The sequence below is a fragment of the Chryseobacterium sp. genome, assembly GCF_019236175.1.
GTDB lineage: Bacteria > Bacteroidota > Bacteroidia > Flavobacteriales > Weeksellaceae > Chryseobacterium.
The window spans coordinates 57,672-173,014 of record NZ_JAFAJM010000004.1 but is presented as its reverse complement, the minus strand read 5'-3'; the positions used below and the strand labels follow the sequence as shown (position 1 = coordinate 173,014).

General features: G+C 37.0%; 101 protein-coding genes (2 of these 101 cut by a window edge). 65 read left to right on the top strand and 36 right to left on the bottom strand.

All coding sequences use genetic code 11. From position 1 onward, the window contains the following. The 8 genes from JO178_RS03405 to JO178_RS03370 all read left to right on the top strand — a co-directional run. Positions 1 to 968: the 3' portion of a RagB/SusD family nutrient uptake outer membrane protein gene (locus JO178_RS03405; protein ID WP_291931627.1), read on the top strand. The gene continues 592 nt to the left of window position 1, outside the view; the window shows 968 of its 1,560 coding nt (coding positions 593-1,560); the start codon falls outside the window, past its left edge; its stop codon occupies positions 966 to 968. Positions 969 to 985: 17 nt separating this feature from the next. Further along, positions 986 to 2,104: a SusE domain-containing protein gene (locus JO178_RS03400; protein WP_291931625.1), complete on the top strand. Its 1,119-nt coding sequence runs from the start codon at positions 986 to 988 to the stop codon at positions 2,102 to 2,104. Positions 2,105 to 2,182: 78 nt separating this feature from the next. Next, positions 2,183 to 4,339 carry a glycoside hydrolase family 97 protein gene (locus tag JO178_RS03395; protein WP_291931623.1) on the top strand — a complete coding sequence of 719 codons (2,157 nt, stop codon included), beginning with the start codon at positions 2,183 to 2,185 and terminating at the stop codon, positions 4,337 to 4,339. A gap of 178 nt (positions 4,340 to 4,517) precedes the next feature. Beyond that, positions 4,518 to 4,739: a hypothetical protein gene (locus JO178_RS03390; RefSeq protein ID WP_291931620.1), complete on the top strand. Its 222-nt coding sequence runs from the start codon at positions 4,518 to 4,520 to the stop codon at positions 4,737 to 4,739. 71 nt (positions 4,740 to 4,810) lie between these two features. Then, complete coding sequence (locus JO178_RS03385; RefSeq protein ID WP_291931618.1) at positions 4,811 to 6,052, top strand: radical SAM protein; 1,242 nt, start codon at positions 4,811 to 4,813, stop codon at positions 6,050 to 6,052. Then, positions 6,049 to 6,879 (top strand): hypothetical protein, encoded by an 831-nt coding sequence (locus JO178_RS03380; RefSeq protein WP_291931615.1) that lies wholly within the window; start codon positions 6,049 to 6,051, stop codon positions 6,877 to 6,879. The genes JO178_RS03385 and JO178_RS03380 overlap by 4 nt, the downstream gene beginning before the upstream one ends. A gap of 29 nt (positions 6,880 to 6,908) precedes the next feature. After that, positions 6,909 to 7,784 carry a hypothetical protein gene (locus JO178_RS03375; RefSeq protein ID WP_291931612.1) on the top strand — a complete coding sequence of 292 codons (876 nt, stop codon included), beginning with the start codon at positions 6,909 to 6,911 and terminating at the stop codon, positions 7,782 to 7,784. 65 nt (positions 7,785 to 7,849) lie between these two features. Continuing rightward, on the top strand, positions 7,850 to 8,956 hold the full coding sequence (locus JO178_RS03370; protein WP_291931609.1) for an aspartyl protease family protein: 1,107 nt from the start codon (positions 7,850 to 7,852) through the stop codon (positions 8,954 to 8,956). Positions 8,957 to 9,025: 69 nt separating this feature from the next. Here JO178_RS03370 and JO178_RS03365 read toward each other — a convergent pair whose 3' ends face one another. Together JO178_RS03365 and JO178_RS03360 are read right to left on the bottom strand one after the other, a co-directional pair. After that, positions 9,026 to 10,000, bottom strand: a complete 975-nt coding sequence (locus JO178_RS03365; RefSeq protein WP_291931606.1) for a sterol desaturase family protein — start codon at positions 9,998 to 10,000, stop codon at positions 9,026 to 9,028. Between the two features lie 145 nt (positions 10,001 to 10,145). After that, positions 10,146 to 10,988 (bottom strand): AraC family transcriptional regulator, encoded by an 843-nt coding sequence (locus JO178_RS03360; protein ID WP_291931603.1) that lies wholly within the window; start codon positions 10,986 to 10,988, stop codon positions 10,146 to 10,148. 123 nt (positions 10,989 to 11,111) lie between these two features. Here JO178_RS03360 and JO178_RS03355 point away from each other — a divergent pair, with 123 nt between their 5' ends. The 13 genes from JO178_RS03355 to guaA all read left to right on the top strand — a co-directional run bounded on the left by JO178_RS03355 (position 11,112) and on the right by guaA (position 27,407). After that, positions 11,112 to 12,125 carry an NAD(P)-dependent alcohol dehydrogenase gene (locus JO178_RS03355; RefSeq protein ID WP_291931600.1) on the top strand — a complete coding sequence of 338 codons (1,014 nt, stop codon included), beginning with the start codon at positions 11,112 to 11,114 and terminating at the stop codon, positions 12,123 to 12,125. A gap of 175 nt (positions 12,126 to 12,300) precedes the next feature. Then, a complete protein-coding gene (locus tag JO178_RS03350; RefSeq protein ID WP_291931597.1) occupies positions 12,301 to 14,163 on the top strand; it encodes a glycoside hydrolase family 13 protein in 1,863 nt (620 codons plus the stop codon). A gap of 59 nt (positions 14,164 to 14,222) precedes the next feature. Next, positions 14,223 to 14,741 (top strand): nuclear transport factor 2 family protein, encoded by a 519-nt coding sequence (locus JO178_RS03345; RefSeq protein WP_291931594.1) that lies wholly within the window; start codon positions 14,223 to 14,225, stop codon positions 14,739 to 14,741. Continuing rightward, on the top strand, positions 14,741 to 16,159 hold the full coding sequence (locus tag JO178_RS03340) for an MFS transporter (protein WP_291931591.1): 1,419 nt from the start codon (positions 14,741 to 14,743) through the stop codon (positions 16,157 to 16,159). The genes JO178_RS03345 and JO178_RS03340 overlap by 1 nt, the downstream gene beginning before the upstream one ends. Positions 16,160 to 16,529: 370 nt before the next feature. Continuing rightward, complete coding sequence (locus tag JO178_RS03335) at positions 16,530 to 18,059, top strand: GMC family oxidoreductase (protein ID WP_291931586.1); 1,530 nt, start codon at positions 16,530 to 16,532, stop codon at positions 18,057 to 18,059. Positions 18,060 to 18,063: 4 nt separating this feature from the next. Beyond that, the gene (locus JO178_RS03330) at positions 18,064 to 19,230 is read left to right on the top strand and encodes an MFS transporter (protein ID WP_291931583.1); all 1,167 of its coding nucleotides are present in this window, start codon (positions 18,064 to 18,066) and stop codon (positions 19,228 to 19,230) included. A gap of 233 nt (positions 19,231 to 19,463) precedes the next feature. Further along, a complete protein-coding gene (locus JO178_RS03325) occupies positions 19,464 to 20,192 on the top strand; it encodes a pirin family protein (protein ID WP_291931580.1) in 729 nt (242 codons plus the stop codon). A gap of 88 nt (positions 20,193 to 20,280) precedes the next feature. Continuing rightward, a complete protein-coding gene (locus JO178_RS03320; RefSeq protein WP_291931577.1) occupies positions 20,281 to 20,832 on the top strand; it encodes an NAD(P)H-dependent oxidoreductase in 552 nt (183 codons plus the stop codon). A gap of 278 nt (positions 20,833 to 21,110) precedes the next feature. After that, on the top strand, positions 21,111 to 22,103 hold the full coding sequence (gene purM, locus JO178_RS03315; RefSeq protein ID WP_291931574.1) for a phosphoribosylformylglycinamidine cyclo-ligase: 993 nt from the start codon (positions 21,111 to 21,113) through the stop codon (positions 22,101 to 22,103). A gap of 64 nt (positions 22,104 to 22,167) precedes the next feature. Further along, on the top strand, positions 22,168 to 22,731 hold the full coding sequence (purN, locus tag JO178_RS03310; RefSeq protein WP_291931571.1) for a phosphoribosylglycinamide formyltransferase: 564 nt from the start codon (positions 22,168 to 22,170) through the stop codon (positions 22,729 to 22,731). Between the two features lie 97 nt (positions 22,732 to 22,828). Further along, complete coding sequence (gene purH, locus JO178_RS03305; protein WP_291931568.1) at positions 22,829 to 24,346, top strand: bifunctional phosphoribosylaminoimidazolecarboxamide formyltransferase/IMP cyclohydrolase; 1,518 nt, start codon at positions 22,829 to 22,831, stop codon at positions 24,344 to 24,346. Positions 24,347 to 24,465: 119 nt separating this feature from the next. Then, positions 24,466 to 25,704, top strand: coding sequence for a phosphoribosylamine--glycine ligase (purD, locus tag JO178_RS03300; protein ID WP_291931565.1), 1,239 nt, complete (start codon positions 24,466 to 24,468; stop codon positions 25,702 to 25,704). Between the two features lie 173 nt (positions 25,705 to 25,877). Continuing rightward, complete coding sequence (guaA, locus tag JO178_RS03295; protein WP_291931562.1) at positions 25,878 to 27,407, top strand: glutamine-hydrolyzing GMP synthase; 1,530 nt, start codon at positions 25,878 to 25,880, stop codon at positions 27,405 to 27,407. A gap of 73 nt (positions 27,408 to 27,480) precedes the next feature. On the opposite strand, the gene JO178_RS03290 is transcribed toward guaA, so the two are convergent. After that, positions 27,481 to 27,834, bottom strand: a complete 354-nt coding sequence (locus JO178_RS03290) for a hypothetical protein (protein WP_291931559.1) — start codon at positions 27,832 to 27,834, stop codon at positions 27,481 to 27,483. 113 nt (positions 27,835 to 27,947) lie between these two features. Here JO178_RS03290 and JO178_RS03285 point away from each other — a divergent pair, with 113 nt between their 5' ends. Continuing rightward, positions 27,948 to 29,450, top strand: coding sequence for a bifunctional GNAT family N-acetyltransferase/carbon-nitrogen hydrolase family protein (locus JO178_RS03285; protein WP_291931556.1), 1,503 nt, complete (start codon positions 27,948 to 27,950; stop codon positions 29,448 to 29,450). 137 nt (positions 29,451 to 29,587) lie between these two features. Here JO178_RS03285 and JO178_RS03280 read toward each other — a convergent pair whose 3' ends face one another. Continuing rightward, positions 29,588 to 29,767, bottom strand: coding sequence for a hypothetical protein (locus tag JO178_RS03280; RefSeq protein WP_291931554.1), 180 nt, complete (start codon positions 29,765 to 29,767; stop codon positions 29,588 to 29,590). 272 nt (positions 29,768 to 30,039) lie between these two features. Here JO178_RS03280 and JO178_RS03275 point away from each other — a divergent pair, with 272 nt between their 5' ends. The 3 genes from JO178_RS03275 to JO178_RS03265 all read left to right on the top strand — a co-directional run bounded on the left by JO178_RS03275 (position 30,040) and on the right by JO178_RS03265 (position 33,683). After that, positions 30,040 to 31,689, top strand: a complete 1,650-nt coding sequence (locus JO178_RS03275) for an AarF/UbiB family protein (RefSeq protein WP_291931553.1) — start codon at positions 30,040 to 30,042, stop codon at positions 31,687 to 31,689. Positions 31,690 to 31,737: 48 nt separating this feature from the next. Next, positions 31,738 to 32,205, top strand: a complete 468-nt coding sequence (locus JO178_RS03270) for a hypothetical protein (RefSeq protein ID WP_291931551.1) — start codon at positions 31,738 to 31,740, stop codon at positions 32,203 to 32,205. A 125-nt stretch (positions 32,206 to 32,330) separates the two neighbouring features. Then, positions 32,331 to 33,683, top strand: a complete 1,353-nt coding sequence (locus tag JO178_RS03265; protein ID WP_291931549.1) for a DEAD/DEAH box helicase — start codon at positions 32,331 to 32,333, stop codon at positions 33,681 to 33,683. Between the two features lie 57 nt (positions 33,684 to 33,740). Here JO178_RS03265 and JO178_RS03260 read toward each other — a convergent pair whose 3' ends face one another. The 4 genes from JO178_RS03260 to JO178_RS03245 all read right to left on the bottom strand — a co-directional run bounded on the left by JO178_RS03260 (position 33,741) and on the right by JO178_RS03245 (position 36,873). Further along, positions 33,741 to 34,397 carry a GDSL-type esterase/lipase family protein gene (locus tag JO178_RS03260; protein WP_291931548.1) on the bottom strand — a complete coding sequence of 219 codons (657 nt, stop codon included), beginning with the start codon at positions 34,395 to 34,397 and terminating at the stop codon, positions 33,741 to 33,743. Positions 34,398 to 34,464: 67 nt separating this feature from the next. Next, positions 34,465 to 34,932, bottom strand: coding sequence for a lipocalin family protein (locus JO178_RS03255; protein WP_291931546.1), 468 nt, complete (start codon positions 34,930 to 34,932; stop codon positions 34,465 to 34,467). A gap of 237 nt (positions 34,933 to 35,169) precedes the next feature. Then, positions 35,170 to 36,333, bottom strand: coding sequence for an iron-containing alcohol dehydrogenase (locus JO178_RS03250; protein WP_291931544.1), 1,164 nt, complete (start codon positions 36,331 to 36,333; stop codon positions 35,170 to 35,172). A gap of 132 nt (positions 36,334 to 36,465) precedes the next feature. Beyond that, on the bottom strand, positions 36,466 to 36,873 hold the full coding sequence (locus JO178_RS03245; RefSeq protein WP_291931542.1) for a helix-turn-helix domain-containing protein: 408 nt from the start codon (positions 36,871 to 36,873) through the stop codon (positions 36,466 to 36,468). A gap of 99 nt (positions 36,874 to 36,972) precedes the next feature. Here JO178_RS03245 and lpdA point away from each other — a divergent pair, with 99 nt between their 5' ends. Then, positions 36,973 to 38,373, top strand: coding sequence for a dihydrolipoyl dehydrogenase (lpdA, locus tag JO178_RS03240; RefSeq protein ID WP_291931540.1), 1,401 nt, complete (start codon positions 36,973 to 36,975; stop codon positions 38,371 to 38,373). A 99-nt stretch (positions 38,374 to 38,472) separates the two neighbouring features. Here the strand turns inward: lpdA and JO178_RS03235 are convergent, their stop codons facing one another. Genes JO178_RS03235 through JO178_RS03225 form a run of 3 tightly spaced genes read right to left on the bottom strand, consistent with a single transcriptional unit; the run spans position 38,473 to position 40,355 of the window. Further along, positions 38,473 to 39,090 (bottom strand): hypothetical protein, encoded by a 618-nt coding sequence (locus JO178_RS03235; RefSeq protein ID WP_291931538.1) that lies wholly within the window; start codon positions 39,088 to 39,090, stop codon positions 38,473 to 38,475. A 60-nt stretch (positions 39,091 to 39,150) separates the two neighbouring features. Beyond that, positions 39,151 to 39,732, bottom strand: coding sequence for a peptide deformylase (gene def / locus JO178_RS03230; RefSeq protein ID WP_291931536.1), 582 nt, complete (start codon positions 39,730 to 39,732; stop codon positions 39,151 to 39,153). 56 nt (positions 39,733 to 39,788) lie between these two features. Then, on the bottom strand, positions 39,789 to 40,355 hold the full coding sequence (locus JO178_RS03225; RefSeq protein ID WP_291931534.1) for a Crp/Fnr family transcriptional regulator: 567 nt from the start codon (positions 40,353 to 40,355) through the stop codon (positions 39,789 to 39,791). 183 nt (positions 40,356 to 40,538) lie between these two features. Here JO178_RS03225 and JO178_RS03220 point away from each other — a divergent pair, with 183 nt between their 5' ends. Further along, entirely contained in the window at positions 40,539 to 43,073 is a 2,535-nt protein-coding gene (locus tag JO178_RS03220; RefSeq protein ID WP_291931532.1) for a phosphoenolpyruvate carboxylase, read from the top strand. Between the two features lie 86 nt (positions 43,074 to 43,159). On the opposite strand, the gene JO178_RS03215 is transcribed toward JO178_RS03220, so the two are convergent. Beyond that, entirely contained in the window at positions 43,160 to 44,767 is a 1,608-nt protein-coding gene (locus tag JO178_RS03215; RefSeq protein ID WP_291931529.1) for a S8 family peptidase, read from the bottom strand. An 88-nt stretch (positions 44,768 to 44,855) separates the two neighbouring features. Between JO178_RS03215 and JO178_RS03210 the strand changes: the two genes are divergently transcribed. The 4 genes from JO178_RS03210 to JO178_RS03195 all read left to right on the top strand — a co-directional run bounded on the left by JO178_RS03210 (position 44,856) and on the right by JO178_RS03195 (position 48,702). Further along, positions 44,856 to 45,980 carry a DegT/DnrJ/EryC1/StrS family aminotransferase gene (locus JO178_RS03210; RefSeq protein ID WP_291931527.1) on the top strand — a complete coding sequence of 375 codons (1,125 nt, stop codon included), beginning with the start codon at positions 44,856 to 44,858 and terminating at the stop codon, positions 45,978 to 45,980. A 456-nt stretch (positions 45,981 to 46,436) separates the two neighbouring features. Beyond that, complete coding sequence (gene galE / locus JO178_RS03205) at positions 46,437 to 47,459, top strand: UDP-glucose 4-epimerase GalE (protein ID WP_291931525.1); 1,023 nt, start codon at positions 46,437 to 46,439, stop codon at positions 47,457 to 47,459. 12 nt (positions 47,460 to 47,471) lie between these two features. Further along, entirely contained in the window at positions 47,472 to 48,236 is a 765-nt protein-coding gene (locus JO178_RS03200) for a methyltransferase domain-containing protein (protein WP_291931523.1), read from the top strand. Between the two features lie 13 nt (positions 48,237 to 48,249). Continuing rightward, entirely contained in the window at positions 48,250 to 48,702 is a 453-nt protein-coding gene (locus JO178_RS03195) for an adenylyltransferase/cytidyltransferase family protein (protein WP_291931521.1), read from the top strand. 47 nt (positions 48,703 to 48,749) lie between these two features. On the opposite strand, the gene JO178_RS03190 is transcribed toward JO178_RS03195, so the two are convergent. From JO178_RS03190 to pnuC, 5 genes are all read right to left on the bottom strand, one after another. Further along, positions 48,750 to 51,359, bottom strand: a complete 2,610-nt coding sequence (locus JO178_RS03190) for a TonB-dependent receptor (protein ID WP_291931519.1) — start codon at positions 51,357 to 51,359, stop codon at positions 48,750 to 48,752. A gap of 128 nt (positions 51,360 to 51,487) precedes the next feature. After that, positions 51,488 to 52,513 (bottom strand): endolytic transglycosylase MltG, encoded by a 1,026-nt coding sequence (mltG, locus tag JO178_RS03185; protein WP_291931517.1) that lies wholly within the window; start codon positions 52,511 to 52,513, stop codon positions 51,488 to 51,490. A gap of 29 nt (positions 52,514 to 52,542) precedes the next feature. Further along, positions 52,543 to 53,310, bottom strand: a complete 768-nt coding sequence (gene dapF / locus JO178_RS03180; RefSeq protein WP_291931516.1) for a diaminopimelate epimerase — start codon at positions 53,308 to 53,310, stop codon at positions 52,543 to 52,545. Between the two features lie 92 nt (positions 53,311 to 53,402). Continuing rightward, complete coding sequence (locus JO178_RS03175) at positions 53,403 to 54,071, bottom strand: hypothetical protein (RefSeq protein ID WP_291931514.1); 669 nt, start codon at positions 54,069 to 54,071, stop codon at positions 53,403 to 53,405. Between the two features lie 4 nt (positions 54,072 to 54,075). Further along, complete coding sequence (gene pnuC / locus JO178_RS03170) at positions 54,076 to 54,747, bottom strand: nicotinamide riboside transporter PnuC (RefSeq protein ID WP_291931511.1); 672 nt, start codon at positions 54,745 to 54,747, stop codon at positions 54,076 to 54,078. Positions 54,748 to 54,911: 164 nt separating this feature from the next. Here pnuC and JO178_RS03165 point away from each other — a divergent pair, with 164 nt between their 5' ends. The 3 genes from JO178_RS03165 to hemN all read left to right on the top strand — a co-directional run bounded on the left by JO178_RS03165 (position 54,912) and on the right by hemN (position 59,028). Beyond that, positions 54,912 to 56,429 carry an amino acid permease gene (locus JO178_RS03165; RefSeq protein ID WP_291931509.1) on the top strand — a complete coding sequence of 506 codons (1,518 nt, stop codon included), beginning with the start codon at positions 54,912 to 54,914 and terminating at the stop codon, positions 56,427 to 56,429. Between the two features lie 51 nt (positions 56,430 to 56,480). Then, on the top strand, positions 56,481 to 57,491 hold the full coding sequence (locus JO178_RS03160) for a glycosyl hydrolase (protein ID WP_291931506.1): 1,011 nt from the start codon (positions 56,481 to 56,483) through the stop codon (positions 57,489 to 57,491). Positions 57,492 to 57,669: 178 nt separating this feature from the next. Then, positions 57,670 to 59,028 carry an oxygen-independent coproporphyrinogen III oxidase gene (gene hemN, locus JO178_RS03155; protein ID WP_291931503.1) on the top strand — a complete coding sequence of 453 codons (1,359 nt, stop codon included), beginning with the start codon at positions 57,670 to 57,672 and terminating at the stop codon, positions 59,026 to 59,028. Positions 59,029 to 59,267: 239 nt separating this feature from the next. Here the strand turns inward: hemN and JO178_RS03150 are convergent, their stop codons facing one another. Then, positions 59,268 to 60,632 carry a PQQ-dependent sugar dehydrogenase gene (locus JO178_RS03150; protein WP_291931500.1) on the bottom strand — a complete coding sequence of 455 codons (1,365 nt, stop codon included), beginning with the start codon at positions 60,630 to 60,632 and terminating at the stop codon, positions 59,268 to 59,270. A 216-nt stretch (positions 60,633 to 60,848) separates the two neighbouring features. Here JO178_RS03150 and secD point away from each other — a divergent pair, with 216 nt between their 5' ends. The 3 genes from secD (at position 60,849) to JO178_RS03135 (ending at position 65,950) form a co-directional block, all read left to right on the top strand. Further along, entirely contained in the window at positions 60,849 to 63,743 is a 2,895-nt protein-coding gene (gene secD, locus JO178_RS03145) for a protein translocase subunit SecD (protein ID WP_291931497.1), read from the top strand. A gap of 138 nt (positions 63,744 to 63,881) precedes the next feature. Beyond that, a complete protein-coding gene (locus JO178_RS03140) occupies positions 63,882 to 65,108 on the top strand; it encodes a TCR/Tet family MFS transporter (RefSeq protein WP_291931494.1) in 1,227 nt (408 codons plus the stop codon). A gap of 41 nt (positions 65,109 to 65,149) precedes the next feature. Then, entirely contained in the window at positions 65,150 to 65,950 is an 801-nt protein-coding gene (locus tag JO178_RS03135; protein WP_291931491.1) for an arylamine N-acetyltransferase, read from the top strand. 92 nt (positions 65,951 to 66,042) lie between these two features. On the opposite strand, the gene JO178_RS03130 is transcribed toward JO178_RS03135, so the two are convergent. Then, positions 66,043 to 66,987 (bottom strand): hypothetical protein, encoded by a 945-nt coding sequence (locus JO178_RS03130; protein ID WP_291931488.1) that lies wholly within the window; start codon positions 66,985 to 66,987, stop codon positions 66,043 to 66,045. A 271-nt stretch (positions 66,988 to 67,258) separates the two neighbouring features. Here JO178_RS03130 and JO178_RS03125 point away from each other — a divergent pair, with 271 nt between their 5' ends. The 4 genes from JO178_RS03125 to JO178_RS03110 all read left to right on the top strand — a co-directional run bounded on the left by JO178_RS03125 (position 67,259) and on the right by JO178_RS03110 (position 69,536). Beyond that, positions 67,259 to 67,603 carry a twin-arginine translocase TatA/TatE family subunit gene (locus JO178_RS03125; protein ID WP_291931485.1) on the top strand — a complete coding sequence of 115 codons (345 nt, stop codon included), beginning with the start codon at positions 67,259 to 67,261 and terminating at the stop codon, positions 67,601 to 67,603. A gap of 2 nt (positions 67,604 to 67,605) precedes the next feature. Beyond that, on the top strand, positions 67,606 to 68,172 hold the full coding sequence (locus tag JO178_RS03120) for a phosphatase PAP2 family protein (protein WP_291931482.1): 567 nt from the start codon (positions 67,606 to 67,608) through the stop codon (positions 68,170 to 68,172). Beyond that, on the top strand, positions 68,169 to 68,981 hold the full coding sequence (locus tag JO178_RS03115; protein ID WP_291931479.1) for a tetratricopeptide repeat protein: 813 nt from the start codon (positions 68,169 to 68,171) through the stop codon (positions 68,979 to 68,981). Before JO178_RS03120 ends, JO178_RS03115 begins: the two co-directional genes overlap by 4 nt. A 99-nt stretch (positions 68,982 to 69,080) precedes the next feature. Then, positions 69,081 to 69,536: a tRNA (cytidine(34)-2'-O)-methyltransferase gene (locus JO178_RS03110; RefSeq protein ID WP_291931476.1), complete on the top strand. Its 456-nt coding sequence runs from the start codon at positions 69,081 to 69,083 to the stop codon at positions 69,534 to 69,536. A 41-nt stretch (positions 69,537 to 69,577) separates the two neighbouring features. Here JO178_RS03110 and JO178_RS03105 read toward each other — a convergent pair whose 3' ends face one another. Beyond that, positions 69,578 to 70,051: a 23S rRNA (pseudouridine(1915)-N(3))-methyltransferase RlmH gene (locus tag JO178_RS03105; RefSeq protein ID WP_291931473.1), complete on the bottom strand. Its 474-nt coding sequence runs from the start codon at positions 70,049 to 70,051 to the stop codon at positions 69,578 to 69,580. Between the two features lie 168 nt (positions 70,052 to 70,219). On the opposite strand from JO178_RS03105, the gene JO178_RS03100 reads away from it, so the two are divergent. Further along, positions 70,220 to 71,233, top strand: coding sequence for a YihY/virulence factor BrkB family protein (locus JO178_RS03100; protein WP_291931470.1), 1,014 nt, complete (start codon positions 70,220 to 70,222; stop codon positions 71,231 to 71,233). On the opposite strand, the gene nhaA is transcribed toward JO178_RS03100, so the two are convergent. The 12 genes from nhaA to JO178_RS03040 all read right to left on the bottom strand — a co-directional run bounded on the left by nhaA (position 71,230) and on the right by JO178_RS03040 (position 86,905). Further along, the gene (gene nhaA, locus JO178_RS03095) at positions 71,230 to 72,408 is read right to left on the bottom strand and encodes a Na+/H+ antiporter NhaA (protein WP_291931467.1); all 1,179 of its coding nucleotides are present in this window, start codon (positions 72,406 to 72,408) and stop codon (positions 71,230 to 71,232) included. The two genes, JO178_RS03100 and nhaA, sit on opposite strands and share 4 nt — an antisense overlap. Before the next feature lie 2 nt (positions 72,409 to 72,410). Further along, the gene (locus tag JO178_RS03090; protein WP_291931464.1) at positions 72,411 to 74,621 is read right to left on the bottom strand and encodes a RelA/SpoT family protein; all 2,211 of its coding nucleotides are present in this window, start codon (positions 74,619 to 74,621) and stop codon (positions 72,411 to 72,413) included. Between the two features lie 109 nt (positions 74,622 to 74,730). Beyond that, positions 74,731 to 75,096: a hypothetical protein gene (locus tag JO178_RS03085; protein WP_291931462.1), complete on the bottom strand. Its 366-nt coding sequence runs from the start codon at positions 75,094 to 75,096 to the stop codon at positions 74,731 to 74,733. Positions 75,097 to 75,618: 522 nt separating this feature from the next. Further along, entirely contained in the window at positions 75,619 to 77,526 is a 1,908-nt protein-coding gene (acs, locus tag JO178_RS03080) for an acetate--CoA ligase (protein WP_291931459.1), read from the bottom strand. 170 nt (positions 77,527 to 77,696) lie between these two features. Next, positions 77,697 to 79,583 carry an AMP-binding protein gene (locus JO178_RS03075; protein WP_291931456.1) on the bottom strand — a complete coding sequence of 629 codons (1,887 nt, stop codon included), beginning with the start codon at positions 79,581 to 79,583 and terminating at the stop codon, positions 77,697 to 77,699. Between the two features lie 113 nt (positions 79,584 to 79,696). Then, complete coding sequence (locus tag JO178_RS03070) at positions 79,697 to 80,056, bottom strand: response regulator (RefSeq protein WP_291931453.1); 360 nt, start codon at positions 80,054 to 80,056, stop codon at positions 79,697 to 79,699. A 19-nt stretch (positions 80,057 to 80,075) separates the two neighbouring features. Further along, positions 80,076 to 82,757 carry an ATP-binding protein gene (locus tag JO178_RS03065; RefSeq protein ID WP_291931450.1) on the bottom strand — a complete coding sequence of 894 codons (2,682 nt, stop codon included), beginning with the start codon at positions 82,755 to 82,757 and terminating at the stop codon, positions 80,076 to 80,078. Next, positions 82,747 to 82,941, bottom strand: a complete 195-nt coding sequence (locus JO178_RS03060) for a hypothetical protein (RefSeq protein WP_291931447.1) — start codon at positions 82,939 to 82,941, stop codon at positions 82,747 to 82,749. The genes JO178_RS03065 and JO178_RS03060 overlap by 11 nt, the downstream gene beginning before the upstream one ends. A 61-nt stretch (positions 82,942 to 83,002) precedes the next feature. Continuing rightward, positions 83,003 to 83,230: a DUF6814 family protein gene (locus tag JO178_RS03055; RefSeq protein WP_291931444.1), complete on the bottom strand. Its 228-nt coding sequence runs from the start codon at positions 83,228 to 83,230 to the stop codon at positions 83,003 to 83,005. A gap of 44 nt (positions 83,231 to 83,274) precedes the next feature. Further along, positions 83,275 to 84,855, bottom strand: a complete 1,581-nt coding sequence (locus JO178_RS03050) for an MFS transporter (protein ID WP_291931441.1) — start codon at positions 84,853 to 84,855, stop codon at positions 83,275 to 83,277. 42 nt (positions 84,856 to 84,897) lie between these two features. Next, on the bottom strand, positions 84,898 to 86,277 hold the full coding sequence (locus JO178_RS03045) for a porin (RefSeq protein WP_291931437.1): 1,380 nt from the start codon (positions 86,275 to 86,277) through the stop codon (positions 84,898 to 84,900). A gap of 211 nt (positions 86,278 to 86,488) precedes the next feature. Further along, positions 86,489 to 86,905: a helix-turn-helix domain-containing protein gene (locus tag JO178_RS03040; RefSeq protein ID WP_291931433.1), complete on the bottom strand. Its 417-nt coding sequence runs from the start codon at positions 86,903 to 86,905 to the stop codon at positions 86,489 to 86,491. A gap of 160 nt (positions 86,906 to 87,065) precedes the next feature. Between JO178_RS03040 and JO178_RS03035 the strand changes: the two genes are divergently transcribed. From JO178_RS03035 to argH, 8 genes are all read left to right on the top strand, one after another. After that, positions 87,066 to 87,662 (top strand): GNAT family N-acetyltransferase, encoded by a 597-nt coding sequence (locus JO178_RS03035; RefSeq protein WP_291931430.1) that lies wholly within the window; start codon positions 87,066 to 87,068, stop codon positions 87,660 to 87,662. Then, positions 87,634 to 88,830: an argininosuccinate synthase domain-containing protein gene (locus tag JO178_RS03030; RefSeq protein WP_291931427.1), complete on the top strand. Its 1,197-nt coding sequence runs from the start codon at positions 87,634 to 87,636 to the stop codon at positions 88,828 to 88,830. The genes JO178_RS03035 and JO178_RS03030 overlap by 29 nt, the downstream gene beginning before the upstream one ends. A 51-nt stretch (positions 88,831 to 88,881) precedes the next feature. Beyond that, a complete protein-coding gene (gene argC, locus JO178_RS03025) occupies positions 88,882 to 89,847 on the top strand; it encodes an N-acetyl-gamma-glutamyl-phosphate reductase (RefSeq protein ID WP_291931424.1) in 966 nt (321 codons plus the stop codon). Positions 89,848 to 89,901: 54 nt separating this feature from the next. Next, the gene (locus tag JO178_RS03020) at positions 89,902 to 91,041 is read left to right on the top strand and encodes an aminotransferase class III-fold pyridoxal phosphate-dependent enzyme (protein WP_291931418.1); all 1,140 of its coding nucleotides are present in this window, start codon (positions 89,902 to 89,904) and stop codon (positions 91,039 to 91,041) included. Positions 91,042 to 91,092: 51 nt separating this feature from the next. Next, entirely contained in the window at positions 91,093 to 92,043 is a 951-nt protein-coding gene (locus JO178_RS03015) for an N-acetylornithine carbamoyltransferase (RefSeq protein ID WP_291931415.1), read from the top strand. Between the two features lie 71 nt (positions 92,044 to 92,114). Beyond that, positions 92,115 to 92,909 (top strand): acetylglutamate kinase, encoded by a 795-nt coding sequence (argB, locus tag JO178_RS03010; protein WP_291931412.1) that lies wholly within the window; start codon positions 92,115 to 92,117, stop codon positions 92,907 to 92,909. Continuing rightward, entirely contained in the window at positions 92,884 to 93,966 is a 1,083-nt protein-coding gene (locus tag JO178_RS03005) for a M20 family metallo-hydrolase (RefSeq protein WP_291931409.1), read from the top strand. Before argB ends, JO178_RS03005 begins: the two co-directional genes overlap by 26 nt. A 333-nt stretch (positions 93,967 to 94,299) precedes the next feature. Then, positions 94,300 to 95,604 carry an argininosuccinate lyase gene (gene argH / locus JO178_RS03000; protein WP_291931407.1) on the top strand — a complete coding sequence of 435 codons (1,305 nt, stop codon included), beginning with the start codon at positions 94,300 to 94,302 and terminating at the stop codon, positions 95,602 to 95,604. A gap of 394 nt (positions 95,605 to 95,998) precedes the next feature. Here argH and JO178_RS02995 read toward each other — a convergent pair whose 3' ends face one another. Continuing rightward, the gene (locus JO178_RS02995) at positions 95,999 to 96,460 is read right to left on the bottom strand and encodes an Lrp/AsnC family transcriptional regulator (RefSeq protein ID WP_291931404.1); all 462 of its coding nucleotides are present in this window, start codon (positions 96,458 to 96,460) and stop codon (positions 95,999 to 96,001) included. A 242-nt stretch (positions 96,461 to 96,702) separates the two neighbouring features. Between JO178_RS02995 and JO178_RS02990 the strand changes: the two genes are divergently transcribed. The 9 genes from JO178_RS02990 to JO178_RS02950 all read left to right on the top strand — a co-directional run bounded on the left by JO178_RS02990 (position 96,703) and on the right by JO178_RS02950 (position 110,280). Then, positions 96,703 to 97,593: an aspartate carbamoyltransferase catalytic subunit gene (locus JO178_RS02990; protein WP_291931401.1), complete on the top strand. Its 891-nt coding sequence runs from the start codon at positions 96,703 to 96,705 to the stop codon at positions 97,591 to 97,593. A gap of 203 nt (positions 97,594 to 97,796) precedes the next feature. After that, complete coding sequence (locus tag JO178_RS02985) at positions 97,797 to 98,870, top strand: carbamoyl phosphate synthase small subunit (protein WP_291931398.1); 1,074 nt, start codon at positions 97,797 to 97,799, stop codon at positions 98,868 to 98,870. Between the two features lie 54 nt (positions 98,871 to 98,924). Then, positions 98,925 to 99,275, top strand: coding sequence for a four helix bundle protein (locus tag JO178_RS02980; RefSeq protein WP_291931395.1), 351 nt, complete (start codon positions 98,925 to 98,927; stop codon positions 99,273 to 99,275). A 56-nt stretch (positions 99,276 to 99,331) separates the two neighbouring features. After that, positions 99,332 to 102,514 carry a carbamoyl-phosphate synthase large subunit gene (gene carB / locus JO178_RS02975; protein ID WP_291931392.1) on the top strand — a complete coding sequence of 1,061 codons (3,183 nt, stop codon included), beginning with the start codon at positions 99,332 to 99,334 and terminating at the stop codon, positions 102,512 to 102,514. Positions 102,515 to 102,665: 151 nt separating this feature from the next. After that, on the top strand, positions 102,666 to 104,321 hold the full coding sequence (locus JO178_RS02970; RefSeq protein ID WP_291931389.1) for a matrixin family metalloprotease: 1,656 nt from the start codon (positions 102,666 to 102,668) through the stop codon (positions 104,319 to 104,321). Positions 104,322 to 104,501: 180 nt separating this feature from the next. Next, positions 104,502 to 104,993: a hypothetical protein gene (locus JO178_RS02965; protein WP_291931386.1), complete on the top strand. Its 492-nt coding sequence runs from the start codon at positions 104,502 to 104,504 to the stop codon at positions 104,991 to 104,993. Positions 104,994 to 105,516: 523 nt separating this feature from the next. Beyond that, the gene (locus JO178_RS02960; protein WP_291931383.1) at positions 105,517 to 107,694 is read left to right on the top strand and encodes a TonB-dependent siderophore receptor; all 2,178 of its coding nucleotides are present in this window, start codon (positions 105,517 to 105,519) and stop codon (positions 107,692 to 107,694) included. 275 nt (positions 107,695 to 107,969) lie between these two features. Further along, positions 107,970 to 109,241, top strand: coding sequence for a PepSY-associated TM helix domain-containing protein (locus tag JO178_RS02955; protein ID WP_291931380.1), 1,272 nt, complete (start codon positions 107,970 to 107,972; stop codon positions 109,239 to 109,241). Then, positions 109,225 to 110,280 (top strand): alpha/beta hydrolase-fold protein, encoded by a 1,056-nt coding sequence (locus JO178_RS02950; RefSeq protein WP_291931377.1) that lies wholly within the window; start codon positions 109,225 to 109,227, stop codon positions 110,278 to 110,280. The genes JO178_RS02955 and JO178_RS02950 overlap by 17 nt, the downstream gene beginning before the upstream one ends. A 76-nt stretch (positions 110,281 to 110,356) precedes the next feature. Here the strand turns inward: JO178_RS02950 and JO178_RS02945 are convergent, their stop codons facing one another. Genes JO178_RS02945 through JO178_RS02935 form a run of 3 tightly spaced genes read right to left on the bottom strand, consistent with a single transcriptional unit; the run spans position 110,357 to position 111,650 of the window. Then, the gene (locus tag JO178_RS02945) at positions 110,357 to 110,818 is read right to left on the bottom strand and encodes a MarR family transcriptional regulator (RefSeq protein WP_291931374.1); all 462 of its coding nucleotides are present in this window, start codon (positions 110,816 to 110,818) and stop codon (positions 110,357 to 110,359) included. Next, a complete protein-coding gene (locus JO178_RS02940) occupies positions 110,815 to 111,234 on the bottom strand; it encodes an EVE domain-containing protein (protein WP_291931371.1) in 420 nt (139 codons plus the stop codon). The genes JO178_RS02945 and JO178_RS02940 overlap by 4 nt, the downstream gene beginning before the upstream one ends. Continuing rightward, positions 111,228 to 111,650: a polyketide cyclase gene (locus tag JO178_RS02935; protein WP_291931369.1), complete on the bottom strand. Its 423-nt coding sequence runs from the start codon at positions 111,648 to 111,650 to the stop codon at positions 111,228 to 111,230. Before JO178_RS02935 ends, JO178_RS02940 begins: the two co-directional genes overlap by 7 nt. A 111-nt stretch (positions 111,651 to 111,761) precedes the next feature. On the opposite strand from JO178_RS02935, the gene JO178_RS02930 reads away from it, so the two are divergent. The 6 genes from JO178_RS02930 to JO178_RS02900 form a co-directional block, all read left to right on the top strand. Beyond that, on the top strand, positions 111,762 to 112,274 hold the full coding sequence (locus JO178_RS02930; protein WP_291931366.1) for a methylated-DNA--[protein]-cysteine S-methyltransferase: 513 nt from the start codon (positions 111,762 to 111,764) through the stop codon (positions 112,272 to 112,274). A gap of 78 nt (positions 112,275 to 112,352) precedes the next feature. Then, on the top strand, positions 112,353 to 113,117 hold the full coding sequence (locus tag JO178_RS02925; protein ID WP_291931364.1) for an isocitrate lyase/phosphoenolpyruvate mutase family protein: 765 nt from the start codon (positions 112,353 to 112,355) through the stop codon (positions 113,115 to 113,117). A 3-nt stretch (positions 113,118 to 113,120) separates the two neighbouring features. Beyond that, complete coding sequence (locus tag JO178_RS21490; RefSeq protein ID WP_365865701.1) at positions 113,121 to 114,164, top strand: methylated-DNA--[protein]-cysteine S-methyltransferase; 1,044 nt, start codon at positions 113,121 to 113,123, stop codon at positions 114,162 to 114,164. 29 nt (positions 114,165 to 114,193) lie between these two features. Further along, positions 114,194 to 114,796: a DUF2911 domain-containing protein gene (locus JO178_RS02910; RefSeq protein ID WP_291931361.1), complete on the top strand. Its 603-nt coding sequence runs from the start codon at positions 114,194 to 114,196 to the stop codon at positions 114,794 to 114,796. A 2-nt stretch (positions 114,797 to 114,798) separates the two neighbouring features. After that, the gene (locus JO178_RS02905) at positions 114,799 to 115,326 is read left to right on the top strand and encodes a GNAT family N-acetyltransferase (RefSeq protein WP_291931358.1); all 528 of its coding nucleotides are present in this window, start codon (positions 114,799 to 114,801) and stop codon (positions 115,324 to 115,326) included. Next, positions 115,323 to 115,343 carry the 5' end (the start) of a cupin domain-containing protein gene (locus JO178_RS02900; protein ID WP_291931355.1) on the top strand. It continues 342 nt past the right edge of the window, so only the first 21 of its 363 coding nucleotides appear in the window; it begins with the start codon at positions 115,323 to 115,325; its stop codon lies off the right edge, out of view. Before JO178_RS02905 ends, JO178_RS02900 begins: the two co-directional genes overlap by 4 nt.

The window sequence follows — 115,343 nt, the reverse complement described above, 5'->3', positions numbered from 1 at the left end:
TGTTCAATTATGTTGAAAGTGAATTACTGGCGATAGAAGCTTCACTGCCTGCGACGAATTCCTATGGTAGAGCCAATAAGTCTTGCGCAAGAATGCTTTTAGCTAAATTATATCTTAACGCGGAAGTATATACAGGAACGGCGAGATATAATGATGCTGCAAGTTTGATCAATAAAATTATTAACGAAGGAGGGTATCAGTTGGAAGCCAATATCAGAAAAAATTTCTCATCGGATAATAATACTTCCAAGGAAATCATTTTTCCACTTTTAGCAGATGCGGTATCCAGCCAGAGTTTTGGAAATACCACTTACCTTGTTAATGGAAGTATAAGTACAGATACTATGGTACCTGCGGATTTTGGAGCTAAACAAGGATGGGCCGGTCACAGAGCTACTAAAGCCTGGTACGGATTATTTGGTAACAGTATTGCGGATCTTCAGGCAAGCCCTGATAAAAGAGCAAAACTATTCTGGACCCAAGGTCACAACTGGGAAATGAACGATTATAAAACATGGTCTGACGGACTTCCTTCAGATAAGTTTTGGAATAAAGATTCAAATGGTGTCGGAGGTGCGACAGATTTCTCTTCAACAGATTTTCCGCTATTCAGACTTGCTGATGTCTATCTGATGTATGCTGAGTGTGCTTTAAGAGGCGCATCAGGAGTGACAGTTCCTCAGGGGCTTATCTATCTAAATCAGGTAAGAGCAAGAGCAGGAGCTACACAATTGAGTTCAATAAATTTAGATATAGTTTTGGATGAGAGAGCCAGAGAATTGAATTTTGAAGGAATGAGAAGACAGGATCTTATCCGATTTGGTAAATTTACGGGAGGAACATATGTATGGCCATGGAAAGGGGGTGTGAAAAATGGAACTTCAATTTCAGATAACTATAAAATATTCCCAATTCCAAGCAGTGCTTTGCAGGCGAATCCTAATTTAACTCAAAATCCTGGCTATTAATTTAAAATTGAATTAAAATGAAAAATATTTTTAAAATATTTCTAATAGGAATAGTGAGTTATCTCATTGTTTCCTGTAGAGAAGATGATGATAAAATTGTTCTTAATAATACATCAAACGGAAGCTTAACAGTCAATAAAACGGCCATTGTTTTAGATGAGACTTTAGCTAATGAAGCTGCTTTAAATTTTACGTATACAAATCCGACTTTTAATCCTAATGTAGTTTTTGCAAACTCTGTAGAATTTGCAGTAGCAGGAACTAATTTTAAATCAAGTGCAGCTCAAACTGTATCAATGGATCAAAAGACATTCTCATTAACCCATCTACAGCTAAATACAATTCTAGGGACATTAAATGTTGCGCCCAATGCTGCAAAAGCTATTGAAGTCAGATTAAAATCAGCTTTAAATGCTACCACTGTGTATTATTCTAATGTATTAACGATTAATATTACTGGATATGCTCCAAACCCGGATCTGATTTATCCTAAAATTAATGTACCGGGCGGATTCGGTGGAGCTGCCGGATATGCAAATTGGGAACCTACCAATACTGCTAATTTATTCTCTCCTGAGAAAAATGATAAATACAGAGGATTTCTTTATATTACCGATCTGACAGGAGAAAACGGACAGTATAAGTTTACAATTAATGAAAGCTGGTCAGAGAATAAAGGAGATGACGGAACTAATTCAGGGAAACTTCTTTTAGGAGGTTCAAACATTAAGTCATCGGTAACCGGAACGTATTATGTTAAAGTAGACTGGGCTGCTAATACCTATTCTAATGTTATTGCAAACTTTGGGATTATTGGTGATGCTACACCTACGGGTTGGGATTCTGATACAGACTTTGTATACAATCCCATTAGTAAGACTTATATAATTAATTCAATTGCCCTGACGAATAATGGCGTGTTTAAATTCAGAGCAAATGATGACTGGGTGATGAAATTTCAGCCAAAAGATGCTGATCAGACTCTGGTTTCCGGAATGAGTGTACAATCGTATTTAAATTCAGAAGGAACAGTAACAGGAGATTCAGGATATAAAGTTTCACAGGCGGGTAATTATAAAATAGAGCTGGATTTGCATAACTCAGCTTATTATAAATTAACTGTTACAAAATTGTAAATAAAAATCAAATTATAAATGGCAGAGTGCTGCAGTAAAGCAGTACTTTGTCTGTTTTAAAGTTAATAAATAGTCATTATGAAGAAAATTACAGTTGGAGCCCTTTTGCTCTCAATGATGTTTGTAGGTGTGAAAGCACAATCTTTAAAATCTCCGGACGGTAAGTTCGAAATGAATTTTCAGCTGAAAGACGGAGTACCTTACTACAACCTTAAATACAACGGAGGAGTAGTAGTTGAAGATTCTAAATTAGGGTTAAGATTATTTAAAGACACTGCTATTAAATTTGCTTCCGAAATTGCGAAACCAGAAGATGCAAAATTCGATCTTAATAACGGTTTTGCCAAAGTAGAGGAAAAAAGAGACTCCAAAAATGAAAAATGGCAACCGGTTCTTGGAGAAAAGAAAAATTATATCAATAATTATAATGAACTGGCTGTTACCCTGAATCAGGCTTCTACAGACAGAAGTATTGTCGTAAAATTCAGATTGTTCAATGACGGACTGGGGTTCAGATACGAATTCCCGCAGCAGAAAAATCTTAATTATTTTGTCATCAGAGAAGAAGACTCGGAAATTGATTTTCCTACCGATATGAAAGCATGGTGGATCGTAGCGGACTATGACTCTCAGGAATATCAGTATCAGGAAACAAAAGTTTCTGAAATTCCGTCAAAATGGGCTCAGGCGTATGATGCTAATGCTTCTCAGACATTGGTGAAAAATGCAGTTCAGTCACCGTTGATGCTTAAAAGAGAAGGAAAAGAACCTTTGTATATTAATGTTGCGGAGGCAGCCGTATTAGATTATCCGGCTTCTCATTTAGAAGTAGATGCACAGAATTTTAAGTTCAAGACGCATTTAACAGCAGACAGACAAGGAGCTAAAGGATATATCCAGACTCCTTCTACAACACCGTGGAGAACAATCATTGTAGCTCCGAAAGCAGAACAGGTGATGGACTCTAAAATGATTTTCAACCTTAATGAGCCGACGAAATATAAAGATACCTCTTATATCCACCCTACAAAATATATGGGGGTATGGTGGGAAATGATCATCGGAAAATCACAATGGGCATATTCTACTGCTGAAAATGTTCATATCGATAAAACAGACTTCACCAAATTAACGCCTAATGGAAAGCATGCCGCTAACAACACAAAAGTTAAAGAATATATTGACTTTGCAGCTGAAAACGGCTTTCAGGGATTATTGATCGAAGGATGGAATATCGGTTGGGAAGACTGGTTCGGACATTCTAAAGATTTTGTTTTCGATTTCATTACACCTTACCCGGATTTTGATATCAAAATGTTGAACGAGTATGCCCATTCTAAAGGTATTAAGCTGATCATGCACCATGAAACATCAGGTTCTGCGGCAAACTATGAAAGGTGGTCTGACAAAGCATTCCAGCTGATGAACAAATATGGCTATGATGCTGTGAAAACTGGATATGTAGGAGATATTATTCCCAGAGGAGAACATCATTATTCTCAATGGATGATCAACCATTATTACAGAATTGCTGAAAAAGCAAATGAATATAAAATCATGGTCAATTCTCATGAGTCCGTACGCCCTACAGGAGAAAGCCGTACCTATCCGAACTATATCTCTGCGGAAGCAGCCCGTGGTACGGAATATGAAGCTTTCGGTGGAAACAAACCAGACCATCAGACCGTTCTTCCGTTTACAAGATGGATGGGAGGTTCAATGGACTATACACCAGGAATTTTCGAGACCAAATTAGACTATTATTTCCCTGGAGATAATCGTTCTGTGAAAACAACACTGGCTAAACAGCTTGCATTATATGTAACGATGTATATGCCGCTTCAGATGGCCGCAGATCTTCCTGAAAATTATAAGAAGCATATGGATGCATTTCAGTTTATCAAAGATGTAGCGGCAGACTGGGATGATACGAAGATCTTAGCCGCAGAACCGGGAGATTATGTCATCACGGCAAGAAAAGCAAAAGGAACGGAAAACTGGTTTGTGGGAGGAATTACGGATGAAAACAAACGCGATTACACGGTAGACTTCTCATTCCTGGATAAAGGAAAAAAATATGAAGCAACGATCTATGAAGATGGAAAAGATGCAGATTATATCGATAATCCTCAAAGCTATCATATCTATAAAAAAGAGATTACAGGCAAATCAAAAATTAATTTTAAAATGGTAAGAAGTGGTGGTTTCGCTATCTCCATTAAACCTGTAAAATAAATTGTAACAGCAATCATAAAAATCCCCGGCTCGCAGAGCCGGGGATTTTGTTTTTTATAATAACATTTTGTTTTTCAGTTAAAAAAAATAAATAATTAATCAAAAATTATTTTGTTTTTTAAAATATTTATCTATATTTGGTGATATAAGAAAACTATTAATCAAAAATTATTTTAACATGAAAAAGAAACTTCAAATTTCCAGTAATCTAGAACAAAAAGAAATTCTTAAAAAATCAATCCAGAACTCTGAAAAAGAAAATGTGGATCTTTACAAATCTATTTTTGGAGGCCGTGGTAATATCGGTATCGTTCTTCCGGGTGATAATTGTGGTGTAGTTGCTGTTACAGGAGCTTCCGCAGCATACGATAGAGTTATCGATACTTTTTTAAGAGCTTAAAATTACTGTTTTTTAAAAAATTTAAGTTCTTCGTTAGTTAAATAGCGAAGAACTTTATTATTAATAGAGATATGGTTACTTCTTTTGTTCTAAAGGTTGCAAGCAGATGCAACCTCAACTGTTCTTATTGTTATATGTATAATTTAGGAGACAAAACATATTTGGAGCAGCCTAAATTAATGTCCATAAAGACTGTAAAAACATTCGTTGAAAAATTATCACGATATAGTACTGAAAATGGAATAAAAGCTTTTCAGATTGTATTTCATGGAGGAGAACCTTTGCTTTTCCCCAAAGAATTTTACAGAGAAAGTATAAGGATATTTAGAGAAACACTCAATGATTCCTATTTTGATTTTGTAATTCAGACCAACGGTGTCGGATTAAATGAAGAATGGTACAGCCTCTTTAAAGAACTGAATATTCGCGTCGGAATCAGTATAGACGGACCTAAAGAATATCACGATAAATACCGTGTTTTTCATAACGGTAAAGGATCCTATGATGATGTGCGGAATGCTATTCAGCTTGGACTGGATAACGGGATGCATGGAGTTCTGTCTGTCGTTAACCTTGCTATTATTCCTTCAGAACTTTATCAGGAGTTTAAAAACCTTGCTATTCCGAGTTTTAATCTTCTCCTTCCGGATGGACATTTTGATAAATTGCCTGACGGAATACTTCGTGAAAAGGTAAATACCTATGGCTATACGCCTTTTGCAGATTGGCTCATAGAGTTGTTTGAAATATGGAAAAGTGATCCGGAAAGACCTAATATGAGGTTCTTCAAAACTCTTATTCAGCTTGTTGCCGGTGAAGAAATTGGAGATCAGATGGTAGGTCTGAAAAAAAATGGAGTAGCAGTAGTGGAAACCAACGGGAATCTGGAAGTAGCAGATTCTATAAGAGCCTGTTATGAAGGGATTACCAGGAATGATATTAATATTCATACTCATGAAATTGCAGCTGTCCTGGAAGATCCTCTTTTTGATATTTATATCCATTCTCATCAGATGGTCAATGTGAAATGCAGTCAGTGTCCGATTTATGAAATTTGTGGCGGTGGTTTTCTGCTCAACAGATATTCAGAAGAAAATGGGTTCGACAATCCTACGATTTACTGCCATGATATGATAAAGCTGGTGAGCCATATACAGAATGATCTTATCGATAGTCTTCCGGAAGATATTTGTGAAGACATGAAACTTACCAAAGTTTCGTATGATGAAATTGTAGCGGAACTGGAAAACATGCCTTATAATGATCCGCAGCAGGAGATAAAAGAAAAATTATTAGCCTATAGTTTAGTATGAATTTAAAAGAAGGTATTAGAGTTTACAATCGGCAGATTGATAATATAAAAGATCAGATCAGTATCAATTCAGGGGTTGTACCTGTTGAAAATAATGATCCTGAGATTGAATATTACCACAATGCTTATTTACCCAATTCAGATTGGCGAATGCTGACTGATCAGGAATACAGAAGAATTTTTACAGCGAATGAGGACAGTCGAATGTTTAATACTTTGGGAATGGGAGTCATTCCGTTATCTTTAGAGCATTTATTTAAAAGTCTGAAACTCAGTGAATGTGAGTCGCTTTTTGATGTTCCGAAGCAATTTGAAAAAAATGAAGAGCTTATTAAAAAGCTTAATCAGGAATTGAATGCTTTTTTGGATCAGAAATCTGCAGCCGGGAAATATAAATTCCACAGAATTGCCAGATCATTGCCCGATATGCAAAGCACAACTTTTCATCATACTGGTCATAATACTTTTAAATATACAGGATTACATATTGATAAAAGTATTTTTTTTACTCCTCATACGGCGTATAAATCAGATAACAGAATTTCAATTAATATCAGTACTGAACCCCGTTTTCTCTATTTTATTAATCTCACGCTAAGGCAGATTTTTACTAAAATTCAGAAAAAAAAATCAGAAAAAATTACGTCCGAAAATATTGTTGAAGAATTTTTTAAGCTTTACCCTGATTACCCTGTTTTGAGACTGGAAATAAAACCCTATCAATATTATATTGCGCCCACGGATAACCTTATTCATGACGGGACCACATTAGGAAATAAATTCTTTGATATTACCATGGTTTATACAGGTGTATTTGATAAATACTAGATATACCTGCAAATAGCAAGAAACTCAATATGAAAAAACTAAAACCGGGAATTAAGATATACCTGAATGGACATGAAGAGACCGTTCAGATCAATTCAGGTACCCTACATCACTCTGAGCAAACGCCGAACGAGATTATTTTTAAAAATGAAAAATTTGTTCAAAGATATGAACCGGAGGCGTACCTTCCTAAAAGAGACTGGCGTACACCTACTGTAGAGGAATATAAAATTTTTACAGGAGATCACAAAAATAAAAAGGATTATAATTCTGTTTTTACAGGAAAAATTTCTGATGATATCAAAGAACTTTTTATTAAACTGGATTTACAGACTGCAGAGACAGAAGCTGAAGTATATGATCGATTCAGGAAAAACGAAATGCTGGTCAATCAGATTAATGGTAAATTAAATACATTTCTGGAGAGTATTTCTCTGGCCCCGTTTAAACTGATGAGTCTGGCGGCTAATTTTGCAAACAGTGAAATAGTTTCTTTAGATAAAAGAAACCTGCCCTCAGGATATACTGCTAATGAAGTCAGATTTATAGGAGTACATAAAGACAGTTCCAAAGATATGACGCTGCATACGGCCCATAAATTCGGCAACCGTATTGCATTCAATCTGGGAAAAGAATCGAGATATTTACTCATTATTAATCTTTCCATGCTTCAGGTTTATAACATGATCAAAAAGAAAATTGATATTAAAGAAAATGAAGTGAACAATAAAAATATTACTTCTTATTTTTTTAAGCTTTTTCCTGATTATCCGGTTTTAAGAATAGAGCATAAACCTTATCATTATTATATAGCTCCTACAGATAATTGTTTTCATGACGGATCTACGATGGGAAACCGTTCTCTTGATATTCTTATGACCTATCTCGGAAAGTTTTTAATTTAATGCCCTCTTTTAATATGAAATATACACTGGCTTTTTTAGTATCATTTTTTTCAATCCTTCAGATAATGGCTCAGAAAAAACTTCCCATATTGAAGGCCAATTCTTCCAAAGCAATTTTCATTGAAGAAGATAATGGCCTGAAAACAGACTGGAATATTGATCCGTCTCTAAAACCTGATATCTATACTGTTTCCAGAATGGTAAACAGCTCGAAAATAATAAAGGTGAAAACAGATATTGATTCCCTCAGAATAACAATAAAAAAAGGTGAGAAAAAAGATTTTATTATACTTCTGAAAGGCAAAGATTCATGTATGACAAGGATTGAGTGTGCACCCTCTAAAGATTTTAGTAGTGTAAAGCCTGCTTTCCATGATACTATACGTATGGGAATTAACGAACAGAATACAATGTTTGTAAAAGCAGCTCTAAACAAAACAGACTCTCTTACATTGAATTTCGATACGGGAAGCAGTAACCTCTCTCTTACTCAGGAAGCTTTACAGAATAAAATTAAACAATCCTTAAAATCAGGCGTAAATATTCTGTCTCTCGGAAATAAAAAATATCAGGATTTCAGAATTTATAAAGTAGAACTGACAGGACATGGTACAGATGGAAGATTTGGCTGGGATCTCTTTGATGGAATGGTGGTAGAGCTTAATTATGACCTGGGAAATATGATTGTACATTCTCAGCTTCCGGAAAAAGTGAGAAAAGATAAAGCGTATGAAAAATTAAACCTTACTTTTTATGATAAATTATTTTTTGTAGAAACAACAATACAACAGGGGGCTGTGAAAAATAAAGATTGGTTCCTGTTTGATACCGGTTATCAGAGAACCGTAATGCTGGATGGTCCTTTACTAAGAGAACAAAAATTTCCTACCGATAAGATGAAGGTTATAAAGAAAGTGATGATGAGAGGAGCTAAAGGAAACGAAATTCCGGTTGTTACCGCCAATCTTGAAACCCTTAGTCTGGGTAAATACAGCCTCAACAATATTCCGGCCCAGTTGCTTTCTGAAAGCAGACCGGTTAATGATAAAAAAATGAATATTCTGGGAAATGAAATTCTTAAAAGGTTTAATGTTTTTCTGGATTTTCAGACTAATACTGTTTATATAAAGCCCAATACATTGTTTAATGAAGGCTATATTGAAAAACAATAATAAGCCGGTATAAAGAAATAGCTCAAATAAAAAATCCTTAAAGGCTTCCGTCTTTAAGGATTTTTTACTCTAACTTGAAATGTATTCAGGTTCTGAGGTTTCAGACTGTTGAGGTACAGTGGGTTGCTGTTTCTTTTTTATTTTTTCACTGTATTCCTTTTGATACTGTTTAACCGTTTTTCCGGTACCGTCATGTCTCCATCCCGGTGAATAAAAAAGATATTTTATTCTGGTTATAAAAGAAATGCCGGGTTGTCTGATATCTTTTCCTATTCTTCTCCATTCGTAAAACAGAACTGTGGCAGGGTCTTTAGACTCCATTTTAGGATATATTCCATACTTAACCGGTACTTCAGGATCTTCTTTTTCAAAGGTCCCGAAGATTTTATCCCAGATAATCAGGCCCATACCCATATTACGGTCCAGGTATTTGATATTACACGCGTGATGTACACGGTGGTGGGAAGGCGTTACCAGAATATATTCCAGAAAGCCCATACTTTTGATGGATTGTGTATGGACGAAAGTTCCATAGATCTGAATAGCAGAATAAGCTACCATAACATGCAGAGGGTGAAATCCTATGAATGCCAGAGGGGAGAAGAATAAATATCTGTACAAAGGCTGAAATACAGGACTTCTGAATCCTGTAGTAATATTGAAATAATCAGAATTATGATGGGTAATATGTACTGCCCAGAATACACGGGAATGATGATCTACATAATGATGGACGTAATAGGCAAAATCCTGAGCCAGAAATACCGCAATCCAGTACCATATCCCAACTTCCCAATCAAAAATACGATGATAGTAAAAGAACATCATGACCAGCATAGAGAACCCTTTCATGATGATATCCAGGCTATAATTTAAAAGGGCTAAGAGTACATTGGTAGCCACATCTTTGGTTTCATAAAGCTTTTCTTTATTGAAATGGCTATAGGCCATCTCTATAAAGATAATACCCGCAAACATAGGAATAGCCCAGGGATACACAATATCCGGCCCATCACTTTCAAACATTTTACTAAAATCAAACATTTTTTTCTGTAAAACTAAACATAAATTATGTTATTTTGTATTAAATCTTGTTTTTGTTTAGGTACATTTTATTGACTTTTGATAAAATATGAAAAAATTAATAAAGGTTTTTGTGATATATCTAATTGTTTAAAATAGAAATAACCTATTCCTGCATTTCTTTTCTTATTTCACGCATCCCTTTTCCAAAATGATTTTTCATCATTCTGTTAAGATGGCTGCTGTCTGTAAATCCCAGATCTAAAGCAATTTCCTGTATAGGAAGATCAGTAAACTTTGCCCTGGATTGGGCAATTCTTAATTTAGACTTTAATAAATAGTCTTGAAATCTTTCTGAAGAATTTCGTTTAAAATATTCACTAAAGTAAGTTTCGGAAATATGAAACTGCTGAGACAAATATTTTACACTTAATTTTTGTGGATCCAGAATGTTGAAACTGATAAAGTTGAGCAGATCAACAAACTTATCATCATTAAAAGTTCTTCCACCCCAGTTCCGGTGTTGAATATTTCTGCAAATAACTGCAAGTACGGATACTAATATATTTTGAATGATAAATGCAGAGCAAATATCTTTTTGATTGTACTCATACAGGATAACATCTAATAGCCTTTTCAGTTGTTTTTTATCATCAGGATGGTTGATGAGCTCTCCTGCAAGATGATGATGGTTACCCATAATAAAATTTAAACGGCTAAACCAGTTGCTGTAATCAATATAACTATTAGAATCAGGCAGAAAATAAGATCCTACAAACCTAATGAACAAAAAACGGGTGGGTTTTTCAATGATGTATTGATGACATTTAGCTGCAGGCAGTAGAAAGATACCGCTTTTTTCATAAGCGTAGTCTGTATCATTTACTCTATGAAAACCTTTGCCATTGAGAATATAAACCAATTCAAAATAATTGTTTTTGCGGTTTCTGTTTTTCCATTCATCGTATTCAACGATTTCAATTGAAAAGGTATCGTGCATTACATCCATGATACAAAATTATTATTTTTTGATTTTCAAAAGTTAATTTCCAATAATCTTACTGTTTTATCAAACAATATTACCTTGTTTTTGAGCTGAACATCTTCAATTTTGTTGAAAAATAAAAGATGTATGAAAGCAGTACAGTTAAGCCAATTCGGCATTGAAAATTTAAAAATAGAAGACGTTAAGAAACCAAGTCCCAAACGCGGGGAAGTATTGGTTCGTATAAAAGCTGTTTCATTGAATTACCTGGACATTTTATTGGCAAATGGTAACTTTGGCAATAAACTTCCCGGTTTTCCTTATACACCTGCCTCAGATGGTGCAGGGATTATTGAAGAATTAGGAGAAGACGTTAAAGGATGGAAAGCTGGTGACCGGGTAGCTGTTCAATATGTACAGAATTGGATCAAAGGGGACTTTAATGCAGAACACAATACAAGAGTTGCATGGCAAACCCAGGGCGTTTTGGCAGAATATGTATGCCTTCCTGAATATGGAATTGTAAAAGCTCCTGAAAACCTAAGTTTTGAAGAAGTATCTACTTTACCTATTGCAGCTTTAACAGCCTGGTACGCATTGTTTAATCAGGCCAAACTTCAGTTGGGGCAAACTGTTCTAACACAAGGCACCGGAGGTGTTTCTATTTTTGCACTGCAGTTGGCAAAGGCTGCAGGAGCAAAAGTAATAGCGACTACAAGCACTGAACAAAAAGCACAAAAGTTATTACAATTGGGAGCAGATGCAGTGGTTAATTATATTCAATATCCTGATTGGCATCAGGAAGTTTTACGTCTAAATGACGGAAAAGGAGTAGATATAACTTTAGATATTGCAGGGACAAAGACTATAGAACAATCTTTATTGGCTCTTAAAGAAAACGGCTTTCTGGCAACAGCAGGTTTTATATCAGGATCTGGATTGCCTATTGATATCCATAAACATTCCATTAATTTGTCATTTATCCGAATTCAAGGGCTTGCTACAGGAGATGCTGAAAGTTTTTCGAAAATGAATCGTGCTATTGAAGTGAATAATATTCATCCGGTTATTGATACAATATATACTTTAGAAGAGGTAGTAAGCGCATATCAAAGACTGGAAAGTGGTAATATGATTGGTAAAATTGTAATTTCTTTATAGTGGTTAGTTTGCTGGGAATTATTAATCTTCAGATATACAGTTTTGATTTGATCAACTGAATAAAAAGTCTAAATACATTGTATTTGGACTTTTTAATTAAAAAATAAAATAAAAGTGATGAATTCTAATAAGTGGTAAGAATATATAAAAATTTAATGCTAAATTGAACTCTAATATGAAGACAATATATGCAGCACTCACTCTTTCCATAGCTTCATTTGCTTTTTCACAATCAAAAACATTGGAAAAGGTAGAACCGGCTTTCTGGTGGAAGGGAATGAAAAATCCTGAACTTCAGATTCTTGTTTATGGAAAAGGAATTGCCAATAATGACATCAGTTTGTCAAATGGTATACAAATCAAGGACATTCAGAAGGTAGATAATCCAAATTATATTTTCATTACAGTCAATACTGATGAAATTAATGTTCCGAAGTTTACCATCAATGTTCAAAAAGGTAAAAAGAATCTTGGTTCTTACTCTTATGAATTGAAACAGAGGAATTCCGGATCTGCAGACAGGGAATCCTATACTTCAAAGGATGTAATGTACCTCATCATGCCTGATCGTTTTGCCAATGGAGATGAAAAAAATGACTCTGTTTTAGGCCTGACTGAAAAAGCTAATCGTAGCCTACCTAACGGAAGGCATGGCGGAGACCTCCGGGGAATTATAAATAATCTAGATTATATTCAGAATCTTGGTGCAACGGCTGTGTGGTTAACACCCGTGAACGAAGACAATGAAAAAGTGTATTCCTATCATGGCTATGCTCAGACCGATCTGTATAAAATTGATGCCCGCTACGGGACCAACGAAGAGTACAGAAATCTTTCCCGTGAACTGAATAAAAGAAATATGAAACTGGTGATGGATTATGTAACCAATCACTGGGGTATTTCTCACTGGATGATCAAAGATCTTCCTGCAAAAGACTGGATCCACTGGTTTAACGACGGCGAAAACGGATTCAAAAGATCCAATTATAAAACAACAACCCAGTTTGATACCAACGCATCTGATATTGATAAAAGATCGGCTCTGGACGGATGGTTTGATAAGACAATGCCGGATATCAATCAGAAAAATCCTTTGGTTTTAAAATATTTAACCCAGAATGCAATCTGGTGGATTGAATATGCTGAACTGGGCGGATTCAGAGTAGACACCTATCCCTATAACGATAAAGAGGCTATGGCAAAGTGGGCCAAAGCGATTACAGATGAATATCCGAAATTTAATATTGTAGGAGAAACATGGCTTTACACAGCAGGACAGATCTCGGCATGGCAGAAAAACTCAAAAACCGGAGAAGCAGCAGGATATAATTCAAACCTTCCGTCGGTAATGGACTTTATGTTGTTTGGAGATTTACCCAAAGCTTTAAAAGAAAAAGAAGGCTGGAATACCGGTTTGATAAAAATTTATGATTCTTTTACCAGTGATTTTCTTTATCCGGATATCAATAATGTAATGGTATTCTTTGAAAATCATGATACAGAAAGATGGAACGAAATCTTCAAGGCAGATCCAAAAGCATACAAAACAGGATTAGCTCTGATTGCTACGGTTCGCGGAATCCCACAGATTTATTACGGATCCGAAATCGGAATGCGTGGTGATAAAGAAAAAGGAGGAGATGCAGACATCAGAAGAGACTTTCCGGGGGGCTGGAAGTCTGATCAGAGAAATGCATTCAACCCTTCAGAACAAACTGCTGAACAAAAAGAATTCTTCCGGTTTACCCGGAAATTGCTGAATTGGAGAAAAGGCAAAGAGGTAATTCACAACGGGAAAACGAAAAATTATGTTCCTCAGGACGGAATCTTTACCTATTTCAGATATAATGAAAAAGAAGCAGTCATGGTGATCATTAACAATAATGAAAAAGATGAAACGTTAAACCTAAAGCGCTTTGAAGAATCACTAAAAGGATTTTCAAAAGGAAAAGAAGTGATTTCGGGAAAAGAATTCAGTCTGCAAAATACAATGACAATTCCTGCGAAAACACCACTGATCATTGAACTTGAAGAATAATCCCAAAGCTCTAAGATAAGGGATTCTATACGACTTAAAAAACAATCTATAACTAACCTATGAAAAAATTACTAACCATTCATACGCTAATCCTGTTTTTATTCGGATTTTCTGTACTTTCAGCACAGTCAAAAAAAGGATTTGAAAAAGAAAAGACTGAAATAGGAGCTATGTTGGATGCTTTCAATACAGCAGCAGCTAAAGCAGATTATACAGCCTATTTTAATTATTTTGCAGATGAATCTACGTTTATCGGAACGGATGCTACAGAAATTTGGAATAAAAAAGAATTTATGGTATGGGCAAAACCCCATTTCGATAAAAAGAAAACCTGGAATTTTACTTCCCTTAAAAGAAATATTTATTTCAGTAACGACGGGAAGCTGGCTTGGTTTGATGAATTACTGGATACCCAGATGAAAATCTGCAGAGGCTCAGGAGTCGTAGAAAAGATCAACGGAAACTGGAAGGTAAAACAGTATGTACTTTCCATGACAGTTCCTAATGAAGTGGTAGATAAAGTGGTTCCTGAAAAAGCACCCATCGAAGATGCTTTAATCCAAAAACTGAAGTCATAATGGCAGAAACGGCAGGAAAATATAATTCGGGCGCATTTGAAAGAAGAAAAAAACCGGATTTATCCATGCTCCAGATTATTAATATGAGTATGGGATTTCTGGGAATTCAGATGGCTTTTGGTTTACAGAACGGGAATGCAAGCCGTATTCTTGCCAATTTAGGAGCGGATGTTCACGAACTGTCGTGGTTCTGGCTGGTAGCTCCGATTACAGGACTTATAGTTCAGCCTATTATTGGCCACATGGGAGATAATACCTGGAGTCCTTTAGGAAGAAGAAAACCTTATTTTCTGATTGGAGCCATCTTATGTGCGATAGGATTGGTGTTGCTTCCTAATGCAGCTTCTGTAACCCAGATGTTTGCTGCGAATGCACTTTTATTAGCTGTGATTTTCCTGGCCATGATGGATGCCTCAGTGAACGTTGCAATGGAACCTTTTCGTGCATTAGTGGGAGATATGCTTCCAAAACATCAGGGAACCGTAGGTTTTTCCGTGCAAACGATTCTGATCGGATTTGGAGCAGTATTGGGGTCCTACCTGCCGGATTGGCTTACAAAACTAGGCGTTTCTAATGTTGCGCCTAAAGGTTTTGTTGCTGATAACGTAATCTATTCGTTTTATGTAGGAGCAGTATTGCTGATTATTTCTATTCTGTACACCATCGTTACTACTAAAGAATATTCTCCGGAAGAATTTGCAGCGTTTGAAGATGGCAAAGAAATAGAACATGAAAAATCTAAATTTTCAGATATTTTTAAAGATTTTGCAGCCATTCCTGCACAGATGAAAAAGCTGGGTATTGTTCAGTTTTTCTCATGGTTTGCTCTGTTTACGATGTGGGTGTTTACTACCAGTGCGCTGGCTACTCATCATTTAGGTCTTTCTCCGGAAGATACCCACTCAAAGGAATTCAATGATGCCGGAGATTTAACGGGGAAACTCTTTGGAATGTATAACCTCTGGGCAATCCCATTTGCTTTTTTATTAACTCCTATTGCTAAATGGATCGGTAAAAAGCAAACCCATGCCTTAGCTTTGTTGTGTGGCGGATTAGGATTGATCTCCATGTATTTCATCAGAAATGTAGATAATTTATGGATCTCAATGATCGGATTAGGATTTGCCTGGGCAAGCATTCTGGCAATGCCTTACGCAATGTTGATAGAAGTAATTCCACAGAGAAAAATGGGTGTTTATATGGGAATCTTCAATTTCTTTATCGTTATTCCGCAAATCATTAACGGGTTGTTTGGAGGACCGGTTGTAAGTGGAATCTTTGGTAAACAGGCTATGGATTATGTCGTGGTAGGAGGAGTCTGCATGCTGATCGGAGCTTTGGTAACGATGCTTTTTGTGAAATCAGAAAATGAAACTCCAAAGGAGATTGAAGAAGAAATTAAACAGGTGCATTTTTAGTGACATATAAAAAGTCGACAAACGACAGTCGTAATGTCGATAAAATAATAGTATTAAAATTCAATAAAAGCGGGCTTTAGCCCGCTTTCATATTTTATATATCCTCAAGCGGCTTTAGCCAAAACCTATATCATTTTTCAATATGTTGTTTGATCGCCTCGCAGATTGGATTAAAAATTAAATTGAGTAATCCCTTATTACTCAGGTGAAAATCTACGAAATCTGTGTGATCTGTGAGAAATAAAATGTCTTATATAAACTTAGCATCAGTTTTTATATTTCAAATAGATTCAATAGATTGAAAATTAACATTTTGTTAAGCTGATTCTGCTTTTTTTATCTCTAAATTAGAGTTACCAAATTCTAATAAATGTACGATATTATCATCATAGGAACTGGAGCTGGAGGTTCTGCTATGGCTTATAAATTGGCTGATAGCGGTAAGAAAATATTAATTCTTGAAAGAGGAGATTATGTTCCCGTAGAAAAAGAAAACTGGAGTTCCGAAGAAGTTTTTCTGAAAAACAGATATACCACTACAGAAATCTGGCTGGATAAACATGGACAATCTTTTCGCCCCGGAATGCACTATAATGTAGGAGGAAATACCAAATTTTACGGAGCAGCTTTGTTTCGTCTGAGGGAAGAAGACTTTAAAGAAATTCAGCATTATGGAGGTGTATCTCCTGCATGGCCTATTCAGTATGAAGATTTAAAAGAATATTATCTTGAAGCTGAAAAACTGTTTCATGTACACGGTAAAAGAGGGTCTGATCCTACAGAACCTTTTGACTCCGAACCTTACCCTAATCCGCCATTGCCTCATGAACCGAGGATTCAGGAGATTTTTGACGAACTTACCGGTTATGGCTTACAGCCTTTTGAGCTACCGGTCGGAGTCAATTTTAGTCCTCATTCTACAGCTAATGCTCCCTATACTTTAGACCGCTTCGATGGTTTTCCTGATGCATCTGAAAGAAAGGGAGATGCTCATCTTTGTGCATTGTCAAAAGCGCTGGAATATCCCAATGTTGAATTAATGACTCATGCAAAGGTTACTAAACTAAATACAGATAGCTTAGGGAAGAAAATTACTGAAGTGATTATAGAACGAAACGGAACGTCAGAAATACTGACGGCTGATCTTGTTATTCTCTCAGCAGGTGCGGTTAATTCTGCTGCATTACTGCTGGAAAGTAAAAATGAACACTTCCCCAATGGACTGGCTAATCATTCAGATCAGGTGGGCAGAAATTATATGTTTCATCAGAATACCGCATTAATAGCACTGTACACGGAACTCAATCCTACTAAATTTGGAAAAACCTTTGGAATCAATGATTTCTACCATGCCGCCAGAGGATATGAATTTCCACTGGGGCATATCCAGATGCTGGGTAAGTCAGATGAAAATCAGATTAAAGCAGACAGTCCTGTACCTGCTCCCGGTTTTACTTTCGAATTAATGGCAAAGCATGCCGTTGATTTCTGGCTTACCTCAGAAGATTTACCGGATCCCGAAAACAGAGTGACAGTAGAAAACGGACAAATTAAAATAAGCTATACGGATAATAATCAAAAAGGTCATGAGCTGCTCAAAGCAGAGTTAATTAAGGCTTTGAAAGCATCAGGAAAATTTGAAAGCTTTCTGTTTAAAGGATACTATTTCAGTAAAGGGATGAATATTGCCTCTCCGGCTCATCAAAACGGAACAACAAAAATGGGACTGGATCCTGAAACATCCGTAGTGGATGTCAATTGTAAAACTCATGATCTGGAAAACCTATACATCGTGGATGGGGGCTTTTTTGTTTCAAGCGGTGCTGTGAATCCCGCGCTTACGATTATTGCCATGGCATTAAGAGTGGGCAGCTATCTTAAGAACAATATTTTGAAATAAAAGTATGAATTCCGAAAAATTCATCATTATAATCGTTTTTTTATTGGCCTTTCTGACAGGAGTTAATTTTGTGGTTTTTCCAGCATTGGGAACAGCTTTTACAGATCCTTCTCTATTTGGGCTTTCCCCGTCTCAGTTTGGAAATCTTTTTATTCCTCAGGTGATCTGTATCATTCTTTCATGTTTGGGAGCTCCATTTCTTGTAAATCAATGGGGACCGAAAAGGGTTTTGACTATAGGTATTGTGCTGATGTTGGTGTCAACAGGTGCCTTGTGGGCAATGCATTATTTTGTTGGCGTAAAATCATCATTATTTTCCTTATTAATGGTTTTGGTAGCTTTTACAGGAACAGGATTTGGATTGGCTATTACCACATTAAATCCCTTAGCAGCAAGTTTATTTGAAAAAGAAAATTCCTCAGCGATTTTAATCCTTCAGTTTCTGGTGGGATTGGGTACATCCACTTCGCCTTTAATGATGAATCTGATTGGAGACGTTAAAAACTGGAGGTATGTTCCCGCAGGTATATTTGTAGCAGTGAGTATTGTATTTATCCTCTTTCTGTTTTTAAAAATTGAAAAAGGAAAATTTTTCCGACTTCCTGATCATTTCCGGATTCCGGCGAAACTATGGGTGTTTTTTGCAGTAATTATTTTATACGGGTGTATAGAAGGAACTTTTGGAAGCTTCGGAGGGATTATTCTTAGAGATAAAGGACTGGATAATAATAAAGCAAGTCTAGGATTGTCTTTATTTTGGGGAGGAATCGCTTTGAACCGTCTTTTGTTCGGAATATTGGCAAAAAGATATGATTTATCCTTCTTTTTTCTTATTTCTCCGCTTTGTGTAGCCGTTGTGCTTGGATTCTTATTAGTAGATCCTGGTATTCATGTTCTTTTATTGATAATGTTTCTGATAGGTTTTTTTATGGGAAGTATATTTCCCGGCTCAATTGGCTGGGGAACCGTAGAGTTTCCTGCATACTCAGTGGTTGTTTCCGGTTTTTTGATGGCAGCGAATCAAATAGGAACTGGAGCCGCTACCAATGTTTTAGGGTATTTTTCAAATCAGATATCTGTTATTCTTGAAATTCTGACAGCTTTTATGCTGTTGATCTGTATGTTGTTTTTTTATCTTAAACGAGACTCCAGAATAAAAGACGCATTCTAAGAAAAAAACGATAATATGGAATGTTAAAAAGCAATAGAAGCGGGCTTTAGCCCGCTGTTGTATTCAAATATGTACCGATTGGCTTTAGCCAGAACCTGTATACAACAATGCTTAATGAAGGCTATAATAAAAGCTGAATGACCTCAAATTTATAATGAAAATCCTTTCTTATCCTACATCAACTTCTTTTCTTATGACATCCCGTACATTTGTACCATAAAATAATCACAGAAATGAAAACAGTATATCATAAAGCAGATTCAAGAGGCCATGCCAACCACGGATGGTTAAATTCTTACCACACATTCAGTTTTGCGAACTATCAGAACAGAGACAGAACGAATTTTGGTGTTTTAAGAGTATTGAATGATGACACCGTTTCACAGGGAATGGGATTCGGAACACACCCTCATAGAGATATGGAAATTATATCTATTCCTTTGGAGGGAGATCTGGAGCATAAAGATTCCATGGGAACTACAGCCGTGATCAGAAAAGGAGAAATTCAGGTGATGAGTGCAGGAACGGGAGTGAAACACAGTGAGTACAATAAAAATAAAGATGAAGAGGTGAAATTTCTACAGATCTGGGTTTTTCCAAGAGAACTGGATGTAGAACCCAGATATGATCAGAAAAGTATCAAAGACGGAGAAAAAATCAATGGATTCCAGCAAATCTTATCACCGGATAAAAATGATGACGGAGTCTGGATTCATCAGGATGCATGGTTCAATTTAGCCAACTTCAAAAAAGGAAACGGTAAAAATTATATGCTGCACAAAAAAGAAAACGGAGTCTATGCATTTGTTTTAAAAGGAAGTGCTAAAGTGGGAGACCGTGTTTTAAATGAAAGAGACGGATTGGGAATCTGGGATACACAAAGTTTTAATATAGAAGCTGCAGAAGACACTGAAATATTATTAATGGAAGTCCCTATGGAATTGCCATCTTATCTTAAATAAAAAACTAAATTTGTAACCTTAAAAATAGAATGAAATGATCAGGACCTGAGACGGAAATGAAGGTTTCATGAATAAAAAATATCTACATATGAAAATTTTAGCAATAGCAGGGAGTAACTCAGAAACTTCTATGAATAAACAACTGGTAGCTTATGCAGCAACATTATTTGAAAATGCAGAAATAGACGTTATCGATTTAAATCCTTATGAAATGCCAATCTATAAGCATGAAAGAGAACTGGCAGGTGGAGTTCCTCAGCAAGCACATGATTTTGCAGCAAAAATTGACGGGGCAAACGTGTTGTTGGTTTCTTTGGGAGAACATAACGGAACCTATTCTACTGCATTTAAAAATGTGTTCGACTGGGTATCAAGAATCAAGGACAGAACCGTATGGAATGAAGTGCCAATGTTATTGATGTCTACATCTCCGGGAGGCAGAGGCGGAGCCGGAGTTTTGGAAGCCGCATCTAAGCGTTTCCCTTTCCACGGAGGAAATGTGGTAGAAACTTTCTCACTTCCTTTCTTCAATGATAACTTTGATAAAGCTGAACAAAAAATTTCTAACGAAGAGAAAAACAGCGAATTAAAGGAGAAAATTAAGAAGATTGCAGCCATTGAAACAATCCTTGAAAAATAGAATTTGAATATTCATTTAAAATTACTATTTTTGCAAAAAGAAAAGAGATGAAAATTCAGACCTCCTATAAACAATGTTTTTCTCATAAAGGGAAAATTGTGGGCTCTGAAATTCTGAGATAAAATAACGGCCGATAATCTGAAAAGATTGTCGGCTTTTTTGTTTTCTAAATCGAATATAAAAAGTAAAAATATAAAAGATAAAAAGATGCCAGACGGCAGATACTAGACTCAAATAATCTGAAATCTGAAATCCAATATCTAAAAATCTAAGCAGACATGAGCAACACTTACAAATCAGCAGGAGTAGACAAAGAAGAAGGATACAAAACGGTTGACAAGATCAAGAAAGCGGTCGGAGAAACCCACAATGCCAATGTATTGAACCATTTGGGAAGTTTTGGTGCTTTCTATGAAATCGGGGGATACAAAAATCCGGTTCTTGTTTCAGGAACAGATGGAGTAGGAACAAAATTGAAAGTAGCTTTAGACACTAAGAAATACGACTCTATCGGTATCGACTGTTTCGCAATGTGTGCCAACGATATCCTTTGTCACGGAGCAAAACCTTTATTCTTCTTAGATTACTTAGCTTGTGGAAAACTGGACTCTGAAATTGCCGCAGAAATCGTTTTAGGAATGGTAAATGCTTGTAAAGATAACAACTGTGCATTGATCGGCGGAGAAACTGCTGAAATGCCGGGAATGTATCAGCCGGGAGATTATGATGTTGCAGGATTCTGTGTAGGAATCGTAGAAAAAGATCAAATTATTGACGGAACTAAAATTAAAGCAGGAAATAAAATTATTGCATTACCAAGCTCAGGATTCCACTCAAACGGGTTCTCTTTAGTAAGAAAGGTATTCCCGAACTTCGAAGAAGAGTTTGAAGGAAAGCCTTTATATGAAACTCTTTTAGTTCCTACAAGACTCTATTATAAAGACATTCATAAAGTATTAGAAGAAGTAAAAGTAAGTGGTATTGCTCACATTACAGGAGGCGGTCTTTATGAAAACGTTCCGAGAATTATACCTGAAGGACTTTGTGCTTCTATAGACGCTGCAAAAGTAAGAATCCCTAGCGTTATGCTTGAACTGGAGAAAAGAGGTGGCGTAGCACGTGAAGAAATGTTCGGAACATTCAATATGGGTGTAGGTATGGTAATCGTAGTAGACGCCGAACATGCTGAAAAAGTATTACACCTTTTAGATGATGCTTACGAAATCGGAGAAATTACTGAAGGAGCAGAGAAAATCGATTTGAAATTTTAAATGACATCAGATTTCAGATACCAGACGTTATTAAGTCTGTAATCTGATATCTACCATCTGAATAATGAAAAACATTGTTGTACTCGTATCCGGTTCAGGAACCAATCTGCAGAGAATTATTGATACCATTGAAGCAGGAGAAATCCAGAATGCAAAAGTAAATTTGGTAGTCGCTGACAGAGAATGCTTCGGGCTGGAAAGAGCAAAGAATCACAATATAGAAACCCTACTGATTCCGAGAGGAAAAAACTTCAGCAGTGAACTGGCGAAAGTAATTCCGCAAAATACAGACCTTATTGTATTGGCAGGATTCTTATCTATTTTAAAATCTGAGTTTTGTGAAAACTGGAACGGTAAAATTATTAATATTCATCCTGCGTTACTTCCAAAATTCGGCGGAAAAGGAATGTGGGGAATGAACGTTCATAATGCTGTTATTGAAGCTCAAGAAACGGAAAGCGGGGCAACAGTACATTTTGTAACTCCCGGTATTGATGAAGGAGAAGCTATTCTTCAGAAATCTTTTGAAGTAACAGCTGATGATACTGCTGAAACATTAGCCCGGAAAGTTCACCAGATTGAATATGAGATATTTCCACTAGCGATCAATAAGGTCCTGGGAAACTGATATAAAAAAAATCTAAGTAAAATAAAAAGTAAATTCGGAGGTGAAAGACCCGGATACAGTTTGAAATAGCTGTGAAAAGTAAAAAATTGAAAGTAAAATGAGTAAAAAGAGAGTTTTAATCAGTGTTTCTGACAAAAGTGGATTAATTGAATTCGCACAGTTTTTGGAGGCCCAGAATTATGAGCTGATCTCCACAGGAGGCACGTTCAAACATTTGAAAGACGCTGGTTTAAATCCCATTCAGATTGATGAGGTAACCGATTTCCCTGAAATGCTGGACGGACGAGTGAAAACGTTACACCCGAAAGTTCATGGAGGATTATTGGCTGTTCGTAACAACGAAGAGCATATGAAAACCGTTCAGGAACACGGAATTGGTCTGATTGACATGGTTATCGTAAACCTTTATCCTTTCTTTGAAAATGTGAACAAAAACATTTCTCTTCATGAAAAGGTAGAGTTTATCGATATCGGAGGTCCTTCAATGCTACGTTCTGCAGCCAAAAACTTTGATTCTGTAACGGTAATTACCGATGTGGAAGACTATACAATAGTGAAGCTGGAAATGGAGCAGAATGGTGACACTTACATTGAAACACGTAAAAAGCTTGCAGGAAAAGTATTTAACCTTACTTCAGCTTATGACGCCGCTATTTCAAGAATGCTTTTAGATGAGGAATATCCCACCTATTTAAATGCGTCTTATAAAAAAGTGTCTGATTTAAGATACGGTGAAAACCCTCATCAGACGGCAGCTTATTATGTTTCTACTTTCGAGAACGGTGCAATGAAAGATTTCGAACAGCTTGGCGGTAAAGAGCTTTCTTTCAACAACCTCCGTGATATGGATCTTTGCTGGAAAGTAGTCACTGAATTCAAAGAAGAAATGGCCTGTTGCGCCGTGAAACACTCAACACCTTGCGGGGTTGCGATCGGAACTTCAGCATTGCAAACTTACCAGAAAACATTTGAATGTGATCCGGTTTCTATCTTTGGCGGAATTGTTGCAATGAATTATAAAATTGATGCTGCAACAGCTGAAGAATTAAACAAAACATTCCTTGAGATTGTAATGGCTCCGGAGTTCGATGAAGAAGCACTGGAAGTTTTAAGAAAAAAGAAAAACTTAAGAATCATCAAAATCGTGAATCCTGTTTCTGATAAACAAACCTGGGTGAAAGTGGATGGTGGTATCTTGGTTCAGGATAATGATACTCATTTCTCTGATGATATCAGGGTGGTTACAGAAGTACAGCCTACAGAAGAGCAGAAAAAAGCATTGCTTTTCTCTCAGAGAGTCGTGAAATATGTGAAGTCAAATGCTATTGTTGTTTCCAACGGGATCCAGGCTTTCGGAATCGGAGGCGGACAGGTAAACAGAATTTGGGCTACACAACAGGCTATTGAAAGAGCTAAAGAAAAATTCACAGGAGATTTAGTATTGGCTTCTGATGCATTTTTCCCTTTCCGTGATGTAGTAGATTTCTGCGCTCAGGAAGGTATCACAGCAATTATTCAGCCTGGAGGAAGTGTGAAAGATCAGGACAGTATAGAAGCTGCCAATGAACACAATATCCCAATGATGTTTACAGGAGTGAGACACTTTTTTCACTAATTCAATAGAATTAATAAATTAAACGATTAAGAAATTAGTATTCTCTAAATTCCTAAATCACTTAATTTCTTGATTGGAAAATTATATATTTGTAAATTAGACTAGATAATAAATAAAGTATGAGAATATTAATCATAGGTGAAGGCGGTAGAGAATCTGCTTTAGCTGCAAAGCTTCAGAATGACCCTAGAATTTCTAAAATGTTTTTTGCTAACGGAAATGCTACTACCGATGTAATAGGGAAAAATGTTCATTTATCAGAAATCAAAGAACTTAGAGATTTCGCTATTAAAGAAAAAGTTGATTTAACGATTGTAGGTCCTGAAGCCCCTCTTGTAGCTGGTTTGAAGGATGAGTTTAAGCAACATGATCTTAAAGTTTTCGGTCCTACTCAAAAAGTAGCAAGCCTGGAAGGAAGTAAGGCTTTCTCTAAGAAATTTATGCAGACCTATGATATCAAAACAGCAAAAGCTGTCGTATTTGATTCATATAATGAAGCTATAGAATATGTGCAAAAACAACAGTTTCCTTTAGTAATCAAGGCAAGTGGTTTAGCGGGTGGAAAAGGAGTGGTAATTTGCGACAACCTGGAAGAGGCTGAAGCAACCATCCATGATTTCATGATCAGAAGAATTTATGGCGATGCAGGGATCCGTCTGGTTATCGAAGAATATTTACAGGGATTTGAAGCATCTATTATTGCTTTCTCAAATGGTGATAAACTTTTCCCTTGTATTGCTGCTAAAGATTATAAAAAAGCAGGAAACGGAGATTCCGGACCTAACACCGGAGGAATGGGGTCTGTAGCACCAAGCCCTGAATTTACACAGGAGCATTATGCAGATTTTGAAAAAAATATTTTAGAGCCTACAGTGAAAGGGCTTAAAGCAGAAGGTTTCGGATTTAAAGGAATTATTTTCTTCGGATTAATGGTGACGAAAAACGGAGCTTATCTTCTTGAATATAACATGAGATTCGGAGATCCTGAAACTCAGGTGCTGATGGCTCTTATGGAAAACAATCTTCTTGATGTTATTCAGGATTGTATGGAAGGAAAAGATATAGAACTTACATTTAAAGACGAAAAAGCAGTTTGTCTTGTTATGTGTTCGGGAGGCTATCCTAGAAACTTCGAAACAGGTTTCGAAATTGTAGGCGAAGACAAATTAAAATACAGTAAACTATTATATGCCGGCGCTGTAAGAAAAGGAGACAAAGTGGTTTCCAACGGCGGTAGAGTTCTGAATGTTGTAGCTACAGGAGCTACTTATGAAGAAGCCCGCAAGAAAGTTTACGAAGATGCAGGACATGTACATTTCGATTACGGCTTCTACAGAGAAGACATCGGAAAGTTTTAATAAATCACGAAAAAAGATTTGGAGTCATTCCAAGTCTTTTTTTGTAAAACAGTTAAGTAAGCAAAAGGCCTTAGGCTAGAGGCTGTAAGCATATTGTAATATAAAAAAGCTTACTGCTTAAAGCTTATCGCTTGAAGCTTTTAAATTAATCATCATTTATCAATCATTACAAAATGAACAACGGTATTATTATTTTAGATTTCGGATCCCAGTACAACCAGCTTATCGGAAGAAGAATCCGTGAGATGGGAGTGTATTCTGAAATCTTACCTTTCAATACACCATTACAAGATATTATAGCAAAACAGCCAAAAGGTATCATTCTTTCAGGAGGACCAAGCTCTGTCAACGCAGAAAATGCTCACCTGGTTGAAAAAGAATTATACGAGCAGGGAGTTCCTGTACTGGGAATTTGCTATGGAATGCAGATGACAGCTCACCTTTTAGGAGGAAAAGTAAACAAAGGAGAAAAAGGAGAATACGGAAAGGCTAATCTTGAGATCGTTAAAGAAAGCTCTTTATTAAAAGGAGTAACTCAGAATTCTGTAGTCTGGATGAGCCACTTTGATGAAGTAGGAGAATTGCCGGCAGGTTTTGAATTAAATGCAAAATCAGGAGTAATTGCTTCTATTTCCAATGAAGATAAAAAAATCTTCTGTGTTCAGTTCCACCCGGAAGTTTCTCATACTGAAGAAGGCGGTAAAATGCTTGAAAACTTCGTATTTGGAATCTGTAACTCGGAGAAAAACTGGAAGCTGACGAACTATATTGAAAAAACAGTTGAGGAAATCCGTGAGAAAGTAGGAGACAACAAAGTAATCCTTGGTCTTTCAGGAGGTGTTGACTCATCTGTAGCAGCAGTTTTAATCCACAAAGCTATTGGTGATCAGTTGACTTGTATCTTCGTAGATACAGGATTATTGAGAAAGGATGAAGGTAAAAAAGTAATGGATCAGTATGGAGAGCATTTCCATATGAATATTAAGATGGTAGATGCCAAAGAAAGATTCCTTTCAAAATTGGCCGGAGTAGACGATCCTGAAGCAAAAAGAAAAATCATCGGAAACGAATTTATCCACGTATTCGATGAAGAATCTCATAAAATTGAAGGCGCTAAATTTTTAGCTCAGGGAACCATCTATCCTGACGTTATCGAAAGCCAGTCTGTTAACGGGCCATCAGCAGTAATCAAGTCCCACCACAACGTTGGAGGACTTCCTGAAGATATGGAATTCGAGTTATTAGAGCCGTTAAGAGAGCTTTTCAAAGACGAAGTAAGAAGAGTAGGAGAAGAATTGGGAATCCCTCACCATTTGGTATACAGACACCCTTTCCCTGGTCCCGGATTAGGAATCAGAGTATTGGGAGCGGTAGATGCTGAAAAAGTAAGAATCCTTCAGGAGGCAGATGATATCTTCATTGAAGAATTATACAAAAATGATCTTTACGAAAAAGTATCTCAGGCATTTGTAGTACTTCTTCCTGTAAAATCAGTAGGTGTAATGGGAGACGAAAGAACTTACGAATACACTGCGGTAGTTCGTTCTGCCAACACCATCGACTTTATGACGGCAACGTGGAGCAGACTTCCTTATGAGTTCTTAGATACTGTATCAAGCAGAATCATCAACGAAGTAAGAGGAATCAACAGAGTAGCTTACGACATTTCAAGCAAACCACCTGCAACGATTGAGTGGGAATAATTTCTGACTTGAATTTAAAATATAAATCCTGCCCGTTTTTTGGGTGGGATTTTTTATTGTTAAACCTTATCATTTACTCACAAGCATTATTGTGATCAATCAGTTTATTATTCTTAAAAGTGAATACTATAAAGCATTTGTCAGAATCTTTTTGAATGGAATGGTGACTGCATATGGATTGCACATAGTAAGTGAATGAAGTATGATTCCTATCCTGATTGATTTCATTGGGCTTTCCAAAGATGGTTTTGAATTTTTCAGTCGAGCTGTTTTCCAATGTATTCTCCAGAAGGAGTCTCTCTGCCATATCAAAATTTCTCTCTTGCAGGCAGCCTAAAGAATCTCTCATCCAGGTCGAGCTGTCTTCGGATAGGGTTACTTTTTGTTTTTCCGGTTTACTGCAACCTGTAAGAAATAAGCTGGCCATAAAAAATAGATTGAGCTTCATGGCTGTATTATATATTAAAAAAATAAATAGACGGATGTATCCATTGGTGTTGTTCAGGTAATTTTCACTAAATTTAAGTAAAATTACATCAAATGCAAATAGAAACAAGACCTCTGACGGTTCAGGATTATGATGAACTGGCAGAAACAATGAAAAGGGCATACCCACAGATGTCTGAATCCATATGGTCCAAAAAAAGTATTGAAAAACTGACGAAAATATTTCCGAACGGGCAGATCTGTATCACCGTAGATGATAAATTAGCCGCAGTAGCCCTTTCCATTATTGTGAATTATGAGGAATTCGGAGATGATCATACCTATAGTGATATTACCGGAAATTATACCTTCAATACCCATTCTTCCACCGGAAATGTGTTATACGGAATCGAAGTCTTTGTTGATCCGGAATACCGTGAATTGCGTCTCGGAAGAAGACTGTACGATGCCAGAAAAGAACTTTGTGAATTATTGAATCTGAAATCCATTGTTCTGGGTGGCAGAATCCCGAATTATCACAAATACAGTCATGAGGTTTCTCCGCGAGAATACATTAGAAAAGTCCGGGATAAGGAAATCTATGATCCGGTATTGTCTTTTCAGCTTTCCAATAATTTTCTTCCCATAAGAATCCTGAAAAAATATCTTCCCGAAGATGAGGCATCAAGAGAAAATGCAGTCCTCTTACAATGGAATAATATTTATTACAGCAAAAGACCCAATACAATGCAGGATAGTATCATCCGCCTAGGACTGGTCCAATGGCAGATGAGAACCTTTAAAGATATTGACGCTTTTTATGAACAGGTGGAGTTTTTTGTGAATGTAATGGGAGACTATAAATCAGATTTTGTATTATTCCCGGAACTTTTCAATACCCCTTTGCTGGCTCCTTTCAATAACCTTTCGGAAAGAGACAGTATGATCGAGCTATCGAAACTTACCGAAGAGATTAAAAATAAGATTTCCGAACTGGCCATCAGTTATAATGTCAATATTATTTCCGGAAGTATGCCCGTTTTTGAAAACAATGAATTGTACAACGTGAGCTACCTTCTTCACCGGGATGGTCGTATGGACGAATACCGAAAAATCCATATCACCCCGAATGAGAAGAGATATTACGGAATGAAAGGAGGAAATGAAATCAAAGTATTTGATACCGACTGCGGGAAAATAGGACTGGTGATCTGCTATGATGTGGAATTCCCTGAATTACCAAGGATTCTGGCAGATCAGGGCATGAAAATACTATTTGTACCTTACTTAACGGATACTCAGAATGCCTATATGAGAGTACGCCATTGTGCAGCAGCAAGAGCCATAGAGAATGAGTGTTATGTTGCCATTGCAGGATGTGTAGGAAATCTTCCGAAGGTCAATAATATGGATATCCAGTTTGGGCAGGCAGCCGTATTTACACCTTCAGATTTTGCTTTTCCGTCGAATGCCGTAAAAGGAGAAGCTACTCCGAATACTGAAATGACTTTAATTGTAGATGTAGATTTAAATTTATTGAAAGATCTGCACCATAATGGCTCGGTACAGGTGATGAAAGACAGAAGAAAAGACCTGTACGAAACCTATCTGAAATAGCATAATCATTAAAAAAATATAAAAGCCACCTCTCTCTGAGGTGGCTTCTCTATATCCGTTCTGCCTACTGAAAGACTTCAGTGTCATAAAAATCCTGAAATTCACAGGATTCAGACAGGGACTGTTTTCAGAATATTTTATATCGCATTTAACTGTGGGCAAACTACAGCAGGACAGATCAGTCTTGGACATCTCGGCCTTCCGTCTGTAGGGCAGCACTGGTTTGAGCAGTTTGGAATTTGAATGTCAATAAGACCGCTTCCTGCGATTCCTTTTAACTGCTCTCTTGATAATTTGTTGTTACGTAAATTTTTCATGTTGTAATACTTTTATAGGTTGGTTGTATTTGTACTTTGTAAATATAGAAAAATATGTTGGTTTTCTTATGTATAATAGTATTTTGTTGTTATTGTTGTTTTTAATGGTTTGAAATATTGATTATTTGATTTTTTTTTAAATAAATGTATGAAATGCTGTATTTGTATCAACTGAAGATCAGGATCAATATTGTTTGTACAGCCTTTGATTCAGAATAAAAATTCCATTAGGAACGGTTTTTGGAGTAAATTGCACCTACTATTGATATATTATGTTTGACAAACAGCAAAGAAAACTGAAAAGATCCGCCAGATTAATTTCCGTATTGAGCAAATATGGTTTTAAGGATATGCTGGCGAGAATGAACGGAGGAAATAAACAAGATGAAGCTTCCGCAAATTCTGATGAAATTATTTCAAAAGGTACCGTATACGAAAGAATAAGACTGGTTTTGGAAGAATTGGGACCTACCTTTGTAAAGCTTGGACAAACCTTCAGCAGCAGGGAAGATCTCCTGCCGCCGGAACTGATTCAGGAACTGCAGAAGCTGCAGGATAAAGTAGAAACCATAACAATGGATGTAGAGGAAATCCTGGAAACAGAATTTAGTATTTCCGTGAAAGATCATTTCCGTGAAATTCAGAAAGAGCCTTTAGCTACAGCCTCCATTGCTCAGGTATACAAAGCCGTATTAAATGATGGAAGCCCGGTTATTCTGAAGCTTCGAAAACCGGATGTACAATCTGTGATTGAAGATGATTTACTATTAATAAAAGACCTGGAACGTTTGGTCTCCGCTTATTCGGAAATAGGTGAAAAGCTTAATCTCAAACAGGCAATTTCTACTTTTGAAAGATCTTTACTGGAAGAAGTTTCCCTGCTTAACGAGAAAAATAATATCCAGCAGTTTCGTCTTAATTTTAAGAATAATAAAGAAACCTGTGTTCCTAAAGTATATGAAGAATTTTCAAACAACAATGTTCTTTGTATGGAGTTTATTGATGGAATCAAGGTGACAGATAAAACGGAACTTCTGGCCAATAATATTGATCCGGTAAAAGTTTCTGAAACCGGACTGAGACTTTTTGTATCACAGATTTTAGATTACGGCTTTTTTCATGCAGATCCCCATGCCGGAAATATTTTAGTGAAAAAAGACGGGAAAATTGTTTTCATTGATTTTGGAGCAGTAGGTAAAATTCAGCCTAATGATAAAGAAATTCTTGAGAATCTGATTGTCGCTTTTGTTGCAAAAAATACACATAAAATTGTTCGGTATCTCAAAAAAATGGCAGTAAGCTACGAAATTCCCGATGAGAGAAGGTTTGAAAATGATGTGGAAGATATCCTCAATTTTGTGCATAGCTCATCCCTGCGGGAAATTAATGTTCAGGTGATCATTAACAAAATGAAAGATATTTTAAAAGACAACAGGCTCTATATGCCCGATTATTTTTATCTTTTGTTTAAAGGAATAAGCCTGATAGAAGGAGTAGGAAGAAATATTAATCCGGACCTGGATATTGTTAAAAGTCTCCATCCTTATACCCGAAAAATCTTTACCAAAAAGATCAATCCGAAAAATCTCTTAAAAACAGGGATGGACAGGATGATGAATTTTACAGATAATGTAGATGAAATCCCCAAAGAACTTCGTTCCGTTCTTCAGAAACTGGATGAAAATAAATTTACCGTTTCCAGTGAAATTAAAAATATTGAAAAGACCAATCAGCTGATAAAATCAAGTGTTATCAATCTGGCTCTGGCAATGATTCTGGGAGCCAATATTATTGCAACATCTATCGTTTTTACTTCAGAAACCGGGCCCAGAATAGGGGAGCTTTCTCTGGTAGCCGTACTGGGATTTGTTTTTTCAGTCATTTTAGTTTTAATACTTTTGCTGAGACTGATGAGGAAATAATATATACCTCATATCCCGCCAACCGCAATTTTTTATAACTCACTTAGCATGATCATCGCTCAGGAAGGACATAATGAGAGACTTTCAGGGGATTTTGACGGTAACGGAACAAAGGAGTACACATTTATAAAAGTTTCCGACTGTGGGGATGAGTGCGAAGGAAAATGTGAAACTACCATCTGTTTCAGCGATAAAAAAATAAAGCCACTGACTATTTCTCCCGCTAACAAGGGGACTCTGTATAATCTCGGAGACCTTAATAATGATGGCACTGATGAGATTGGTTTTTATCCCAACTGGTGTACCAGCTGCTGGCATCCTTTTTATGTATACACTTTAACTAAAACTGGTTGGAAGCCTTTGGTGAAACCAATACCTACTCATTGCAACCAGTGGGAAGAAGATAAGTTTCCAATCAGGAAAGATCCGGAAAAGAAAGGAAATCTAATCATTACTTCAAGCGAATGGAAGGATGATGATATAAAAATGATCAGTAAAAGTCTTAAGCTAAACTAATAACTCAGCCTCCTATATCTTTATATCTTAATTTGTAAACAGACGATTTCTTGTTATATAGCCTGTTAATTGCTAACTTCTCACTTCTGATTTCCAACTTCTAATTAAATACTTATCTTTGCAAAATGGAAAAACTCACTTTTGCAGATTTTGACCTGCCGGTTAAAATTCTTGATGTCTTGGCGGATTTGGAATTATTTGAACCTACTCCTATTCAGGAGAAGAGCTTAAAACCTATCCTTTCCGGAAGAGATGTGATGGGAATTGCACAAACCGGAACCGGAAAAACATTAGCTTACCTTTTACCCGTTCTTAAGACCTGGAAATACAGTAAAACAGGAAATCCAACTGTTTTGGTGCTGGTTCCTACAAGAGAACTTGTAGTTCAGGTAACTGAAATTCTGGAAAAACTGACAGAAAATATTACTGCAAGAGTAATCGGAATATATGGAGGGAAAAATATCAATACTCAGAAACTCTTGTTTAATGATGGTTGCGATATTTTAGTAGGAACACCGGGAAGGGTAATGGACCTTTCAATCGATAATGCAATTTCTTTAAGAGAGGTTCAGAGACTTATTATTGATGAATTTGATGAAATGCTCAACCTCGGATTCAGACCTCAGCTTACCCATATTTTTGAAATGATGAAAGAGAAAAGACAGAATATTCTTTTCTCTGCTACAATGACAGAGGCTGTTGATGAAATGTTGGATGAATACTTTGCCAATCCGATTGAAATTTCATTGGCAAAATCCGGAACACCTCTTGAAAAAATAGAACAAACAGCTTATAAAGTTGAAAATTTCAATACAAAAATCAATTTGCTTGAACATTTATTGAAAAGTAAAGCAGACATGTCCAAAGTTCTGATATTCAATAATAATAAAAAACATGCAGATTTGCTTTTTACCAAAATTGAGGAGCTGTTTCCTGGGCAGTTTGATGTAATCCACTCCAATAAATCTCAAAATTACAGGCTCAAAGCCATGAAGAGATTTGAGAACGAAGAGGTGAGAGGATTGATCACCACCGATGTAATGGCAAGAGGTCTTGATATCTCCGATATTACCCATGTGATTAATTTTGAAACTCCCGATATTCCTGAACAGTATATTCACAGAATCGGTAGAACCGGTAGAGCAGATAAAGACGGTAAAGCGATCACCTTTGTTACGAAAAAAGAAGAGCCTTTAGTCTTAGATATCGAATTATTGATGGATAAAGAGCTGGAGTTTGTAGACTTCCCTGAAGGGGTGAAAATTAACCCTAATAAAATTGCTTCAGAAAAAGATGAAGTAGTTATGAAAAATCCGGCACAGGTAAAACTGAATGACGGAGGAGGAGCTTTCCATGAGAAAAAAGCTAAAAATACTAAGGAAAACTGGGGTGGACCTTCCAAAAGAAAAGCGCCTAAGAAGTTTGGAGCCAACAGAGCCCAGCAGAAAGCTAAATCGAAATCGAAAAGAAAGAAATAAAGATTATATTTCAATACATAAAAAAATAGCGGCTGTTTTTTACAGCCGCTATTTTTATTATTTCATGTAAGGATCCATTACTTTTTTCCAGATCTGATATCCTTCAGGAGTTAAGTGGAGCATATCCTCTACGAAAATATCTTTTCTTACATTTCCGTTGGAGTCTTCCATTGCCTTAGTAACATCAATAAATTTGGAGTTCGGTTGTTTCTTCATGAAAGCAGCAATTTTTCTGTTTGCTTCTTTCATTTGAGGCCAAAGTTCTTCTCTGCTTGGAGAATATTTTATTGAGATATAATCTACTTCAATATTAGGAAACCTAGCCCGAATTTTTTTGTAGAATGTTTTATACCGTTCCACCACTTTTTCCGCTTTTAAATTGTGATTATCTGCAAAATCATTTTCACCACAGTATACAATAATCTGTTTAGGCTGATAAGGACTTAATAAATCATCAGCAAAATAGTTGAGGTCAGTAAGTCTGGATCCGCCAAAACCTCTGTTGATAATGGTTTTGTCAGGGAAATAACTGGCTACATCCGTCCATTTTGTAAATGATGAACTTCCCACCAGTAAAATGGCGTTTTTAGGAGGCGGGGTCTGCTGATCTTCCTTTTTAAAGTTTTGGATATCCTGCCAGAACATTGGCTTTTTTTCCTGTGAAAAGGAAATAACAAAAAATAGCAATAAAAATGCTGATAGAATCTTCTTCATTGTTTCAAATTTTAATTCAGGTAATAAAAGTAATAAAAAAACTCCCGATTCAACGGGAGTTTATCATTTATCTCTTGTAGGAAATATAAGTGACATCCGGAATTTTATCTCCGTCCTGATCATAATTCCCAAATTGTTGTGCGATTCTAAGTTCTGAACTCGACAGTATATCTACTCTGTAGTTTCTGTTATCATCCTTATCAAACTTAATTCCTAAAATTTTAGCATCTGCATCATAGGTGTACTTTCCTTCACTTTTTCCGTTCACCTGACAATCTGCCCCTCCGGATCCTGTATAAGCGGTATAGCTTACATAAAAGTCGGTTCTGAAGAATAGTAAGTTTTTAGCATCACATCCACTCGGTGTAGAGGAAGAAAGTACTGTTTTATTATCTTTTCCGGAAATAACTTCTCTTTTGACTTCTTTCCAATCTCCTTTAATAATCTCCATTTCATAGGCTTGCATATCATCATCTTTACAGGAAGTAAGTGCCAAAGCAGAAAAGGCAAATAAAAATAGTAGCTGTTTTTTCATTTTCACAAATTTAAGAATATGCTAAAATATAAATAAATTTGATATATCCGTAATGAAATCGCTATTTTTTAAACAAATGTTTACAAATAAGGTGATTTCTGCAAAAGTTCCTTTACGTACTTAGCCGAATTAATAAAGGTGGGCTGAAGCCCACCTAAAAATATACAAACAAATTCATAGAGCCAAAGCTTAAAGGCTTTAACCTTATATATTGAGCTTTAACCTCTGAATTCTTTCTTAATAGCTCATTTCTACAATCTTATGAGCATCCTGAGGAGTTAGTTTTCTGTACTCTCCAAGGCCCAGCCAGTTTCTGTCTGTAAAAGCTTTTTCTACTCTTTCAGCAGTTCCTTTGAAATCTTCCGTATACTCGGAAAGTTTTGTTTTAATGTGAAGGCTGTGGAAGAACTCTTCAAGCTTTTTAATTCCAAGTTCCGCTTTTTCTTCTGTTGTACCTTCCTTAATTCCCCAGACTCTCTCCGCATACTGTGCCAGCTTCCCTTTTTTATCTTCAAAGTTATAACGGTAATGGGAAGGGGCAATGATTGCCAGTGTTCTTGCATGGTCAATACCAAAGTAAGCGGTTAATTCATGTCCCATTGCATGTACGGCCCAGTCTGTGATCACTCCTTTCTGAATCAACCCGTTTAAAGCCATTGTACAGCACCACATAAAATTTCCGGCAGCATCATAATTAAAATCATCAGCCAATACTTTCGGAGCAGTCTCCTGAAGGCTGATCAGAATACTTTCTGCAATTCTTTCCTGAAGATCTGCAGAAGACGGAGCTGTCATATACTGTTCAAGAACGTGGGTATAAGCGTCAGTGATTCCGTTAACGATCTGGTTTTTAGGAATTGATCTGATCACTTCAGGATCTAAAACAGAAAACTGAGGGAAAAGTCCCGGACCTCCTGAGGATAATTTTTCATTCGTCTCCCTTCTTGAGATGACATAGCCCGAATTCATTTCAGAACCTGTTGCAGGAAGTGTTAAAATACTACCGAAAGGCATTCCTTCTCCTTCAAAAGTTCTAACCTGTTTTCTGAGAATATCCCATGGCTCCCCGTCATAATGAGCTGCTGCTGAAATGAATTTGGTACCGTCGATCACGGATCCGCCTCCTACAGCAAGAAGATAATTAATATTTTTTTCCTTGATAAAGCGTACTGCATTAATAAGTACTTCATATTCAGGATTGGCAGGAACTCCGCCGAACTCATAGACTTCATGATCTTTTAAGGCTTCTTTTACCTGATCATAAACACCGTTGTTTTTAATACTTCCGCCACCGTAGATCATTAATATCTTAGCGTCTTTAGGTATCTCATTGGAAATTTTAGCGATTTCACCTTTTCCGAAAAGTATTTTTGTTGGGTTTTTAAACTCGAAATTAAGCATTGTTCTAAATTTATTGTAAGCCAAATTTACGGAATGAAAAAGGAAAATTGAGTTAATGAAATTTTAAAATTACTATGATTTATTTTAATGAAAGCTATTATAATATTTTATATTTCAAAACGACGTGCTGTTTTAAAGTCCTTCAGAAAGATATGCTTTTGCTTTTTTAATAAAACTTTCTTTATCTCGTTTGAGGTCTTCCAGAAGTTTTTTACGGTCTTCAGGAATAGTCAGGTACTGATCTCCCCAAAGATTGATTTCAACGATCACAGGAATAAGATCTATGCCTTTTTCTGTAAGATGATAAAGAATCTTTAGCTTATTTTCAGGATGATTTTTTTTATCAATAATTCCATTCTCCAATAAATGCTGAAGCTTGGAAGCCAGAATATTGGAAGCTATTTTTTCATCAGCTTTCTGAAGTTCTCCATAGGTGCATTCTTTTTTAAGCATCAGATCCCGAATGATTAATAAGGACCATTTATCACCCCAGATTTCAAGAGAACAGCTGATGGGACAGTCTGATCTTTTTTTACTCATACCATTAATTTTTAAATAATACTTGCAAAATGAAAGTATTTGTTTTAATTTTACTTTCGTTTTGCAAGTAAATTTAATCATAAAAAATGAATTAATCAAATGGAAAATTTTGACATCGCCGTAATCGGCTCAGGCCCCGGAGGATATGTGGCAGCCATCAGAAGTGCACAGCTTGGATATAAAACCGTAATTATAGAAAAATATGATACACTGGGAGGTACCTGTACCAATGTGGGGTGTATTCCTACAAAAGCACTGTTGGACAGTACCCATCATTATTCGGAAGCACATCATCAGTTTAAGGAACACGGGATTAATCTGGATCGGATAGAGCTGGATTTTTCACAGATGTATAAAAGAAAATCGGAAGTGGTTTCAAAAAATACCGACGGACTTAATTTCCTGATGAGTAAAAATAAAATCACCCGTATCCAGGGGACGGCAGGTTTTGTCAATAATACAACCTTACAGGTGGTAAATGACACGGAAAAGGTTATGATTACTGCAGAAAATTATATAATTGCTACAGGATCAAAGCCTTCGGTTCTTCCGGGAGTGGAAATTGATAAACGAAGAATTATTACTTCTACCGAAGCCTTAGCTTTGAAAGGAAAACCAAAATCTATGGTAATCATCGGAGGCGGAGTGATTGGCGTTGAAATGGCTTCTATTTTTAACCGTATCGGAACTCAGGTCACCATTCTGGAATATGCTGACCATCTGATTGCCGCAATGGATCATGAACTGGGGAAAAGCCTTCAGAGGATTTTAAAGAAAGAGGGAATTGATATCCGCCTGAATCAGGCTGTTTATAAAGCTGAAAATACAGGATCAGCCGCTAAGGTCTTTTTTAAGGATCAAAAAGGAATCGAAAATGAGCTGGAAGCTGAATACATTCTGGTTGCAGTAGGCAGAAGTCCGTATACAAAAGATTTAGGTCTTGAAAATACCGGAGTGGAACTCGATCATCGCGGATTTATCAGAGTGAATGAAAAGAATCAGACAAATATTCCCACGATCTATGCGATTGGCGATGTTATCGGAGGAGTAATGTTGGCACATAAAGCAGAAGAGGAAGGCGTTTTTGTGGCAGAAACCATCAATGGACAAAAGCGCCATATTCATTATGATCGTATCCCTTCCGTCGTATATACATGGCCGGAAGTAGCATCCGTAGGATATACTGAAGAATATCTCAAAAAAAATAATATAGCCTATAATGTGGGAAAGTTTCCGTTCTCGGCCAGCGCAAGAGCACGTGCTTCTATGGATTCAGATGGATTTTCAAAAGTGCTGGTAGATCCTAAATACGGAGAAATATTAGGAATTCATATCATTGGAGCCAGAGCCGCCGATCTGATTGCCCAGGGAGTAATTGCCCAGGAATATGAAGTAACTGCTGAAGATATGTTCCGTATTTCCTATGCCCATCCGACGTATTCAGAAACCTTGAAGGAAGCTTATCTGATAGCATCAGGGCAGGGCGCTGTGAACATCTGATGTACTGATTTTTTAAATTGCCACGAATACACGAATATCTTATTTATGCATTCGTGGCAAAAAACAAGAATACTTGATTGAAGTAGTAAAGATAAAAGATTATTGAGGTACTGTTAAAGCGGCACAGTCCTCGTTTTTTGAATATATTCCGTTAGTTTTCGCGTCCAGTTTTCCGGTTTTTCTGTTGATTCTGACCAGAAATGATTCTTTGGTAACAGGGCATCCTCTGGCTTGTAAAACGTATATAGAGATGTATTTGTTGTCAATTTTATAAGAACCCGTAAATCTGTTTTTTGTATCAAACGAATATCCGTAAGTTTGCGCAATCAGGAGAGCTTCGGGAAGATTATCAACCGTTCCGATAAAATCTCTCAACTGTTGTTCATTGGAAAAATAAACAGATCTGCTGTCTTTACACGCCAGAATGTAGGAAAAACAATGATTACCGATACATTTCTGGAAAAAACCTTTTTCCGGAACCGGCTCATTGATCGTCATGAAATCCGGCATCTGACTTTCGTAGATTACCGCTTTATCAGAATCTGTATCATTGCTGAGAACTCTCCAGTATTCGTAGCCCTTATCCGGAATAATAAAAGGGTAGAGGTAATCTGAAGTATCCAGGATATCGGGAATTTTTTTATAATCATCAGGAACCGTGATCTGGGCACAGAACAGATTAGAAAGGATCAGGGAACAGACGATGATAATTTTCATAAAGAAAGTGTTTTCAGGACAAATTTACAAAAATTAGTAATGTATCTGAGATCTTATACGCTATGAAAATTTCATCCCGTAGCCGGTATTGATATTTCCGGTTGCAATTTTTTTCAACTTTGATTCCATGAGCTTTTTGGTTAATGGTTTCAGATGATCAATATATAAAATACCTTGTGTATGGTCATATTCATGCTGGATGACTCTTGCTGTCATGCCTGAGAATGTCTTAACCTGCCGGTTAAAGTCTTTATCAAAGTATTCAATGGTGATGGCCCAGGATCGTTTTACCTTTTGGGAGAGACCGGGAATACTTAGACAGCCTTCATAATCTTCCCATATTTCCGCTGAATAATCAATAATGTTAGCATTAATAAAAGTTTCGTGTATTCCGCGGTCATTTTTTTCAAAATAGACGAGCTGATCCTCTGTATCAAAGTTTTCAAATATAGTACAGCTGTCAACGATGAAAAGCTGAAGAGGATTTCCTATTTGTGAGGAGGAGAGGCCGCATCCGCTGGCATTTTCCATAGTTTCCCACATATTGGTAATAAGATCCCGGACTTCCTGACTGTTTTCGGGGATCTTTATGCATTTTTGTTTTAAAATGCGATTTCCATAGGCTACAATAGGTAAATTCATTAAAATAATTTTCTGCAAAGTTCAGCAGAAGAGAAAAGATATACAATGAACCTATGTTAATTAATCTGTCTGCGGATTCTGCTTAAAGCCTGTGGAGTGATTCCGATATAAGAAGCAATGTATTTCAGCGGAACAAGTCTGAGCATTTCAGGCTGTTCGGTAAATAATTTTAAATAACGTTCTCTGGCTGTAAGTTTGAGTAAAGACATTTCTCTTTTGCTTTTGGCTAAAAATAACTTCTCGGAGGCAAAGCGCCCTAAATGGTTTCCCACATTCGTATGATTATAAACCTGCTGTAAATCATTATAAGAAATCTGCCATACCACAGTTTCCGTTAAGGCCTGCATTTCATATTCTGAAGGAGTCTGGGTAAGAAAAGAATCATAGGCACAGGTAAATTCCTTTTCAAAACCAAAACTAAAAGTATAGCCGTATTCATCATCCGGAATATAAAACCTTACCAGTCCCGATTCTATGAAGGACAGATACTTCTCCGTCTCACCGTGTTGGGTAATGACTTTATTTTTAGCAAAAACCTTTCTGTGAAAATGTCTTGCTATAAATGTCCATTCCGATTCCTTTAGTTTGACGATCTGTTCGTAATATTCTCTGATGTAACCCATAGAAATTTTTGAATTATTTTACTGTAACCTCAACAATATTATTAGTTATATTTAAAGGATTAATGTGAAGACAAAGGTACGAAATGTTTACGGAGGTGAAAGCATGGCTATTTTTCCGGGATCATTTGTTTTTTTGTCATTTGTCAATTTATTTAATTCCAAAAAACAGTTACATTTGTTAGTATGATACACGACCAACGCGCAGAAAAGTTCAGGCAGATCGTGGAGAATAAGTTCCAGATCTACAATTCATTATTTATGAGCCTGCCCTATGATAAAATGACCAATATCGGGATGTTGCTTCCCTTTCTTTATGAGGAAAGCAGAACCGGTTATGAGGCAGGGAAGACCCCGGAAGAAATCATTGAAGAGTTTTTTAAAAGCCATACAGATCTTGATACGGAAGAACAAAAACTGGAGTTGCTTTTTAAAATCATTCAGTATATCGAAAGACAGGTGGTTTTATTTGACAGTATAGAAGATGCTGCATTCCCGAATCTCCATTCCGAAAGTGATAGCGGAACAGTAACCAATCTTTTTGAACGCTCATTCCAGGATCATAAAATTGAAAAAGTACGCGAAAAACTGAAGGATTTTACCGTGAAAGTTGTATTTACGGCACACCCGACACAGTTTTATCCAAGTTCGGTACAAAGAATTATTCAGGATTTGAGAGGAGCCATTACCAGTGATTCTGTGACGCAGATTGATACCCTGCTGCAGCAATTGGGAAAAACACCTTTTGTAAATAAAGAAAAACCTACCCCGATAGATGAAGCATTAAGTATTATCTCTTATCTGAGGTATGTATACTATGATACCATTGGCGAATTATTTACAAAGATTAAAAAGACTTTTGGAAACGGACATTTCCATCTGCATGAAGATATTATCCAGCTCGGATTCTGGCCCGGAGGCGACAGAGACGGAAATCCGTTTGTGACTGCTGATGTCACCAAAAAAGTTTCTGAAGAGCTGCGTTCTGCCATTCTGAAATCATACTACAGCCATTTAAAATATATCAGGAGAAGGTTAAGTTTCAGAGGAGTGGCTGAAGTCTTAACACAGCTAAGTGAGGACTTATATGCTGCTATTTTTGACGGAAAAGAGATCACCGCAGAAGATATTTTAAAGAAGACGGATGACGCTGAAAAAATTCTGGTTAATGAACATAATTCTTTATTTCTGGATCTTTTGATCAACTTCAGAGACCGTGTGAAAATTTTTGGAACCCACTTTGCTACTTTGGACATCAGACAGGATAGCAGAATTCATCAGTCCGTCATTGATGAGGTTTTTTTAAAAGTATACGGAAATGAAGAAGCAGATGCCGGAAAAAAGTTCAGCAAGCTGATTCAGATTTCTGAAAAAGTAAACCCTGAAGATTTTCAGGATATTGTAAGAGATACTTTGCTAACGGTTTCACAGGTTTCAGAAATTCAGAATTTAAACGGGCAGAGAGGAATGAATCGCTACATTATTTCCAATTCAGATGCCGTGAAAGATGTTATGAATGTATATGCATTTTTCAAAATCTGTGGTTATGAGGATGAAGAAATCAATATGGATATTGTTCCGCTTTTTGAAACCATGGAAGGACTTGCCAATGCTGAAAATGTAATGAATGAGCTTTACCATCACCCTGTCTATCAGAAACACCTCCAAAAAAGAGGCAATCAGCAGACTATTATGCTTGGATTTTCAGACGGAACAAAAGACGGTGGCTATCTTAAAGCCAACTGGGAAATTTATAAAGCGAAAGAAGTACTTACCAGACTTTCTGAGCAAAATAACATCAAAGTAGTATTCTTCGATGGTCGTGGAGGTCCGCCTGCAAGAGGAGGAGGAAAAACTCACGATTTTTATGCTTCACAGGGAAAAACAATTGCCAATAATAAGATAGAACTGACCATTCAGGGGCAGACCATTACCAGTATTTTTGGAAATAAAGAACAGGCCAAATATAATTTTGAACAGCTTTTAACGGCTGGTGTAGAGAATGACGTATTCAAAAATGCAAAAAAAGATCTCACCGAAAAAGAAAGATCTCTGATCATCGAACTGGCAGATATCAGTTATAAAAAATATTCCGACCTGAAAGCTCATCCTATGTTTGTACCTTATCTTCAGGAAATGAGTACGCTGGAATATTACGGAAAAACAAATATCGGAAGCCGCCCGTCGAAAAGAGGAAACGGAAGTGAGCTGAGGTTTGAGGATTTAAGAGCTATCCCGTTCGTAGGTTCATGGTCACAGTTGAAGCAGAATGTTCCCGGATTTTTCGGTTTTGGATATGCTATGCAACAGTTGAAAGAACAGGGACGGTTTGAGGAAGTAAAGGAATTGTACAAAGGATCAGACTTCTTTAAAACATTGGTGCTGAACTCGATGATGAGCATGAATAAATCATATTTTCCATTGACTTATTATATCAAAAACAATCCGAAGTTCGGAGCATTCTGGAATATTCTTTTCAGTGAGTACGAATTATCAAAGGAGATCATGCTGGAACTGACAGGTTTTAAAATGCTCCAGGAAGAAGATCCGTTATCCCGAAAATCAGTGAAGATCCGTGAGAAGATAGTACTCCCTTTGTTGAGTATTCAACAGTATGCCTTAATGAAAATACAGAAAGGAGAAGGCAACAAAGAAACGTATGAGAAACTCGTGACCCGTTCTTTGTTTGGAAATATTAATGCGAGCAGAAACTCAGCATAATTTTATCATATTATGTCAATCATTAGAAACGGGCTTCAGCCCGTTTCTGTATTTTAAAATACCTCTACAGGCTTTAGCTGAAACATTTATTCTTTTATAAATTTCTCATAGTAGATTTTATCTTTTATCTGGATTTTCAGGTAATAAATTCCTTTGGAAAGGTTCTCTACATGTACCGCTTTTTGTTGGCTGTTTTTGCGGATCAGTCTTCCCAGGTTATCATAAATTTCCAGAGACTTAATGTCATATTCAGATTGAATGCTTAAAATGTTGGTAACCGGATTAGGATAGATTTTAATTCCCTCTGTTTTTGCCGTTTCAGAAGTACCTAAAACAGCATTATTATATAAACTTCCAAAGTTAAGAATGCCGTATCCCATCTGATCCGTATGGTTAGGATAAAGTGATGCTGTTTGTCTTAATTTTATCATGATTTGGTCTCTGTTCATCGTTGGAAATGCCTGAATAAAACAAGCTACTCCTCCTGAAGCTATAGGAGTCGCAATAGAAGTTCCGCTTACCGTAACAGTCGTATTGTTATTAACTGTTGTGGTGGAAGTTCCCTGTGCACTTCCATCCGGTTTTACAACTCCTGAGGAATTAGGTCCGTAAGAAGAAAATGAAGATGAATTCCCTGCACTGTCTACCGCTCCTATTGAAAATACTTTAGCATTATCGGAAGGTGTCAGAAGGTAATGCCACGGCAGGGTTCCGGAATTACCAGCGGCTACAAGAACAAAAATTCCTTTTTCCGCAGCAATTTGTGCCGCTTTTGCAATGAAGGAGGTTGTACCGTTCATATCGGAATAGCTGTAATCATACTGAGAATCATCAAAAACATTATATCCGAGAGACGTTGAGATGATTTCCACACCTTTTCTGTCAGCTTCCTCAGCTGCCTCAATCCAATATACTTCTTCCTCAGGAATTTCTACTGCCGCATTTTCGCTGCGATAAAGATAGAAATCAGCATCCGGAGCAGATCCTACAAAAGTGTTTTCCAGATAACCGCCAATAGCGCCTAATACTACCGAGCCATGCTGGCTTAAAGAGGTATTGTAAATATCAGTGGTTTTAGTAACGAAATCATACCCGGCTTTAATCTGGTTATTGGCCCATAACCTTGAAAATGCAGTTCCGGTATTGACAAACGGAAAGCCGGCATCAATAACGGCAATCGAGATTCCGGTTCCTGTATAGCCGGCCAGATGAAGTGGCCGGATGTTCACCTGATCTATCTGTGCGGCTCCCGACCCGTAATCAAACGTGGTGAGGGTCTTACCGGTATCCGAATTGTTTTTCCGTTGAGCAACAGGAGTTATTTTCGGGACAGCGGATGCGTTTCTTGCAAAGCTTTGTACAGACTGTACGAAAGGAAGAGCCTGCAGATTGATTATTTGTGAAGGGGTAGCATTTACAGCAGCTCCGTTAAGCCATTTGGAATAATCGGTGACAGTAAATCCCAGATTTTGTAAATTCTGAAGATAAGATGTTTCTATAGGGGCATCCTCATCATTAAGGGAAATTCCTAATGCAGTACGTCTGTTGAGTGATTTTTGAGAAAGCTCTGATAAAGGATTGGCAAAAAAAGCAGCTTTATTGGGTTTGTCAGTAAAATAAACAAAAACAAGCTGGGTTTGAGCTGATGCAATGGAATAACCCGTTAACAAACAAAAGAGTAAAAGCTTTTTCATAGTATTATTTTGTATAAAGATAAAAACAAAATCAATAAAATTTTTGATGGGATATTAAATTCCTTATTTTTACAGAAATATTTACTTTATGAAAAAAATTCAGATGGTTGACTTGCAAAGTCAGTATTACAAAATAAAGAATGATGTAGACAATGCAGTTTTAAATGTAATGGATTCTGCGGCTTTTATCAACGGTCCTGAAGTAAAGTCTTTCCAGAATGAATTGGAGTCTTATTTAGACGTAAAACATGTGATTCCATGCGCAAATGGAACAGATGCATTGCAGATTGCCCTTATGGCGCTGGATCTGAAAGAAGGAGATGAGGTGATTACCGCTGATTTCACTTTTGCTGCAACAGTAGAGGTGATTCATTTGCTTAAATTAAAATCGGTTTTGGTAGATGTAGATTATGATACATTCACAATCTCAACCGAAGACTTAAGAAAAGCAATTACACCAAGAACAAAAGCAATTATTCCTGTACATTTATTCGGACAATGTGCCAATATGGAGGAAATTTTAAAAATTGCTGAAGAGCACAATTTATATGTTATTGAAGATAATGCACAGGCTATTGGTGCCGAATATACATTTTCAGACGGAACGGTAAAATACGCTGGTACGATGGCTACTGTGGGAACAACATCTTTCTTTCCTTCAAAGAATTTAGGATGCTACGGTGACGGAGGGGCTATTTTTACCAATAATGATGAATTAGCACACCGTTTAAGAGGAATCGTAAACCATGGAATGTATGAAAGATACTATCATGACGAAGTAGGAGTAAACTCCCGTTTAGACAGTATTCAGGCGGCAGTTTTAAGAAAAAAACTTCCTCATCTTGATTCTTATAACGAAGCAAGAAGAAAGGCAGCCGATTATTATGATGAAGCATTTGCCGGAAACCCTAATATCCTTACTCCAAAAAGAAGTGAAGATTCTACGCACGTATTCCACCAGTATACTTTAAGAATTCTGAACGGAAAACGTAATGAACTTCAAAAGTTCCTGACGGAGAAAGAAATTCCGGCCATGATCTATTACCCGGTAGCATTAAGAAAACAGAAAGCCTATTTCCAGGAAAGTAATGATGCGGATTTTATCAATACAGACAAGCTTTTGGATCAGGTGATTTCTTTACCGATGCATACCGAACTTGACGAAGAGCAGCTGAAGTATATTACCGATGCAGTGCTTGAGTTTATGGGATAAGCTATGCTTCACGAAGAGAGAATATTAAAGAATAAATTTGCCTATTTTTTTACAATTATCTTTGTCCTGTGCTGGATGATTTATTATGGGTGCGTTGTTTTTAATATTTTATTTAAAAATTATGGGATAACCGAGCAGTATAAAGCAATTCAGATTCCAATCTTTTTATTGATTTTTGCTACCTTTATATTGCTTGCTGTCACCTTTGTAAATGTTTTTAAAGAGTCCGGAAAGACATTTATTTACCTCAACATTTCAGCTGCTTTGATCTGTCTGTTGTGGTCGGTAAACTTTTTTAAAACCTATCATGAAGGAATGAATGCCTATTGGTCTTCTTTTCTGTTTTTTATAGTTTTTTTAGTGGCAGGTCCCTTATTGCTCATAAGATATTTTAAGCACTATCCGGCAAAAGATGAAATAGAAAATATAGGAAAACACGAAGATTAAAAAATAAAAATGGCAATACTTGTTACAGGCGGACTTGGATATATCGGTTCCCACACCGTAGTAGAACTTATCAATAACGGCTTTGAAGTGGTTATTGTTGATGACCTGTCCAATTCGGAAAGGTTTATTTTAAATAATATTGAAGAAATCACGGGTAAAAAACCGATTTTTTATCCTTTTGATTTAAAAAGAAAAGAATTGCTTCATCAGGTTTTTGAGGCGCACCAGATTGATGGTTGTATTAATTTTGCAGCTTCAAAAGCCGTAGGAGAGAGCCAGGTAAAACCTGTTGATTACTACGAAAATAATTTGTTTTCCCTAATCAATATTCTTCAGGAGTTTAAGCAAAGAGAAATTTCAAACTTTATTTTCAGTTCTTCATGTACGGTTTATGGACAGGCTGATGTGATGCCCATTGATGAAAATACCCCTTTAAAAACGCCTGAAAGTGTATACGGCAAGACGAAACAGATGGGTGAACAGATCTTAATGGATTTCGCAAAAGCATACCATCGTAAAATCTCATTATTAAGATACTTTAATCCTATCGGAGCCCATCCGTCTTCAAAGATCGGAGAATTGCCTTTGGGGGTTCCTAATAACCTGGTTCCTTATGTAATGCAGACAGCAGCAGGAATTCGTGAAAAATTAAACATTTGGGGTAATGACTATGATACAAAGGACGGAACCCCAATCAGAGATTATATTTATATAGTTGATCTGGCAAAAGCCCATGTTGCTGCTTTGAAAAAATTAATGGAAGACCCTTCTGAAGAATCCGTTATCGATACGTATAATCTGGGAACAGGTCAGGGGTCATCAGTTCTGGAAGTCGTAAAAGCTTTTGAAACAGCCAATCATGTAAAAGTTCCCTATCAGATTTGCCCGAGAAGAGCAGGCGATATTACAATTGCTTACGCAGATCCCTCTAAAGCCGAGAAAGAACTGGGCTGGAAATCAGAAACTTCATTGGAAGAATCATTGAGAACGACCTGGGAGTGGCAGAAATATTTAAATAGCAGAAACTCTTAAAATCATTATATTATGGCTTGGAATCCTGAGGTATACGACCAGTTTAAAGAAGAGCGTTCAGCGCCTTTTTATGAATTATTAAATCTTGTTGAGTCAAGATCGGATTTGTCTGTTATAGATTTGGGATGCGGAACCGGTGAACTTACGTCCAGACTTTTGGATTATCTTGAAGACTCTAAGGTTTTAGGAATTGATTCATCCGAGGAAATGCTTGAAAAAGCAGCTCATTTTAAAACCAGCAGACTTCACTTTGAGAAAAGAAGTATTGAAGAGCAGCTGCATCTTGGGGATACCTATGATCTGATTATTTCTAATGCTGCCATTCAATGGTGCAGCAACCATAAAGAGCTGTTTCCAAGGATTATCAGTAAAATTAAAGCAGGAGGACAATTAGCCGTACAGGTTCCGTCCAATCATGAATATATTGTACACCAGCTTCTAAGGAAAATTGCCGGCTCTGAGCCTTATAAAACAGCCTATAACTCTTGGGAAAGAGAATATACAGTGCTGAAAATAGAAGATTATGCAGGAATATTGTTTAATCATAACGGGAGAGAAATTACCGTTTATGAAAAAGTATTTCCACATGTTCTTGAAAATGCCGAAGCAATATTTACTTGGGCTTCAGGAACAGCCATGCTTCCGTATATCGAAAGACTTCCGGAGGATATGAAAGAACAATTTAAAAACGATTATAAACTAGAATTACAAAACATCTTCCCTGAATCACCAGTCTTTTATCCGTTTAAAAGAACTTTTATTTCAGCGAAGTTTTAACCTAAAAATTAATATGAAGACACAAAGAATAGGTATTACATTTTCCTCATTTGATCTATTGCATGCAGGACACATTAAAATGCTTGAAGAAGCAAAAACGGTATGCGATTATTTGATCGTCGGACTTCAGATTGACCCGTCTCATGACCGTCCCAACAAGAACAGACCGAGCCAGACCATTGTTGAAAGGTATATTCAGCTCAAAGCAGTGAATGCTGTAGATGAAATTGTTCCTTACTACACAGAAGAAGATCTTTTAGATATTTTAAAATCTTTTGTCATCGATGTAAGAATCATCGGGGATGATTATATGGACAGAGACTTTACCGGAAAACAGTATTGTGAAGAAAAAGGAATTGAAATCTTTTACAACAAAAGAGATCACAGATTTTCTACCAGCGACCTGAGAAAAAGAATCTATGAAGCTGAAAAGGAAAAAGTAGAAAGAAAAGAAACCGTAAAATAAAAACAATAAAAAAATCCCGAAAAGAAATTTTCGGGATTTTATTTTAATTACATCGGGCCACCTTGCTGGTCGTCTCCCGCTGCATTGGAGTTAATGTCTTTTTTCTTCTTAGGCTGCTCTATTCTTTCTCCCTGTTTAAACCTGTAGGTTAAAGAGATAGAAAACTGTCTCGGCTGCCATTGCATATAATTGCTTCGTGTATAATCACTGTTAAAGCTTAATACTTCTCTGCTTCTGGTATTGAAAATATCCTGGATATTAAAAGAAATGGTTCCGTCTCCTTTCCAGATTGTTTTTGATGCTCCCAGGTTGAGTGCATACATATCATGAGTATTCTGGTTGGCAGATTTCTGAGCTCCTCTGTAGAATCCCTGTAGCTGTACACTTAAAGTCTTATCTAACTTAAAGGTAGTGTTAAGACGGGCTCTTGTAGAGAATCCGCTCCCTGTGAAGTTCATAGAACCTGTTTTTTCAAGTCCGTTCACATCTTTTGAATCATAATAAGCTATACCGGTTGTTTTATACCCGAACATATCCAAACTACCCATGATTTTAAACCAGGCAAAAGGATCGTAGGTGAAATTAAGATCTAAACCATAGCGATCATCGTTTCCAAGATTAATAGGTTTTGTATAAAACACACCCAGCCTTTCATCAGGTCTGTATACCAGCATTTTGGTGTCATCTGTTGCATGTCTGTAATATAGAGTAGGATTAATTGTAAATTTCTTTCTGGTGATATTATAACCTACTTCATAAGAGTCTACATAAGATGGATTAAGATCAATATTTCCTTCAAAAATATTCTGGCTGTTGCTGTAATTCGGGAAAGGAACCATAAAGAAAGATCTTGGACGATCTATTCTTCGGGAATAGTTAACTAAAATCTGGTTATTTTTTGAAACATCATAGCTCAGGAATACACTTGGAAATAAATTATTATAGTTTTTCGTTCTGTCTACTATAGGGGGTGTATTCGGATTTTGATTCGCGTAATTAATCCTTATATTGGAAAGCTCGTCTCTTAATCCCAGCTGATAACCGAAATTGCCGATTTTACTTCTGAACTGGAGGTAGAATGCATTGAATATCTCCCTGTAATCTGTATTATTATTGTAGTCAGGAATAAATTTATTATTGGAAGTACTGCTTACAAAATTATCATAGGTATTATCATTGACATCTATTCTGTACCCTGCTTCAAGTTTTGATTTTTCACCTATTGGCAATTCATAATCAGCCTTTCCTATAATGGTTTTACTTACGGAATGTCTTCTGGTAACGTCATGAATGTCAGGAACAAGGTCATTGGTTTCAATAATGTCTGCATTATTGTTGCTTCTGTTTCTTTGTACACTTAATGAAACAGATAAATTCTGACCTTTATCATCAAATTTATGATCCAGACCTACATCCCCCTGAAATGCAAGATTGTTGAATACACTTTTAGAATCTCTTCTCCCATAAGGGTTTAGTAAACTCCATTTTCCTGTTGTAGTCTGAAGGTCATTCGGATTATCTCTGAAAAACCGGTAGAAACTGTCATAAGTATCCAGAAGTTCATTACCATCTCCCTCAAATGTTCTTACTAATCCTGTAAGATTAATGGATGTTTTTTCACTCAGATCATAGACAAATCCGGCACTTGCGTTATAATTTTTATTATACGTTTTGTTGATGGAATTTTGCAGTTGATGCACAGGAACATCACTTGGATTCTTTCCTGCTACAATGGAAGGGAGGGTAAGATTGTTATAGGTTGTTTCGGAATTATTTTTAGTTCTGTTTTCTGTATAACCGCCACCGCCGTTCACAAACCAAGTCCAGTTGTTTTTTCTCCAGCTTAAATTGGTATTCAGTGCCGTTCTAGGAAAATATCCCAATGTTCCGACTACGCTACCGTTAAATCCTATTTTCTTATTCTTTTTAAGGATAATATTTAAAATACCGGAAGTTCCGCTGGCTTCAAATTTTGAAGAAGGGTTGGTAATAACCTCAATTCTATCAATTTGGTCAGCAGGAATACTTTGCAGGGCATTGGCTCCGTCATCAATTCCCAGAAGGGCAGAAGGCTTTCCATTGATCAGAAACTTCACGTTGGAGCTTCCTCTCATAGAAACCGTTCCGTCGGTATCTACGGAAACAGAAGGAACATTCGTTAAAACATCCTGAAGATTACCTCCTTTGCTTACAATATCCTGAGAAGGATCGTATGTTTTTTTATCAAGTTCTACTTTAAAAGGTTTGGTAGCAGCAGCAGTAATGACAACACCCTGTAATTCCTGTGTTTTGCCATCCAGTGTAGTGGTTGCTTCAGGTTCTATAGAAAGGGCACCAATATTTCCGGCTCCTGTAACATTTTTATGGACAATACTTTTTTTATAGTCAATAGCTTCTACAGTGATTTCGTAATCGCCGGGAGCAAGATCAAGCTTGTACTGTCCTTTTTCATCAGTTAATACCGCATCACTTAATGTTTTGGTGACTTTATTGCTAAATGTTACAGAAGCATAAGGTACAGGCTGGTTTTTCTTGTTGACAATGATTCCGGATACTGATGCTTTTTCCTGAGCGAAAGCCATAGCCGCTGCTGAAAGAACCAACGTAAGTCCCAGAGTTTTTTTGGTGAAAATACTGACAATTTCTGTCTTCTTCATAGGTTATTTTTTGTATAAAATCATGAAGGGATACCCCTAATGTTTATAGAATTTCAAATCGCTTTGATTTTCAAAACATTATGACTCGTTTGTTATTTTGCTGTATAAATTTTAAGTGCTTACTAAGCCTATTTTATATTTTTTGAATTAAGCCAGTCCTGATAGGCCTTTGCGTTTACAGCATGTTCTTCCGCACTTGCCGTAAACTTATGATATCCAAATCTTGCAGGATCAGCACACATAAATATATAATTATTGTTTTCCGCATTTAAAACCGCATCTACTGAATTCTTATCCACTACACAGATAGGTCCCGGAGGAATACCGGCATTCGCATAAGTGTTGTATGGGGAAGGTGTAGACAGGTGCTTATATAAAACCCTTTTAATAGGCTCTTTAAAATTAGTCTGTTTATTGATGGCATAGATTACTGTAGGGTCAGACTGAAGTTTCATCCCTTTTCTGTATCTGTTTAAATATAATCCGGCAATTGTTTTCATTTCATCCTTTTTTCCTCCGGATTCTTTATAGACAATAGAAGCCAGTGCATAAATCTGATCTCTGGTAAGACCTGACTGCTGCTCTTTAGCCTTTCTTTCACTTGTCCAGAAATCATTGTACTGATCTTCAAACTTTGCAAAAAACTCTCGTGGACTTACAGTCCAGTAGAAATTATAAGTGTCTATAAAGAAATATTTTTTTAAATCCTCAGCATTTTTAAATCCTTTTTCTCGTGCAATTCCATCAAGATCATTGACGAAATGTAAAGAATCCAGTTCCGTTTTTTTTGTTACTTTTCCAACCATTTGGTACATATCACCAAAATCTCCGATTCGAAAAGAGTTGGCGGTCTGGTTACCTGCCTTAATCATATTGACAAGGTCGGTATTTCCTTTACCTGCTGCAATGTGATAGCGTCCCGCTTTGAAATTTTTATCAAGCTTTTTGTCCAGAGCTACCGCTTCGAAATTTTCTTTATTTTTAATATAAGGACTGATAGAATCCATGATTTGCTTGAAATCCGCTTGATGAGGAATCAATATGTAACCATCTTTTTCAACATTATTTCCATAATATTTATTATAAAATCTCAATCCAAAAAATCCTGCAGCTGCAAAAACCAGCAGAATGACAATGAGAATAGCTTTTTTCATTCTTATACTATTGATTAAAAGTTTTGTTTTTAAAGAAGATCCACTTTACCTCTAAAAACCTGCTTTGCAGGGCCCTCTAACCAAATGTTATGGAAAGAATTTCCGCTTTTCTCAGCATAAACTTTAAGGTTTCCTCCTAAAGTTTTAACTTTTACAGAAGTTAGATTGTCTTTTTGTAAAAAAGTTAAAGCGGAAGCTGTAACTCCTGTCCCGCAACTGAAAGTTTCATCCTCAACGCCTCGTTCATAGGTTCTTACAAAAATCTCATTGTCGGAAATTTTTTCAACAAAGTTGACATTGATTCCGTTTTCTTTATAATTTTCTGAATTTCTGATTCCGTTTCCTTCGGCAAATACCTTGTAATGATCAAGATGGCTGACATATTTTACATAATGGGGCGAACCGGTATTTAATACAGAATCATCTCCGTCCTGTGAGATGGTATCTACATCGATCATTTTTAACTTAACAATCCCATTATGGATTTCAGCATCATGTTCCCCGTCTATAGCAATGAATTTACACTTGTCTTCAAAAATATCCAGAAAGAAAGCAAATGCAACCAGACATCTTCCTCCGTTTCCACACATAGTACTTTCACCACCATCAGAATTGTAGTATACCATTTTGAAATCATAATGGTCGTCATTTTCCAATAAGATAAGCCCGTCCGCACCAATTCCAAAACGTCTGTCACATAATTTTTCAATCACTTTTTTTTCCTTAGGAAATTGAAGATCACGATTATCTATCATTACAAAATCATTTCCCGTTCCCTGATATTTATAAAAATCCATATTTCTTTTTCTTAAATTGAAGAGGCAAAATTAATATATTTAAAATGAAAAACGAACAGTGTTAACTGTTCGTTTTCTTATTTATAATCGTTTTATCTAAACCCGCCGGAATTCGGTCTTTCGGTACTGCCGGAACCAGTGTTTGGCGTTCCGCTGGATCCGCTTCTGAATCCGCTTCCGCTGGAAGGTTCAGCTCTATAAGTGCTGTTGCTTTCAGAATTTCTGAATCCGCCACTGTTCGTGTTTCTCTGGCTGTTTTCAAAGCCGCTTCCCTGTCTGAATCCACCGCTGTTCTGATTTCCCTGGTTATTCTGGTAACTATTGTTGTTCTGGTTTCTGAATCCACCGCTGTTGTTATTTCGGTTGGTATTATTATTTTTGTTATAGAAACCACTTCCATTGTTAGAACCGCCGTTATTATAGAAACCACTTCCGCTGTTGGTCTGGCCTCTGAATCCATTATTTTGTCTTGAATCAGATCTCCTTTCTACATATACTTTTCTTCTTGAATTGTTATAGTTATAGTAGTAGTAAGGAATACCATTATCATAATAATAATTGATGTTGTTTCTGTAATAATAACCGTCATTTCCCCAATATCCGCCACTTCCGTAATATCCGGAAGGAGCATAATAATATCCGTTATTATAATATGGGTCACCATAACCACTGTTATATCCATATCCGTCTGAATAGGCTAAACAAGAAGTTAAGCTGGTAATAGCAAAGATGCTGACTGCTATTTTAAATAAATTTTTCATGACTTTATTGTACTTTTTTTTCTTTAAAACTTTTTTTCCAATTAAGGTATCCTAAGATAGCCATTATAGTAAATACCAAATATTGAACCGAAGTGATTCCAAGACCCTTAAAAATCATCATCGGCATGCAAATAAAATCTCCGATAATCCAGAAAATCCAGTTCTCAATGCGCTGTTTGGCCATAAACCACATTCCTACTAAAAAAATTGAAGTAGTAAAAACATCCATCCAGTTAGCCCAATCCAAATGATATAATCCAAGGCTGGTTCCTTCCATTGAAAAATGATTGTCAATATAAGGTTTATAATAATAAATCAAAGTAACCAATCCCAGACTCAGAAAAAAAAGAATGATGGCATAGCTCCATTCTTTCTTAGTAGCCCAGGTGACGTCTACATGTATATGATCTTCAGAATTTTTCGCCCATAAAATCCAGCCATATATACTCATTATCGTATAGTACACATTGATGAGGCAGTCTCCAAATAATCCGAAGTTAAACAGAATATATACATAGATCAGGGTTGAAACAATGCCAGTAGGGTATACCCATATATTTTTCTTAATGGAAAAATATACGCTCAAAATTCCGAAAATAGCACCCGATGCTTCCAGTATAATCTGTGAATAATCATAGTTTTCATAGGGTTTTACAAAAAGATCATATAAATTCATGCGATCAAAAATAAGCAAAAATATGGACTTTTTAAAATAAATTAAATAATGTCTTGTTTGTGTTTTTGAGGTATTAATGTAAAATAAATCGTGAAAGTTTAACGATAAACGTGAGAGTTCCTAAATTTTTTATATTTTCGTGAATCCTTAATAAATAAAAAAACATGTCGAAAATTTGGGTTAAAAAACCACTAAGTGCCTATGAGGCAGATATGAAGAAAAGTGAGCTGAAGAAGGTCCTTGGAAAATGGAGTCTAACAGCAATTGGAGTAGGTGCTATCATTGGAGGTGGAATCTTTGTTCTTACGGGAACGGGAGCCTATTACCATGCCGGTCCAGCACTTGCAATTTCCTTTATCATAGCAGGGATCGCCTGCGTTTTTGCAGCATTATGTTATGCAGAATTTGCTTCCATTATTCCTGTTGAAGGTTCTGCGTATGCTTATGCATATGGAACAGTAGGGGAAATTTTTGCCTGGGCTATGGGCTGGTGTCTCATCCTGGAATATGCCATGGCGAGTATGGCGGTTTCCGTGAGCTGGTCCGGTTACTTTAACAAATTTTTGAAGATTTTCGGAGTCCATTTACCTGCTTATCTCACCTCTGACCCTGCGAGTTATACGGGAGAAGGCTTTTCTATGAACCTGCCTGCTTTTATTCTTGTTTTACTGATTACTGCACTATTGGTGAAAGGAACTAAAGAAGCAGCCGGTGCTAATAACCTGATTGTATTACTAAAAACAGCTGCCGTTATCTTCGTAATTATAGCAGGTGTTTATATTATTTTTTCCAATACAGATCTTTATAACGCTGTTGACGGAGTGAAAAACTGGAAACCCTTTATTCCCGATCAGGTAAAAATTAAGAATTCAGAAGGAGATATGGTCTCGGCGTATGGTATCCAGGGGATTATTTCCGGTGCTGCTGCCATCTTCTTTGCTTATATTGGCTTTGATGCTGTTTCTACACAGGCCGGAGAAGCTATTAATCCTAAAAAAGATGTGCCTTTTGCAATTATTGCTTCCTTATTGATCTGTACAGCTTTATATATCTGTGTATCTCTTGTATTAACCGGAATGATGCATTATTCAGATTTTAATCCGGACGGAAAATATCCTGATGCTATTAAAGCTCCTGTAGCATATGCTTTCGAGATTGCAGGGAAACACTGGGCAAGTAATATTGTAACCATTGCAGCAACGGTAGGATTGATTTCCGTAGTGATGGTAATGATGATGGGACAGTCTAGAATCTTTATCGGAATGGCAAAAGACGGTTTGATTCCAAAATTCTTTGGTGAACTTCACCCAAAAACAAGAACACCGTACAAAGGAATTATTCTGCTTGGAATTGTAGTGGCGCTTATTGCAGCTTTAACCCCTATTTCCACTCTTGCTGATATGACAAGTTTCGGAACCCTGTTTGCCTTTACACTGGTTTGTATTGCCGTTTGGGTAATGAGAAAAAAAGAACCGAACCTGATCAGACCTTTCAAAGTGCCTGCTTACAAAGTTGTAGTAGGACTAGGAGTAATCATCAATTTATACCTCATTTATAACCTGAGCGATCACGCTAAAGAGCTTTCCGGGGGCTGGTTGCTGTTAGGTGGAGTTGTGTATTTTCTGTATGGAAGAAGAAACAGTAAACTTAACAATCCTGAAAAATACAAGGACATTGATTAATCACCATATAAACCGCTTCGGCGGTTTTTTTGTTTATATAAAACCTATCATATGAAAAATATTTTCTCTATTCTATTTCTTTCTTTAGGAATTTGTACATTTTCTCAACAGGTAGAAAATATGGAAACGATTCTGAACGATAAAATAAGCATCAGAGCTCTTGAAGTGTACGATCATAAAGTCTGGTACAGCGGAACAGACTCCAAGTTCGGATTTGTAGATCTTAAAGATTCAAAAAACCAGAAACAGATCAGATTATCAGAAGATAAGCTGCAGTTCAGGACTTTAGGGCAGGACAAAAATTCATTTTATGTGATCAATATTGAAAGTCCGGCTCGTTTTTTTAAAATCGATAAGAAAGAACTGAAAGCACAAATTGTTTTCAGAGATACTGCCAAAACTGCATTTTATGATGCCCTTCATTTTGTGAATGATAAACTCGCTTACACCTTCAGTGATGCAGATCAGGATCACCTGCTAAAACTGGCCGTTTACAGAGACGGAAAATGGGGGATGCTTAAAAATAAAGTCGTACTTAATGAAGGAGAGGCCGCTTTTGCCGCAAGTAATACCAATATCTCATCATCCAAAAAATATATGTGGATTGCTACCGGCGGTAAATCTTCCAGGATTGTAAGAATGAATCTGAAAGACGAATCTTTTGAAATTTTCAATACCCCGTTTGTACAGGGAGCATCTTCTCAGGGAATGTATTCTATAGATTTTTATGATGATTTCGGGGTTGCCGTAGGCGGAGATTATACAAAACAGAATGCCAATGTAAATAATATTGCTATGACTTATGACGGAGGAAAAACCTGGCAGACTCAGGCTTCAGGACAAAATGCAGGTTATATGACCTGCGTGAAAATTAAGCCGGGATCCAAAGGTAAAGAAATGATTGCAGTGGGAGATCAGCATATCAGCTATACCTCTGATTTTGGAAAAACATGGAAAAAAATTTCTGATGAAAAAGGATTTTTCGTTTGCCAGTGGATTGATGGAAATACAGTGGTTTTTGCAGGAAACAGCAGAATTGCGCTCATGAAATTAAAATTTTAAATCTTACCTATAGAATTTATCATTATCAGTCAAATGCCTGATCATACGTATTTAGACTCATTATAAAATAGAACCTAATATAATTCATAGGTTAAAATTCATAACTAATGGTTAATTTTGTAGGATAGAATTTTAATTATGTTAAATTCTGTGACCTTATAAAATTTTAATTGTCAAGATGAACTCTTTAATCGATAAGTATAATATTCCCGGACCGCGTTACACTTCTTACCCTACCGTTCCGTATTGGGATGAATCCACATTTTCACCGGAAAAATGGAAAGAAAGCGTAATCAGGTCTTTTCATGAAAGCAATGCAGAAGAAGGGATTTCTATTTATATCCATTTGCCTTTCTGTGAGGCATTGTGTACATTCTGTGCATGTCATAAGCGTATTACAAAACAGCACAGCGTGGAAGTTCCTTATCTGGAAAGTGTTTTAAAAGAATGGAATCTTTATCTTACGCTGTTCAATGAAAAGCCAAAATTAAAAGAATTACATTTGGGAGGAGGAACTCCTACTTTTTTCTCTCCTGAAAACTTAAAAACATTACTGGAAGGAATTTTCAATACGGTAGAAATCGCTGAACATCCGGAATTTTCTTTTGAAGGACATCCGAATAATACGACTAAAGAGCATTTGCAGACTTTATATGATTTAGGTTTCAGAAGAGTGAGCTTCGGAGTACAGGATTATGATCCTAAAGTTCAGAAAGCAATCAATAGAATTCAGCCTTTTGAGAATGTTAAAAATGTGACGGAATGGGCTAAGGAAATCGGATATAGAGGAATCAGTCATGATCTTGTGTTCGGTCTTCCGCACCAGACCTGGGAAGCAATGGAGAACACGATCAGAAAAACAATGGAATTAAAACCGGACAGGCTTGCTTTTTATTCTTATGCTCATGTTCCATGGGTAAAAGGAGTAGGCCAGAGAGGTTTTGATGAAAATGATTTACCAAGTGGAGAAGAAAAACGCCGACTGTATGAAGACGGGAAAAAACTGCTTCAGGATCTGGGATATATTGAAGTCGGGATGGATCATTTCTCCCTGGAGCATGATGATCTGTACCAGTCTTTGATCCATAAAAAGCTACACAGGAATTTTATGGGATATACTTCAAGCAATACACAACTGATGGTAGGGCTTGGAATGTCCGCAATTTCAGATTCGTGGTATGCTTTCGGTCAGAATGTAAAAACAGTGGAAGAATATCAGACAATGGTAGAGGAAGGTAAAATTCCTGTGGTAAAAGGACATGTTCTGAATGAAGAAGATCTGATTGTAAGAAGGCATATTTTAAATCTGATGTGTCAACTTGAAACAACTTTCACTCCAGTCAATTCTTTTCCGGAACTTGATAATGCATTAGAAATGCTCAAAGAGATGGAAAATGACGGATTGGTTGAAATTTCCGGTAAGGAAATTAAAATTACGGAAGAGGGTAGAGCTTTCACCAGAAATGTAGCCATGGTTTTTGACCTTAGAATGATGAGGAATAAACCGGAAACGAGAATTTTTTCAATGACGATATAACAAAAAAGCGGTTCAATATTGAACCGCTTTTTTGTTAGTTGTAAAGTCTGGTTTTTGTTATAAAGCTTGGGGCGTTCTCTTTTTAACGCAGCGCTCGCAAGGAGATCTTAATTTAGTTTTATCTTCCGTTTGCAATGGTAATTCGTTTAGTAAAGGCTGCCTCAGCTGAGTATACAGCCCTTTTGAACTTTCTGATCAATGTTATTATTAAAAATGCTTTAGCGTTAAATAAACTACTTCTATTTAATAACAATTTTCTGACTATAAGATTTCAGGTCATCAGATTTTAAATTAATATAATAAACCCCAGAAGGGATACCTGAGATATCAATACTTTTATCATTTATAATCTGACTGGTCTCTAAAACTTTTCTGCCATCTGCGCTGATGATTTCTGCGCTTACTTTTTTATCTCTTATTCCGCTGACGAATATTTCCTTCGCCGCCGGATTGGGGTAGATGCTGATCTTTCCTAAAGGGTGGTTTTCATGAGTACTCAAGGTTCCGGTTGATATTTTAAAAATTTTTCCACTATTTACGGCAGCTACATACAATTCCTTTTGAGAATCCTGTCCGAAGGTTGAAAAATTATTTCCACTGTAAGCAGAAGACCAGGTAATAGCATTATTGGTATCCAGTATTCCGATCTGGGTAGAACAATAGTCCGCAAAGAAGTATTTTCCCTGAAGTGAAGGGTATTGGGATCCCCTGTAAACATATCCGCCGGTAATGGAACATCTTCCGCCGGAATGATCATATACTGCAATTGGAAATGTCATTGTGGATGCAGGGGCACATCCCGTTGTGTTATAAGCGTTGTTACCTTCATAGCAGCGCCATCCATAGTTGAGGCCGGCTTGTGTGACGGGTATGCTGTTGATTTCCTCAATAGCACCCTGTCCGACATCAGCGATCATTGCATTTCCGGAAGTTAAATCGAATGTAAATTTCCAGGCATTCCGCAATCCGTAAGCCCAGATTTCATCGGCTCCGTCAATACCTACAAAAGGATTGTCAGCCGGAATATTGTAAGGACCGGTAGCGTCTACATCAATTCTCAGCATTTTCCCCAAAAGTGAGTTTTTGTTTTGCGCATTATTGTTAGGGTCTCCGCCATTTCCTCCGTCTCCGGTTATGATCCATAATTTTCCGTCAGGAGCAAAGTGAATGCTTCCGCCGTTATGATTATCGAAAGGTTTGGGAATAGTAAGCAGTATCTTTTCAGAGTTGGGATCTGCAGTGTCCGGATTTGAAGAATTAACGGTATATCTTGCTACTACAATATTGCCTGCTGTATTATTGTAATACACAAAAAAATACCCGTTGGCCAGGTATTGGGGATGAAATGCCAGTCCTAAAAGACCTCTTTCTCCGCCAAAAACAATCTTAGTACTGATGTTCAGAAAATCAACAGGGTTAATGGTCCCGTTGGGCTGAATAATTTTAATGATACCGTTTTGTTGTACGACGAAAAGTCTCGTGTCATTGGCGTTTGTAATCTCGACCGGGCTGGTAAGTCCGGTGGCAAATTCTTCTAAATTAATACTTTGAGCATTAACGATTAAGGAAGAAAAAATACAAATGATTAAAAGTAAATTTTTCATAATATTTTGATAGTTAGTGTGTTGAAAAATGAATGAAAATTTTATACCAATCAAAATTTGAAAACTTCATTAAGATACCATGAAAAAATTGTTAAATCTTAAATAGAGGTCGTAATACCAATATATCTGAAAATAAACCATTTCTGTTGTTAAAAATTCATAAAAACCAAGAAAATCATTATATTTGCCGACTTAATTTAACGTAGTTATAACAAAATGCAAGGAAAAGGACTTATTACAATTGTTGCTATTGTCCTGGGGTTGATTTGCTTAAATGAGCTATTACCAACCTGGTACGCCAGCAAAATTGAATCGCAGATCGAAGCTGCGAAAGGAAACGAGAAAGAGATCAAACGAATCAAGGAAGATACTCTTAATCTTGGGTATACAAAGCTTTATTATTCAAAAGCTAAAGACAAGGAAATGAAATTGGGTCTTGACTTAAAAGGAGGAATCAACGTCCTTTTGGAGATCAATCAAAGAGACCTGGTGAATGATTTAACCAATTATTCTACCAATCCTGTTCTTATTGAAGCTTTAAACAAGACTGATGAAGCTCAGAAAAACTCAACAAAATCTTACATCGATAACTTTTTTGAGCAGTTCGATGCGATTAACAAAGCAAAAGGAACCAACCTTAAGCTTGCAGATCCGGAACTTTTCGGAAACACAAACTTATCTGAAATCAGGTATAACACTACTGATGAGCAGGTAAAAAGTATTATTAAAAGAAGAGTTGATCTTTCTGTAGGTACAGCTTTCGAGGTAATCAGAACGAGAATTGACAAGCTTGGTGCTATTCAGCCAAACGTTCAGAGAGTACCTGGTACTGCGAGAATTTCTGTGGAAATGCCTGGTATGAAAGATATCGACAAAGTGAAGAAAATGCTTCAGACTTCAGCAAAACTACAGTTCTGGGAAGTACAGCAGGTGCCTGAAGTTGCGCCTTATTTTCAGACTTTAACAACTATGGTTGCTGCAAAAGGAGATTCTATGGGAGTAGCAAAGAATGTGAACTTCATGAACCTTTTACAGCTTGACAAATTAAGAAGTAACGGTGTTGCCAACGTAAAATTGTCTGATACTGCTGCTGTCAACAAAATTCTGAACAGCAAAATAGGAATCGCTTCACGTCCTGCCAACATTAAATATACACAGTTTATGTGGGGTTACAAACCTGAAGCTACAAGTCCTGATGATTTGGTATTGTATGCGATCAGAAGTAACATCAATCAAAAAGCTCCCGTAGACGGTGCGGTAGAAACTGCAAACATCAGCTACGATGAACTTGGAAGAGTAGTAGTAGACATGCAGATGGATTCCAAAGGAGCTAAAGAATGGAAAACTTTAACTGAGAAAAACGTAGGAAAACCGGTTGCTGTAACTCTTGATAATAGAGTATATACTGCTCCGAACGTTGTGAATGCTATTCCTAACGGTAGAACTCAGATTTCCGGTAACTTCTCTCAGGAAGAAGCTAAAGAATTAGTTGACGTTTTAGGAGCTGGTAAATTACCAGCAGGTGCAAAAGTAGTTCAGGCTACTCAGGTAGGTCCATCATTAGGACAAGAATCTATCAATGCGGGTATGATCTCTTTTGCTATTGCATTCTTAATTATCATCGTTTATATCATTTTCTATTACGGAGGTGCCGGAGTGTACGCTGTAATTGCAATGGTAATCAACCTTTTCTATATTTTCGGAATTATGGATTCCGGAGACTTTACCCTGACACTTCCTGGTATCGCAGGTATCGTATTAACGATGGCGATGGCAGTAGATACAAACGTAATTATTTACGAAAGAACAAAAGAAGAATTATTTGCCGGTAAGAGTATCTTAGAGGCATATAAAGATGGTTTCAAACATGCATTAAGTGCAATTATTGACGGTCACTCTACTACGTTATTAACTGCAGTTGTATTGTTCTTCTTCGGAACAGGACCTATTAAAGGGTTCGCATTGACATTGATGATCGGTATTATCATGACATTGTTTACTTCTGTATTGCTTTCAAGAGTGATGATCTTCAGCAGACTGAACAAAGGTAAACACCTTTCTGTATGGACGCCTCCTACCAAAAATCTTTTCAGAAATACATGGATTGATTTCATCGGAAAAAGAAAATATGCTTATATCATTTCTGCTGTTTTAACAGTGATCTGTATCGGTTCTATGGTTACTCACGGATTCAAATACGGTATCGACTTTACAGGAGGTAGAAACTATATCGTAAGATTCGATAAGCCGGTTAATGCAAATGATGTTGAAGAAAAATTAGTGAAATTATTCAGAACGGAAGATGGTAAAAACTCTTCTGTGGAAGCTAAAACTTTCGGTAACGCAAACCAGCTGAAAATTTCTACGGATTACCTTATCGGAGATGAGTCTTTAAAAGCTGACCAGACTATTGAAGAAAAATTATTCCAAGGATTAAAAGGAGATCTTCCTGCAACCCTTACTTTAAAAGACTTCAAATCTGCTGATAAAGACCACGCAGGTATTATCTCATCAGAAAAAGTAGGTCCTACAGTAGCAGATGATATTCAGGCTCACGGTATTCTTGCAGTAGTTGCTGCCCTTGCCGGTATCTTTATCTATATCTTATTCAGATTTAGAAAGTGGCAGTTCTCTTTAGGAGCTGTAGCAGCACTATTCCATGATGCGGTTATTATTTTAGGAACGTATTCATTACTTCACAAATATATGCCGTTCAATATGGAGATCAACCAGGATTTCATTGCTGCAATCCTTACAGTATTAGGATATTCAATCAATGATACGGTAATTATTTTTGACAGAATTAGAGAATACCTGAAAGAAAAGAAATCTTTAACATTAGCTGGATTATTTGATGACTCTATTTCAAGTACATTGGGTAGAACATTCAACACATCCTTCACAACAATCCTTGTTATCCTTGCGATTTTCATTTTCGGAGGTGATAACCTGAGAGGATTTATGTTTGCGATGTTAATTGGTATTGGATTCGGTACTTATTCATCCATCTTTATTGCATCGGCAATTGCTTATGACTTCCTTAAAACAGGAAAAGAAGATGAAGTACACGGAAAAACTACTTCTGATAAAGAAGTACTTGCTTCAAAGTAATACGAACTACAATAAATTAGTAAAAGCCTTTCGAAAGAAAGGCTTTTTTTTCATTAATCTGTCCATCAGGAGTATAGTTTTTTAATAATATGAAATTTAGAATCATTATTTTTTAGATTTGATTAATTTTGCAGCATCATGGAAAATTCAAAGAAAAAAGCGGCAATAGGCTTCATATTTATCACATTACTGATTGATATTACCGGATGGGGAATTATTATTCCTGTTGTTCCTAAATTAATAGAAGAATTAATACATGCAGATATCAGTGAAGCCGCCAAATATGGTGGATGGCTGGGATTTGCTTATGCATTCACACAATTTATCTTTTCTCCGTTGGTAGGAAACCTGAGTGATAAATATGGGCGGAGACCTATTATTCTGATTTCACTGTTTGGTTTTGCCGTGGATTATATTTTCCTGGCCTTGGCGCCCTCTATTTGGTGGTTGTTTCTGGGAAGGGTGATTGCGGGAATTACCGGAGCCAGTGTCACTACTGCCAGTGCTTATATTGCGGATATTTCAACGGATGAAGATCGCGCCAAGAACTTTGGCCTGATAGGGGCTGCTTTTGGTCTGGGATTTATTATAGGGCCGGTTTTAGGAGGTGTCTTAGGGCATTACGGAGCCAGAGTTCCTTTCTATGCAGCTGCAGGATTATGTTTGCTTAATTTCCTTTACGGATACTTTATTCTTCCGGAAAGTTTAGATAAAACTAAAAGAAGAGCATTTGACTGGAAACGTGCTAATCCCATAGGTTCATTTAAATTCTTAGGGAAACATCCTGAAATTTCAGGATTGATTCTGGCTCTGATTTTAATTTATATTGCAGGACATGCCGTACAAAGTAACTGGAGTTTCTTTACAATGTATAAGTTCAGCTGGACAGAAAGAATGGTAGGAATCTCATTAGGGGTAGTAGGGTTATTAGTGGGGCTGGTACAGGGACTTTTGATCAGATGGACGACTCCGATATTGGGTGAACAAAAAAGTATTTATTACGGTCTGGCATTCTATGCAGTGGGAATGCTATTGTTTGCTTTTGCTTCGGAAGGCTGGATGATGTTTGTCTTCTTAGTTCCGTATTGTCTGGGAGGAATTTGCGGTCCCGCTTTACAGTCGGTGATTACGAAAAGTGTACCTTCCAATGAGCAGGGTGAGTTGCAGGGAGCATTGACCAGTTTAATGAGCGCTACTTCCATTATAGGTCCTCCTATGATGACCAATCTGTTTTACTTTTTTACGCATGATGAAGCCCCGTTTAAATTTTCAGGAGCTCCGTTTTTTCTGGCGTTTATATTAATGGCAATTAGTGTGGTTATTACGTATTCTGCATTTCAGAAGAAAAATAAAATTAAGCAGTAAAAGGCGACTCAGTCGGAATTTTAAATAAATAAGGTTAAAATATGGATCAGGCAGGAATTGAAAAATACATGGAAAGAATTCATTACTCCGGAGACCGGGCAATGAATATGGATATGCTGAAGAAAATTCATCAGTTACATCCGGAATATATTCCTTTTGAAAATATAGATTCTTATACGGGAACAGTACCGTCTCTGGATCCGGAAAATATCTTCCGGAAACTGGTTATTCAGTCCAGAGGAGGTTATTGTTATGAGCAAAACCTGTTGTTAAGAGACGTGTTGACTTGTCTGGGATTTAAAGTTGAATTACGGTTAGCCAGAGTATTATGGAAAAAGGAGGGAGATAGCAGTTCACCCAAGTCACATTTGTTGTTAACTGCTGAGATTGAAGGGCAGAATTATCTTATAGATTGTGGTTTCGGGGTTGTAACACTTACTGCTCCTTTGCTTTTAAATGATGAAGAGCCACAGCAGACTCCTAACGGGTTATTTAAAATTTCCCGGAAAGATAGTTTCTATACATTGTGGACAGAAAACGATCGGTGGTTTCCTATCTATCGCTTTGTGCTAGAACCTATAGAACCTGTTGATCTGGAAGTGATGAATTGGTATGTTGCTACCCATCCCGGATCTATGTTTAAAAATAATCTGGTGTTTTCAAAAGTGGATCATAAAGCCCGCTATACATACAATGATAATAGATTGAATATACGTTGGAATAACGGAGGGAAAGAATCTGTATCCATTGAAAATAATATGCAGCTTTTCGAAATTTTGAAAGATACTTTTGGAGTAACAGAGAATGCTATAGAGATTCTGAAGAATAACACAGGAAATTAATTCAGTGATCAATTGAATTTCATTGGAACCTAACATAAAGGGAAGCAGATTTGCTTCCCTTTTTTATTGAAATATAAATTTGAATATGATGTTTATGGATATAGCGATTTTGTTCCGTTGCTTACGATATTACTTCCCAATCCTGAAAATGAAACGGAAAATTTGCTCGCATTAAAGCTTAAAGAACCTGTGGGCGTACAAAGGCCTAATGCATATTGACATTGTCCGTAAGCTCCGGTTTTTCTAAGGATTTTACTTTCACTTTGTGCCTTTCCTAAACTGATATAGCCCCAGTCACTTACATCGGCATTTGAAACGGTGGAACCGGTATAATAGATGGTGATCTGGTATCCTGTTTCTCCTCTTTTTGATCCCCATAACCAGCTTGCAGTCCACCATTGTTTGTACCATGTAGAAAGAGCCTTTGATGCTGAGTGGTCAGAAGTTTCTATATTTCCTCTGGTGTCCATCATCACTAATCCGCCAAAGATATTATCCCAGATAATTCCTGAGTCATCATAAAAACACAGCGTGTTAAATTTGCCATATTTTCCGTTCCAGGTTATTTCCAGAATGTTAGTGCCATTTTTAATCTGTTCCTTCAGTGTTTCTTTTAATCCTTTTTGAGCCGTTGTCAAATCTTCACCGGAATATAAATTACCAATTTTGCCGATTTTCACGGTTGTAGGATCCATGATGTTTCCTATGGCAATAAACTGATCTTTATCTGCTATCAGTTGTTGGGAAATATCAACTCCTTTTGGTGTTGAAATTTTTCCTAATACATTGATTTCGGCAATCTGTAAATCACTTTTCAGATAGGTTTCAAGATTTTTTTTAGATTCATCCAGCTGACTTTGAACGGCTTGAGGTACCGGTTGCGGGATAGGGGTTGTTTCCTTTTTAAGGTCTGCTGTAGAAACTTTTGCCTGAAAGGTTTCCTGCTGTGCCGGTTCGGTATTTTCATTCTGACAGCTATTCAGAGTAAATACAGAGAGTACTGCAATGAATTTGAAAGTAGTCACTAATTTTTTCATAATTAATAATAGTTAGGTTGTGTAGGGTAAATATAATTAATTATTATATAATTCTCAATGAATTGAATTAATTATTTGTTAATTCATATATTTGAAGTATAAGTAGCAGATCCCAGAAACTAAAGTATTATCCATTATTTTATTGTCTAATCCTTAAACTTTAAACCCTGAATTGGGAATGTTGTACCCCAAATTCAATCTGAAATCTTAAAATTTGTTTAAAATTTTAGTTTACAGTGAATAAATGTATAATCTTTTGTAATTTTACATCATGGAATTAAGCATTGGAGAAATGGCACTCATTGCCATTGCAATCGTTGTATTATTCGGTCCGGATAAACTTCCTCAGATAGCACGTGACCTGGGATCAGGAGTTAGAAAAATGCGTGGGGCAGTGGAAGATATCAAAACTGAAATTATGAAAGAAACTGATAATCCGGTTTCTGAGATCAAGCGTGAAATCGAAAAAGTAAAAGATGCTGCTAAAGATTTCAACCCGATAAATGACATTAAGAAGGATATTTTAACGGAACCTTCTGAGTCTGTTGCGTCTAATGAACCTCCAAAACCCAAGCCTTCTGAAGATGAAACTTATGAAGGACCTGTAAGCAGATAAATATGGAGGAGATTATTCAGGAAGACAGACATCTATTCTTATACCTTAATAACCTGGGCGATCCTGCATTTGATCAGCTCTGGATGCTTATTTCCAGTACCTGGATCTGGGTTCCTCTTTACATTATATTTCTTTACTTTTTATACAAAAATTATCAACTAAAGTCTTTAGTTTTTATACTTATATTTTTAGCACTCGGAGCAACGGTTTCAGATCAGTTGGCCAATGTCTTCAAATATGGGGTTGCAAGGTTAAGACCTTGCCATGATCCGTCTTTAGAACATTATATGAGGATCGTGAAATGCGGCGGGCAGTACGGGTTTTATTCTGCACATGCTTCCAATACTTTCTTTTTAGCGGCTTATTTAGGAATTCTTTTAAAAAAGAAAATTAAATGGTTTCCATATGCTATATTTGTATGGGCGATCGTAGTTTCCTACAGCCGGATTTATTTAGGAGTGCATTTCCCGATAGATGTTTTGGTGGGGGCGTTTGCTGGTTCTTTATTGGGAGTGATATTTGGTGCACTCGCAAAAAAAGTGATCAACAAACAAAATATAACACCATGAAAAAAACTTTATTAGTAGTAACCTCGCTTTGTTTCTCCCTCAATTTTTATGCTCAGGATAAAAAACTGGCTGAAGATTGTTTTAAGAAAGCAGATTATAAATGTGCTGAAGAACAATACTCAAAACTGGCAGAAAAAGAACAGATTCAGAAATTTCAGTCCGAATATTATAATAATCTTGGAACCGCCCAAAGAAGGTTGGGAAAAGCAGCTTTGGCTTTTAAATCTTATGAGTCAGCGTTAAAGGCAAATCCGATGTCTGCTCCGGTCTATGTTAATCTTGCTTCATTACATAATCAGAAAGGAAATAAAGTAAAAGCTCTTGAATACATTGAAAAAGGACTCCAGATAGAGCCTGAAAATATAGATTTATATCTGATGCGTTCTAAAATCTATGACAGTCAGGGTAAAAAAGATCTGGCGATCAAAGATCTTAATCAAATACTGGGTTTTGCCCCTGATAATATCTTCGCAAAAACCGGACTGGCCAACCTGAAGAAAAATAACGGTGATCTTGAAGGTGCCCTTAAAGATTATCATAAACTTATTGCCGAAAAGCCGGAATCACTTTTGTATAACGGTCGCGCTGATGTTTATTTTAAAATGAAGAAATACAAAGAATCACTTGTTGATGTCAATAAAGCAATCTCCATTGATCCAAAATTCGCACAGTCTTATGTAACCAAGGCATTGGTGTTATTTGATACGGCCAAACCTAAAGAGGCTTGTGAAAATCTTGATAAAGCTGTTATAATGGGCTACGAAAAAGCTGTTTTAGCGGATTATTATGCTAAATGCGCTAAAAAATAATAAAATTATAATTAGAATTCTTCCCTTACAATAATAAAATACTTAGTCATAGACTATCCATTGTATGGGATTTCATATACATTAAAGCAACGAAAACAGATGTTGAATATTGTTCTTGTAGAACCTGAAATACCTAATAATACGGGGAATATCGGAAGGTTATGTGTAGGTACGGAAAGTAAACTGCACCTGATTCATCCCTTTGGATTTGTTATTAATGATAAAAATCTGAAGCGTTCCGGTCTGGATTATTGGGTGCATCTTGATGTGACCGAATATGCCCATGTTGAAGAATGGATAAAAAATATTCCTGATCCTTCCCGTGTTTTCTTAATGAGTTCTCATGCTGAAAAATCATACCTTGAAACCGAATTTCAGGATGGTGACTGGCTGGTTTTCGGGAAGGAGAGTGTAGGACTGGGTAAAGATGTTCTTGATCGTTTTGAAAATCACCTGACCATTCCCATGTCAAAGTTAATCCGCAGCTTTAATATAGCAAATTCAGTGGCTTTTGTTGTGGGAGAAGCGAAAAGACAGATCGCTTTAAAAGGATAGCATTTACCCTGCAATAGGGACATCTTAATGACAGACCGTTTTTAATCATTATGATAAGGCTTGCCCTGTAAGATCTGATCAGCGCGATAAAGCTGTTCAACGATAAACAGTCTGATCATCTGATGAGTAAATGTCATTTTGGATAAAGACATTTTTTCATTCGCTCTGTTGTAGATTTCTTCTGAAAAACCATATGCACCTCCAATCAGGATGTGTACTTTTTTAACGGAAGAATTCATCCAAGTATCAATTTTCTGAGAAAACTCACGGCTGGTAAACTGTTTGCCTTTTTCATCAAGGATAACTACCAGATCGTTTTTATCGATATGATTCAAAAACAGCCTGGCTTCGTCTTTTTTTAAAAGATCAGGAGATAAATTCTTGGCATTCTTGACATCAGGAATCTCTGTAATCTCAAAATTCCAGTGTTTGGGTAAACGGGTAAGATAATAATTGATCAAAGAAGTAATTTCCCTGTCGTCTGTTTTGCCTATACAAAGTAAACTGATGCGCATTATAAGAAGTTTCAGGCTGCAAAGATAGGGTTTTGAAGGCAAGAGGCAAAGTGATGAGCCTAAGGTTTAAAGTTTTAAACAGCATGTTGTCTGATTCCTGTTTCTATCTTAATAAACTTTTCCCATTTAATATAATTCCCCTACCTTTGTATAAAGACAAACAGATAGATGAGTGTAAAAGTTCCTAATTTTATTTTGAAAATTCAAGATTTTTTCGACAGCATCCATATTCCTGTTTTGGGAATATCGCTTTGGCAGATGTTTCAGATTTATATCTCAGGAATTTTCAAAGGAAAAATAGGAAGAAAGGCGGCGGCTATTTCCTGGAGCTTTACCATGAGTCTGTTTCCGTTTATTCTGTTTCTTCTTTCGGTGTTACCTTATATGCCACATTATGAAAAATTACAGTTCTATATTTTTGATGTATTGATGCATAATGTTTTTCCTTCCAATATGGAAAACGATGTAAGAGGCTATATACAGCACAATATTATTCCTAATATGAAAGGGATCAGTAATCTGACTATTGTACTGGCGCTTATTTTTGCAACAAACGGAACATTTTCTCTGATCAATGGATTTAATGAAAATTCGGATGAAAAACTAAGTGATGTTAAAGAATTTATCCTATCATTTTTCATTACAATAGGTTTTATTACCATTGTATTTTTAACGCTTTTCGGGGTTTATTATGTGGAGGTCGTGATGAAGCTTTTTGCTCCTGCCTATGATGTTACATGGTTTGTGGACAACCTTTCCAGTATCATTGGATTTGTGTCTTTTCCATTGTTCTATTTTATTCTTTTGACCCTGTTTTACTGGCTGGGAACTGTTAAGATTGCCAGATTCAGACAGGCTGTTCCGGGTGCCGTTCTGACAACGGTTTTATTTCTGACCACTACTTACATATTTGCGATTTATGTAAAGGACATCGCCCGATATAATGTACTTTACGGATCTATTGGAAGTATGATTCTTTTAATGGTTTGGGTGAATGTGAATGTTTACCTTCTTTTATTCGGAAATGAACTGAATATGGCAATCAGAAAATTAAGGATAGAGAAGCTTCTCTCGGATGAAATACAAAAAGAAACCGTTCAGTATCATACCCAGATTAACGAACCCGGATATGATATTGACGATGAGCATAAAAGAAAGCTTGAAGATCTGAAGGGAAATTAATCTTCTTCAGTTTCAGGAGTTTCCTTTGAGCTGATTTTTAGTATGGTAAATCCTAAAACAGCAGCAATAAAAGAGGCTATCAGGATTGCAAATTTGGCTTCATCCTGAATGTGTATATCATCTTTAAAGGATAATAAAGCAATAAATATAGACATGGTAAACCCGATTCCGGCAAGCAGACCTACGCCTATCATTTGGGTCCAGTTACTGTTTTGAGGTAAAGAGCTTAGTTTTAACTTAATTGCAATAAAAGAAAATAGGTTAATTCCAATCAGCTTTCCAAGTACAAGTCCGCAGATAATACCCAGTCCTAACGTACTGGTAATTCCGGTAACCATATCTTCTGAAAACGTAATATTCGTGTTAGCTAAAGCAAAAACAGGCATAATCAGGAAGCTTACAGGAATGTGAAGTTTATGTTCCAGTTTTTCCAGAGGAGAGATCTCTACATTGGAAGCATTGGTAGGAATTGAAAAAGCCAGTAAAACTCCTGCTATTGTAGCATGGATCCCTGAGTGATGAAGAAAATACCATAAAAATAATCCCGGGATGATGTAGCATATAATTCGGGTTACTTTTAAGAAATTCAGTAAAAATAATAAGGCTGTCACTCCAAAAGAAAGCAGCAGATAGCTCCAGTGAATCTGCTCTGTATAGAAAATGGCGATCACCAGAATTGCGCCCAGATCATCTACAATAGCCAATGCAGCAAGAAATATTTTAATGGAATTTGGAATTTTCTTTCCCAGCATTGAAATGATAGCCAGCGAAAATGCGATATCCGTTGCCATAGGAATTCCCCATCCGTTAGTATATTCAGTTCCGGAGTTGAACAATGTATAGATAAGAGCCGGTATAAGCATACCGCCGACAGCGGCAAAAATAGGTAGAGAGGCATTTTTAAAAGACGATAATTCGCCTTCTACAAGCTCTCTTTTTATTTCCAGTCCTACCAGAAGAAAAAATACAGCCATCAGTCCGTCATTGATCCAGATACTGACAGGGTATTGCAGTTCAAATAAATGTGTTCCTACCTGTTGGTCTAAAAAATGCTGAAACCCTTCTGCTCCAGAAGAGTTGGCAATAAGTAAGGAAATAAGCACGCAGAAAATAAGAATAATTCCTGAGACCTGGCTGTTGTTGAAAAATTTTTTAAAATAAAGAGATAAATTCATAATTACGATTGTAGCCGTCTTATTCTTGAAATACCATTAATTCCTTTCAGTTTTTTAAAGGTCTCTTCCAGCTGACCTTTGTTTTTTACCTCAAGTGTAATGTTTCCGGTAAAGACGCCGTTGTTAGACTCAATGGACATGCTTTTCATATCCATTCCCATACTCCCGCTGATTACAGCGGTAATATCATTGATCATTCCCATTCTGTCAAGTCCTTCAATTTCGATCTTAACTCTGTTTTTGAAACTTTCCGCATTTACCCACTTGGCAGGGATGACACGATAGTCGTATTGTGCTCTAAGGTTGATTGCATTCGGGCAGTTATCACTATGTACTTTTATTCCGTCCGAGATGGTAATAAATCCGAAAATTTTATCCCCCGGAATGACCGTACAGCATTTTGCATAGGTATAGTTTAGTTTTTCTTCATCTTTTCCGAAAACAATCATATCAAGGTTTTCCTGTTTCGGTTCCTCGAAATTCTGGCTTTTAGTCGGAGATTTTCTGAATCTTGAAAGCAGGTTGTTGAATACATTTTTACTTTCGATATATTTCCTAAGGCTGCTGACATCCAGTTCGTTACTTTGAAATTTAAGAAACAGCTCCTGTGATGATTTTAAATTAAAGAACTTCTGAAGTTTATTGATCTCTTCATCATTAAAGTTGATCTTCGCATGTCGGAGTTTTCTCTGAAGAATTTCTTTCCCTTCTTCTACCAGTTGATTTTTCTGTGAGTTCAGGTAGCTTTTAATCTTTGATTTTGCTTTTGATGTTACCACAAACTCCAGCCAGTCAGATTTCGGTTTCTGATTCTGTGAAGATAGAATATCTACCTGATCTCCGTTTTGAAGAATATAAGAAATCGGAACCAGTTTTCCGTTGATCTTAGCTCCCAGACATTTCATTCCCAGATCCGAGTGGACGGAGAAAGCGAAATCCAGAGCTGTAGCATTGGTCGGTAAAATCTTGATTTCCCCTTTTGGAGTAAATACAAATACTTCTTTTGAGTACAGGTTAAGTTTGATATTATCCAGTAATTCGGAGGTTGACAGGTTCTGTTGCTGTTCAAGAACTTCACGGATCTCCGTAACCCATTTCTCAAAATTACGGTCATCAGAACTTTGTTTATAGCCTTCTTTGTATTTGTAATGAGCAGCAACTCCTTTTTCAGCGATTTCATCCATTCGCTCTGAGCGGATCTGTACCTCAATCCATTTTTTATCAGGTCCGAGAACTGTCAGGTGAAGACTTTCATAACCTGTAGAACGGGGCTGGGTAATCCAGTCTCTCATTCTGGAAGGATTACTGTGATATACATCCGTAACGATAGAGTAGATCTTCCAGGCCAGGAACTTCTCATTCTTAGCATCAGACTTATAAATGATTCTGATGGCATAGTTATCAAAAACCTCTTCAAAAGAAACCCCTTGTTTAAGCATTTTTCTGTAAATCGAAGAAATTGCTTTTGCACGCCCCTTGATTTTAAAGTTTAATCCTTCTTCATGTAATCTTTCGGAAACTTCTTTTTTAAATTCTTCAATATATTTTTCACGACTTTCTTTGGCCAATTCCAATTTTTCCGTGATCTCATTATATATTTCCGGGTTATTGTACTTTAATGAAAGATCTTCCAGCTCAGATTTAATATTATATAGCCCTAAACGGTGAGCCATAGGAGCATAGATGTATACCGTTTCTGAGGCAATTTTTTTCTGTTTGTCCGGAGCCATGCTTTCCAGTGTTCTCATATTGTGAAGACGGTCCGCAATTTTAATCAGGATTACTCTGAAATCTTCGGAAAGAGTCAGTAGCAGCTTTCTGTAGTTTTCAGACTGTACAGAAATATTCTGATGGTTCATGATGGATATCTTAGTCAGTCCATTCACGATACTGGCTATTTTTTCTCCAAAGATTTTTTTCAGATCTTCATACGTATAATCCGAATCTTCAATGACATCATGCAAAAGTGCACAGGCAATAGAAGTGGCCCCCAAACCAATCTCCGTTGCCACAATTTTAGCTACAGCAATAGGGTGGTAGATGTAGGGCTCTCCGGATTTTCTCCTTTGATCTTTATGGGCATCCAAAGCAATATCGAATGCCTTTCGGATAAGTTTATTATTTTCCTCATCCAACGTTCTGTAGGTGTTAGAAATCAGGTCCTTATATCTTGAAAGGATCTCTTTATTCTCTTGTTCTAAGTCGTAACTCATTTGTGCAGATGCCTATATTTAGACGAAAATACGAAAATTTTTACTTTTTTCAAAGATAAAAGATCCGTAGAATGTGCTACGGATCTCTGGATATTAGTATTTGTCTCTCTTAAAATTTTACTTCTGAATTCATCCCGTCACTGGATGTTTTAATCTTAATATCCGGGCTGTTATGAATTTCAGCCCTGCTTCTGGCATCAATGTATTTTTTTATCGTATCATAATTCAGTTCACCGGTTCCCATATTTTCAAATAAATAAGCTTTTAATACTCCGTTTTGGCTGAAAATATTACGGGCACTTTCAGTCTGGCCATTATCCTTTACGGATACACTTGCCAGATATTGAGAGTTATTGGTTTCGTTATTAAGATAGATAATATAATCTGAATTTTCAAATCCGGAACTTTCCAGATCGACCTCAAGCTTCTTGTAATCATTATGGTGCTCAAATAGCCCCGCTAATATATTTGACATAGTTAATTGGTTTTAAGTTATGACTAAAGTTAGTAATAATTTTCTAATTATATTGAGCTTACATCAGTAAAATTTGTTAATTAACATTTCATTTACAAAGTTATTTAGGTTTAGTTAAGAATATGTATTGAACGGGTGTTTAATTCTGATAATTGAATAAATGAAGATATGAATGGCTTTAAAACCTTTATGGTTTTGTATGACAAAGTCTTTAATTATAGGATAATAAATGTTCTGTTCTGACTGAATTTAAAAGAAATGCTTTTTTCTTTAATCTGTCGCAGGTCTTTTAGTTGCTGAACAAATGAAAACAGAGGGATGATTGTGAGCTTCATATTTTGGATGATGCAGGTCATTTTATTGGGTATGACAGGCGCTTCAGCAGTAAAGTAAACGAGTATCAGACGGCTTTTTTAAAGAGACTGGGATATGAGCTATAGAATGCTTGTTTTTTTATTATCAGCTACAAAATAAAAACCCTGAATAATATTTTCAGGGTCTTATTTTTGATGAAAGGCTAAACTAAATTCTTTCGTTTTTAATTTCCTCTACAATTTCAGGATTTAATAAAGTAGAAATATCTCCGAAGTTACTGAAGTCGCCTTCTGCAATTTTTCTAAGGATTCTCCGCATGATTTTTCCGGAGCGTGTTTTAGGAAGCCCGGAAACAAACTGTATTTTGTCCAGTTTGGCAATCGGCCCGATCTGATCTGAAATCAGCTGATTAATTTCTTTTTTAAGATTTTCCTTATCACGGCTTTCACCGGTTTCTTTAAGCATTACATAGCCATACAAAGCATTCCCTTTAATATCATGGGGGTATCCTACAATGGCAGATTCCGCAACGGCTGGATGCTGATTAATGCTGTCTTCAATCGGAGCTGTCCCCAGATTGTGACCTGAAACAATGATCACATCATCTACCCGTCCTGTGATTCTATAGTAACCCACCTCATCTCTCAAAGCACCGTCGCCGGTGAAGTATTTCCCCGGAAAAGCGGTAAAGTAAGTTTCCTTATATCTTTGATGGTCTCCCCAGATGGTTCGTGCGATCCCTGGCCATGGAAAGCGGATGCAGAGATTTCCTGTTACCTGATTTCCTGTGATTTCATTACGTTTGTCATCCATGAGGACAGGCTGTACGCCTGGTAAAGGAAGGGTAGCGTAGGTGGGCTTGGTTGGGGTAACGAAAGGGAGCGGAGAAATCATAATTCCTCCTGTTTCGGTCTGCCACCAGGTATCTACAATCGGACATTTTTTCTTGCCTACATGATCATTGAACCAATGCCATGCTTCATCATTGATCGGTTCGCCTACGGAGCCTATGACTTTCAGCGAGCTTAAATCATGCTTGTCTACCCATTCTGCACTTTCTTTTGCCAGAGAACGGATGGCTGTAGGAGCAGTATAAAACTGAGTAATTTTATGTTTTTCAATGACTTCCCAGAAGCGGTCCGGCTCAGGATAGGTCGGAACTCCTTCAAAAATTACGGTAGTGGCACCATTTAAGAGCGGCCCGTAAAGAATATAAGAATGACCTGTTATCCAGCCGATATCTGCAGTACACCAATAAATATCATTTTCCTTATAATTAAATACATTTTTAAAAGTATAAGCTGTGTATACCATATAGCCGGCACAGGTATGAAGCATCCCCTTAGGTTTTCCTGTGGATCCGGAAGTGTAAAGAATAAAAAGAGGATCCTCAGAATCCATGATAATGGTTACAAAATCAGGAGACGCTTTTTCATAGAGATCAGCCAGCCAGTGATCTCTTCCTTCTTTCATTTTGATCTCGTTATGGGTTCTTTTTACGACCAGAACATTTTCTATTGTAGGTGTTTTTTCTAACGCTTCATCTACAATGCTTTTTAAATCCAATACCTTATTGCCTCTATAACTTCCGTCTGATGTTATCACCATCTTTGCCTGACAGTCATTAACTCTTGATGCAACAGCAGAAGCTGAAAATCCGGCAAAAATTACGGAATGAACCGCTCCAAGTTTGGCACAGGCCAACATCGTAACAGCCAGTTCAGGAATCATAGGAAGATAAATGCATACCCTGTCTCCTTTTTTAATTCCCATGTCCTGCAATACATTTGCCGTTTTGTTGACACGGGTGTAGAGTTCGTTGTAAGAAATATGTTGTGCTTCTTCTTTGGGGTCATTGGGTTCCCAGATGATGGCTGTTTTGTCTCCTCTTACTGCAAGATGTCTGTCTATGCAGTTTTTAGTAATATTGAGTTTGGCATTTTTGAACCATGTAATTTTAGCTTCGTTCATATCATACTTAACAACCTTGCTCCATCTTTGATACCACACGAAGTTCTGGTCTGCTACTTTATCCCAGAATTTTTTAGGATTTTTAATAGACCTTTTGTAATCCTCAAAATATTGCGGTAAATCTTCTATTAAGTAATTTCTCATATCTCTTTCGTTTTTTGAAATTTGAATTGTATTGCGTGTTTAAATTTTATAATGTAAAAAACAGATGATATTTTAATGAAATGTCATTCATCTTCAGGTTTGTAATTTTAAAACTTTTTAGGGTTTGAAAAGGAGGAAACCGGTATTTAAATTTATGTTTAATTTCTGATTTAGCCTCTATATTCCTTAATTTTTTCCTGAATCTCATCAATAATTTTCTCATCATCAATTGTCGGTGGAATCTGGAAATCTTTCCCGTCCAATAATGTTCTGATAAGTTTTCTTAATGTTTTTCCTGATCGGGTTTTAGGTAAGCGTCTGACAACTATTGCGTTTTTTAAAAAGGCTACAGCGCCAATTTTTTCTCTTACCATTTTAATGATTTCTTTTTCCACATCTTCCTCCGAGATGAATGATCCGTTTTTCAACACAACGGCAGCGAAAGGTATTTGTCCTTTCAGGTCATCATCAATTCCTACCACAGCACATTCTGCAACTTCCGGATGTGAAGACACAATCTCTTCCATTTCAGAAGTGGAGAGCCTGTGTCCTGCGACATTGATCACATCGTCTACTCTTCCTGTAATAAAAATATAGCCGTCTTCATCCTGTATTGCTCCGTCTCCTGAAAAATAATATCCGTTATACTGGGATAAATAACTGTTTTCAAAACGGTCATAATCTTTCCATATTCCCAGCATGGCTCCGGGAGGAAGCGGTAGCCTGATCACCAGGTAACCTTCATGATGAGAATCCAGTTCTAATCCGCTTTCATCAAAAATTTTGATGTCATATCCTGGAATAGGCTTTCCGGCAGATGCTCTTTTGATTTTGTAATTTTCATCAGCAGTTATTAATCCAAGCATAGGCCATCCTGATTCTGTCTGCCACCAATGATCAATGGCGGGAGCTCCGATATGCTGTGAAAACCAGTCTAATGTTGCTACATCACATCTTTCGCCGGCTAAAAACTGTTTTCTAAAATGGGACAGGTCATATTTTTTAACCAATTCTCCGTGGGGATCTTCTTTTTTAATAGCCCGTATAGCAGTGGGTGCAGTAAACATCACGGCCACTTTATATTCGGATATAATTCTCCAGAAAGTTCCTGCATCCGGAGTCATGATTGGTTTTCCTTCAAAAACAATCGTGGTATTTCTGTTGATCAGCGGGCCATAAACAGAAAAGCTGTGCCCCACTGCCCATCCGAAATCTGAGGCCGCCCAATACGTTTCACCGGGTTCAACCCCATATATATATTTCATGGAAAATTTTAATGCAGTTGCGTAGCCACCGGTGTCACGGACAATTCCCTTTGGTTTTCCTGTTGTTCCCGAGGTATAAAGAAGATAGAGAGGATGAGTGGATTCAACCGGAATACAGGCTGCGGGTTCTGATTTTTGAACCAGCTCTTCATAATCAATAAGTCCGTCGAACATTTCATTCTGATTGTCGGCCAGTTTTCTATTGTATACAATAATATTGTCTACTTTGTCCTGGGCAAGTTCAATAGCCTTTTCTACCAATGGGAGATAAGGAATTCTTTTGGCGATCTCTATTCCGGCAGTAGCTGTAATTAAAACTTTAGGCTTGCAGTCATCAATTCTTACCACCAGCTCATGAGGGGCAAAACCTCCGAAAACGACATTATGAATTACCCCGATTCTTGCACAGGCCAGCATTGCAAAAAGCGTTTGTGGAATCATCGGCATGTAAATAACAGCTGTATCTCCTTTTTTTAATCCTAATGAAACGAGTCCGCCTGCGAATCGGGCAACTTCTTCTTTTGCCTGGTTAAAGGAATAGATCTTTTTTTGCCCGGTTACCGGTGAGTCATAGACAATGGCGGGCTGATCGCCGAATCCGTCATCAATATGCTGATCAATACACAAATAGCATATATTGAGCTTTCCGTCGGGAAACCAAAGCGGGTAGCCATTTTCATCCTTAGAAAGAATTTGCTCCGGAAACTGAGTCCAGCGTATTGCTTCGGCCTGTTCTTTCCAGAATGCTTCTTTGTCTTCTATGCTTTGTTTAAATAAAGTGTCGGTATTCATATCGTATTTTGTATTTGTGTTGTCGTTGCAGATGGGATTCTGATTTGCAAACTATACTCAGGCGTAAAGAAATAAACCAGAATTTTTTATTCGTTACGTCTAATAAATATCTGTCAGAACATTTCTTCAATCTGTTGCATCAGCTTCTTAATAGAGTAGGGTTTTGTGACATAGGCATCAGCCCCCATTTCCAGTCCTCTTTCAATGTCTCTGGGGTTATTTTTGGCACTGAGAAAAATGACTTTTGTATCTTTTAATTTTTCGTCCTGTTTGATTACGTCCAGGGTACTGTAGCCGTCCAGATTCGGCATCATAATGTCCAGGAGAATCACATCGGGAACCATTGTTTTTAAAAACTCAAGCACTTCGGTTCCGTCGCGGGCAATAAAGACGTCGTATCCGTTTTTCTTAAAACTGTATTCAAGGGACATCAGGATTTTATGTTCATCATCGGCAATGATTATCTTTCTCATAAAAGGGGCTTAATAGTGTTCATACATGTTTCATTTTTTCAGGAAGGCGTATGGTGAAAGTGACTCCCGGTCCGCTGTTTTCAGCTTTTATACTTCCTCCGTGAGCCTGGATTATTTTTTTTGAAATGGCCAGCCCGAGTCCGCTTCCTGTCGGTTTCAGAATATTTTGATTTTTGGATTGATAAAATTTATCAAAGATCATTTCCAGATCTTCTTCAGGAATATGTTTTCCTGTATTGAAGGTCGTAATGATCAGTTGATCCTCTTTTTCGAATAATTTGGTTTGTATTGTTCCCTGCTCTTCAGTAAACTTTAAAGCATTTCCCCAAATATTCTGAAACAGCTGAATCATCCTTGCTTCATCATATTCAAATATAAAATGATTTAAAAGATTAATTTCACTTAAATATATATTTTTCTGTTGTATCAGGTGAAGAATCGGATTAAGTGCTTTTTTATAGGTTTCAATAATATTATTTTCCTGAATATGTAATGAAATTTCTCCGTGCTGAAGCTTATCAAGATAAAGAATGTCATTAATGATTTCACTCAATCTGTCGGATTCTGTAATGATGTTATTTAAAAATTCCTGTTTGATTTCAAAAGGAATGTCATCATCATCTGCTAAAATTTCTCCCGCAGAGCGAATGGCTGTAATCGGGGTTCTTAATTCATGAGCTACCGAATCTAAAAAATCATCTTTCTGACGATCTTTGATGATCAGGCTTTCGTTAGCTGTACGAAGGTTGTCAGACAGTTTTTGAAGTTCTTCAGATTGTTCTGTGAGTTTTTTGTTCAGGATAATATTTTCCTGAGATTCTTCAAGGATATTTAGAACTTCCTTTAAAGATATTTTATCTTCTTTGGTTACCCCCTCGATGAGAATTTTTGCTGAAGCTGTGCCGATTCTTCCTGCTAAAAGGTTTTCTGAAAACTTAATAAACCTGGAGTCAGCAGTCTCTGTTTGGGAATCGATATTATATTTTAAATTGAAAATTCTTAGCGCCTGTTTTGTTTTGCTTTTACCTAAAAAGCGCTCCAGGATATTCTGAATATCTGAAATATAAGCTGTTCCGCGCCAGATAAAAGCATTCTCGTGATTCTGGATGTATTTGTCAATATCCACGTATAACTCTGCAAAATTCCTTTCTCTGTAATTTCCTTTGACGCTTACGGAAATAATGGTAAATAAGCCGGTGTTCACCAGAAGAGACCAGAAGAAGATCTGTGGAATTCTTCCCAGATAAGGAATGGTGAAAAAACCGAATGAGTTATACATTTCTCTCAGAACACCTTTGAATTCCTGATTATAAGAAAAATAATACTGCGGAATGATCAGGCCAAAATAACAAATAGCTAATCCTGCAGCAAGCCCGATAACTGCTCCTTTGTAACTGCCTCTCCTCCAGAATATGGCTCCAAAAAATGTAGGAGCTAGCTGCCCGATGATGACAAATGAGATTAATCCTACGGAATCCAGAGACGTTTTCAGAATAAAATATTTATAAAAAGCAAAAGCCATAATAATTAAAGCAAAAATGCTGAATTTCCTGATATTGGTAATGCTTCTTGTATTTTGTACTTCGTTTTCAGATTTAAATTTTCCAAGCAGTCCGTAAGGGATGATAAGATTATTGGAAAGCATGATAGATAAAGTGATGGCGGAAATGATTATCATTGAAATACAGGAGCTTAGTCCACCCAGAAAAACAAGAACCGTGATGAGTGTATTGCCAAAATGCTGAGGGATTAAAATGGAGTAAAATTCTGGATTTACATGCTGTTTGTCAAAAATTAATCTTCCTCCCCATGCGATAGGAAAGATGAATACCGTAAAAATCAATAAATAAAGCGGAAAAAACCAGATAGCGGTTTTAATATGCTTTTCCTGTCTGTTTTCAATGATGGCCGTATGGAACTGTCTTGGCAATATGCAGATCGCTGTAGCGGAAATCATGCATAAAATCATCCAGTTCATAGCATCTTCAATGCCGTTGAATGTATTTTTTTCTTTAAAATCTTTAAAATGACTGGCTTTTTGGTAAATGTCTGAAAATCCGTCAAATACATAATAGATAACAAAAAGGCCAAGAATGATGATGAAAAATAGCTTTAAAAAGCTTTCCAGTGCAATGGCTGAAATGATTCCCAGGCGTTTTTCTGATGCATCCACATATCGCGTCCCATAATAAGATGAAAATAAAGCAATTAAAACCACAACAAAAGTAGCATTGTCTGTCAGAATATCCTTTGACATGGGGGTTTCTGTAACCAGATGAAAGGTTTCTGAAATGGCTTTAATCTGTAATCCGATATAGGGTACAATAGCTAAAAGACAGACGATGGTGATGATTGCGCTGAGGCTTCTGCTGTTTCCATACCGTAATGAAATGAAATCTGCAAGACTGCTGATTTTGTTGACTCTGGAAATTCTTACAATCCGAGTGTTGATATAGATCCATGCCGGGATGATCATAATAGGACCAATATAGATAGGGAGGTAGTTTAATCCACTTGTTGCAGCAACTCCGATACTTCCGTAATACGTCCATGCGGTGCAGTATACAGCAAGAGATAATGCGTAAATATATGGATTATTCAGCCAGAATTTGCTTCTTTTCTTTTCTGCAAGATGGGCAACTAAGAACAGAAGAGCCAGATATAAGAGGACTACAAAAAATAATGCAAAACTACTCATCATACTTTTTTACAATGACAAAAGAAACGATAATGGAAATCATCCATACAGCAAACAGATAAATCAGGATCATCGGATAGCCGAAAACCTCTTTTTCGCTGTTAAAGAGCAGTGAAATAGGAATGCTGAAAGCAATTATTAGCCCGATACTCAGAATGATCAGTTTCTGTTCGTGTCTCTTTTTCATACATGATAATTGATAAAAGATAATTGATGAATACGAAATTCATCAATTATCGGTCTTGGTCTTATATTTTGTCGTCGGAATACTCTCCTGTTAAAGCATAGTAGCCAAAAACAGCCATTCCTCCTGATATTATTGGCATGAGTACAAATAAAATGATAATACCGAAAACCAGATCTTCCTGTTTGCCGGAAGTTATTTTTGGGATTCCCATTACTGTGATTCCGAAATATCCTACAATCACCGCTATTGCGATCCAGAGAATGCCTAATATTTTTTTGAGTCCGTTCATTTTTCGTTGTTTTAAAATTAATAAAAATTTGAGTGATTCGGTACTTAATCGTGAAGATTATTATTCTTATTTTTAAGATAAAATAATCCGATGATCAGACAGACTCCGGCAACTCCGATCGGATACCACAGTCCTTCAAGGTACCATGTGACATGTCCTGCTTCTTTTCCTGTAGTGACAAGATAAGTTGCTACTGCCGGAAGAAGCCCTCCAAATACCCCGTTTCCAATATGATAAGGCAGAGACATTGATGTATAACGGATTCTTACAGGAAACATTTCTACCAGGAAAGCAGCGATAGGTCCGTATACCATGGTTACAAATAGGACCTGAATAAATACCAGAAATACCAGATGCCATTTTGTACGGTCACTGACTTTGACGGATTGTGAAATTTTAGGTTCTTCAGCTTTTCCTTCTTTCATAACCGGACCATTTGGAGACCAGTGAGTGATGCTGTCTTTTTTAATTAAAGTTCCGTCGGTATAAAGAGTCTCTTTGTGAAAAGTAACGAGGCTGTCTGTTGTGATATCAGTATGAATTTTAGAAGTTCTTTTTTCTGTGATTCCATGGGCAGCTATTGTTTTGTTCTCAAGACTGACACTTTTAAACATGCTTTCATAGATAGGTCTGTAGGCAAAGATAGCTATCAGCATTCCGGTCATCATTACTGCTTTTCGCCCGATTTTATCTGAAAGCCATCCAAAAAATACAAAGAAGGGTGTTCCCAAGAATAAAGCCGTAGCCATTAAATAGTCTACCTGGGTAGAATCTATATTCATGACCTTTTGCATAAAGCTCATGGCATAAAACTGTCCGGTATACCAGATGACTCCTTGTCCCATGGCGGCCCCAAAAAGTGCCAGTAAAACAAATTTGAAGTTGTATTTATTTCCGAAACTTTCTTTTAAAGGGTTTTTAGAAGTTTTTCCTTCACTTTTAGCCTTGGCAAAAAGTGGAGATTCTTTCATGTTTTTTCTGATGATATAAGAAACACCCACCATTAAAATAGAAATCCAGAAAGGAATTCTCCAGCCCCAGGTGTCAAACTCTTCGGCGGAAAGTGTTGTTTTGGTAATTAGAATAACAATGAGTGAAATAAATAGACCTGCCGTAGCAGTGGTCTGGATCCATGAAGTCCAGTATCCTCTTCTGTGAGGCTGGGCGTATTCGGCAACATAGGTGGCGGCACCTCCGTATTCTCCTCCCAGCGCCAGCCCTTGTAGTAATCTTAAAATTAATACCAGAACCGGGGCAAGAAATCCGATGGTTTTATAACTTGGGATACATCCGATAAGGAAAGTGGAAAACCCCATGATCAGTAGAGTAACAAGGAAAGTATATTTTCTTCCGATAAGATCTCCCAGTCTTCCGAAAAATAAAGCACCGAAGGGTCTTACCACAAATCCGGCTGCAAAAGTGGCGAGAGTAGATAAAAATGCAGCTGTAGGATTGTCCGCCGGGAAAAATTTTGTGGCTAAAACAACGGCAAGACTTCCGAAAATGTAGAAGTCATACCATTCAATTAAGGTTCCGAGAGATGAGGCCGTGATCACGCTCCAGATGGTGCGGTTTTTCTGCCTGTCTGTCATATTTTCATAGCTTTCGTGATGGTTTTCGCTCATATTGATTAGTTTTAGTGGAATAGGTGTTAATTCATCCCGGGTTTATAAATAGATCTGGAACTGTACAATAAATTCTCCTTTTGAAGACGGGCTTTCCGTAGGATTAGTGTACACTGGTCTCGTAGAGTATTGTGTGGTAATTTTCGCATGATGTCCGTCGATAAACCAGTTGGCTCCCACGTCAAATTGAGAAGATGATTTATCGAATGCTTCAAAACTTTTATGAGTGTAAGCTGCAAAAGGCTGTATTCTGATTTTTGGTTTTTCTGCCTGACTGGGTAATAGCAGACCGGCCTGTGCGTAGATAATATTACCTGTTCCGATGGTGGGTTGTAGATTTCCAGGGCCTGCAATGGCTTTGTTACCTATGAAATTAGGATCAGAAGCTGCAATATTCATGGTACCCAGGTTTCTTACATAATTAGGTCCGAAATTATAATTGTAATATCCGGCATAGGCGGAAACTGCCATTTTATTTTTGGCTTCTCCCAAAGGAATGTCTGCGAAAGCATCCACAGCGAAAAGGGTAATGTCGTGTTTTTCTATAGTTGAATTGACAGAAGTTCTCGTGCCATCGGCCTGATGATAAAAACCAGCTCCGACATTGAATACTTTTTTAGTTCCCAGATAAGAGCCTACTTTGAAGGGTAATGTGTTGGATTCTTCATCAAGAAACTGATACTCAAAATAACCTGCTTTTGAAAAACTTGGATTACCATTATTGTCCACGGCCACAGCTTTTGAAGGATCTGTTACATTCACCGGAGTCAAATCTGTTGCAAAAGGCTTGTTTAGGCTGAGACGGTATTCTAATTTGCCGTATTTACCTTTGGCAAACATTCCTAATTGCCTGGCGAACTGATCTGAGTTGTCGATAAGAGGCCATGAAAAAACCGGGGAGTCCACGGTAAGGAAGTTCAGGGTAGAAGCCATGGTCATTCGGGAAAGTCCCATATAGTAATGAAGTCCGGCCCCTAATGATAAACTGAATTTTCCAGCTTCTCCAGGTAAAATCACTGCATATTCGTTCCAGGCATCATGGAAAAACAATTGGGTTTTCTTTCCGTTTCCATAACCTCCTGTTCCGGAAGTTCCGGAAGCGCCGCCGTTAATAAATGTCTGATTGTTGATTCCGAAATGAAGGAGGATCATATATCTTTTTGAAATCTGGGCATACGTTAAGGCTCTTAATCTTCTGTTTCCTATACTCCAGCTGTTGTCTGTAGGTTCTCCGCCCACCATACTTCCGGGATTCATGGAAGTGTTCCTCAGCCAAAGCTGGTCCCAGAGAATAAATCTGATAAACTTATCTCCGTCAGGGTTAAGGTTCAGCTTTAAGCCACTGCCATAATCAGGAGAACCTTGCGAATATAATGATCCACTGATTAAGACTACCCCAATAAATGTAAGTAATTTCTTCATAAATTATCAATTTTTGGTGTTCTTTTTTGTGAATACCAAATTGTAATTAATAATTTAGTTATGAAAATTTAATATATATTATTGGTAATAGTATAGTTATTTTTTACTGCCTGCAATAACTGAATATGATTTGATTGGTTTTCAAATATATATGTTGCTGATAATTAGTGTTTTATTGTTGTTTATGGTGCCTCTAAATATCAGGTTTTGCTTACTTCTTAAACCTTTCCCATTTGATCAGCATGTACTTATCGGCGAACTGAGTGATGATAATTCCGGCATTTTTAATGTTTTCTTCCTGTGCGATGTATTCTGCCAGTTCGTTCTGTTTTAGTATTTTATATACCGGATGGAATTCTGAGTGTGGGGGTCTTGTGATGTTGTATTTCTTAATCCATGAGCTTATGGTAACATGGGAAACACCGATAATTCTTTCAATTTCGCGGTAGCTTAAACCTTCCAGATAGAGCTGTAATGCTTTGGTTACATAATAATCGTCAATCTGTTTTCCCAGTTTTTTAACGGTGAAGTAATAATTGCAGTTCTTACAGTGAAATCTTTGTTTTTCATTGACAATTCCGCTTTTTACAATCTTGTTACTCTTGCATTTAGGACAGGTATTATCCATAACTATAATATTTTAGCAAATATATAATAATTTAGCAAATGTATATTTTTGGTTAAAGATAATTTTACCTGTTTAAATTTTTAAAACAAAAAAAATATCTTTTTTATTTGGATTTAAAAGAAATTATATTTTAAATTTGTCAAAAAATTTAGATAAATAAATGGAAATAGAAATTTCCTCATGCGAACATCTAATGTATGTGAGTGAAATACAGCAGGAAATGTATGATTCTGCACAGCGAAGAGGAACGGGGATCGCAAAACGTTCTATCGAATATTTAAGTAAAAAGATTTCAGAAGGCAATGCTGTGGTAGCCACTGAAAACGGTGAGTGGGTAGGTTTCTGTTATATAGAAACCTGGTCGCATGGGAAGTTTGTTGCCAATTCGGGACTGATCGTGTCGCCGAAATTCAGGAACGGGGGAGTGGCTACTCAGATCAAACATAAAGTTTTCCAGTTATCTAGAGAAAAATATCCGGAAGCTAAAGTTTTCGGATTGACAACAGGTCTTGCGGTAATGAAAATCAATAGTGATTTGGGATATAAACCGGTGATTTATTCTGAACTGACACAGGATGAAGAGTTTTGGAACGGTTGCAAGAACTGTGTGAATTATGAAATTTTAATGATGAAGGAACGTAAGAACTGTCTTTGTACAGCAATGTTATTTGTTCCGGACAATATAAAAAAAAATGAGGTTGTAAACAATCAGCCTGAAAATGAATATTATGAAGAAAAAAGTCATCTTAGCGTTTAGTGGAGGTCTGGATACTTCCTACTGTGCTAAATATCTTAGTGAAACACTGGGGTATGATGTGTATGCAGTTACTGTAAATACCGGAGGTTTTTCTAAAGAAGAAGAAAAAGAACTGGAGAAAAAAGCTTTAAACCTTGGGGTGAAAGCATACAGGTGCGTAGACGCTCAGGAAGATTATTACAATTCTTGTGTGAAATATTTGATTTTCGGGAATGTATTGAAAAACAATACCTATCCTCTTTCTGTAAGTGCTGAACGTACCATCCAGGCACAGGAAATTGCAAAATATGCAATAGAGGTCAATGCTGATGCTATCGCTCACGGAAGTACGGGGGCCGGAAATGACCAGGTTCGTTTTGATCTGATCTTTCAGGTGATGTGTCCTGATGTGGAAATTATTACGCCTATTCGTGACATGGCTTTATCCCGTGAGGAAGAAATTGAGTTTTTGAAAACCCATGGCTATGAAATGGAATTCCATAAAGCTCAGTATTCTGTGAATAAAGGGCTTTGGGGTACTTCTGTAGGTGGGAAAGAAACCTTGACTTCGCGGAATTATTTACCGGAAGAAGCTTTTCCGTCTCAAATAGAAAAAACTCAGCCTTCAGAACTGGAAATTGAGTTTAAAAACGGAGAGGTGATTGCAGTAAACGGAGAAAGCTTTGAGCATGCTGTGTATGCTATTCAAAAAATAGAAAAACTGGCTTCTGTATATGGAATTGGTCGTGATATTCACGTTGGAGATACGATTGTAGGAATTAAAGGAAGAGTAGGATTTGAAGCTGCGGCTGCGTCAGTAATTATTAAGGCGCATCATTTATTGGAAAAACATACGCTTTCAAAATATCAGCAAATGATGAAGTCTCAGCTATCCGACTGGTATGGAAACTGGCTTCATGAAGCTCTTTTCCTGGATCCTGTGATGAGAAATATCGAGACTTTTTTAACGGATTCTCAAAAAACAGTAACCGGGAAGGTATTTGTAACGCTTCATCCTTATCGATTTATTTTAAACGGAATTGAGTCTGATCATGATTTAATGTCTGATAAATTCGGAAGCTACGGAGAAGCTAACAGAGCGTGGACAGGAGATGATGTAAAAGGCTATACTAAAATCGTAAGTAATTCCTTAAATATATATCACCAGATTAACCAAAATATCAACTAGTTCCGAAGGAACAATTTAATCAACAATAGAACAGAATTCTATTGAAGCAATATGAAAAAAACAGTAGGAATAGTTGGAGCCAACGGTTATACGGGAAGTGAGCTGATACGTTTGCTGGCTTTCCATCCTTATGTGACATTGAGTTTTTTATATAGTCGTTCGAATTCGGGGACAAGAATATCGGATTTGTACCCGGATTTAACGGCGGTTTGTGAAGTGGTTTTAACTAACCAGTCTGAAGAGGTGGATATTCTTTTTCTATGTCTTCCGCATAAGGAAAGTCAAAACTGGCTGACTCAAAATCCGGTTAAAGAGGAGACTGTAGTCATTGATTTAGGGAATGACTTCCGTCTGGATGGAAATTTCGAGAATAGAGATTTTATCTACGGACTGCCCGAAATTAATAAAAAACAACTGGCGGGAGCGAAGAGTATTGCCAATCCCGGATGTTTTGCTACGGCCATTCAGCTGGCTTTATTACCGCTGGCTGGAAAAGGAAAGTTGAATGAGGTTTTTACAACGGGGATTACGGGATCTACGGGAGCCGGACAATCTTTACAGGCAACGACACATTTTACCTGGAGAAATGATAATGTATCGGCTTATAAAACCTTAGCCCATCAGCATGTTGATGAAATTTTACAACAGTTGATTTCATTTAATAATAAAGAAGTAAACCTGAATTTTGTTCCATGGCGAGGAGATTTTGCAAGAGGGATTTTTACAAGTTCCACTATGAAGACGGATATGACGTTGGAGGAAATAGAACAATTGTATCAGGAGTTTTATGCGGAGGAGCCTTTTGTAACGGTAAGTAAAAGGGCGGTTGATTTAAAGCAGGTTGTCAATACCAATCGCTGTGTGATTCAGATCGAGAAGAGTGGGAATGTTGTCGTTATTCACTCAGCGATTGACAATTTGTTAAAAGGAGCTTCGGGACAGGCGGTTCAGAATATGAATATCGCTATGGGCTGGGAGGAAAATGCAGGGCTGAATTTAAAACCTATAGCGTTTTAATATGCAACGTGAAATGTATTAATGAGTAACTAACTCAACTAACTATCAATTAAAATGAATTTATTCAACGTATATCCATTATTCAATATCCATCCGGTTAAAGCTCAGGGATCTTTTCTTTGGGATGATAAAGGGGAGCAATATCTTGATTTCTACGGAGGTCATGCTGTGATTTCAATCGGACATAATCATCCGCATTATCAAAATAAGCTGAAAGAGCAATTAGAGAAAATATCTTTTTATTCTAATTCTGTTCAGAACGAGTTACAGACTGAGTTAGCAGAAAAGCTGGGAAAGCTTTCAGGCTATGAAGATTACAATCTTTTTTTATGTAATTCAGGAGCTGAAGCTAATGAAAATGCTTTAAAGCTGGCCTCTTTCCATAATGGGAAAAGCAAAGTGCTTTATTTCTCAGGTTCATTTCATGGGAGAACTTCAGCGGCAGTTTCTGTAACGGATAATCCTAAAATTGTTGCACCGGTGAATTTTTCAGAAAGATTTATCAAATCGGAATGGAATGATATCGGACAGCTTGAAAAAAACTTTGAACTCCACGGGAATGAAATCTCTTCTGTGATTATTGAAGGAATTCAGGGAGTAGGCGGAATTATGATTCCGACGGCAGCGTTTTTATCTAAAATTAAAGAATTGTGTGAAAAATATGATGCTGTTTTAATTCTGGATGAAGTACAGTCAGGATACGGAAGAAGCGGCTATTTCTTTGCACATCAGGAGTTCGGGATAGAACCGGATATCATTACAACGGCTAAAGGAATGGGGAATGGCTTTCCTGTCGGAGGAGTTTTAATTCATCCAAAATTCCAGGCGAGTAATGGTTTGCTTGGGACTACATTTGGAGGAAACCACTTAGCTTGTGTCGCATCTATTGCTGTTCTGGACGTGATGAAAGATGAAAATCTGATTGAAAACGCCGGAAAAATGGGAGTGTATATTGAAAATGAAATTAAAGATTTACCACATATTAAATCCATCCGAAGGAAAGGGCTGATGATCGGAATAGAGTTGGACAGAGATTGTTCAGAGGTAAGGAAAAGCTTACTCTTCGATCATCATATTTTCACCGGAAATTCAAATGATAAAAGTGTGTTGAGGATTCTTCCTGCACTTAATATCAAAAAAGAGGAAACGGATATTTTCATCAATGCTCTGAAAGCAGTACTGGAGAATATTTAGAAATCTAAATCCTCAAAAAATGGGTAAACAAAATCTTTAAAATCAAAAGAAATGAAAAAATTCACCTCTGTAAGTGATGTTGAGAACTTACAGGAAATCATAAAAAAAGCTTTACAAATAAAAGAAAATCCTCTTACTGAAACAGATAAGGGGAAAGGAAAAACGATCGGTCTTGTATTTTTAAATTCAAGTTTAAGAACCCGTTTAAGCAGTCAGATTGCAGCACAGAATCTGGGTCTGAATGTATTAACACTTAATGCCGCACAGGAAGCATGGAATCTTGAATTTGCAGACGGAGCCGTGATGAACGGGGATACGGTAGAGCATATTAAAGATGCCATAGAAGTTTTGAATCAATATTGTGACATCATTGCTGTGCGTTGTTTTGCAGGCATGAAAAGCAAGGAAGATGATGTCAATGAAAGTATTCTGAGCCAGTTTGAAAAACATGCTAAAGTTCCTGTTATTTCCCTGGAATCTGCAACACGCCATCCGCTGCAAAGCCTGGCCGACTGTATTACAATTACAGAAAACTGGAAAAAAGAACATAAACCTAAAGTGGTTTTAACATGGGCACCGCATATTAAACCAATTGCACATGCTGTAGGAAATTCTTTTGCTGAATGGATGCAGGAAATGGATGTAGAGCTGGTGATTGCTAATCCTGAAGGTTATGATCTTGATAAAAACTTCACAAAAGATATCAAAGTCATTCATAATCAGGAGGAAGCGCTAAAAGATGCAGATTTTATTTATGTAAAAAACTGGTCTTCATTTGATAACTATGCTGCCATGCCTGAAGTAAAAGGAGACTGGATGCTTACCAATGAAAAACTGGCCAATACCAATGATGCGAAAGTAATGCACTGCCTGCCCGTTCGTCGTAATGTAGAGCTAAGTGATGAGGTGATGGATGGCAAAAATTCAATCATTTATCAGCAGGCGAAAAACCGTATTTTCTCTGCACAGGCGGTATTCAGTGAAATTTTAAACAATATATAATATAAAGTCCTGAAAGGACGATTTAACCAAGATAGAAGAGAGTCTGTCGATACAATACATGTTAAATAAAAATGAAACAGAAAATATACATCATAAAAATAGGCGGAGCCCTCATTGATGATGAACGATTACTGGATCAGTTTTTAGATCAGTTTTCCGGAATTAATGAAAAGAAGATCCTGGTTCATGGCGGAGGAAAATTAGCCACTACACTGGCTGATAAACTTGGTATAGAACAGAAGATGATCAATGGAAGGAGGATTACCGATAAAGAGACACTGGATATTGTAACGATGGTATATGCAGGTGGGATTAATAAAAATATTGTTGAAAAGCTACAACAGAAAAAATGCAATGCCATAGGATTTTCAGGAGCAGACGGGAATTTGATCAAAGCTAAGAAAAGAGAAGATCCTGAAATTGACTTTGGGTTTGTAGGGGATATCAATAAGAAAAGCGTGAATAAAAAACTGGTTTCAAAACTAATCAAGCTTGATCTTGTTCCTGTGTTTTCTGCGATCACCCATGATAGAAAAGGAAACCTTTTTAATACTAATGCCGACACGATTGCCTCTGTAATAGCACAGGCGTTGTCTGAAAAATATGAAGTAGAATTGCTGTACTGTTTTGATAAAGAAGGAGTGCTGGAAGATGTCAATGATCCGGAATCTGTAATCAAAAGGGTGAATGAAGAAGAGTTTTCAGTATTGAAAGAACATGGAAAATTGCATAAAGGAATTTTGCCCAAACTTGAGAATGCTCTCGGAGCGATAAAAAATAATGTAAATAAGGTATTTCTGATTAAAGAAACCGAATTAAAAAATCATATAGAGAATCATCATGCAGGAACTGAAATCTGTTTATAATAAAGAAGAATTATTAAATAACGCAGTTGAATTACTTAAAAATTTGATTGAAATTCCTTCATTCAGTAAAGATGAATTCAATACGTCCGTGGAGATTGAGAATTTTTTTAAAAAGCATCAGATCCCTACGAAACGTTTTAAAAATAATATCTGGGCGGTCAATAAAAACTTTGATGTATTCAAGCCGTCCGTGTTATTGAATACACATCATGATACCGTGAAGCCTAATAAAGCTTATACGCTTGATCCTTTCGTACCTGTTGAAAAAGACGGGAAATTATTTGGATTGGGCAGTAATGATGCCGGAGCTTCTCTGGTGTCTATGGCTCAGGTTTTTTTACATTTTTATAATAAAGAAGATTTAAAATATAATTTAGTTATTGCTTTGACGGCAGAGGAGGAGATTTCAGGATTTGATGGAATCGAGGCTTTATTTCCGCAGCTACCTAACGTAGAATTCGCCATTGTAGGAGAACCCACGCAGATGAATCTGGCGATTGCAGAAAAAGGACTTTTGGTGATCGATGGGGAGATGAAAGGTACTCCTTCTCATGCCGCTCATCCTAATGATGACAATTCAATTGTAAAATGTATGATGGATCTGCAGCATATTTTAGACTTTAAATTTCCAAAAGTTTCAGAATATCTGGGGGAAGTAAAAATAACATTATCAGGAATTCACGCAGGTGTACAGCATAATGTGGTTCCCGAGTCGTGTAACTTCACGCTGGATGTAAGAGTGACTGATGAATATTCTAATAAAGAAGCTTTTGAAATTATTCAGTCGCAGATGAAATCTACCCTTACTGCAAGATCTTTCAGGTTGAATTCCTCAAAAATTGAAATGGATCATCCGTTTGTAATGGCTGGTCTTGAAATGGGCAGGACAACGTACGGATCGCCGACATCATCAGATCAGGCTATTATTCCGTGTACATCCGTGAAGTTAGGCCCCGGAGACAGTAGGCGCTCTCATACGGCAGATGAATTTATTTATATCCATGAAATAGGAGAAGGAATTGATATCTATATCCGGATTTTGGAAAAAATATTATAAAAATTGGAAAAGGGAAGAATGGAAGTTATCGGGTTTGTTATTAACTTCCAGCCTCCGGCTTCAGGCTTCCGACAATATACAATATGTTTTGGCTCCGCTCAGCAGGGATGAAGTTTAAGTTTTTAATAAGGATTTATGCAAAAAAGAAAATTAAAAATGAAAACTTGTAATGAGGAAATGTTTTTTTATAGTTAATAGTAATAAGGATCGCCGTGCTGGGCAAGTCAAAACCAACAGATATTTTAAATCAAATTATTATAAAATCGCCATTCATGCAATTTTTCAGCAGATGAGAACTGCAATTGCAGATGGTTTGTAAAAAAGTATTTACTTATGAAAAAGATATGGCAGAAGGATGACCTTGCCACCAATATATTAGTTAATAATTTTACAGTCGGGAAAGATCTTGACTTTGATGAGCGTTTGGCAAAATATGATGTCAAAGGATCTATGGCTCATTGTAAAATGCTGGCAGAAACCGGTATTATCTCTCAGGAAGAATCTGAACAGATGTTAGTGGTTTTACATTCTATTTTAAATAAAATTGAAGATGGGAGTTTTGAGATTGATCAAGAAGCTGAGGATATCCATTCTCAGGTAGAGGCGATCCTGATTGAAGAATTAGGGGATACGGGAAAGAAAATTCATACGGCAAGATCCAGAAATGATCAGGTTTTATTGGATATTAAACTGTATCTGCTGGATGAGATTCGCGAAATTACAGCGCTTACGGATGAATTTTTTCAGATTTTAATTCAATTGGCGGATCAGCATAAGAAGGTTTTACTTCCGGGATATACCCATTTACAGATTGCTATGCCTTCGTCTTTCGGACTGTGGCTCGGAGCATATGCTGAAGCACTTCTGGATGATGTGGAGATGCTGTTTTCAACAAAAAACATCATCAATAAAAATCCGTTAGGTTCGGCAGCGGGATATGGTTCCTCTTTTCCAATCAATCGTGAGAGCACTACCTATAATTTAGGATTCCAGTCTATGAATTATAATTCGGTGTACGCTCAGATGACCCGTGGGAAATCAGAAAAACTATTGGCTATGTCAATGGCTACTTTAGCGGGAACACTTGGGAAGTTTGCTTATGATGTATGTTTGTATCTGAATCAAAACTTTGATTTTATTAGTTTTCCAAAAGAATTTACAACGGGAAGCAGCATTATGCCGCACAAAAAAAATCCGGATATCTTTGAATTGGTTCGTGCACGATGTAACCGGATTCAGGCATTACCGAATGAACTGATCCTGTTAACGAATAATCTTCCTTCAGGATATCACAGAGATGTACAGCTGACAAAAGAGATTCTTTTCCCTGCTATTGACTCGCTAAAGGAATGTCTGGAGATTTTAAGTTATACATTACCTAATATTCAGGTGAAAGACGGAATTCTTGAAGATGAAAAATATAAATACATTTTCAGTGTAGAGAAGATTAATGAAGAAGTTAAAAACGGAAGCTCTTTCCGTGATGCTTATGTAAAGGTAGGGCAAGAGATTGAAAACAATGTATTTGAGTTTGAACCTGGAAATCTGGATCATACCCATCAGGGAAGTTTAGGAAATCTTTGTCTTGATAAAATAGAATATCAGTTCAATAAGCTGAAAAATAAATTATTGGGTTAGAATAGAATATAAACCATTAAGGTCATGGAAAAAACTTAAGCGGAATCAGTGAATTTCTAAAATTATTTTTAGTACACTGCCTTACAATCGTTTGTGAATCCTTAATCTTAATAAATCTTACCTGCTTAAGTTATCTTAATGGTTTTATTGTATTCTGTTCTTTGAATTCGATGCAGGTTTAAAAATTGTATCGGATATGGAATCTTTACCTCTTATAACATCAAGTATGCAAAATCATTTGAGCCTTTGCGTGGTAACAAAATCAAAGATGATAAAAATCAAAAACGTAGAAAACGTAAAACACAAGCAATAATATACAGATTGCTTTTAAGCACAGGAAAATCAAAGATTTTCAGCACGTGAAATTGAAATACAATGGTTTGAAACCAGAAAGCTATTCCAGATCAATTTTAAATTTGGTCGATTTTTTTACCTCATGAAGGACAATGGAGCTATGGTATTGTCCGATGTTGGGAAGATTGGAGATTATATTAACGGCAAACTCATTATAAGAATTGATGTCTTTAGCAATAATCTTCAGCATATAGTCATATTCACCGGAAAGACTGATGATCTCCTGAACCTCATCGTGTTTTCCAATGTTCTTTTCGAAAGTTTCCAACACTTTTTTGGATTGTTCCTTGAGACGAACATTACAATAGACTACAATATTTAAACCCAGCTTTTCACGGTTTAAAAGACCAACGTATTTTTCAATGATCCCCTGTTTCTCCAGTTGTTTGATTCGTTCATACGTAGGCGTAAAGGTAAGACCAATTTTTTCTGAAATTTCCTTAACAGATAACGTAGAGTCTTCCTGAATAATGCTGAGAATCATTTTGTCTTTTAAATCCATAGAACTAATTTGAATAGTAACAAAAATATTAATTTTAAATGAGAATAAGGAAAATACAAATGTTTTAAATTTTTTTGAAACATTGTTTTTGTAGGTTCGTAAACTTTTTGTATCTTTGCACCTAATGAATAAAAAAGCATTTATATCATTAGATTTACCGGGCGAAAGCGCCCTTTACGATATTTATTGTTATTAAGCGAAGATAGTTGTCTTCGCTTTTTTTATGCCCAAAAATAAGAATTATGTTTACGATTACAGAACTAAGCACCGAGAGAATCAACAGTATACTGACAGAAGCACTGGCTTTTGCAAACGGTAAAACTGCCAAAATTGTAGGAGAAGTTTTTTGCTCAAACCTTTTCTTCGAAGACAGTACAAGAACGAAAACAAGTTTTGATCTTGCAGAAAGAAAACTGGGACTACAGGTTGTTCCTTTTGATGCTTCTCACAGTTCGGTAAACAAGGGGGAAACTCTTTATGATACAGTAAAGACGATTGAAAGTATCGGAGTCAACTTAGTAGTGATCCGTGATAAGAAGGACCGATATTTTGAAGAATTAAAAAATATTAAGATTCCTGTGATCAACGGAGGAGACGGAACAGGAAATCACCCTTCACAATGTATGCTGGATCTGATGACCATTTATCAGGAATTCGGAACATTTGAAGGATTAAAAATAGGAATCGTAGGAGATGTAAAACACAGCCGTGTTGCCAACTCAAATGCAGAAGCTTTAAGAAGGCTGGGCGCTAAAGTATATTTCTCAGGACCGGAACAATGGTTTGATGAAGGAGCCCTGATCAACGGAACATATCTTTCAGTAGATGAACTGATCGCTGAAGTAGATGTGCTGATGTTGCTCAGAATTCAGCATGAAAGACATGATGATGCGATGAGTTTTACCGCTTCCGAATACCATAAAAAATATGGTCTGACCAAAGAAAGAGAGCAGGCGATGAAAAAAGAAGCCATCATTATGCATCCTGCACCCATCAACAGAGGAGTAGAAATAGATTCAGACTTAGTAGAATGCGAAAGGTCCAGAGTGTTCAGACAAATGCAAAACGGGGTATTCGCTAGAATGGCCATTTTAAAAGAAGCATTGGAAAGTAAAGGGTATACTTTTAAATAAGAGCCAAGGAGCCTCGTAGAGGCGACCTGTTAATAGCCAGTGAGTCTTAGTGATGAATTGGTAAAAACAAACAATCAGCGAGCTCCGTAGGAGCGACCTGATAATCGCAATGGGTGAATCCCATGGAAATAAAGGACATAACCATCCAAAGCCTCGTAGAGGCGACTTGTTTATAAAAAAAAATAGAAAATCTAAATAGAAAAATGAAGAAAAAATTAATACTGGAGTCCGGTGAAGTGTTTCATGGAGAAGGTTTCGGAGCAGAATTGGAAACTGCAGGGGAAGTAGTTTTCAATACCGGAATGACAGGGTATCAGGAATTGATTTCTGACCCATCGTATTGTGGTCAGATAGTTTGTATGACCTATCCGCTTATCGGAAATTATGGTATTAACCGTGATGATTATGAAAGTATTGAGCCGGCGATTAAAGGGCTTATCGTAAAAGAATTGTGCGATCTTCCTTCCAATTTCCGTACTCAGATTACTTTAGATGAATTATTTAAAAAGAAAAACCTTTCGGGAATTTCAGGAATCGATACAAGAAGACTGACCAGAATTCTTCGTAACTCCGGAGTAGTGAAAGGAAAAATCGTAAATGCCGATGCAGATGAAACTGCAGTTGCTTCTGAACTGAAGTCAACTCATTTCCCAACGAATCAGGTGGAAGAGGTTTCTACAAAAACACCTTATGCCAATCCAAACAGAGGTTTCAAAGTAGTATTGGTAGATTTCGGAGCAAAACTGGGAATTATCAGAGAACTGTCTCAAAGAAACTGTGACATTATCGTGGTTTCTCAGGATACGACAGCTGAAGAAATTTTACTGATGAACCCGGACGGAATCATGCTTTCCAACGGTCCTGGTGATCCGGAAGATGTACCACATGCATTAGACATGATCAGAGGTTTATTAGGAAAAGTTCCTATTTTCGGAATCTGTTTAGGACACCAATTAATCGGTCTTGCCTGCGGAGCAAAAACGTTTAAACTGAAGTTCGGACACAGAGGAGGAAACCACCCTGTACTGGATTTAGAGAAAAATACAGTAGCAATCACTTCTCAAAACCATGGATATGCGGTAGATCAGGAAAGTTTGAAAGGAACAGACCTTATCGAAACACACATCGCTTTGAACGACAGAACCAACGAAGGATTAAAACACAAAATCCACCCTTGCTTCTCCGTTCAGTATCACCCTGAAGCAAGCCCTGGTCCTGAAGATGCAAACTACCTGTTTGATGAGTTCATTCAAATGATGGAGGATTTTAAGAAGTAAGATAACAGAACCAAGAACCCATAGCCTAGAATCAAGACTTAAGAGAAAAAGGACATGCATAACTTTGAAAAATTACTTTTCTGGCAGAAATCTATTGCGTTGGCAAAGCAGATATATATTATTTGCCCAGAGATCAGTAGTGACGAAAAGTATGGTTTAATTTCACAGATTAAAAGGTGTACTATTTCTATTCCGTCTAATATTGCTGAAGGTTCTGGAAGAAATAGCAATAAAGAGTTTAATCATTTTCTTGCTATTGCTTTAGGTTCTGCATTTGAATTACAAACTCAGTTGATTTTGGTAAAAGAGTTGGATCTTTTATCTGAAGAAAAAGTAAACGCTTTACTAAATGAAGTTTCTGAAATTCAAAGAATGATTTATACATTCAAATATAATTTAAAATAAAGTCTGGAAATCTTGGCTTTTGGCTCTAGGTTCTTGACTCTAATAAAAAAAGAAAAATGGCAAAACGTACAGATATAAAAACAATTTTAGTAATCGGTTCAGGACCTATCATCATTGGTCAGGCGGCTGAATTTGACTACGCAGGAACGCAGGCTTGTCTGTCTTTGAAAGAAGAAGGCTATAAGGTAATTTTGATCAACTCAAACCCTGCAACAATCATGACAGATGTGGAAATCGCTGATAAAGTATATATCGAGCCGATTTCATTACAGTTTGTAAGCCACATCATCAGAAAAGAACGTCCGGATGCATTATTACCAACACTTGGAGGTCAGACTGGTCTGAATATGGCTGTTGAGCTGGAAAAATCAGGAATTCTTGAAGAATGTAAAGTGGAAGTATTGGGAACTAAGCTTTCTGCAATCAACAGAGCAGAAGACAGAGATCTTTTCCGTGAGCTGATGAGAGAACTGAATGAGCCGGTTCCTGAATCAGATATCGTAAACACAGTAGAAGGTGCACTTGCTTTCGCAGACGAAATCGGATATCCTGTAATTGTTCGTCCTGCATTTACGATGGGAGGTACCGGAGGAGGTATCGCTTCTACTGAAGCCGAATTAAAAGAAATTGCTGAACTGGGACTAAAACACAGTCCTGTTACTCAGTGTCTTATTGAAAAATCAATCGCCGGTTTCAAAGAAATAGAATATGAAGTAATGCGTGATGCAAACAACAACGCGATTGTAGTTTGTAACATGGAAAATATAGACCCCGTAGGTGTTCACACAGGAGACTCTATTGTAGTAGCACCTTCTCAGACCCTTTCAGACAGAGAGTATCAGTTACTGAGAAATGCTTCTCTAAAAATCATCAGAGCACTGGGAATTGAAGGCGGATGTAATGTTCAGCTGGCGCTGGATCCACACTCTTTCGAATATTATATTATTGAGGTAAACCCTAGAGTATCCCGTTCATCAGCACTGGCAAGTAAGGCAACAGGATATCCGATTGCAAAGATTGCTGCAAAAATTGCTGTAGGATTGACACTGGATGAAATTATGAACCCGGTGACAGGAAAAACATACGCATGTTTTGAACCGGCACTGGATTATGTAGTGACAAAATTCCCGAGATTCCCGTTCGATAAATTTGAAACGGCGGACAGAAGACTTTCTACCCAGATGAAAGCAACCGGTGAAGTAATGGCAATCGGGAGAAACCTTGAAGAATCATTACAGAAAGCCATCCGTTCATTAGAAACCGGAATCAAACATCTGGGACTAAAGACCAAACAGGCTCAGGCGCTTACTGCTGAAGAAATTGAACGAAGAATCAGAGTTTGTGATGATGAGAGATTATTTATTATCGGGGATGCTTTAAGAAGAGGATACGACTGGGAACAGATTGTAGAATGGAGCAAAATTGACAAGTTCTTTATCTGGAAACTAAAAAAACTGGTTGATTTCGAAAAAGTAATTGCTGAAAATAAATTTGATAAAGAAATATTAATTGAAGCCAAAAGATTAGGATTTGCAGATATCAATATCGCCGTTCTTTGGGAGGTAAAAGAGCGTGAAGTTTTCAACTTCAGAAAAGAAAACGGAATAATGCCGGTTTATAAAATGGTAGATACCTGTGCCGCTGAGTTTGAAAGCGAAACGCCTTACTTCTACGGAACCTACGAAGAAGAAAACGAAAGTGTAGTTTCTGATAAAGAAAAAATCATCGTTTTAGGTTCAGGTCCTATCAGAATCGGACAGGGAGTAGAATTTGACTACGCAACGGTTCACTCAGTATGGGCCATCAAGGAAATGGGATATGAAGCAATCATTATCAACAATAATCCTGAGACGGTTTCTACAGACTTCTCCATCTCTGATAAATTATACTTTGAACCATTGACTGAAGAAGATGTAATGAACATCATAGAGCTTGAAAAGCCTAAAGGAGTAGTCGTACAGTTTGGAGGGCAAACAGCAATCAACCTTGCGGATAAATTAGCTTCTCACGGAGTACAGATCTTAGGAACTTCACTGGAAGATCTTGACAGAGCCGAAAACAGAGATAAATTTGAAAAAGCACTTCAGGAGATGGGAATTCCTCAGCCTAAAGGAAGAACTTCAACTTCTAAAGAAGAAGCCATCAAAATTGCTAACGAAATCGGTTATCCGGTATTGGTACGTCCAAGCTACGTTCTTGGAGGTAGAGCAATGGAAATTGTATATGCGGAAGCAGAGCTGGCTCACTATATGGAGCATGCGGTAGAGGCAAGTCCTGAACACCCGGTTCTGGTTGACAAGTATATGGTAGGAAAAGAAATCGAAGTAGATGCTATATGCGACGGTGAAACAGTAGTAATTCCAGGGATTATGGAACATATCGAAAGAGCGGGAGTTCACTCCGGAGACTCAATCGCAGTATATCCTCCACAGAATATGTCTCAAAGTGAAATTGATACTTTGGTAGATTACACCCAAAGACTGGCAAAAGGGCTGAATGTAATCGGATTAATGAATATCCAGTACGTTCTTTTCGAAGGAAATGTATATGTAATCGAGGTAAACCCACGTTCTTCAAGAACAGTTCCTTTCTTATCTAAAATCACTGAAGTTCCGATGGCTAATCTTGCGACAAAGGCCATCTTAGGACAAAAACTGAAAGATCTTGGATACAGCCACGGGCTGGTTCCAAACAAAGAAGGGGTATTTGTAAAAGTTCCAGTGTTCTCTTTCTCTAAACTGACAAAGGTAGACATCTCTTTAGGCCCTGAAATGAAGTCTACAGGAGAGGTTATGGGGAAAGATACCACCCTTGAAAAGGCACTTTACAAAGGATTGGTAGCAGCAGGAAGAAAAGTCCCGATGCATGGATCAATTTTGTTCACAGTAGCAGACAAGCATAAAGCAGAGGCTGCGGACCTTGCTGCAAGATTCCATGAAGTAGGATTCCGAATCTGGGCCACGGAAGGTACTGCAAGGTTCTTTGAAGAGAAAGGAATTCCTTGTAAAATCGGATACAAAATCGGGGAAGAAAATGTAAACCTGATCGATCTGATCCAGAAAGGAAAAGTTCAGTATGTTGTGAATACCACTACAAAAGGGAAACAGGCTGAAAGAGACGGATTCCAGATCAGAAGAATGAGCGTGGAAAACGGTGTTCCTTGCTTAACTTCAATGGATACGGTAGAGGCTATCCTGAAAGTAATCGAAAGCATGAGCTTCAAAATGGAGACCATGTAATCCGGATAAAAATAAATAATGTAACCCCCGTAAGATTTTCTTGCGGGGGTTTTTGTGTACTTAATATAAATACCACAAAAGGGTAATTGATGCATGATGGTATACGGGCTACCTTTGATAGGCCATCCACAATAATTAATAATCTAAAAAAATGGAAACTCAAAATTTTAAAATCGGAACAAAAATGAATGAAAGCGGAGGCCATGTTTCTGCTTTGAAAGACTATCTTAAATCCTTCGGTTATCTTTATTCCGGAGAGAAAAACCATCATAATAGGGCTTATCTGGCGGATGCCTCGTTGCTTAGATCTGAAGGAGATCATTTTGATGAGGAGACAGAATCAGCTTTAAAAGCTTTTCAGAGGTTCTACAATTTAAAAGAATCAGGCACTCTTACAGAAGAAACGGTAAATCTGATGAATACACCCCGCTGTGGAAATCCGGATCATCACAGATTATTTGACCGGCAAACAGGAATGATAGCCTACTTTGTCATTCAGGGAAATAAATGGGGAAAAACAAATTTAACCTTTGCATTTCAAAATTATACGGCTGACCTGAGTACATCTGAAATAGTGAATGCCATAAGAAAGGCTTTTGAATCATGGAGCACTTCCTGTTTCCTTACATTTACAGAAACAACAGGATATGCAGATATTCTTATAAAGTTTGCAAAAAGAGACCATGGCGACGGAAGCCCGTTTGACGGACCTAACGGAACATTAGCTCATGGCTTCTTCCCGCCTCCAAACGGAGGAGATCTTGCCGGAGATATTCATTTTGATGGTGATGAAACCTGGTCTTTGAATAACCCGCCAACAGGCTATGACCTGTGGTCGGTAGCATTACACGAAATTGGGCATGCTCTCGGTCTGGCTCATTCAAATGTTGCCGAATCCGTTATGTATGCTTATTATTCGGGAATTCGCAGAGATTTACATCCGGATGATATAGCCGGTATTTCTTCTGTTTATGGCGGAAGAGGCGCAAAAACAACCTTAGCAGATACAGCTACAGGTCAGCCTGCATTGACTAATCTTAATAATACCGGATATCTTGCCTGGACAGGTACAGATAATGAACATCATTTAAATGTTATGCAGACGCTTGGAACCCGGGTATGGTTTGATAAAGTTACACTGGAAGAAACATCGTTATCCGGCCCTTCAATAACTTCTATGAATGGCAGCCTTTTTCTGGCATGGAGGGGAGTAGGTAACAATAGATTAAATATTATGTCTTCTACAGATGGGAAAATTTGGAAAAATAAAATCACATTGAATGAGACCTCATTCTGTAGTCCTTCCATTTGCAGTGTTAACGGAAAGCTTTTTTTAGCCTGGACAGGAACTGACAATGATCGTCATGTGAATATTCTTCAATCTGCAGATGGAAGTATCTGGACTGAAAAAATAACTTTAAACGAAGCATCTGTCGACGGGCCTTCCATTTGTCAGCTAGGAAATAATCTATTACTTGCGTGGGCAGGTACGGATGCAGCACATAAACTGAATATTATTGCTTTTAATGGGACAAGCTGGTTTAATAAAGTTACATTAGGAGAGACCAGTTATAAAACTCCCAATATTAATAATGTTAATGGGAGTTTAGTATTAGCCTGGGCAGGAACCGATGCTCAGAACAGATTAAACATTTTGAGAAGTCCTAATGGTGTAAATTTTTCAAATAAAACAATACTTGCCGATACTTCATACTTCGCACCAAACATTGGCTATTTAAACAGTCAGGGTCTGATGGTATGGACAGGTAAAGATAATGCAAGCTCACTGAATGTAATGACAATATAGTTGATTACAAAAACAGATCGTATCACCCTGTAAGTTTTCTTGCGGGGTTTTTACTTAACTTGTTAAAAAACAGGATAAATTTTGTTGTATTTAAGAGATTGCATAAATTAGAGGGGCAAAAAATACAACATATTAATGTTATTATAAAAATCTGAAAACTCCACCAAATCAAAAACTACCATGCCGGAATATTACGCGAAATTAAATGATTCTTTATCTTTTGAACTGACAAGAGACAGCCTCTTAATGGGAAGACTTATTTATGAAAGCTGGTTTACATTTAATGCAGAAATTGAAATTAAAAACCGCTTTTATCATGTAGAACCCAAAGGTTTTTGGGGCACAACCATTGAACTTAAAGATAATGAGAGAGTCATTTTGAAATTCCGTATGAACTGGAACGGTGAAATTGTTATACAAACGTATTTTGACGGCATAAAAGAAGGATATCTTTTTAAACACAGAGGAATGTTCAAAGAATCATTTGTTATGATCAGTCAGCAGGGAGAAGAGCTTTTTGTAATGAAGCCACACCTGAAATGGAGCGCTCTTCATTACGAATACCATATTACGACGACAGAAAGATTCGAAACATTTTCCAATAAAGAAATACTACTACTCAATGCGCTACACTGTGCCAACTATTATATGTCTATGATGGTTGTTGTATAAAGCAGGTATATCCGTATTTATTATTTTATCATAAAATTATTACAGAAAAGTCTTTTTAAGTCACAAAGTATCGAGCTTTTTGAATCTAAAATTCATATAAAAACAAAATCCCCGGGAAACCGAAATGAATTTGATATCAGTTACGAGAATATCTTTCCCAATGCCTATGATATAAAGAAAAATAATATACTTTTTTATTCTCTATTTTTTTTACTTATTGTCAGGGGCCGTTTATTACTGGAGATTTGTAGAAGGTGATCAAACGGGTTCTCAATGAAACAGAGTTCAATGAAAAAGTGAGGAGATTAGATTTTGAATTCAATAAGCAAAGCAATAAAATAAGCCTGAATTAAAAAAACAAGTAAAAAAAAAATCATTTATAGATGAAATAAAGGGTTTCCGATTGTACGGAAACCCTTTATTTATGGCCGTTTTTGTTCTAGGAATTTATGATTTGTATCATGTTTTTATTTAGAATTAATAAAAATAAGATAATTTTGTAAAACGAAAACTTAATTATAAAATGAAAAGAACAATTATTTCTGCAGCTGTATTAGCCGTATCGATTATGAATGCACAGGAAACAGATACGATTAAAGTAGCTGAAATACAGTCCGTCTCTCTGCAGGGAACTCATAATTACCGGACCAAAAAATCCGAATCTGTAGCCAGACTTCCTCTGGAAAACCTTGAGAATCCTACCGTTTACAATCTTGTTCCTAAGGAAATTATCAGCGAAATGGGAGCTACGGATTTTAATACGGCAATGGCTTCAGCTCCCGGAGTAGTGGTAAGCAATAGTGTAAATGACAGCGGAAATGATATTTTTCTCAGAGGGTTCAGTTCCAATGCAAGTTTTAGAAACGGGCTGATTCAAAACCCAAGGGTACAGTCAGAAATAGCAAATGTCGAAAGAGTAGAGGTGATTAAAGGGCCTTCAGGAACCTTATTCGGCGGAACGCTGGCTAATTACGGAGGTGTGGTAAATATAGTGACTAAAAAACCACAGGAAAACTTTGGCGGAATTATCAACTATACCACAGGAAGCTGGGGAATGAGCCGCATCACAGCGGATGTGAATACCCCTTTAAATAAAGAAAAAACAGCATTAGCGAGATTCAATATAGCTGCGTATTCTCAGGATTCTTTCCAGGATGCAGGATATAGCAAAGGAGTCTTCTTCTCAGGGAGTATTTTATATAAAGTTAATGATAAAACAACTGTAACTTTGGATGCAGAATTTCATGCGCCGGAAAAAACACTTAATGCGTATGTGAGAAGATCCGAAAACTTAACCTTACATTCCATGAAGGACCTTGCAGCCATCCATGGCAGGTCATTTACCAGTAATGACGTCGGATCGAAGAGAACCAATTTTGTGACCATGGCTGAAGTTACCCATAAATTCAATGATCAGTGGACTTCCAGAACATCTTATCAGAGAGGAGAGGCTAATGAAAAAGAATCTATTTTTTTGGTATTAAACTACAAAGACAATAATTCGGTGAGCAGAAGTATTCGCCCTTTTGATAATTATAAAATCACAACAGATAATATTCAGCAAAATTTTATTGGCGACTTTAAAATTGGTAATTTAAGAAACCGTTTGGTGTTAGGATTGGATTATTTCCAACAAACCAGCAAAAATCAATATCCGGTATATCAAGTAGGAAAAAATCCATCTTCTGCATTCGTTCCCTATCCTTTAAACGGTATTATTGCCCCCAATGGAACTAAACAGGAAGAAGATGTTGTTATTTTAAATTCTACATCACCATGGGCCCCTATTTCACGTGATATTATCAAATCACTTCCAAGAAACGGAACTATGTTCGATATTAATAAAGTGACTACCTTCAGTGTATATATATCAGATGTATTGAATATTACTGATCATCTATTGGTAATGGCAAGCTTGAGAATGGACAATTATAAGAATGAAAATCTGATCACTAACGGAGCCGAAAAGCAGGGTGAGTATAAACAAACTCAATTGGCTCCTAAATTCGGATTGGTTTATGAAATTGTTAAAGACCAGGTTTCATTCTTTGCTAATTATGTGAATGGATTTAAAAACGTAGCCCCTCAACGAGATCCGAGAAATACAAATGTTTTTATAGAATACAAGCCTGAACAGGGGAATCAGTTCGAAGCCGGATTTAAGCTGGATTTATTAGGTAAAAAATTACTGACTACGGTAAGCTATTATAATATGAAAATTAAAAACCGTTTGATTGCTGATCCTTCTATTGACGGATTATATATCCAGGATGGGAATATCAAAAATCAGGGTTTTGAAATAGATCTTGTTGCCAATCCGGTGAAAGGCTGGAATATTGTTGCGGGATATGGGTTCAATGATAATAAATTTGATGACAGAAGCCCGGATGCCGGAAAAAGAAGCGCCTGGTCACCTAAACATGTAGCCAATTTATGGACAAGCTATAAGATTACGGGAGGAAACTATGAAGGAATAGGTTTTGGAGCAGGATTTAATTTCGTAGATAAAACATATATCAATATCAAAAACCATTTCCTGGCGCCGGCTTATACAACAGTGGGAGCTACTGTTTTCTATGATAAGAAAAAATACAGAATCGGTCTGAAAATGAATAATGCTCTAAATGAAACCTATTGGAATTTCTACGGACAGCCTCAGAAACCAAGAGAATTCCTGGCCAACTTTGCATTTAAATTCTAATACCTTGTAAAAACAATAAAAGGTTGCTTCAAGCTTAGAGTATCGGTTGTTGGAAAAAATGAAGATACAGAACATAATGTAATATGATGTTTTTTACCACGAATGCACGAATTATTTTATGAGTGCATTTGTGGCTATATAAAAAATCTTACAGTGATTACTGAAAATCTTAGATTTTCTTGCGCCTTAAAAACCGTATAACATGTTGCATTATTGTGCCTTTGCCTCTTCCCAACAACAATGATAATAAAGAAGTTACCTCCTATGATTTAGATATGGAAAATAAAAAAACTAACCCCAGGAAAAAACAGGGAAAATCCCTGACCAAAAGAATTACAGGATGGCTCCATCTCTGGCTCGGACTTGTTTCCGGCATTATTGTCCTTACCGTTACGCTTTCAGGAACGGTTTTCGTCTTCTGTGACGAAATTGTAGATCTTTGTGCAGGAAACGCCAGATATATTCAGGTTCCGGCTCATGTAAAAAAAATGTCTCCTGAAGAACTCTTAGCTAAGTTTCAACAACAGGTTCCGGACAGGAGAGCTTTCTATTTTGATACGTACAAAGAAGCAGACAGAACATTCCGTGTAGCTTCAGCCACTAAACCGCCGAAAGATGAAAATACTGAAAAAACAGAAAAACCTAAAGGAAAAGGGCGCGGGCCAAGAGGTGTTTTCGCTTACCACTATCTTGATCCGTACACTGGAAAAGTAACGGGTTCTACCAAAACTTACGAATTTTTCTATGTGGTAGCGCATATTCATGCTCAGTTGCTTGCAGGTAAATTTGGAAAAACACTAGTGGGAGTGGCTTCCATTATATTCTTCATCCAGCTAATCAGCGGGTTGATTCTCTGGTGGCCTAAAAAATGGAATACCACAACAAGAACTACCGCATTCACAATTAAATCAGGAACGAAATGGCGCAGAAAGAATTACGACTTTCATAATGTTTTCGGCTTCTATTCCCTTTTACCTGCCTTATTTATTACGATTACAGGACTGATTATGGCGTATAAAGTGTTGGCTGATCTTACCCAGATTACCTTCGGCGGGATTGCTGATGCCCATAAGATTGCAGAAAAGTATGAGCCAAAGTATGATCCGGATAAAAAAGCATTGTCATTCAATGATTTTATAAACCGAAGTTTCAAAGAAATTCCTCAGGCAAAACAGGTCAGAATGAGTGTGCCACGTAAGGATTCCGCAACGGTTTATAATGTAACGGCTGCTAAGTTTATAGGCTTAAAAAGTATTGTTGACGGGAAAAGCAAAGAAGTCAATAAATATACCGGAAATGAAATTAATTACCCTAAAGAAGTATTGATGCATGAAGTAATTGAGCATATGAATTTTGATCTGCATGTAGGCTATTGGGGCGGAATGTTTGGTAAAATATTCACTTTCATAGTAGGGCTTATCTGTACAAGTCTTCCGGTTACGGGCTTCCTGATCTGGTGGGGAAGAAGAAACAAATCACCGAAAAAAAATAAAGAAATCAAAAATATTCATCAACATAGAAAAGAACATTATGAACAACTGGTTTAAATTTTTATATCTCTCCGTATTTTTATCATGTACATTCGGTAAAGCTCAGGATAAAGTAGTAATAGGAGAGAAGCTGACTTTGTTTTCAACAATTTTAAATGAAAACAGGGAGATCTGGATTCATCTCCCTAAAACATATGATGACAAGAGCATTAATCCTGCACAATACCCGGTTATCTATTTATTAGACGGAGAAATCAACTTTGAGTACTATGCAGGTATGGCAGATTTTCTCGCCAGAACTCCTTACGCAGATATTCCGGAATCCATCGTGGTAGGAATCAAAAATACAGAACGTACCAGAGATCTTACTCCCACGAAATCACAGAAGAAAAGTCCGGTAAATCCTAATGTGATTCTTTTTGCAGATAGCGGCGGAAGTGAGAATTTTACCAGGTTTCTACAGGAAGAGCTTAAGCCTTTTATCCATAAAAACTACAGGACGCAGGCTTACTCTGTCCTGGTAGGACATTCTTTCGGAGGTTTATTTGCAATCAATACTTTCCTTGCCCATCCTGATTATTTTAATGCCTATGTCGCCAATGATCCAAGTTTATGGTGGGACCAGAAAGTAACCATTTCAAGAACAAAAGATTTTTTGGAAAAGAATAAGAAATTTCCGGCTCATACCTCTCTTTATGTTTCCCAGGCAGATAATGAAGAACAGCAGAAAAACTGGAATTCCGATATGACACAGGCTATTGAAGAATTCAAAGAGATTGTAGAGAAAAACGGCTCACTGAATTATAAACATCGTTTCTTTGAAGGGGAAGTTCACGGTACAGTCTCTTATCCTGCTAACTACGAGGCGCTGAAATTTGTATATAAAGGCTTCAGAACAAATATAAAACAACTGGCAAAAGAACCTCAGCTGCTGGAAAAAGAATATAACCTATTTTCAGAAAAGCTGGGTGTCGGATTTAACCCTTCGGAAACCTATCTGAATGTAGTCATTAAGTTTATGAAAAGCAATGATTTTAAAAATGCAGAAAACTATTTTATCAATCTTAAAAGCCGGCTTTATCCAAAGAACAGGTAATCCGGAATAATAAGTTACATAAAATCATCAAAACCATAAACTCAAAGGAGCTTATGGTTTTGTTTTTTCCTGCCTGTTAATGGATTTGATTTTTTAATAAAATCTGCAGATTTTGATTAAAAGTATTCTGTGACGTTTGTAAGAGTGCAAAAAAATCCTGATCAAATTTTTCGACAGCAATAACAGCTTTTTTTATTGTTTTTTTCCCTTTTTCCGTTATTTCAATCGTTTTGGCTCTGGTATCGGTTTTGTGCTCCTGTCTGCTGATAAGCTCTTTCTTTTGCAGAGTTCTTACTACCTGTGAGGTCGTCATCGGATCAATTTTCGTATGATGGGAAAGGATAATCTGAGTGACGTCCGCTTTCTGAATAGTCAGCCAGTGTATACTGGCTAAGATGACAAACTGAGAATGGGTTAAGTCAAAAGGCAATAGTATTTTTTTTATTTCCCTTTGCCAGAGATTGGTCACCTGCCATAATAAGAAGCCACTGCTGTCTTCAGCTTTCTCTACACTAAATGTATTATCTTTTGAACTCATTTTTGAAGCATTTTTGAAGCAATTAAATTAAAATCTTTTTCAGAAATTTCAAAATGTCCGTACCGGAAAGGATAGCCCCAGAATTTTTTATCCGCAATGAAATCAAGCTGATCAATCAATGGGATAATTGAAGATTCCTGACAATTATAAAATTCTATATTTCTCCTGAATGGAATAAAAGTTTCCGTCATTTGAAAAGAATAGGTTTCATCATCAGTTACTTTTCCGATGGCAGTAAAATGCTGTAACTTTTCAGTACTGCTCATCTTTATTCTGGATGAGTAGATGATAATAAAATCACCCTTTTTCATTCTTTGTAACGGTGCTTTCTTACCATGACAGACCTGTATGAAACCCCCATTAACACCATGTTCTGTATGCTCTTTAGATACAGATGCCATCCAGTATTTTACCATATCAGTTTGGCATTTTTGATTTGACACTCAATATCTTCCGGTAGTTTTTTTACAATATCATCTGCCACCAGTTTGATCCATACTTTAGATAATAACCCTTTAACGCTCATTGTGACTGTAATTTTTAAACCATCTTTTGTTTCTTCATATAGATGTTCACCATACATTTTTGCTAAAGGAAATGAAGTTAAATCAGTGAATTTTTGATTCCTTATAATGTCAATAAGCTTAATTTTTACTTTGGGAGCTCCTTTAGGTTTCAGAATAAAATACTCACCAATCTTAAATTCTCCCAGTAATTTTGAATATTCAACGCTGTCATCCCAGTCTTTCCAATGATCAATATCTGTCGTTAATTTCCAGATTTGTTCTTTAGTAATTTCTTTTGTGATTACTGAATACGATTTTTTCCACATGATATTTATTTTTGTAAGCACAAATACAATAAGTGCACTTATTAAATCCAAATGATGAATAAAATTATTTTTCGGTTTAGAAAATTCTAAAAAAATACTAATTTTAATCTGATGGAAATCATATATCAAAAGAACATAGAAACTCCGCTTGGAGAAATGATTGTCTGTGCGGTAGATCAGGGAATCTGCCTGTTGGAATTTACAGACCGGAAAAATGTTGAAAAACAACTTACATCCCTGTCAAAATCTCTGAAAGCGGAAGTGGTACAAAAAGAGCACTTCCTTTTTAAACAGCTTGAGGAGGAGCTGAAAGAATATTTTGATGGAAAAAGAAGCCGGTTTAATGTACCTTTATTTACAACAGGAACTGAATTTCAGGAAAAAGTTTGGCAGCTGCTAAGGGAGATTCCGATAGGTGAAACAAGGACTTATAAACAACAATCCGAGTTTTTAGGAAATCCTAAAGCCATACGCGCAGTAGGAACAGCCAATGGGATTAATAAAATTGCAATCCTGATCCCCTGTCACAGAGTAATCGGTTCCAAGGGGGAACTGGTGGGGTATGCAGGCGGAATTTGGAGAAAACAAAAACTATTGGAATTAGAAGGTGCAATTCTGTTGTAAGAACAGGATGAAAAAATACATGTTCATTTTCCGGTTGCAGGCTCATTCACTCTATTCCTACCTTTGAATAAAAAAATAATGATCAGTTTTAAAAAATTACATCAGGGTAAAGAACCTTTATTATTAGGTAATGTATGGAATGTGCAAAGTGCAAAAGCCTTAGAGAAATCAGGGTACAAGGCATTGGCAACTTCAAGTTCTGCCGTGGCGCTCAGCCTGGGATATGAAGACGGAGAGCAGATGAGCTTCGACGAATATTTTTATATCATTAAAAGAATCAGAGAATCCGTTTCAATCCCCTTATCCGTAGATCTTGAATCAGGGTATGGCCATACAAACGATATCATTACATCCAATATTCTGAAACTTCAGAAAACGGGTATTGTAGGAATTAATCTGGAAGATACGTATGTAGCAGAGGGAGAAAGAAAGCTTCTGGATAGAAATCTTTTTGCGGATACAATGGAAGATATCTTTTTGAGACTAAAGGAAAAGCGAAGTGAAGTATTTATCAATATAAGAACTGACCCTTTTTTGTTGGGACTTGAAAATGCACTGGAAGAAACCCTGAAGAGAGTTGAATTATTCGAAAAATTAGGGGCAGATGGTATTTTTGTGCCGGGAATGACTGCTGAAAATGATATTAAGACCATAGTGAATGCCACGGCTATTCCCGTTAATGTAATGTGCCTTCCTGACCTTCCTGATTTTAAAACCCTTCAGTCTCTGGGAGTTAAAAGAATTACGTCAGGTGCTTTTTTAAACAGGCATATTTATAGGGAACTGGAGATAATAAATAAAAAAATTATGGATCATAAAAGCTTTTCAGCTCTTTTTGCTTAATACATGAAACTTACAGAAAAAATAATGTACGAAGCATCTTATACCAAAGATGTTTCTTTTGAAGGTATATTCTGGATGGGAGTAAAAACGACCGGAATATTCTGTCGCCCAACCTGTACGGCCCGAAAACCTAAGTTTGAAAATGTAGAGTTTTTTTCCAATACAAAAGAAGCAATACTGAAAGGATACCGCCCCTGTAAAGTCTGTAAACCTTTGGAAAATCTTCATGCAACACCTCCGCTTATCAAAGAATTGCTGCGGGAAATTTCTGAAGAACCGTCACTGAAACTTAAAGATTACGATCTTGTAAAAAGAGGTCTGGAGCCGGCTACCGTTCGCAGATGGTTTCTGAAACATCATGGAATTACTTTTCACGCTTTTCAGAGAATGTCCAAGCTTAATACAGCATTTAAGAAGCTTCAGCAAGGAGAATCTGTCACCGGGGTAGCCTTTGATACAGGATATGAAAGTCTCAGTGGCTTCAATGAGAGTTTTAAAAATATTTTCGGGGTATCCCCTAAAAATAATAAAACGGAGAAGATCATTGATCTTAAAAGAATTGAAACAATGCTTGGAACTATGGTGGCATGTGCAGATGAACACGGAATCTGCCTGCTGGAGTTTTCTGACCGGAAAGCATTGCCTACAGAACTGAAAGGAATTTCGAAACATTTTAATGCTAATATTGTACAGGGAGAAAACCCTCATTTCATAACGCTGGAAAAAGAGCTCTCAGCATATTTTGAAGGCAGAAGAACAGTATTTACCGTTCCACTTTCTCCTGTAGGAACGGCTTTTCAGAAGGAAGTCTGGAAGATCCTGCAGGAAATTCCTTACGGTAGAACAAGAAGCTATCAGGAGCAGGCTGATAGGTTAGGGAATCCTAAGTCTGTAAGGGCTGTAGCTCATGCTAATGGTTTAAATAAGATCTCTATTATTATTCCCTGTCACCGTGTGATTGGCAGTAACGGGCAGCTTACAGGGTACGGCGGAGGAATCTGGAGAAAACAAAAATTATTGGAATTAGAGAAAGTGATTTTGTTTTGATTTTCGTAATTTTAGGGAAAAATTTACACGTGAAAAAGTTATTAGTTGCACTTTGTATTTCAGTTTCAGCGTTCAGTTTTGCTCAGGACTATTCTGTTCCTGCAGTAAGCCCGCGTCAGAAGGTAGAACAGCAGTTTTCAATGTCTAAAATTTCCATCGACTACGGAAGACCGGGAGTAAAAGGGCGTAAAATTTTCGGAGAGCTTGTTCCTTACGGACAGGTTTGGAGAGCGGGAGCTAACTCATCTACAAAAATTACATTTGGACAGACCGTTAATTTTGGTGGTAAAAATGTTCCGGCAGGAACGTACGGGTTATTCATTGTTCCTACTGAAAAAGAATGGAAAGTAATTTTGAATAAAGATTTCCAACAGTGGGGTGCTTATACTTACGACCCGAAACAGGATGTAGTAGATGTTACAGTGCCAGTGAATAAATTGGCTGACAAGCAGGAATGGTTTGAAATTACTTTGAATCCAACAGATGAAAACACAGGGAATCTTGTGATCAAATGGGATATGAATCAGGCTGAAATTCCGTTGAAACCAGCGAAATTAGATACCGTAATCAAGATTTCTGATAAGTTGAAAGAAATCCAGAAAATAGAATCAGACTCAAATAAAAAAGGCTAAGAATGAATTTTTCTGTTCAGCCGGTTTTAGAGAATGAAGAATTTCAGTTAATCCCCTTACAGCAAGGGGATTTTGAATCTTTATATGAAGTAGCTTCCGACCCGAAGGTGTGGGAGCAGCATCCCAACAAAGATCGTTACCAGAGAGACGTATTTGAAAAATTCTTTCAGGGAGCTATGGAGAGCGGAGGAGCTTTTAAAATTATTGAAAAAGCTACCGGAAATGTATTGGGAAGTACCCGTTACTATAATTTTGATGAAAATGATCATCATATTTTCATCGGCTATACTTTTTACGGAACAAAATCATGGGGTAAGGGAATCAATCCGCAGGTAAAAAAACTGATGCTTGATTATATCTTCCGATATGTAGATAAAGTTCATTTCCATATCGGGAAAGAAAATTTCCGTTCACAAAAGGCATTAGAAAGACTTGGCGGGGTAGAAATCGCAGAAGAGGAAGTCGCTTATTTTGCGGAACCTACAAGAACCAATTTTGTCTATGAAATTAAAAAAGAAAATTGGATATGAAAAAATATAAAATCCAG

Excerpts from the sequence above, each read along its gene's own strand:
- def (WP_291931536.1), bottom strand. The coding sequence starts at position 39,732 with ATGAATTTACCTATTGTAGCCTATGGAAATCGCATTTTAAAACAAAAA.
- JO178_RS03270 (WP_291931551.1), top strand. The coding sequence starts at position 31,738 with ATGATCATCGCTCAGGAAGGACATAATGAGAGACTTTCAGGGGATTTT.
- JO178_RS03325 (WP_291931580.1), top strand. The coding sequence starts at position 19,464 with ATGAAAACAGTATATCATAAAGCAGATTCAAGAGGCCATGCCAACCAC.
- JO178_RS03280 (WP_291931554.1), bottom strand. The coding sequence starts at position 29,767 with ATGAAAAATTTACGTAACAACAAATTATCAAGAGAGCAGTTAAAAGGA.
- JO178_RS02925 (WP_291931364.1), top strand. The coding sequence starts at position 112,353 with ATGATCAGTTTTAAAAAATTACATCAGGGTAAAGAACCTTTATTATTA.
- JO178_RS02955 (WP_291931380.1), top strand. The coding sequence starts at position 107,970 with ATGGAAAATAAAAAAACTAACCCCAGGAAAAAACAGGGAAAATCCCTG.
- JO178_RS03160 (WP_291931506.1), top strand. The coding sequence starts at position 56,481 with ATGAAAAATATTTTCTCTATTCTATTTCTTTCTTTAGGAATTTGTACA.
- JO178_RS03005 (WP_291931409.1), top strand. The coding sequence starts at position 92,884 with ATGCAGGAACTGAAATCTGTTTATAATAAAGAAGAATTATTAAATAAC.
- JO178_RS03365 (WP_291931606.1), bottom strand. The coding sequence starts at position 10,000 with ATGTTTGATTTTAGTAAAATGTTTGAAAGTGATGGGCCGGATATTGTG.
- JO178_RS03035 (WP_291931430.1), top strand. The coding sequence starts at position 87,066 with ATGGAAATAGAAATTTCCTCATGCGAACATCTAATGTATGTGAGTGAA.
- JO178_RS03210 (WP_291931527.1), top strand. The coding sequence starts at position 44,856 with ATGAAAAAAATTCAGATGGTTGACTTGCAAAGTCAGTATTACAAAATA.
- JO178_RS02990 (WP_291931401.1), top strand. The coding sequence starts at position 96,703 with ATGTTTACGATTACAGAACTAAGCACCGAGAGAATCAACAGTATACTG.
- purD (WP_291931565.1), top strand. The coding sequence starts at position 24,466 with ATGAGAATATTAATCATAGGTGAAGGCGGTAGAGAATCTGCTTTAGCT.
- JO178_RS03200 (WP_291931523.1), top strand. The coding sequence starts at position 47,472 with ATGGCTTGGAATCCTGAGGTATACGACCAGTTTAAAGAAGAGCGTTCA.
- JO178_RS21490 (WP_365865701.1), top strand. The coding sequence starts at position 113,121 with ATGAAACTTACAGAAAAAATAATGTACGAAGCATCTTATACCAAAGAT.
- JO178_RS03220 (WP_291931532.1), top strand. The coding sequence starts at position 40,539 with ATGATACACGACCAACGCGCAGAAAAGTTCAGGCAGATCGTGGAGAAT.
- JO178_RS03050 (WP_291931441.1), bottom strand. The coding sequence starts at position 84,855 with ATGAGCGAAAACCATCACGAAAGCTATGAAAATATGACAGACAGGCAG.
- galE (WP_291931525.1), top strand. The coding sequence starts at position 46,437 with ATGGCAATACTTGTTACAGGCGGACTTGGATATATCGGTTCCCACACC.
- JO178_RS03045 (WP_291931437.1), bottom strand. The coding sequence starts at position 86,277 with ATGAAGAAATTACTTACATTTATTGGGGTAGTCTTAATCAGTGGATCA.
- JO178_RS02945 (WP_291931374.1), bottom strand. The coding sequence starts at position 110,818 with ATGAGTTCAAAAGATAATACATTTAGTGTAGAGAAAGCTGAAGACAGC.
- JO178_RS03360 (WP_291931603.1), bottom strand. The coding sequence starts at position 10,988 with ATGGATGTAATGCACGATACCTTTTCAATTGAAATCGTTGAATACGAT.
- lpdA (WP_291931540.1), top strand. The coding sequence starts at position 36,973 with ATGGAAAATTTTGACATCGCCGTAATCGGCTCAGGCCCCGGAGGATAT.
- JO178_RS03390 (WP_291931620.1), top strand. The coding sequence starts at position 4,518 with ATGAAAAAGAAACTTCAAATTTCCAGTAATCTAGAACAAAAAGAAATT.
- JO178_RS03065 (WP_291931450.1), bottom strand. The coding sequence starts at position 82,757 with ATGATGAGTAGTTTTGCATTATTTTTTGTAGTCCTCTTATATCTGGCT.
- JO178_RS03225 (WP_291931534.1), bottom strand. The coding sequence starts at position 40,355 with ATGGGTTACATCAGAGAATATTACGAACAGATCGTCAAACTAAAGGAA.
- JO178_RS03345 (WP_291931594.1), top strand. The coding sequence starts at position 14,223 with ATGAAAAAATTACTAACCATTCATACGCTAATCCTGTTTTTATTCGGA.
- JO178_RS03190 (WP_291931519.1), bottom strand. The coding sequence starts at position 51,359 with ATGAAGAAGACAGAAATTGTCAGTATTTTCACCAAAAAAACTCTGGGA.
- JO178_RS03100 (WP_291931470.1), top strand. The coding sequence starts at position 70,220 with ATGAGTGTAAAAGTTCCTAATTTTATTTTGAAAATTCAAGATTTTTTC.
- mltG (WP_291931517.1), bottom strand. The coding sequence starts at position 52,513 with ATGAAAAAAGCTATTCTCATTGTCATTCTGCTGGTTTTTGCAGCTGCA.
- JO178_RS02905 (WP_291931358.1), top strand. The coding sequence starts at position 114,799 with ATGAATTTTTCTGTTCAGCCGGTTTTAGAGAATGAAGAATTTCAGTTA.
- JO178_RS03385 (WP_291931618.1), top strand. The coding sequence starts at position 4,811 with ATGGTTACTTCTTTTGTTCTAAAGGTTGCAAGCAGATGCAACCTCAAC.
- argC (WP_291931424.1), top strand. The coding sequence starts at position 88,882 with ATGAAAAAAACAGTAGGAATAGTTGGAGCCAACGGTTATACGGGAAGT.
- JO178_RS03030 (WP_291931427.1), top strand. The coding sequence starts at position 87,634 with ATGAAGAAAAAAGTCATCTTAGCGTTTAGTGGAGGTCTGGATACTTCC.
- JO178_RS03340 (WP_291931591.1), top strand. The coding sequence starts at position 14,741 with ATGGCAGAAACGGCAGGAAAATATAATTCGGGCGCATTTGAAAGAAGA.
- JO178_RS03265 (WP_291931549.1), top strand. The coding sequence starts at position 32,331 with ATGGAAAAACTCACTTTTGCAGATTTTGACCTGCCGGTTAAAATTCTT.
- JO178_RS03255 (WP_291931546.1), bottom strand. The coding sequence starts at position 34,932 with ATGAAAAAACAGCTACTATTTTTATTTGCCTTTTCTGCTTTGGCACTT.
- JO178_RS03195 (WP_291931521.1), top strand. The coding sequence starts at position 48,250 with ATGAAGACACAAAGAATAGGTATTACATTTTCCTCATTTGATCTATTG.
- JO178_RS03040 (WP_291931433.1), bottom strand. The coding sequence starts at position 86,905 with ATGGATAATACCTGTCCTAAATGCAAGAGTAACAAGATTGTAAAAAGC.
- JO178_RS03175 (WP_291931514.1), bottom strand. The coding sequence starts at position 54,071 with ATGAAAAATTTATTTAAAATAGCAGTCAGCATCTTTGCTATTACCAGC.
- JO178_RS03335 (WP_291931586.1), top strand. The coding sequence starts at position 16,530 with ATGTACGATATTATCATCATAGGAACTGGAGCTGGAGGTTCTGCTATG.
- JO178_RS03250 (WP_291931544.1), bottom strand. The coding sequence starts at position 36,333 with ATGCTTAATTTCGAGTTTAAAAACCCAACAAAAATACTTTTCGGAAAA.
- JO178_RS03140 (WP_291931494.1), top strand. The coding sequence starts at position 63,882 with ATGGAAAATTCAAAGAAAAAAGCGGCAATAGGCTTCATATTTATCACA.
- JO178_RS03320 (WP_291931577.1), top strand. The coding sequence starts at position 20,281 with ATGAAAATTTTAGCAATAGCAGGGAGTAACTCAGAAACTTCTATGAAT.
- JO178_RS03125 (WP_291931485.1), top strand. The coding sequence starts at position 67,259 with ATGGAATTAAGCATTGGAGAAATGGCACTCATTGCCATTGCAATCGTT.
- JO178_RS03395 (WP_291931623.1), top strand. The coding sequence starts at position 2,183 with ATGAAGAAAATTACAGTTGGAGCCCTTTTGCTCTCAATGATGTTTGTA.
- JO178_RS03115 (WP_291931479.1), top strand. The coding sequence starts at position 68,169 with ATGAAAAAAACTTTATTAGTAGTAACCTCGCTTTGTTTCTCCCTCAAT.
- JO178_RS02960 (WP_291931383.1), top strand. The coding sequence starts at position 105,517 with ATGAAAAGAACAATTATTTCTGCAGCTGTATTAGCCGTATCGATTATG.
- JO178_RS03020 (WP_291931418.1), top strand. The coding sequence starts at position 89,902 with ATGAATTTATTCAACGTATATCCATTATTCAATATCCATCCGGTTAAA.
- acs (WP_291931459.1), bottom strand. The coding sequence starts at position 77,526 with ATGAGAAATTACTTAATAGAAGATTTACCGCAATATTTTGAGGATTAC.
- guaA (WP_291931562.1), top strand. The coding sequence starts at position 25,878 with ATGAACAACGGTATTATTATTTTAGATTTCGGATCCCAGTACAACCAG.
- JO178_RS03245 (WP_291931542.1), bottom strand. The coding sequence starts at position 36,873 with ATGAGTAAAAAAAGATCAGACTGTCCCATCAGCTGTTCTCTTGAAATC.
- JO178_RS03260 (WP_291931548.1), bottom strand. The coding sequence starts at position 34,397 with ATGAAGAAGATTCTATCAGCATTTTTATTGCTATTTTTTGTTATTTCC.
- JO178_RS03105 (WP_291931473.1), bottom strand. The coding sequence starts at position 70,051 with ATGCGCATCAGTTTACTTTGTATAGGCAAAACAGACGACAGGGAAATT.
- JO178_RS03150 (WP_291931500.1), bottom strand. The coding sequence starts at position 60,632 with ATGAAAAATTTACTTTTAATCATTTGTATTTTTTCTTCCTTAATCGTT.
- JO178_RS02970 (WP_291931389.1), top strand. The coding sequence starts at position 102,666 with ATGGAAACTCAAAATTTTAAAATCGGAACAAAAATGAATGAAAGCGGA.
- JO178_RS03380 (WP_291931615.1), top strand. The coding sequence starts at position 6,049 with ATGAATTTAAAAGAAGGTATTAGAGTTTACAATCGGCAGATTGATAAT.
- JO178_RS02980 (WP_291931395.1), top strand. The coding sequence starts at position 98,925 with ATGCATAACTTTGAAAAATTACTTTTCTGGCAGAAATCTATTGCGTTG.
- JO178_RS03285 (WP_291931556.1), top strand. The coding sequence starts at position 27,948 with ATGCAAATAGAAACAAGACCTCTGACGGTTCAGGATTATGATGAACTG.
- JO178_RS02950 (WP_291931377.1), top strand. The coding sequence starts at position 109,225 with ATGAACAACTGGTTTAAATTTTTATATCTCTCCGTATTTTTATCATGT.
- secD (WP_291931497.1), top strand. The coding sequence starts at position 60,849 with ATGCAAGGAAAAGGACTTATTACAATTGTTGCTATTGTCCTGGGGTTG.
- JO178_RS03330 (WP_291931583.1), top strand. The coding sequence starts at position 18,064 with ATGAATTCCGAAAAATTCATCATTATAATCGTTTTTTTATTGGCCTTT.
- JO178_RS03135 (WP_291931491.1), top strand. The coding sequence starts at position 65,150 with ATGGATCAGGCAGGAATTGAAAAATACATGGAAAGAATTCATTACTCC.
- JO178_RS03290 (WP_291931559.1), bottom strand. The coding sequence starts at position 27,834 with ATGGCCAGCTTATTTCTTACAGGTTGCAGTAAACCGGAAAAACAAAAA.
- JO178_RS02940 (WP_291931371.1), bottom strand. The coding sequence starts at position 111,234 with ATGGTAAAATACTGGATGGCATCTGTATCTAAAGAGCATACAGAACAT.
- hemN (WP_291931503.1), top strand. The coding sequence starts at position 57,670 with ATGAACTCTTTAATCGATAAGTATAATATTCCCGGACCGCGTTACACT.
- JO178_RS03275 (WP_291931553.1), top strand. The coding sequence starts at position 30,040 with ATGTTTGACAAACAGCAAAGAAAACTGAAAAGATCCGCCAGATTAATT.
- argB (WP_291931412.1), top strand. The coding sequence starts at position 92,115 with ATGAAACAGAAAATATACATCATAAAAATAGGCGGAGCCCTCATTGAT.
- JO178_RS03060 (WP_291931447.1), bottom strand. The coding sequence starts at position 82,941 with ATGAAAAAGAGACACGAACAGAAACTGATCATTCTGAGTATCGGGCTA.
- dapF (WP_291931516.1), bottom strand. The coding sequence starts at position 53,310 with ATGGATTTTTATAAATATCAGGGAACGGGAAATGATTTTGTAATGATA.
- JO178_RS03015 (WP_291931415.1), top strand. The coding sequence starts at position 91,093 with ATGAAAAAATTCACCTCTGTAAGTGATGTTGAGAACTTACAGGAAATC.
- carB (WP_291931392.1), top strand. The coding sequence starts at position 99,332 with ATGGCAAAACGTACAGATATAAAAACAATTTTAGTAATCGGTTCAGGA.
- JO178_RS03070 (WP_291931453.1), bottom strand. The coding sequence starts at position 80,056 with ATGAGAAAGATAATCATTGCCGATGATGAACATAAAATCCTGATGTCC.
- JO178_RS03090 (WP_291931464.1), bottom strand. The coding sequence starts at position 74,621 with ATGAGTTACGACTTAGAACAAGAGAATAAAGAGATCCTTTCAAGATAT.
- JO178_RS03055 (WP_291931444.1), bottom strand. The coding sequence starts at position 83,230 with ATGAACGGACTCAAAAAAATATTAGGCATTCTCTGGATCGCAATAGCG.
- JO178_RS03085 (WP_291931462.1), bottom strand. The coding sequence starts at position 75,096 with ATGTCAAATATATTAGCGGGGCTATTTGAGCACCATAATGATTACAAG.
- JO178_RS03075 (WP_291931456.1), bottom strand. The coding sequence starts at position 79,583 with ATGAATACCGACACTTTATTTAAACAAAGCATAGAAGACAAAGAAGCA.
- argH (WP_291931407.1), top strand. The coding sequence starts at position 94,300 with ATGAAAAAGATATGGCAGAAGGATGACCTTGCCACCAATATATTAGTT.
- pnuC (WP_291931511.1), bottom strand. The coding sequence starts at position 54,747 with ATGAATTTATATGATCTTTTTGTAAAACCCTATGAAAACTATGATTAT.
- JO178_RS03350 (WP_291931597.1), top strand. The coding sequence starts at position 12,301 with ATGAAGACAATATATGCAGCACTCACTCTTTCCATAGCTTCATTTGCT.
- purN (WP_291931571.1), top strand. The coding sequence starts at position 22,168 with ATGAAAAACATTGTTGTACTCGTATCCGGTTCAGGAACCAATCTGCAG.
- JO178_RS02930 (WP_291931366.1), top strand. The coding sequence starts at position 111,762 with ATGGAAATCATATATCAAAAGAACATAGAAACTCCGCTTGGAGAAATG.
- JO178_RS03165 (WP_291931509.1), top strand. The coding sequence starts at position 54,912 with ATGTCGAAAATTTGGGTTAAAAAACCACTAAGTGCCTATGAGGCAGAT.
- JO178_RS03215 (WP_291931529.1), bottom strand. The coding sequence starts at position 44,767 with ATGAAAAAGCTTTTACTCTTTTGTTTGTTAACGGGTTATTCCATTGCA.
- JO178_RS03235 (WP_291931538.1), bottom strand. The coding sequence starts at position 39,090 with ATGAAAATTATCATCGTCTGTTCCCTGATCCTTTCTAATCTGTTCTGT.
- JO178_RS03130 (WP_291931488.1), bottom strand. The coding sequence starts at position 66,987 with ATGAAAAAATTAGTGACTACTTTCAAATTCATTGCAGTACTCTCTGTA.
- JO178_RS03120 (WP_291931482.1), top strand. The coding sequence starts at position 67,606 with ATGGAGGAGATTATTCAGGAAGACAGACATCTATTCTTATACCTTAAT.
- JO178_RS02995 (WP_291931404.1), bottom strand. The coding sequence starts at position 96,460 with ATGGATTTAAAAGACAAAATGATTCTCAGCATTATTCAGGAAGACTCT.
- purH (WP_291931568.1), top strand. The coding sequence starts at position 22,829 with ATGAGTAAAAAGAGAGTTTTAATCAGTGTTTCTGACAAAAGTGGATTA.
- purM (WP_291931574.1), top strand. The coding sequence starts at position 21,111 with ATGAGCAACACTTACAAATCAGCAGGAGTAGACAAAGAAGAAGGATAC.
- JO178_RS02965 (WP_291931386.1), top strand. The coding sequence starts at position 104,502 with ATGCCGGAATATTACGCGAAATTAAATGATTCTTTATCTTTTGAACTG.
- JO178_RS03110 (WP_291931476.1), top strand. The coding sequence starts at position 69,081 with ATGTTGAATATTGTTCTTGTAGAACCTGAAATACCTAATAATACGGGG.
- JO178_RS03355 (WP_291931600.1), top strand. The coding sequence starts at position 11,112 with ATGAAAGCAGTACAGTTAAGCCAATTCGGCATTGAAAATTTAAAAATA.
- JO178_RS02985 (WP_291931398.1), top strand. The coding sequence starts at position 97,797 with ATGAAGAAAAAATTAATACTGGAGTCCGGTGAAGTGTTTCATGGAGAA.
- JO178_RS03400 (WP_291931625.1), top strand. The coding sequence starts at position 986 with ATGAAAAATATTTTTAAAATATTTCTAATAGGAATAGTGAGTTATCTC.
- JO178_RS03375 (WP_291931612.1), top strand. The coding sequence starts at position 6,909 with ATGAAAAAACTAAAACCGGGAATTAAGATATACCTGAATGGACATGAA.
- nhaA (WP_291931467.1), bottom strand. The coding sequence starts at position 72,408 with ATGAATTTATCTCTTTATTTTAAAAAATTTTTCAACAACAGCCAGGTC.
- JO178_RS03370 (WP_291931609.1), top strand. The coding sequence starts at position 7,850 with ATGGCTCAGAAAAAACTTCCCATATTGAAGGCCAATTCTTCCAAAGCA.
- JO178_RS02935 (WP_291931369.1), bottom strand. The coding sequence starts at position 111,650 with ATGTGGAAAAAATCGTATTCAGTAATCACAAAAGAAATTACTAAAGAA.